The sequence below is a fragment of the Moorena sp. genome (genome assembly GCF_982860115.1).
Genome location: NZ_CEYLVT010000007.1, coordinates 1 through 84,520 on the forward strand (window position 1 = coordinate 1; position 84,520 = coordinate 84,520).

Annotated in this window: 32 protein-coding genes and 2 pseudogenes; 23 read left to right on the plus strand and 11 right to left on the minus strand. The window is 40.2% G+C overall.

Annotated features, from left to right (window positions below):
- The 21 genes and pseudogenes from AC4II3_RS02300 to AC4II3_RS02400 form a co-directional block, all read left to right on the plus strand.
- Positions 1-200 (plus strand): annotated as a pseudogene (locus AC4II3_RS02300) (IS4 family transposase); the annotation flags it as partial.
- A gap of 809 nt (positions 201-1,009) precedes the next feature.
- On the plus strand, positions 1,010-6,811 hold the full coding sequence (locus AC4II3_RS02305) for a type I polyketide synthase (RefSeq protein WP_488029098.1): 5,802 nt from the start codon (positions 1,010-1,012) through the stop codon (positions 6,809-6,811).
- Position 6,812: 1 nt separating this feature from the next.
- Positions 6,813-11,750, plus strand: coding sequence for a type I polyketide synthase (locus AC4II3_RS02310; protein WP_488011009.1), 4,938 nt, complete (start codon positions 6,813-6,815; stop codon positions 11,748-11,750).
- Positions 11,751-11,897: 147 nt separating this feature from the next.
- Positions 11,898-18,485, plus strand: a complete 6,588-nt coding sequence (locus AC4II3_RS02315) for an SDR family NAD(P)-dependent oxidoreductase (RefSeq protein WP_488011011.1) — start codon at positions 11,898-11,900, stop codon at positions 18,483-18,485.
- Positions 18,482-23,239, plus strand: a complete 4,758-nt coding sequence (locus AC4II3_RS02320) for an amino acid adenylation domain-containing protein (RefSeq protein ID WP_488015697.1) — start codon at positions 18,482-18,484, stop codon at positions 23,237-23,239. The genes AC4II3_RS02315 and AC4II3_RS02320 overlap by 4 nt, the downstream gene beginning before the upstream one ends.
- An 80-nt stretch (positions 23,240-23,319) precedes the next feature.
- Entirely contained in the window at positions 23,320-27,015 is a 3,696-nt protein-coding gene (locus AC4II3_RS02325) for a type I polyketide synthase (RefSeq protein ID WP_490722767.1), read from the plus strand.
- 26 nt (positions 27,016-27,041) lie between these two features.
- On the plus strand, positions 27,042-27,293 hold the full coding sequence (locus tag AC4II3_RS02330; protein ID WP_488016151.1) for an acyl carrier protein: 252 nt from the start codon (positions 27,042-27,044) through the stop codon (positions 27,291-27,293).
- Between the two features lie 20 nt (positions 27,294-27,313).
- The gene (locus tag AC4II3_RS02335; protein WP_488016149.1) at positions 27,314-28,537 is read left to right on the plus strand and encodes a beta-ketoacyl synthase N-terminal-like domain-containing protein; all 1,224 of its coding nucleotides are present in this window, start codon (positions 27,314-27,316) and stop codon (positions 28,535-28,537) included.
- Between the two features lie 4 nt (positions 28,538-28,541).
- Complete coding sequence (locus AC4II3_RS02340) at positions 28,542-29,801, plus strand: hydroxymethylglutaryl-CoA synthase family protein (RefSeq protein ID WP_488016147.1); 1,260 nt, start codon at positions 28,542-28,544, stop codon at positions 29,799-29,801.
- A 165-nt stretch (positions 29,802-29,966) separates the two neighbouring features.
- On the plus strand, positions 29,967-31,421 hold the full coding sequence (locus AC4II3_RS02345) for a phosphopantetheine-binding protein (RefSeq protein WP_488029100.1): 1,455 nt from the start codon (positions 29,967-29,969) through the stop codon (positions 31,419-31,421).
- Between the two features lie 52 nt (positions 31,422-31,473).
- Positions 31,474-32,241, plus strand: a complete 768-nt coding sequence (locus AC4II3_RS02350; RefSeq protein WP_488016560.1) for an enoyl-CoA hydratase/isomerase — start codon at positions 31,474-31,476, stop codon at positions 32,239-32,241.
- Positions 32,229-40,388, plus strand: a complete 8,160-nt coding sequence (locus AC4II3_RS02355; RefSeq protein WP_490722768.1) for an SDR family NAD(P)-dependent oxidoreductase — start codon at positions 32,229-32,231, stop codon at positions 40,386-40,388. Before AC4II3_RS02350 ends, AC4II3_RS02355 begins: the two co-directional genes overlap by 13 nt.
- A 56-nt stretch (positions 40,389-40,444) precedes the next feature.
- Entirely contained in the window at positions 40,445-48,448 is an 8,004-nt protein-coding gene (locus AC4II3_RS02360) for a thioester reductase domain-containing protein (protein ID WP_488013085.1), read from the plus strand.
- Between the two features lie 360 nt (positions 48,449-48,808).
- Positions 48,809-49,558, plus strand: coding sequence for a hypothetical protein (locus AC4II3_RS02365; protein ID WP_488010183.1), 750 nt, complete (start codon positions 48,809-48,811; stop codon positions 49,556-49,558).
- A 233-nt stretch (positions 49,559-49,791) separates the two neighbouring features.
- Entirely contained in the window at positions 49,792-50,151 is a 360-nt protein-coding gene (locus AC4II3_RS02370) for a tRNA-binding protein (RefSeq protein ID WP_488010182.1), read from the plus strand.
- A 1-nt stretch (position 50,152) separates the two neighbouring features.
- Positions 50,153-50,407, plus strand: a complete 255-nt coding sequence (locus AC4II3_RS02375; RefSeq protein WP_488010181.1) for a YbaK/EbsC family protein — start codon at positions 50,153-50,155, stop codon at positions 50,405-50,407.
- Positions 50,408-50,746: 339 nt separating this feature from the next.
- A pseudogene (locus tag AC4II3_RS02380) lies at positions 50,747-50,950 on the plus strand (IS701 family transposase); the annotation flags it as partial.
- Between the two features lie 374 nt (positions 50,951-51,324).
- Positions 51,325-51,819 (plus strand): lipocalin-like domain-containing protein, encoded by a 495-nt coding sequence (locus AC4II3_RS02385; protein WP_488010180.1) that lies wholly within the window; start codon positions 51,325-51,327, stop codon positions 51,817-51,819.
- Between the two features lie 92 nt (positions 51,820-51,911).
- Entirely contained in the window at positions 51,912-53,315 is a 1,404-nt protein-coding gene (locus tag AC4II3_RS02390; protein WP_488010179.1) for a cytochrome P450, read from the plus strand.
- 331 nt (positions 53,316-53,646) lie between these two features.
- On the plus strand, positions 53,647-54,957 hold the full coding sequence (locus AC4II3_RS02395; protein ID WP_488010178.1) for a phthiocerol/phthiodiolone dimycocerosyl transferase family protein: 1,311 nt from the start codon (positions 53,647-53,649) through the stop codon (positions 54,955-54,957).
- A 97-nt stretch (positions 54,958-55,054) separates the two neighbouring features.
- On the plus strand, positions 55,055-55,471 hold the full coding sequence (locus AC4II3_RS02400) for a nuclear transport factor 2 family protein (protein WP_488010177.1): 417 nt from the start codon (positions 55,055-55,057) through the stop codon (positions 55,469-55,471).
- A gap of 101 nt (positions 55,472-55,572) precedes the next feature.
- On the opposite strand, the gene AC4II3_RS02405 is transcribed toward AC4II3_RS02400, so the two are convergent.
- From AC4II3_RS02405 to AC4II3_RS02425, 5 genes are all read right to left on the minus strand, one after another.
- Positions 55,573-60,240, minus strand: a complete 4,668-nt coding sequence (locus AC4II3_RS02405) for an amino acid adenylation domain-containing protein (RefSeq protein WP_488010176.1) — start codon at positions 60,238-60,240, stop codon at positions 55,573-55,575.
- A complete protein-coding gene (locus AC4II3_RS02410) occupies positions 60,237-64,520 on the minus strand; it encodes an SDR family NAD(P)-dependent oxidoreductase (protein WP_488010175.1) in 4,284 nt (1,427 codons plus the stop codon). Before AC4II3_RS02410 ends, AC4II3_RS02405 begins: the two co-directional genes overlap by 4 nt.
- A 583-nt stretch (positions 64,521-65,103) precedes the next feature.
- On the minus strand, positions 65,104-66,450 hold the full coding sequence (locus AC4II3_RS02415; protein ID WP_488010174.1) for a lipase family protein: 1,347 nt from the start codon (positions 66,448-66,450) through the stop codon (positions 65,104-65,106).
- 451 nt (positions 66,451-66,901) lie between these two features.
- On the minus strand, positions 66,902-68,104 hold the full coding sequence (locus tag AC4II3_RS02420; RefSeq protein WP_488010173.1) for a linear amide C-N hydrolase: 1,203 nt from the start codon (positions 68,102-68,104) through the stop codon (positions 66,902-66,904).
- 1,377 nt (positions 68,105-69,481) lie between these two features.
- Positions 69,482-70,666, minus strand: coding sequence for a linear amide C-N hydrolase (locus AC4II3_RS02425; protein WP_488010172.1), 1,185 nt, complete (start codon positions 70,664-70,666; stop codon positions 69,482-69,484).
- Between the two features lie 1,086 nt (positions 70,667-71,752).
- Between AC4II3_RS02425 and mnmH the strand changes: the two genes are divergently transcribed.
- Positions 71,753-72,820 (plus strand): tRNA 2-selenouridine(34) synthase MnmH, encoded by a 1,068-nt coding sequence (gene mnmH / locus AC4II3_RS02430; protein ID WP_488015909.1) that lies wholly within the window; start codon positions 71,753-71,755, stop codon positions 72,818-72,820.
- Between the two features lie 52 nt (positions 72,821-72,872).
- On the opposite strand, the gene AC4II3_RS02435 is transcribed toward mnmH, so the two are convergent.
- The gene (locus AC4II3_RS02435; RefSeq protein ID WP_488015911.1) at positions 72,873-76,340 is read right to left on the minus strand and encodes a response regulator; all 3,468 of its coding nucleotides are present in this window, start codon (positions 76,338-76,340) and stop codon (positions 72,873-72,875) included.
- Between the two features lie 268 nt (positions 76,341-76,608).
- On the opposite strand from AC4II3_RS02435, the gene AC4II3_RS02440 reads away from it, so the two are divergent.
- The gene (locus AC4II3_RS02440; RefSeq protein ID WP_488015913.1) at positions 76,609-77,250 is read left to right on the plus strand and encodes a hypothetical protein; all 642 of its coding nucleotides are present in this window, start codon (positions 76,609-76,611) and stop codon (positions 77,248-77,250) included.
- A 343-nt stretch (positions 77,251-77,593) separates the two neighbouring features.
- On the opposite strand, the gene AC4II3_RS02445 is transcribed toward AC4II3_RS02440, so the two are convergent.
- The 5 genes from AC4II3_RS02445 to AC4II3_RS02465 all read right to left on the minus strand — a co-directional run bounded on the left by AC4II3_RS02445 (position 77,594) and on the right by AC4II3_RS02465 (position 84,359).
- Positions 77,594-78,403 carry a peptidoglycan-binding domain-containing protein gene (locus AC4II3_RS02445; RefSeq protein WP_488007232.1) on the minus strand — a complete coding sequence of 270 codons (810 nt, stop codon included), beginning with the start codon at positions 78,401-78,403 and terminating at the stop codon, positions 77,594-77,596.
- A gap of 140 nt (positions 78,404-78,543) precedes the next feature.
- Positions 78,544-79,818, minus strand: a complete 1,275-nt coding sequence (locus tag AC4II3_RS02450; RefSeq protein WP_488007230.1) for a M16 family metallopeptidase — start codon at positions 79,816-79,818, stop codon at positions 78,544-78,546.
- Positions 79,819-80,063: 245 nt separating this feature from the next.
- The gene (locus tag AC4II3_RS02455) at positions 80,064-81,350 is read right to left on the minus strand and encodes a M16 family metallopeptidase (RefSeq protein WP_488007228.1); all 1,287 of its coding nucleotides are present in this window, start codon (positions 81,348-81,350) and stop codon (positions 80,064-80,066) included.
- A 114-nt stretch (positions 81,351-81,464) separates the two neighbouring features.
- Positions 81,465-82,748: an RNA-guided endonuclease IscB gene (iscB, locus tag AC4II3_RS02460; RefSeq protein ID WP_488007226.1), complete on the minus strand. Its 1,284-nt coding sequence runs from the start codon at positions 82,746-82,748 to the stop codon at positions 81,465-81,467.
- A 192-nt stretch (positions 82,749-82,940) separates the two neighbouring features.
- Positions 82,941-84,359 carry a hypothetical protein gene (locus tag AC4II3_RS02465; protein ID WP_488029102.1) on the minus strand — a complete coding sequence of 473 codons (1,419 nt, stop codon included), beginning with the start codon at positions 84,357-84,359 and terminating at the stop codon, positions 82,941-82,943.
- Positions 84,360-84,520 lie beyond the last annotated feature (161 nt).

The following is an 84,520-nucleotide window of genomic DNA, read 5'->3' on the forward strand; positions in this document are numbered from 1 at the left end:
AAAGGCATAGCAGTTTTTATATTGGTCATTATGGCCAAAAGTGGATTAATTTTATGAATAAATGTTGAGAATTAGTTTAAAATTTGATGCGTTTAAGTCGCCATAAGCTCGATAATTATTTACGAGGCATGCATGAGAGCTATGAAGCTTATACAGTCTACTTTTTAGCTCTCATGTCACCCCTCCAGGAAAATTACTGACCTATCTTTTTTTACTAGAATTTTGTCAAATTATTACCCCACATGGATTGCGGGGCGCTTGTCGCCCCCCAGTCTTTGATGACCATATTTTATGATATTTATGAGTTTTATTGCTATGACATGCGCGGGCATTCCACGGTTTTCTTTTTATTATACCATTTTTTGATTCAGCAACGCCAGATCTGAGTTACAAGCTTTGTTGTCCCCCTGCTAGCTATAAAGGATACTATTTTGAGACTTTTGTCAAGTAAATTTTATATAAAATTTACTTGAGCTTACCCTGCTAAAATGTAGCCATAACCTTATTGAATGAACACAATACTTCATGAAACTTAATTCTACTAACTAGGAGTGTTTTTTTCTAAAAATGATAGCTATATCCCTTGTCCTGTCTGCTTTATAACTATTTTCGCCCCCCCCCCAAAGAGTGTTGACTTAATCAAAGAATAAAGATAGAATACCAAAGGTTATTATTAAGCAGCCTATCTAATAGTCTGCAAGTATACTCTCAGAACACACATGATATCCATCAGAACGAAGCTCAAACTTAATAACAAACAAAAAAAGATGATGGCTCAACATGATGGATCAACACCTAGGAGCAGATGGTGTTTAAACTGGGGTTTTAATTCGTGGGATATAGAGATTTAAACCCAATTATAAGGAGCAAAAAATGCGGTGGGCTAGACTTCAATGCCTGTAGTTGAGTAACCGCAGACGATCTCAGATTCAGAAGTAATTAAGCATCAGATGATCATGTTATGTGACGTTTGTATGTATCATTTTTTTGGAGCAGTGTAGGGGTGATTATGAATCAAAAATACCAGAGCGATCTAATAGCTATTATTGGTATGGCTTGTCGATTTCCTGAAGCGAATGATCACAACCAGTTTTGGCAGAATATTGAACAAGGAATAAATAGTATTAGTGAAATTCCTTCCCAGAGGTGGGAAGTACAGAAGTATTATTCTGACACTCCCGAAACCCCCAATAAAACTATTAGTAAATGGGCAGGAATAACAGAAGATATAGACCAGTTTGATGCTGAATTCTTCGATATTTCTCCCAGAGAAGCAACAAGAACAGACCCTCAACAGAGAATTTTGCTGGAGTTAAGTTGGTCTTGTATAGAAGATGCAGGTTACTCACCATCTCAACTTTCGGGAAAAGAGGTAGGTGTTTTTATCGGGGCGTGTAGCTATGACTCTATTTTATTGATGAACCAAAATCAAGACAATGTAGAAGGTCATAGTGGAACAGGAACTTGGACTTGTATGATTCCCAACCGCATATCTTCATTTTTTAACCTGCATGGTCCAAGTATTCCGATAGATACAGCTTGCTCAAGCTCACTGGTAGCTATTCATTACGCGGTTAAATCCCTCAAAGAATCAGAATGTGAAATGGCATTGGTAGGTGGGATAAGCGTCTTATTTACCTCAACAACATACATCCAGATGAGTCAACTGGGGATGTTATCCCCAACAGGACAATGTAGAACATTTAGTAGTGATGCTGATGGTTACGTTAGGGGAGAAGGAGCAGGAGTAGTTTTATTAAAGCCTCTGAAAAAAGCAATAGAAGACGGCGATCGCATTTATGGTGTAATCAAAGGGAGTGCAATCAATCATGGAGGTAGAGCTAGAACCTTAACATCTCCCAATGTTTATGCTCAATCTCAAGTGCTGCGTTCTGCCTATACTAACGCTAATATTCCACCCAATACAGTATCTTATATAGAAGCTCATGGCACGGGTACACCCTTGGGAGACCCGATTGAAATTAATGCTCTCAAGCGAGGATTTAAACAACTACATCAGCAATATGGGTTAGGAAAGTCAGAAAAATCCTATTGTGGTTTGGGGGCAGTGAAAAGTAATATTGGACATTTGGAAGGAGCTGCGGGAATTGCTGGAGTGATTAAAGTCCTCTTGGCAATGAAGCATAAAAAATTGCCGACTATTGTCAACTTTAAAGAATTAAATCCACGCATTAATTTAAAAGATAGTCCATTTTACATAATTGACCAAACTCAAGAATGGAAAAAGTTAAAAACAGAATCAGGGGAAGAGATTCCTAGACGAGCAGGAGTTAGCTCTTTTGGAATAGGGGGTGTGAACGCTCACATAGTCATAGAAGAAGCACCATTTCAAGTCAAAAATCAAAAGGAAGTGCCTAATTCTAGGGTTTACATACAGTCAAAACTCAAAAATGATAATGATAGCGTAGCTCCTCTGCAAGAAGAAAATAATTTAGAACATTCGTTGCATTTACTAACTCTTTCAGCAAAAACGGAAAAAGCACTTTCTGAGTTAGTCGTTCGTTATCAAAATTATCTAGAAGAAGAAAAAAATGACAGTGAGCTTGGGGATATTTGCTACACAGCTAATATCGGACGTAGTCACTTTAACCATAGACTAGCAGTCATTGCCTCTAACCAACAAGAATTAGTAGAAAAACTCCTACAATACAAAGCAGGTGAGGAAGTAGTAGGAATCTGCTCTGGTGAACTTCCTAAAAATAGCAATACACCGAAAATAGCCTTTTTATTCACAGGGCAAGGTTCTCAATACGTAAATATGGGGAAGGAACTATATGAGGAATCATCAGTATTCCGAGAAGCTATTGACAGATGTGACGAAATCTTAGGAAAATTCCAGACAACCTCCCTCAAAGAAATTTTCTATCCTGTCAAGGAAGACGAATCCCACTCATCTCTATTAAACCAAACTGCTTATACCCAACCTGCTCTATTTGCTGTAGAATATGCTCTAGCTCAACTCTGGCAATCCTGGGGAATCAAGCCAGAGCTAGTCATGGGTCATAGTGTGGGAGAATATGTAGCAGCAACAGTAGCAGGAATTTTCAGTTTAGAAGAGGGTCTGAAGCTGATAGCCGAGCGGGGTAGGTTAATGCAAGAGTTGCCCAGTGGAGGAGGGATGGTGGCAGTGATGGCATCAGAATCAAGAGTGAAAACCCTGATAGCTCCAGACACCGAAATAGGTATTGCAGCAATAAACGGACCAGAAAGTGTAGTCATTTCTGGAAAGTCAACTGAACTTAGAGCTGTTATTAGTAGCTTAGAAGTTGAGGGAATCAAAACCAAACAACTAGAGGTATCCCATGCCTTCCATTCAGAATTAATGGAACCAATGTTGACAGAGTTTACAGCAGTAGCGGAAGGACTCACCTATAGTCAACCCAAAATACCAGTAATATCCAATCTTACAGGAACAGTAGCAGACGATAGTATTTGTTCAGCCAAATATTGGGTAAATCATGTACGTCAGCCAGTGCGGTTTGCCCAAGGGATGGAAACGTTGCAAAAACAAGGTGCTGAAATTTTCCTAGAAATTGGAGCAAAACCAATATTACTGGGGATGGGAAGGCAATGTCTACCCGAAGGTTTAGGTGTATGGTTGCCATCATTGCGTCCTGGAGTGGATGAATGGCAACAAATGCTCTCAAGTCTAGGACAGTTGTATGTAAAAGGTTTCAATGTAGATTGGTCAGGATTTGACCGAGATTATACTAATCATAAAGTAGCATTGCCAACGTATCCATTTCAGCGAGAAAGATATTGGATAGATACTTCTAAAAATCAAGATAACAATACTCTTAATTTAGTTCTTGATCAAGGTAATATAGACAGATTAACTCAAGAAATAAAGTTATCTGAGGAATTAACAGAAGATGAACAAAAATTATTACCTAAGTTATTAAAACTTTTAACAAATCGTCATCAGAAATATCTGCAAAATCAAGGTGATATAGTTGGTGACTTTTATGATGAGTTAGCTTCGTTTACAGATGAAGAAGCAATTTTGAACTATATTCCTTTACCGGCGATTATTAGAGGATTTTCATGGGTTCTATTTTTCGCCAAATTGAAAACACAAGAAAAATATCACAAATTAGCATCAACAGCCCAGCAAGAGATTAGAAATATAGGTTGGCAGAAAGTCGATTTTTATTCTTGTCAGAAAGTTCTAGATATTGGTTGTGGCCATGGGACAGATTTAATGGCCTTAGGTCAGAAGTATAATCACTTAGAGCTTTGTGGCTATACAATATCAGATAGTCAAGTAGAATTAGGAAATAAAAAAATTCATCAATTAAATCTGGAACAGCGGATAAAAATTGTTAATGGAGATAGTTCCCAGGATGAGTTTCCAGACAATTACGATCTGATATATGGATTTGAAGTAATTTGTCACATCAAGAAGAAAGAAGAACTATTTTTGAATATTAGAAATCACTTAAATGATCAAGGTCATTTAGTCTTATCAGATTTTATCTCTAACGCCTCATTTAGTCTTGATTATGATGCTCACTCATCTTATCTAATAACACAACAAGAATGGTTATATTTACTATCACAAAATCATCTCAAGATAATACATTATGTAGATATTAGTAACGAAGTTGCTAATGGTCTAGACGATCCAAATTTTACAGAGAATCTCAACTATGTATGTAAACAAAGTAATTTAAACGAAAATGCCAGAGTAGGTCTTCAATCTTATGACAACTTATACAAGATGTTGCGTAAAAAGTTAGTCAGCTATGTAGTAATGACAGCACAAAAACAAAACCTCTTGTCAGTAGATGAAATTTACAAGTGGAACCAAGAAATTCTACATAAACCACTGTATTACTCTGATGTTTCATTACAACAACTTTTCTATGGGGTAGAATGGCAAAAAACAGGCACTCGACAACAGCATAATAAACGACTACAGCCGAAAAAATGGATAATATTCAGCGACAAAGATGGTGTAGGTAAAAGACTGAAAAATCTCTTAGAAAAAAGAGGCGATCGCTGTTTTATGGTCTTGCTCGGGGAAACCTACAAGCAAAAAGAAACAGGAAGTTGGGAGCTAAACCCATCTAATCCAGGAGATTTTGAGAGTTTTTGCCAAGAGGTAAAGATAACTGTTGGGGAAAGTCTGAAAATAATTCACTTGTGGAGTCTAGAAACTACACCTTCTCAACAACTAACTCAGGTAGCTTTAGAGTCAGCACAAAAGTATGGTTGTGGTAGCGTATTGCATCTGGTGCAAGCTATGGAAAAACACTGGAACTTGAACTCACTCTCACCTCAACTGTGGTTAATTACCAAAGGTTCCCAGTCCGTGTTGCCTCATGTAGAAGAAATAGCAATAGCCCAAACCCCACTATGGGGACTAGGAAAAGTCATATCTCTGGAACATCCTCAATTATGGGGAGGGCTACTTGACTTAGACCAGGAATCGTCCACAAATGAAGCAGAAATACTACTACAGCTACTAGAAGATGAGCAAGAAGAAGATAGACTGGCCATTCGTAATGGAGAAATCTATGTAGCTCGTTTAGAAAGAAAACTCTTAGCAGAGTCTCAACCAGTATCTTTGAGTGAAGAAGGAAGTTATTTAATTACTGGGGGAACAGGAGCATTAGGATTGAGTATAGCTCAATGGTTGGTAGAGAAGGGATGTCAATATCTAATATTAACCAGTCGCAGTAAGCCATCAGAGCAAGCACAATTGAGGATTAATAGTTTACGGAAGCAAGGGGTAGAGGTAGTTGTAACTCAAGCCGATGTATCTGTTCAAGAAGATATGGAGAAGGCATTAAAGCAAGTAGAAGAAGCAATGCCACCTCTCAAAGGAGTAATTCATGCCGCAGGAGTTATAGGATTTCACCTGCTTCAGGAGTTGGAACTGTCTCAACTCGAAGCCATACTCCGTCCAAAAGTAGTAGGAGGATGGTTGTTACATCAATTAACTCAGAAGCTTGAGCTAGACTTTTTTGTTAATTTCTCCTCTATTGCATCAGTATGGGGTTCTAAAGGTCAAGCTCACTATGCAGCAGCTAACCATTTTCTGGATGGATTAACTTATTATCGGCAATCTATAGGATTACCAAGCCATAGCATAAATTGGGGGCCTTGGTCAGGAGGAGGAATGGCAACAGGAGAGGCAATGAATTGGTTAAACCAAATGGGGGTAAAACCACTAGAGCCTGAAAAAGCAATAGCTGCTTTGGAAAAAGTATTAGGAAGCAATAGTCCTCACACAGTAGTAGCAGATATAAATTGGGATTTATTTAAGGAACTCTATGAACTAGGAGGTAAACGGTCATTTCTGGAAGAAATTTCACTAGACTCAGATGCAACAGATGGAGAAGGCGCTTCGGAAGATAGCTCGAAATTGTTACAACAACTTCATCAATCCCCAGAAAGTGAACGGAACCAAATGCTAATCGAGCATCTTCAAACTGATGTAGCTAAAATTATAGGATTATCGAAATCTAAACTTCCTGATCCTGAGTTAGGATTCTTTAAAATGGGAATGGATTCCTTGATGGCGGTTGAGCTAAGAAATCTGTTGAGTTCTACTTTTAGTTCCTCCATCAGCACAGCTACATTGTTTGAAACTTCTAATATCAAAGACTTAGCTGAATACTTAATCAAAGAAATTTTCCCAGAAGAGCAAGATCAAGAAGATGTTCAAGATAGTCAGACTATAAATACTCCCAAGAATATAGAAACACAATTTGAAGGAGAAATTGATAGTGCGATCGCCTCAGAATTACAAGAAATCCAAGCTTTACTGAAGGAGGAGGGCTAGAATGAGCAATATTTCTCAAACAAACCAACAAAACTTCTTATCCCAAGAAGTGCTTCAAACTTTGAAGGAAATGCGAAGTAGGCTCGAAGCAGTAAACAAAGCCCAAACAGAACCGATCGCAATTGTTGGTATGGCCTGTCGATTTCCTGGAGGAGCTAATGATCCATCAACATACTGGAGCTTATTGCATGATGGGATAGATGCTATTAAACCAGTTCCTCCGGATCGTTGGGATGTGAACGCTTATTACGATCCCGAACCAGCAGTTCCGGGGAAAGCCTACACTAAAGAGGGTGGGTTTATTGAGCAAGTTGACCAGTTTGACCCCTTATTTTTTGGTATTTCTCCTAGAGAAGCAGTTAGTTTAGACCCTCAGTACAGATTACTTTTAGAGGTAACATGGGAAGCACTGGAAAATTCTGGGCAAACCTGGACAAACCTTAAGAATAGTCAGACAAGTGTATTCATGGGCATCTCTACAGATGACTATTCTGCCGTAATTCTAAGTGGAGCCAATAGTTACCCTACTCTCGGAAGTAATAGAAGTATCGGTGTAGGTCGTATTTCTCATCTCTTGGGTTTACAAGGGTCTAATATACAGGTAGATACAGCTTGTTCAAGTTCTTTAGTTGGTACCCATTTAGCCTGTCAGAGTTTACGTTCAGGAGAATCCAACTTAGCATTAGTGGGTGGAGTTAATTTAATATTATCGCCCATCAGCACTATTGGTCGTTGCCAACTGAAAGCACTATCCCCTGATGGTCGTTGCAAGACTTTTGATGCTTCTGCAAATGGTTATGGTCAGGGAGAAGGATGTGGTGTCCTAGTTTTGAAGCGCTTGTCTGATGCAGTTAGTGATGGCGATCTAATTTCAGCCGTTATTCGAGGTTCTGCTGTTAATCATGATGGGCCAAGTAGTGGTATGACAGTTCCAAATAGAATGGCTCAAAAACAGGTAATTCAACAAGCTCTGACAAATGCCAAGTTAGAACCCCATCAAATTAGCTATTTGGATGCTCACGGTACAGGAACTTCTTTAGGAGACCCAATTGAGATAGAAGCTCTGGCAGAAGTATACGGCAAAAATCGTCCAGCAGATCAACCTTTAATTGTGGGGTCAGTAAAGACTAATATTGGGCATTTGGAAGCAGCAGCAGGTGTATCATCTTTGATGAAGGTAATTTTAGCTCTTCAGCATCAGAAAATACCTCCTCATTTACATTTAAAACAACCTAATCCTCATGTAGATTGGAATAGGTTACCAATAAAAATTCCTACTTCATTAATGCCTTGGTCTTGCGAGGGGAAACCAAGAATAGCAGGAGTTAGTTCCTTTGGTATGGGTGGTACCAATGCTCATATAGTTTTAGAAGAAGCCCCTAAAGAAGTCAGAAGTCAGAAGTCAGAAGTCGGAAGTGAGGATATTGCCGAACGTCCAATTCATATATTAACTCTATCGGCAAAAACAGAAAAAGCTTTAGAAGATTTAGTCAGTAGTTATCAAAAGTATTTAGAAAGGTATCCAGATTTGGCAGTAGCAGATGTATGTTACACGGCTAATACAGGAAGGAAACATTTTAAGCATCGACTAGCAGTTATTGCTTCTGATCAAAAAGAATTATCAGAAAAGCTACTTTCCAAAAAAATAGGAAAGGAAGTAATTGGAGTATCTTGTGGAGAATTTGATAGTGGTAGCGCAAGTTCTAAGCTAGCTTTCCTATTCACAGGCCAAGGTTCCCAGTATGTGGATATGGGGAAGCAATTGTATGAAACTCAATCAACTTTCCGTCAGGCTTTAGATCGATGCGACCAAATTTTACAACCCTATCTAGACTATCCCCTATTAGAAGTTATTTACCCTAAAGATGTACAAAAGTTAACCTCGAATTTATTAGACCAAACAGGTTATACCCAACCTGCTCTGTTTGCCATTGAATATGCTTTGTTCAAGTTATGGGAATCTTGGGGAATCAAACCAACTGTAGTCATGGGTCACAGTGTAGGAGAATATGTGGCAGCAACTGTAGCAGGAATTTTCAGTTTAGAAGATGGTCTGAAATTAATTGCTATGCGGGGACGGTTGATGCAACAGTTACCCTCCGGTGGAGAGATGGTGGCAGTGATGGCCTCAGAATCTCAAGTTAGAGAAGCTATAGATGACTATAGTTCAAAAGTTACAATAGCAGCCATTAATGGACCAGAAAGTATGGTGATTTCTGGTGAAAGTGAGGCGATCACAACTGTTTGTAGTAAGTTAGAAGCAATGGGAGTTAAAACCAAGCCTTTACATGTATCCCATGCTTTTCATTCTCCTATGATGGAGCCAATGTTGGCAGAGTTTGCAGCAGTAGCTCAGGAAGTAATTTATAATCAGCCAAGAATACCATTGGTATCAAATGTAACTGGGAAAAAAGCAGGAAATGAAGTAACTAAGGCAGAATATTGGGTAAATCATATCCGAAAACCAGTACAGTTTGCTCAAAGTATAAAAACGTTGCACGATCAAGGAAATAAACTTTTCTTGGAAATAGGACCGAAACCAATTTTGTTAGGGATGGGACGTAGATGTCTACCAGAAGAAGGAGTATGGTTGCCATCATTACGTCCTGCTGTAGAAGAATGGCAGCAAATGTTATTGAGTTTAGGAAAGTTGTACGTTAAAGGAATAACAGTGAATTGGTCAGGGTTTGACCGAGATTATACTCGTCAGAAAGTACCATTGCCCACATATCCATTTCAACGACAACGCTGCTGGGTAGAAATAACAGAAAACAAACACAACGAAAATCAAAAATCAGACAATATTAGTGACACTTCAATTGTTAAACTACTCACTCAAGGAAAAACAGAAGCACTTAATCAACAATTAGAAAAAGCGGTAAATTTTTCACCAGAACAGCTTAAAATTTTACCAGAAATATTAGATGTATTAGCTAAAAAACATCAGGAACAATTAGCAGCAGTAACTATCAAAAATTGGTTCTATGAAGTTCAGTGGAAACTTTTAGAGAAAACTCATTCAATAACAAGCATTAAATTAAGTCATTGGTTAATTTTTGCCGATACCACAGGGGTAGCAGAAAAATTAGCCCAAAAATTACAACAACAGGGTCATCAATATAGCTTAGTTTATAGAGGAGAGAGCTATCAAAAACAAGCAGTAGGAAAATATCAACTTAATCCTTATATTCCCGAAGAATTTGAAAAACTGTATCAAGAAGTTCAAGAAAGTAGTCAAATCCCCTTGTCAAAGTTAATTCATTTGTGGAGTTTAGATGCTCCAGAATCAAAAGATTTAACCCTTGACACTTTAGAAGAAACCCAGTTATGGGGATGTGGCAGCGTGATGTACCTGTTACAGACTTTACTCAAAAACGCCAGCGCTCCCCAACTATGCATAGTAACCCGTGGCTCTCAGTCAGTATTATCAAAAACAGAAAATAATATATCAGGATTAGCAGCATCGCCTCTGTGGGGGTTAGGTCGAGCAGTGTCCCTAGAACATCCCCAATTATGGGGAGGATTAGTGGATCTAGACCCACAAGCTCCAGAAGCAGACGAAGTAGAAATGCTATGGCAATTGTTAGTTAATGAACAAGAAGAAGATAATCTAGCTTTACGGGGAGAAAATACTTATGTAGCTCGTCTGGCCAATCAATCTCCTCCAGAATTTCCTCAACCCCTATCCTTATCATCAGATGGTAGTTACTTAATAACTGGAGGATTAGGAGCGTTAGGATTACATACCGCCGAATGGTTGGTAGAAAAGGGTGCTAAAAACATTGTGTTAACTGGACGCCGCCCTCCTTCAGAAAAAGTCCAAGAATCTATACAACAATTAGAACAAGCAGGATGCCAAGTCAAGGTCTTGTTAGGGGATATTTCTATTAAAGAAGATCTAGCTAAAATTCTGGAACAGATTCAGATATCTTTACCAACACTCAAAGGAATAATTCATGCAGCAGGAGTGCTTGATGATGGAACCATACAACAGATGAATTGGGAGCGTTTTACGAAAGTAATGTCGCCAAAAGTAATAGGAACTTGGCACTTACATAAATTAACTCAAAATCTGCCATTAGATTTCTTTGTCTGTTTCTCTTCAATAGCTTCCTTAATTGGTTCCCCTGGTCAAGGAAATTATGCTGCAGCCAATGCCTTTATGGATGCTTTAGCTGGTTATCGTCGCAGCATAGGATTGTCAGGATTGGCTATTAATTGGGGAGCATGGGCATCTGGGGGCATGGCTGCTCGTTTAGCAGTGGAGCATCAAAATCGCATTCATAGCAGTGGGGTAACTGAGATTGCCCCAAAACAAGGAATGTATGCCTTGGATTTACTGTTAGCAAATCAATCTGCTATGGCTCGGGTAGGTGTAATACCCGTACAGTGGACGATATTGGCAGAACATTGGAGTGGTATCAAAAAAAGTTCATTACTACGAGAATTATTACAGAAGGAGGAGCCAGAACATGATACACTGGAACAGAAGGTCAAAGCCGAAATTTTAGCAAAATTAGAGACAGTATCACTAGAGGAACGTCAAGAAATTTTAACTGAACACATTCGAGGGCAAGTAGCTCAGGTACTAGATTTAAGTTCATCTCAATTACCTGAAGTAAATTTGGGCTTTATGGAAATGGGAATGGATTCTTTAATGGCGGTAGAATTAAAAAATCGACTGCAAAATCAACTAGAAACTAATTTACCTGAGACAATAGCTATGGAATATCCAACGATTGCGAAATTGTCCTTACATATAATAGAGGAATTAATGGAATGGAATACAACAGAAAATGAGGCATTATCTAATGGGCTGAATCAAACTAATGTATCACAAATAGATGGTACTATATTGCCAGTTCTTGAAGATATTTCAGAAGAAGATTTTGAAGCACTAGCAGCTCAACAACTGGAAAAAATCAAGAATATGCTCTAATATATATAATGGTGAATGTGAAAACGAAAGATCTATATTTTGGGGTATTTTCATAAAAAAGGCATAAAAAAATGATTAACTAGGCAATTTTTAAACTATAGACTTATGTAAAACAAAAAAAATTAGGTTAAGGCTAAAAAAGTATTTATGGAAACGAGTACTGAAAAAGAGCAACTATCATTATCCAAACAGATGTTTTTAGCTTTAAAGAAAGCAGAAACTAAATTGGAGATGATGGAGCGTTCAAGAAATGAAGCGATCGCCATCATTGGCATAGGCTGTCGATTTCCAGGAAATGCCAACACACCAGAAAGTTTCTGGGAATTGTTATCTAATGGTAAAGACTCTGTTAGAGAGATTCCAGTAGAACGTTGGGATATAGATTCTTACTACGACCCCAACCCTGATACTCCGGGGAAAATGTATATCCGTCACGCAGCATTAGTCGATCAGGTAGATCGCTTTGATCCTCAATTTTTTGGTATCTCTGGCCGAGAAGCCCATAGCCTTGACCCACAGCAACGTTTTATTTTAGAAGTAACTTGGGAAGCTTTAGAAAGAGCTGGTATTAATCCCCAGCAATTAGAAAACACTCAGACAGGAGTATTTCTGGGTATCGGTCAAAATGATTATGCTAATTTGGGTTTGAGCCAAGTCGAAAATATTAGCCCTTACGATGCCACAGGAAATGGGTTTTGTTTTGCAGCAGGTAGGTTATCTTACTTTTTAGGATTGCAAGGCCCATCAATAGCAATAGATACAGCTTGTTCATCATCTCTGGTAGCTATACATGAAGCTTGTCAGAGTCTGCGTCAGGGTGAGTCTAATCTGGCTTTAGCAGGAGGAGTCCAACTAATTCTCTCTCCTCAAGTGACAACTGCACTATCAAAATTAAAGGCTCTATCACCTGATGGCAAGTGTAAAACTTTTGATGCTGCTGCTGATGGTTATGGTAGGGGAGAGGGATGTGGCATTGTCGTACTTAAGCGTTTGTCGGATGCGGTCAAAGATGGGGACAATATCCAGGCAGTAATTCGTGGTTCCGCTGTTAATCATGATGGGCCGAGTAGCGGACTGACAGTACCTAATAAACTAGCTCAAGAAAAACTTATTCAACAAGCTCTCAAAGCAGCAAAAGTAGAACCCGATAAAGTTAGTTATGTGGAAGCTCATGGTACAGGAACTTCCCTGGGAGATCCTATGGAAGTGAGAGCTTTAGCTAGCGTGTTTGAGCAGGGACGCGATCGGGAAAATCCATTGCATATCGCTTCAGTTAAAACTAATATTGGTCATCTAGAAGCAGCAGCAGGAATTGCAGGTGTTATTAAGGTAGTTTTACAACTGCAACATCAAAAAATTGCCCCTCATCTGCATTTTGTTAATCCTAGCCCCTATATTGATTGGGAGAATATACCTTTAAAAGTACCTACTCAACTGACACCTTGGCTGTCATCAGGAGATAAAAGAGTAGCAGGAGTAAGCTCTTTTGCTATTAGTGGCACCAATGCTCATATAGTTTTAGAAGAAGCTCCAATTGAAGTGAAAAGTCAGAAGTCAGAAGTTAGAAGTGAAGACTATTTAGAACGTTCGCTGCATTTATTAACTTTATCAGCCAAGACACAAAAATCTTTAGAAGATTTAGTCAGTAGTTATCAAAATTCTTTAAAAAATTATCCCGATTTGGCACTAGCCGATGTATGTTATACAGCTAATACAGGCAGAGCACATTTTAATCATCGACTAGGGGTTATTGCTTCTGAGCAAAAGGAATTAATAGAAAAACTGCTTGACTGGAAAACTAAGAAAGAAGTAGTTGGACTATTTTCTGGACAACCAGATGGGGGCAGCCAAAGTCCAAAAATAGCTTTCCTATTCACAGGTCAAGGTTCCCAGTATGTGAATATGGGAAGGCAACTGTATGAACAAGCACCGACTTTCCGTCAAGCTTTAGATCGATGCGACCAAATTTTACAACCCTATCTAGAAGTACCTCTATTAGAGGTTATCTCCCCTAAAGATGCACAAAAGTCAAGTTCTTCTTTGCTAGACCAAACAGCTTATACCCAACCTGCTTTGTTTGCTATAGAATATGCCCTAGCTAAGTTATGGGAATCTTGGGGGATTAAACCCAATGTGGTGATGGGTCATAGTGTGGGAGAATATGTAGCAGCTTGTGTAGCAGAAGTTTTCAGTCTGGAGGACGGTCTGAAATTAATCGCCATGCGGGGAAGGTTGATGCAACAGTTACCATCTGGTGGTGAAATGGTGTCTTTGTTAGCATCAGAATCTCAAGTCATAGAAGCTATAGGCGAGTATAGTTCACAAGTGACAATAGCAGCGATTAATGGACCAGAAAGTATCGTGATTTCTGGTGAAAGTGAAGCGATCGCAACCATTTGCAGTAAGTTAGAAACAAAGGGAGTTAAGACCAAACATTTACAGGTGTCCCATGCTTTTCACTCTCCGTTGATGGAGCCAATGTTGGCAGAGTTTGAAGCAGTAGCTCAGGAAGTCACCTATAGTCAGCCTAGGATACCAGTTATTTCTAATGTTACTGGTCAAAAGGTGAGTTCAGAAATGACTACAGCTAAATATTGGGTAAATCATGTCCGACAACCAGTAAGATTTGCCCAGAGTATGAAAACTCTAAATGAGCAAGGTTATGAATTGTTTTTGGAAGTGGGACCAAAACCAATATTGCTGGGGATGGGACGTCAATGTTTACCAGAAGATTCAGGAGTATGGTTACCATCGTTACGTTCTGGAGTAGAAGAATGGCAACAAATGCTCTCAAGTTTAGGACAGTTGTATGTACAGGGTGCTAAAGTAGATTGGTCAGGGTTTGACCGAGATTCTCGCTACCAGAAAGTAATCTTACCCACTTATCCATTTCAGCGGGAAAAGTATTGGGTTGAAACGACCAATTATAAAAGAATTTCTGCAACTAAACTTCATCCTCTGATTAATCGAAAGTTTCAATCTCCTTTATCAAAAGACATCTTTTTTGAATCTGAATTTAGCACCGACGCCTTACCATTTTTAGCAGACCACTGCATATATGAAAAAGTGGTAGTGCCTGGAGCTAGTCACATTTCTCTATTGTTAGCAAGCGCCTCTCTAACATTTTCTGCAACCGAATATCAACTAGAAGATATTCTGTTTCCCCAAGCCTTAGTAATACCAGAACAGGGGGTACGGAACGTTCAGGTAGCTTTAACTCCACAGGATAACTCATATTCATTTCAAGTAATTAGTTTTGATAGCTCTGAGAGTAATTCTTGGGCTGTCCATGCTACAGGAAAGATTTATCCTACCAATGTGGAGCGATTCCTAGGTCATGCTTCGCAAACGCAGCAGTCTCTAGAAACCATCGAAGAAATTCAATCTCGTTGTAGTCAAAAAATTGAAAGCACAGAAATTTACCAGAGTCTATGGGATAGACAAGTTCAATTACGGGAGAGTTTTAGATGGATAGACCAAGTATGGTTAGGAGAGGGAGAAATTCTGTGTCAAATGAAAGTACCTGAGACAGTGTTAGATGCGCTAAAGTATCAAATACATCCTGCCTTAATTGACTCATGCTTTCAGTCAGTGGCTGCACTTAATCTCAGTCTTGCTGGTGACAAAAATGAAACTTTTGTGCCCTTCAGTATAGAGAAGTTTACTTTTTATCAGCGCCCTGAGAATGGTTCGCTTTGGTGTTATACCCGTGGATTAAAAGATGGAGCATCAGAGGAAAAACTGCTGAAAGCAGAAATACAATTATTTGACCAAACTGGAGAATTGGTGGCTCAGGTTAACGGTTTTGAGGGAAGGAAAGCGAATCCGGAAACCTTACTGAAGAGTCTAGATTCAGATTTAAGTGATTGGTTTTATGAAATTAAATGGGAAGCTCAACCTTTAACAAAAATTGAAAAATATGAAAATGGATCTGGTAAATGGTTAGTATTTACACTGACTGATGAATTACTAGACTCGGTCGGGAAGTATCTACAAGAGAGAGGACAGAACTATATTTGGGTATCTCCAGGTTCAGAGTATCAGCAATTAGCTCCTCAACATTATCAAATTAATCCCACTGTAGCTGAACAATTTACCAAATTGCTCCAAGATAATTCTGATATTAAGGGCATTTTGCATTTATGGGGTATAAATGAAGCCGAGGACTTACAAACAGCTCAACAACTTGGTTGTGCCACAGCATTACATTTATTGCAAGCCTTAGTTCAAGCTGGATTGACTAATGTAATACCGATGTGGTTAGTTAGTCAAGGGACTCAGAGTATATTGGATGAAGCAGAAGTGGTGCAACCCCAACAAGGAAGTTTATGGGGACTAGGGCGTGTTATTAGTCTAGAACACCCAGAATTAAAATGTGGCCGAATAGACTTAGACCCCAAATCGAATGTTACGGAAATGCTCCCCAATTTAGTAGATGAAGTATTTTCTAATGATAATGAAGACCAGATTGCAATTCGTCAGGGAGTCCGTTATGTAGCAAGATTAGTACGACAACAAAAGCCGAAATCGAGCTTAGAAGAAAAATTAGGATTAGAAAATCAACCACTGGAATTGAAGTTGTCTGAATATGGACTGATAGACAAGCTCAACTGGCAGGTAATGCAGCGCCTTGCTCCAAAAGGGAATGAAGTAGAAATTCAAGTCAAAGCAGTGGGTTTAAACTTCCGAGATGTACTCAATTCATTGGGGTTACTGAAAGACTATTATGCTCAGGTATTAGGTATTACTGACGTAGCTCAACTCAACTTTGGCTTAGAATGTGTAGGCGTTATTGCATCTGTGGGAGAAAATGTCTCTCAGTGGCAGGTGGGAGATGAGGTAATGACTTTGGTTCACAATGGGTTTAGTAGCTTTGTTACTACTCCTGCTGAGTTAGTCATGGTTAAACCGAAAAATCTGAGTTTTACGGAAGCAGCTACTTTACCATTGACCTTTGCCACAGCTTACTATGGATTACAATACTTAGCCAAAATTCAGCCAGGAGAGCGGGTATTAATTCATGCTGCTGCTGGTGGTGTAGGGCAAGCGGCAGTTCAAATTGCGCTCCAGGCAGGAGCAGAAGTATTCGCGACGGCAAGTCCTCCTAAGTGGGAGTTTCTAAAGTCTATGGGCATTAAACACATAATGAATTCCCGTACTTTAGAGTTTGCCGATGAAATTATGAGTCTGACGGCAGGAAAAGGTGTAGATATAGTCTTAAATAGTCTGAATGGAGATTTTATTGATAATAGTTTTGCTGTTTTAGCGACCCAAGGGCGATTTGTAGAAATTGGTAAAATAGGTATTTGGGACAAACAAAAGGTGATGCAGAAGCGACCAGATGCTAATTACTTACCTTTTGATATTGGAGAGATAATCCAACAAGAACCAGGTTTAATTGCCAAAATTTCAGAGGAATTGAACCAGCAGTGTCAGCAAGGAAAACTGAAAGCATTATCTTATAAAGTATTTCCTAGTACAGAAGTGAAAGCTGCCTTCCGATATATGCAGCAAGGTAAGCATATAGGAAAAGTGGTAGTTTCTATGCCAGAAACTGGAGATGAGCAAAAATCCATCAAACCAGAAGCAAGTTATTTAATTACAGGAGGTTTAGGAGCTTTAGGCTTAGAAGTAGCCCAATGGATGGTATCCGAGGGAGCCAAGCATATAGTATTAACTGGGCGTCGGAGTCCGAATGAAACTGCACAAAAAATTATAGAGGAGTTAGAAGCAGCAGGAGCATCAGTCAGTGTTTTGTTAGGGGATATTTCGACTCAAGAGTCTGTCATCAAAATCTTAGAGGGGATATCTGCTTCGTTACCTCCACTTAAAGGAGTAATTCATGCTGCTGGGGTTTTGGATGACGGGGTATTACAAAAGATGAGCTGGGAGGGATTTACAAAAGTTATGGCTCCCAAGGTGTCAGGAACCTGGTATTTACATCAACTGACTCGGGATTTACCTTTAGATTTCTTTGTTTGTTTCTCGTCTATGGCTTCTATGTTGGGGAATTATGGTCAAGGAAACTATGCTGCTGCCAATGCTTTTATGGATGCGATCGCCCACTATCGTCGAGGTCAGGGATTACCAGGATTAAGCATTAACTGGGGAGCATGGGCGACAGCAGGAATGGCAGCTCGTTTAGCAAAGGAACATCAAAATCGAATGCAGAGTAGCGGGGTAGTGGCCATTGAACCCGAATCAGGAATGCAAGCATTAGGTTCATTGTTATCAGGGTCTCAAAGCCAAGTAGGGGTGTTCCCAGTTAATTGGTCGGAGTTTTTTAGGCAGATGCCAGGATTGGCAAAGCTCCCATTTTTAGAAGCTTTTACCACAAAATCGGTAGAACAGAATCAGAACGATCGGATTTTAGAACAGCTAAATGTAGCTTCAGATAGGGAACAAGAAAAGCTATTGATCTCTTATCTCCAAAGCAAAATTGCTCATATTATGGGTATGACGGTCTCTCAAATAGAGTTAGAAAAATCTCTAACTATGATGGGACTTGACTCATTGATGGCTGTGGAATTGCGAAATCAGATTCAAACTGAGCTGCGAGTCGATATTCCAGCCACCAGATTTATGGAAGGAATCGCCATTATATCTCTAGCAACTGAGATTAAGCAAGAACTGATAATTAAAACAGAGAAAAATCAAACTATTGAATTAAATAATCAAGGGCAAATTGAGCCAGATAACGTCAAAGATAGTAATTGGATAGAGGTAGAACTATGAACTTAGTGGAGTTTTTACAAGATATCTCTCTCAAAGGGGTGAAGTTGTGGTGTGATGGGGAAAAATTGCGTACGGGAGGTTCCCAAGAGGTATTAACTCCCGATATTATTGCTCAACTGAAGCAGTACAAATCAGAAATATTACAATTATTACAGGAACAGCCAGATATATTACAAGTATATCCTCTGTCCTATGGTCAAACAGGTCTCAGATTTTTATGGGAAGTAGCACCACAGAGCTATACTTACAACTTGTCATTTGCCATTCGCATTTACTCTCAGGTAGATCTGGCTATTTGGCAGCAAGTCTTTGAGGTTTTAAAGACCCGCCATCCAATGCTGCGAACTACTTTCCCAAAACTGGGTCAAGAACTGGTTCAAAAAGTACATCAAAATCAACAATTGGACTTCCTGGAGATTGATGCGTCGAGTTGGAGTGAAGATGAGTTGTACACAAACGTTCTTCAAGCTCATCGTCATCCCTTCAATCTGGAGACAAAACCCGTAATGCGAGTCAGGTGGTTTAGCCACTCGCAACAAGACCATATCCTGTTGTTGACAATACATCACATTGCTTGGGATGGTTGGTCAATGAGTTCGATCATCAAAGAGATACCAGAAATCTACAAAGCTCAACAAGCTGGTGTTGAGATATCTCTTCCTCAAATAGATTGCTGTTACCAAGATTACGTTAGTTGGCAAAGGAAATTATTAGCAGGCTCTGAAGGAGAGCGGCTCTGGGGCTATTGGCAACAAAAACTTGCAGGGGAGTTGCCTGTGTTGAATTTACTCACAGATCGACCGCGACCACCAATACAAACCTATAACGGTGCTACTTACCCTTTAAAATTATCTCAAAAGCTAACTGAGCAACTCAAAGAACTAGCTCAGAAAGAAGGCGCTACTCTTTACATGGTTCTGTTGGCGGCTTTTAAAATACTTCTATCTCGTTACACAGGTCAAGAAGATATCTTGGTTGGTTCTCCTACTTTTGGGAGATCTAGACCTGAGTTTGTACCCATTGTTGGTTACTTTGTTGATCAAGTTGTGATGAGGGGGAATTTGTCAGGAAATCCCTGTTTTAAAGACTTCCTGAACCAGGTTCGCCAAACTGTCATTGGGGCATTAGCCCATCAAGATTATCCCTTTTCTCTGTTAGTACAGCGATTACAGCTAGAGCAAGATTCCAGTCGATCTCCTCTCTTTCAAGCTTACTTTATACTACAAAATTTCCAAGGTGCTCAAAATGTGCAAAAGCTGTTAGCAAGCAGAAAAAAAACTGTTGTAAATTGGTCAGGATGGGAAGTAGAACCTTTTGCATTAGCTCAGTATGAAAGTCTGTTCGATTTGACATTAGAAATGATTGAAGAGGACTCATCTATGCAGGGATTCCTCAAATACAATACAGATCTATTTGATGAGCAGACTATTGCCAGGATGGCTAGTCATTACCAGACTTTGTTAGCAGGGATTGTCAATAATCCCCAGCAAAAGGTGGTGCAACTGCCTTTATTGACGGATGCAGAACAGCAGCAGTTACTAGGGGAATGGAATAACACTGCTACGGAATATCCACAAGATAAATGTATTCATCAGTTGTTTGAAGAGCAGGTCAAGCGAACTCCAGATGCTGTGGCAGTAGTTTTTGGTAATCAACGGTTGACTTATAAAGAGTTGAACGAACGAGCAAATCAGTTAGCACATTATCTGCAAAGTTTGGAAGTAAGAGCAGAAGTGCTAGTAGGTTTATGTATAGATCGTTCTATAGAAATGTTAGTGGGACTTTTGGGGACACTTAAGGCTGGAGGAGCTTATGTCCCCCTCGATCCCAGTTATCCGCAACAACGGTTAGCTTATATGTTAGAAGATGCTGCTGTGCCGGTATTACTAACAACAGAGTCATTATTAGAGCTTCTACCAAAACATCAGACCAAAACGGTATGTCTGGATAGTGATTGGCAAGCGATCGCTTTACATTCTCAGCAAAATCCTACGAGGGTCGTTACTCCGGAGAATCGAGCTTATGTGATTTATACTTCTGGCTCTACAGGTAAACCCAAAGGAGTTCAAATCTACCATCAGTCTCTAGTCAATTTCCTAGTATCCATGAATCGTTATCTGGAATTGACTAATTTGGATACTTTTAATGCCATTACTACCATCTCATTTGATATTGCAGCATTAGAACTTTATCTGCCACTGATAGTAGGAGCATCAGTAGCATTAGTTCCTCGTGAAATTGCTATAGATGGCAACAGGCTGTTACCCCAGTTATTAGAATCCGGAGCAACAGTGATGCAGGCAACGCCTGCTACTTGGAAAATGCTGTTAACTGCAGGCTTATCAAATCACAAGTTGGACGTGAAATTATTGTCTGGAGGTGAAGCTTTACCTGCTCGATTGGCTCATCAATTACTGAAGATAGGCAAGGAAGTATGGAATGTTTATGGTCCGACAGAAGCTACGATATGGTCAACAATTTACCAGGTAGGAGATCGGCTAAAACCAACAGAAGATAGTCATGTAATTACACCAATTGGTCGTCCCATTGCCAATACCGAAATTTATATCCTAGACAGTTATCTGCAACCAGTCCCCATTGGGGTGCCTGGAGAACTACATATCGGTGGAACCGGTTTGGCTCGTGGCTATCTCAACCGACCAGAATTAACTCAAGATAAATTTATTCCTAACCCTTTTGACAACTTGCAAAGTCAAAGTCAAAGTCAAAGGTCAAGATTGTATAAAACAGGGGATTTAGCTCGATACTTACCTGACGGCAATATTGAGTATCTAGGTCGAATTGATAACCAAGTCAAGATTCGGGGTTTCCGTATTGAACTCGGAGAAATTGAATCAACATTGACTAAACACCCAGAGGTGCAAGAAGCAGTAGTAATTACTGACCCCAATCGCTTGAGTGACAAGCCTCTTATAGCCTATATCGTTCCCAACTTCCAAGGTCAAGACCCAAGTTCTCGTGAATCGATCAATCAAGCCCATAATGATCGACTATTGCTGTGGCAGCAACTCAGGAATAATATCTATGAGCAAACCACAGTTGATGGAGGTTCAAAATTCAACACTCTTATTTGGAGAGATAGCTATACAGGTCAACCAATTCCTGAACAAGAGATGCGTCAATGGTTAGACTACACAATTGAGCGAATTCTCTGTTTTAAACCTGAGCGTGTGCTGGAGATCGGTTGTGGTACTGGTATGTTGCTATTCGAGATTGCTCCCCACACTTCCAACTATTGTGGTACAGATATTTCCGACAAAGCTATTTCTTATATCGAGCACCAATTGAAAACACTGGAGGGCAATTGGTCTCATGTACAACTCTACAACCAACCTGCCCACGATTTTCAAGCGGTGGAAAAAGAATCCTTCGATGCTGTGATACTCAACTCAGTTGTCCAGTATTTTCCCAGCATTGAATACTTAGTAGGGGTGTTGGAAAAGGCAGTCAAACTAGTGGAACCGGGTGGCGTGATCTTTGTCGGAGATGTGCGGAGCCTACGACTACTAGAAACATTCCATACTGATATATTATTGAGCCAAACTGCTGATGATTTAACAGTAGAGGATTTATGGCAGCGAGTGCAAAAAAAATTAACACAAGAAGAGGAATTGGTAATTGAGCCAGCCTTTTTCCAAGCTCTACAGCAGCATTTACCCCAAATTAGTCAGGTAGAAATTCAGCTCAAGCGCGGTCGTGCTGATAATGAGATTACCAAGTTCCGGTATGATGTGATTATTCATGTAGGAACGACAGTTTCATCGACCGTTGATCCTCAATTTATGAATTGGCAACAGGAGGAGCTGACATTACCATCTGTTAAGCAAATTTTGGCAGAAAAACAGCCAGAGATACTCATAATCAAAGATGTTCCCAATGCACGCCTCCAAACACAAGTTAAATTCGATAAACTATTGACAAAAAAAGAGGAATTTGTTACAGTAGGAGAGATACACAAAGCTTTGCCAAAAATCACTATAAAAAAAGGGATAGAACCTGAAGATTTTTGGAATTTGGATGATGAGTTAGCTTATAAAAGCTACATTACTTGGTCAGATATTGATGCCAATGATTGCTACAATGTTATATTTTGGCAAAAATCATCTGCACCAATTGATAATGGATTACCCCCACTACCTAAACAAAAGTGTCAGCAAAAACCTTGGACTGTTTACAGCAACAATCCTTTACAAAGTAAATTATCTCAGCAGTTAGTTCCTAAACTACGTACTTTTATCGAACAGGCTCTACCTCAGTATATGGTTCCATCAGCCTTTTTACTGTTAGAGTCCCTGCCATTAACTCCCAATGGCAAAGTAGACCGTAAAAAGTTGCCCAGTTTTAACATAAGCAATCGCTCTTCTACTGAATATGTTGTACCTAAATCGGAAACAGAGCAGCAGATTGCTAAGGTTTGGCAAGATGTGCTTAAACTAGAAAAAGTAGGAATTTATGATAATTTTTTTGAAGTAGGAGGAAACTCTTTACTCTTGATACAGGTAAGTGGTAAACTTCAAGAAATATTTAAAATAAAACTGCAAGTTGTCGATCTTTTAAAATATCCAACTATTTATTATTTGAGTCAGTATATAAAAGGTGAAAGTATTAGTAACAATGATTCCAAGGAAGCACGTAATATCCGTGATACTAACTTGAAAGAAGGTAAAAGCATGATGAAACAAAGACTAGCACGCAGGCAAAAACATCGTTCTCGATATCAAGTCAGAGATTAATTCTGTTTATTGTATTTAATTAAGTTCCAAAATAGCTGGGCAATTAATTATTTATTAATACGATACGTAAGTATAAAAAAATGAATCTACAAGATGAAGAAAATTTAATAGACGATCTAGGTATAGCAATTATTGCCATGTCTGGTCGTTTTCCACAAGCTGAAGACACCAATAAATTTTGGCATAATCTTAAGGATGGTGTTGAATGTATCTCTTTTTTTTCAGAGCAAGAATTGCTAGAATCTGGTGTTAAAGCTGAATTACTGAATAATCCTAACTATGTAAAAGCTCGTGCTATGATGTCAGGCATCGATATGTTCGATGCTAATTTCTTTAGCTATAGTCGCAAGGAAGCTGAATACATAGATCCCCAACAACGTTTGTTTCTTGAATGTGCTTGGGAAACTATAGAAAAGGGTGGTTACAATCCAGATATTTATGAAGGTTTAATAGGAGTTTATGCTGGTATTGGCATGAACCACTACTTATTGAGGAATCTTTATTCAAACCACGATCTTGATAATCCATTGAACTCTTATCAGCTAATGATCAACAGTGATAAAGATTTCTTGGCAACTCGTGTTGCTTACAAGCTAAATTTAAGAGGACCTGCAATCAACGTTCAAACTGCTTGTTCAACCTCATTGGTCGCTGTTCACATGGCTTGTCAAAGTTTACTCAATGGGGAATGTGATCTGGCTCTTGCAGGTGGTGTCTCTATCCAGCTTCCCCAGAAAGCTGGACACTTATATCGAGAGGGAATGATTTTTTCTCCTGATGGACACTGTCGAACTTTTGATGCTAAAGCCAAGGGTACAATAACAGGTGATGGTGTTGGGATTGTACTTCTCAAGCGACTCAATAACGCGATCGCAGATGGTGATTCTATCCAGGCAATCATCAAGGGATCGTCGATTAATAACGATGGCTCCTTGAAAGTGGGCTACACCGCACCTAGCATAGAAGGTCAAGCAGCAGTTATTTCAGAAGCTCATGCTGTTGCTGGAGTAGATCCAGAAACAATCTCATACATAGAGGCTCATGGGACAGGGACAGAGCTGGGAGATCCGGTCGAAATCGCAGCTCTGTCCCAGGCTTTTAGGTATAGTACGCAAAAGAAGGGTTTCTGTGCTATTGGTTCCCTGAAAAGCAATATAGGTCATTTAGATGCAGCGGCAGGAGTAGCAGGACTGATCAAAACAGTTTTAGCTCTCAAACATAAATTACTACCACCAACGTTACATTTTGAACAGCCCAACCCTAATATAGATTTTGTTAATAGTCCTTTATATGTTAATGCCACTCTTTCCGAATGGAAAACCAATGGAACTCCTCGTAGAGCAGGGGTTAGTTCTTTTGGTATTGGAGGAACAAACGCTCATGTAATCCTGGAAGAAGCTCCAGAACCAATTAAGAAAGGAAATTCCCCAGAGCGTCCAGTTCATTTATTAACCCTCTCAGCCAAAACTCCAGAAGCGCTGGCACAACTGGTAGCCCGCTATCAAAACTATATAGAAACTCATCAGGAATTAGAAATTGCAGACATTTGTTATACTGCAAACACAGGACGTGCTCATTTTAAACATCGCCTAGCTGTTATTGCTTCCAAGCAACAAGAACTACTAGAAAAATTAAAAGCTCACCAAGCAACAGAACCAGTAAAAGAAATTTTTTCTGGAGAAATACCTGGTACTAGTATAGCACAAGTGGCTTTTCTATTTACTGGGCAGGGGTCTCAATATATAGATATGGGACGACAATTATATGAGACTCAACCCACATTTCAGAAAATTCTAGACCAATGCAATGAAATTCTGAAAGAATATTTAGAAGTACCTCTATTAGAAGTCATCTACCCATTAGATGCACAAAAATCAACTTTTAATCTATTAGACCAAACAGCTTATACCCAACCCGCTATATTTGCCATAGAATACGCTCTAGCTAAATTATGGGAATCATGGGGAGTCAGGCCAGATGTAGTTATGGGTCACAGTGTAGGAGAATATGTAGCAGCAACAGTAGCAGGAGTCTTTAGCCTAGAAAGTGGTCTCAAACTAATAGCCATGCGGGGACAGTTGATGCAACAGTTACCCTCTGGAGGTCAGATGGTATCCGTAATGGCATCAGAATCTCAAGTAACAGAAGCCATAAAAGAATATAGTTCCCAAGTAACAATAGCAGCAGTTAACGGACCAGAAAGTATAGTAATTTCAGGTGAGAGTGCAGCGATAGCAAATATTTGTAGTTTATTAGAATCAGAAGGAGTCAAGACCAAACAACTACAAGTATCCCACGCTTTTCATTCCCCATTGATGGAAGCAATGTTAACAGAATTTGAAGCAGTGGCCAAAGAAATCACCTATAATCAACCTAAAATACCACTAATATCAAACGTTACAGGAGAAAAAGCAGACGATAGTATTGCTTCAGCACAATATTGGGTAAATCATGTGCGTCAACCAGTAAAGTTTGTCCAAGGAATGGAAACTTTGCACAAACAAGGTGCTGAAATTTTCCTAGAAATAGGACCAAAACCGGTACTATTAGGTATGGCTCGTGAGTGTCTCATGGGAGAAAAAAAACTATGGTTGCCCAGTTTACGTTCGGGGAAACCAGACTGGTTACAAATGCTGCAAAGTCTGGGGCAATTATATGTACGGGCAATAAAAATTGATTGGTTAGGATTTGATAAAGATTATTACCGTAATAAGGTAGAGTTGCCAACATATCCTTGGCAACGAAAAAGGTATTGGATAACAGATATTCGACAACGGACAAGTCAAGATAAAAATAGCATAACATCTGACAAAAAAGTAAAACTTGATGGAATGAATATCCAGCTACAGAAAATAAAAATGAACAAAGACAAAATATTACAGCAACCAAAACTAAGATTATCAGCTCCAGAATCACTATATCTAGAAAATGCTGCGCCAAGTATAGAACCTCCACCCAAAATGGAATTAGATCAGGCTGATATTGAATCTGAAAATCTCACCAAATTGAATAGCCTTGATAGAGATTTGACTCAAATCAGAGAAACCCTCAAAAAAAGTTTGGCAGATGCTTTGTATGCGGATATCAGTGAAATTGAAGAAGACAAAAAGTTTGTTGATTTAGGTTTAGATTCTATTGTGGGAGTAGAATGGATAACTGACATCAATAAAACCTACAATTTAAATATAAAGGCCACTAAACTATACGATTACCCTACTTTATTAGATTTCGCAAAATATATCGCTGACACCCTATCAATTCAGGGTAGAAATATTGATGTGGAGCGATCGCCATCTTCTCCAACTGGAACAACTATCAGCAACCAATCTCTACCATTAACTGACTCCCAGAACAATTTCTCACAAGTCAAGGAAGTTTTGAAACAACAGTTAGCGGAAGCCCTGTATGCGGATATCAGTGAAATTGAAGAAGACAAAAAGTTTGTTGATTTAGGTTTAGATTCTATTGTGGGAGTAGAATGGATAACTGACATCAATAAAACCTACAATTTAAATATTAAAGCTACTAAACTATACGACTATCCTACCTTAGTAGATTTTGCAAAATATATTACCCAGGAAATTGATTCTACAGGAGGAAGTAGATTCCCAACAGAACATAAAGAATCTATTAAAGAAGATTATTTATCTGGATATTCGCAAGAGGAAATGACACAAAAATTACGCTCAATCTTGAAAAAGGTTGCCAATAAAGAATTAACAGTCCAGGAAGGAAATAAAATGATTCAACAAATCAAAAATCAAGTAAAAACATAGTATAATTTTTCAGGAGGGAGGATGTTATGAACAAAGAACAAATATTTAAGATAATCAAAAAATATATTTATGAAATAGCACCAGAATTAGAAAAAGTACCTATATCACTGAATGATAGTCTCAAAAATTTGGGAATTGATTCAGTAAATAGGGCAGAAATTATAATGATGGTAATGGAAGATTTATCCTTAAATATCCCACGTATTGAATTAGCTGGAGCCAATAATTTAGGAGAACTGGCTGATATATTTGCAGGTAAATTAGAATCTAGAAATTAACAAAGCTAGAGAGCCTATCAATGAGCAACATAGAGATAACAGGTATGGGCATTATTACTTCCATTGGTCAAGGAGTTGCTACTTTTAAAGAAGCTCTGTTATCAGGGAAAACTCAATTTGCTTATCTAAAACAGCCTGGACGTGAAAGCATCAAACCATTTATTGGTGCCGAACTTCCCGATATTGACGCCAAAACTCTATTTCCTGAGTACAGTGGACTGTTACGTACTGCTACTAAGAGCGCCCAAGTCGCAATAGTAGCTGTTGCTGAAGCCTGGCAAGATGCTCAACTCACCTCTAGCCAAATTAACCCAGAACGAGTAGGATTAGTCGTAGGTGGTTCAAATTTACAACAACGTTACCAGCAACAAACCTGGCAACGTTATCACTTACGTCAGCAGTTTATACGACCAACTTATGGTCTGACCTTTTGGGATACTGATATATTGGGTCTCATTTCCCAGTGTTTTCAGATTCAAGGTGAGGGCTATAGTGTAGGTGGAGCTTCGGCCAGTGGAGCAGTTGCTATAATTCATGCTGCCCGTCAAATTTTAATGGGGAACAGTGATATTTGCATTGCCCTGGGAACTTTATCGGATCTATCGGGGTATGAATGTCAAGCACTGATGAATTTAGGCGCAATGGGGAGCGAACGTTTTGCCGATCGCCCAGACCTTGCTTGTAGGCCATTTGACCAAGACCATGATGGCTTTATTTATGGAGAAGGTTGTGGAGCATTAGTTTTAGAAAGAACTGACCGCGCTCAACAACGGGGAGCTAAATCCCATGGCCAACTCAAGGGTTGGGGATTGGCTTTAGATGGGAATCGTAGTCCCGAACCTTCCCAAAAAGGGGAAGAACGGGCTATAAATACTGCTTTAGCCATGGCAGACCTTCAGCCAGAGAGTATTGATTATGTGAATACCCACGGTACCGGTTCCCCTCTTGGTGACAAAACAGAAGTGGCAGCTTTAAAATCTGCAGGACTTCACCGTTGCCTACTCAATTCAACAAAATCTTTAACTGGTCATTGTTTAACTGCTGCTGGTGTATTGGAAGCGATCGCCACTATATTACAAATGGATTTTGGTTTTTGTCATCCAACTAAAAATTTAGTTAATCCCATTGATACCAGTCTAAATTGGGTGAAAGAAAATTCTGTTCAAGCTGAGATTAACTATGCTATCAGCAACAGTTTTGGTTTTGGGGGTATCAATACAGCTTTATTAATTGCACAGGCGTAAACTCATGCAACAAGTTGGAATTGAAGCACTAAATGTATATGGTGGTTCTGCTAAAGTAGATGTGCGAATGTTAGGACAAGCACGTCAGTTAGACATGACTCGCTTCGATAATCTTCTGATGAAAGAGAAGGCAGTTGCTATGCCTTATGAAGATCCAGTTTCTTATGCTATTAATGCAGCCAAACCTATTATTGATAGCCTCAGTGATATCGAAAAGCAACAAATCAAAATGGTGGTAGCTTGTAGTGAATCTGGCATAGATTTTGGCAAATCTATGAGCACTTATATCCAGGATTATTTGGGGCTAAGTCGTAACTGCCGAATGTTTGAGATTAAGCAAGCTTGCTACTCAACTACAGCAGGTTTACAGATGGCATTAAACTTAATTTTGTCCCAAACATGTCCAGGGGCTAAAGCTTTGGTGATAGGAACTGATATATCCCGGTTTATTGTTACAGAGGGAGGAGAAGCTATCAACGAAGATTGGTATTTTGCAGAATCAAGTAGTGGTGCTGGAGCAGTGGCTCTTTTGGTCAGTGATGTTCCTAAAATTTTCCAAGCTGATGTAGGATGTAATGGTTACTATGGCTATGAGGTTATGGATACTTGCAGACCTAACCCAGACTCAGAAGCAGGAGATGCAGACTTATCATTGCTATCTTACCTAGATTGTTGTGAAAATGCCTATCATCAGTATCAAGATCGAGTAGAAGGAGTAGATTACCAAAAAACTTTTGATTACTTGAGTTTTCATACTCCCTTTGGAGGTATGGTAAAAGGTGCCCACAGAAGTATGATGCGTAAGTTAAAAAAGGCAAAACCTGTGGAGATTGAAGAGGACTTTCTGAGACGGGTAATGCCGGGATTAGTCTATTGCCAACAGGTAGGGAATATTATGGGAGCGACGGTGTTTTTGTCCTTAGCTAGCATGATTGACAATGCAGATTTTAGCAAACCCCGACGAATTGGTATATTCTCCTATGGTTCCGGTTGTTGTTCGGAATTTTATAGTGGAGTTGTCACCCCACAAGGGAAGGAAATTCAAGCTAAACAAAAAATTTCATCACAGTTAGCAATGCGCTATTCTTTAAGCATGGAAGAATATGATCAGTTACTAAACTATAGTTCGACAGTTGCCTTTGGCACTAGGAATGTGACTCTAGATTACAAACTCTTTCCTGGTGTGTGGAAACAAATTGAAGGGAAAGGTCGCTTAGTGCTGAAAAGAATCAAGGAATTTCACCGAGAATATGAATGGGTATAATATAAAAACTGCTAATTCTGATATAGAATTACAAGACACCTGAAAACATAAATTACGATCAACATTGAATAGGTTAGCAAATAATAAACTGATAACTAACAAAACCAATCAAATAATTCAACAAATCAAAACAAATTAAAGTATAATACAAAGGAAATTAAACTTATGAGTCAAGAACATTTAGAGCAATTGAAAGAAGAGTATCAAGAAAAAGGATACTGTCAAATTCGAGAATTCTTTAGTGCTTCTGAAATAAAAAGACTTGAAGAAACATTAGAAACTGCAAAAAAAGAAAGTGAAGTTTCTAAAGAAAAAGTAACATTAAAGATAGGAAAATATGAGAATATTGATACAAAAGATCATGCTTATGATTTAATAAAATATGACTTTGTTTCTTCATTAATAAAAAGAAAGTTGCCTTTTTTGAATTACATCACGGGCAAAAAAATAATGATCATGCATAATGCCTTTTTTTCTGTTGAACCGAATCAGAAAGGATTAGGATGGCATGTAGGAGTTGGTTCATTTTCATTTACAAAGATGGACGACTTTGGTGCATCAATATGGATTCCACTAGATGAAATCACTAAAGAATATCGAGGCGGGATGCAATATGTGCCTATAGATGTTTTTCCAGGTAAATTTCTTTACACTATTCATGATTTGCATTTAAAAAATAATATTAGGTGGGATGAATCAAAAGGAGATTTGAATGAATATGTAGCGAATGCCAATACTATTATGAATAAGATAACAGAAGATGTCATAGATTATAGTATTCAAGATGGGTATGAAGAAGACCAGTATAAACCTGGTGATGTACTTTTCTTCAACAAATATGTATTACATCGTTCAGTCCCTTTAAAGCCTGGTTTACATAAAATACGACGTGCTTTTGTGATTCGACTTGTAGATTATGATACTCGGGTAGATGAGGAACGTTTGGGCTTGTTTTCAACATATACTCAATTGCATTCTAGATTCTATAAAACACTACCTCGTTACAATAAAGATAGTGTATTGGTTATGGTTTCGCGTTCAATTAAACAAGGCTTGAAATCTCCCTATTTACGAGATATACCTTACGTTAAAAAAACATTATCAGACAGAATTGCAGATGAATCTGAAAATATTCTGGAAGGTCAAAATACCTTAAAATTAGATAACTTAGATGTTAATTTTGCTGAAATTAAAGAAACTCTAAAACAAAGTTTGGCAGACGCTTTGTATGCAGATATTAGTGAAATTGAAGAAGACAAAAAATTTGTTGATTTAGGCTTAGATTCTATAGTTGGAGTTGAATGGATAACAAGCATAAGTGCAACTTATAATTTAAACATGAAAGCCACCAAATTATATGATTATCCGACCTTATTAGATTTAGTCCAATATATTAGTAGTGAAATAAAAAAATCTCCAAATATAAGTCAATTGTCTCAGGGCAATCACATTACTTCAAAAGAATATCAAAAAAATAAAGATTTATCTACAAAATCACAGGATGATGTAAGGCAAAAAATACGCTCAATTCTGAATCAAGTAGCAAATAAAAATTTAACGGCTCAAGAAGCAAATAAAATAATTGCAAAAATCAAACAAGGACAATACTCTAATATTTAATCCTTTATTAATAAAAAATATTTCACCGAGAATATAATATAAATTTATAGCTATGGAGTACTATCAAACCCTAAAAATTAATCATCAGTCTGTTGTACAAAGAATTCAGATATATCGACCTGAAGCTAACAACAGCATTAATCCCGAGCTGGCTCAAGAGTTATTGTCAGCTTTACAAGCGGCTGAAGCAGAGGAAACAGTTAAAGTAGTTATTCTAGAAGGACTACCTGATGTGTTTTGTACAGGGATGGATTTTCAAGAAGTAGCAGATGGAAAGCAACTGGACCCAAAAGAGAATATGCATCGTTACTACAACATCTTGAAACAAATATCCCAAAGTAGCAAAGTTATTTTGTCAAGAGTGCGCGGGAGGGTGCAAGCAGGAGGAGTGGGTTTGGTAGCAGCAAGCGATCTAGTTATTGCGGATGAAACTGCCACCTTTGTTTTATCTGAACTCTTATTTGGTTTGTTACCTGCTTGTGTATTGCCATTTTTGATTCGTCGAGTGGGGTTTCAAAAAGCCTACCGTTTATCAATAACAACTCAAGCAATTTCAGCATCAGAGGCTTATAACTGGGGCTTAGTTGATGAATATAATGAGGATACTAATAAGTTAGTAAATCAATATATTCGACGTTTAAGATATTTACCATCATCTGAAGTCAAAGAATTAAAAGACTTCATGAATAAATTATGGATTATTCGAGAAGAAACTCAAGATTTAGCTGTAAATACGTCTTGTAGTTTGATGGTAAAACCTACTTTTAGCGAAAAAATTAGACTCTTTAAACAAGAGGGGGTATATCCATGGCAAACTTGAATTTTAATTTGGACTCAGTCAATGGCAATTCCAAAGTGGTACAACTGGTGGAGTTGGGCAATGGTGTTGTTCAAATCACTATGAAGGATGAGGAGAACAAGAATGGTTTTTCCAGGGAATTGGTGACAGGCTTATTTCAATGCTTTCAAGCAGTTAGAGAGAATAAGAACTATAAAGTAGTTATATTGACAGGAATCAGTAATTATTTTTCTATCGGGGCGACTCAGGAACACTTAATATCAACCTCTAAAGGAGAAAGTAGTTCTACTACTGAGACTTCTTTGGCTCTATTAACCCTGCCACTAAATTGTCCGATACCGGTCATTGCTGCTATGGAAGGTCACGCATTAGGAGGTGGTTTAGTTCTGGGATTATATGCAGATTTGATTGTACTGGGTCAAGAAAGTTTTTATAGTAACTCAATTCTGAAATATGATTTTATCCCAGGAGCAGGAGCAGCAGCCATATTCGTATTACTTCAAAAACTAGGAGTGCAATTAGGGCAGGAAATGATGTATACTGCTCGAAACTATTCTGCGAAAGAATTGCTAAATCGAGGCATTCCTTTTCCAGTTTTGCCGAGATCAGAAGTACTAGAGTTTGCCAAGAAAACTGCTAATAAAATAGCTGAGAAACCGAGGTTATCTTTAATAACTTTAAAGGAATACTTAACTTCAAAAATTAGAAAAGAATTCCCTGAACTAATTCAAAAAGGGAGAGAGCTTCACGAACGAACCCTTCATCAACACATTAAAATCAGGGACGAGTCGAATTTTGTTTTAGAAAATACTCAGGAATCGTTTCTTATTCACCATACTCGGTTAAGTGAAGAAGAAAATATCTTATCTCAATTACAGTCTGGTAACATTTCCTTAGAAAATGCGGAAAAACTCCTCGTAGGAACGACTAAAGCTACTGATAAGAAAATGGACAGAAAGTACACGAATGAGGAATTATTATCTTTGGTAAGCGCTGGAAAAATATCTTTAGAAACAGCAGAAAATTTATTATTAGAAGTAGTAGAATCAGAAACTAATACAGAAGCCGAAACTAATACAGAACAATTACTAAATCAATTACAATCAGGTGAGATTTCCTTGGAGAATGCCGAGTCAATCTTGTTAGATTTAAATAATGAAAAACTGTCAGATAAAGCGGCAATTCAACAAAGACAAGTAAATAATTATGAAAATCAATTATTAATGAATCCTAATGATTCTGAAGAATTGTTATCCTTGGTAAGCGCTGGAGAAATATCTTTAGAATCAGCAGAAAATTTATTATTAGAAGTAGTAGAACCAAGAAATCAGACAGAACAATTACTAAATCAGTTACAATCAGGTAAAATTTCCTTGGAGAATGCCGAATCAATCCTGTTAGGTTTGGAGGTTAATGATGGGCATAACCCTGCTCAAAATGATATAGCGAGTACAGATATAGCAATTATTGGAGTGTCATGTCGATATCCAGGAGCAAATAACTGGAAGGAATTTTGGGAAAATTTAAAGAATGGAGTTGACAGTGTAACAGAACCACCTCCTGGAAGATGGGAAGAAAAAAGTTGGTATCATCCAGATCCAGAGCATCCAGGTACTTCCTATTCAAAATGTGCCGGTTTTTTAGATGAAATTGATAAATTTGACCCTTTATTCTTTAAGATTTCTCCGGAAGAAGCTCGGTTTGTGGAGCCTCAACAAAGAATATTTTTAGAAGAAGCTTACCACGCGATAGAGGATGCTGGATATGCTACTGACTCTCTCAGAGGTAAACAGTGTGGAGTATTTGTTGGAGCATCAACAGGTGATTATATCAATTTATTGTCAAATTCTGGATTAGATACTCATCGATTTGTACTGACAGGAAATATTCTGTCTCTTGTACCAGCAAGAATCGCCTATTTCCTTGACTTGAAAGGGCCGGTAGTAGCTATTGATACTACTTGCTCCTCGTCATTAGTAGCTGTTCATCAAGCTTGCGAAAGCATACAACGAGGAGAGAGCGAAATGGCGATCGCTGGAGGCATTACCATTTTTTCAACAACAGGCTTCCAAATAGCGTCAAGTCAGTTTCAAATGATATCTCCTGATGGACGTTGTAAAACTTTTGATGCTGAAGCATCAGGTACAACTTGGAGCGAAGGTTGTGGCGTTATCTTATTAAAAAAGTATAGTCAAGCAATTCAAGACAACGATCATATATATGGAACGATCAAGGCAACAGGAGTCAATTATGATGGTAATACTAATGGAATTAGTGCTCCTAGTAGTCAATCTCAAGCTAGTTTAGAAGAAGCAGTTTATCAGAAATTTGGAATTAACCCAGAAACTATTAGTTATGTAGAAGCTCACGGTACAGCAACACCTCTGGGAGATCCAATAGAGGTAGAAGCTTTAACAGAAACCTTTTCTAAATGGACTAAAAAGAAACAGTTTTGTGCGATCGGCTCGGTAAAGACTAATATTGGTCATTCAGCATCGGCTGCTGGAGTTTCTGGTTTGATCAAGACAATTTTGTGCCTCAAAAAGCAAAAATTAGTTCCATCGTTACATTTTAATCAACCAAACCCACATATTGACTTTGAAAATAGCCCTTTTTATGTCAATACAGAATTCAAAGATTGGGAAGTGTTTGAAGGCCAACCAAGGCAAGCTGTAGTTAGTTCTTTTGGTTTTAGTGGCACTAATGCTCATGTAGTTATAGAAGAAGCTCCATCTCAAGTTAAAAGCCAGAATGTTGTTGAACGTCCAATTCATCTATTAACTCTCTCAGCGAAAACAGAAAAGGCTCTAGAAAATTTAGTCAGTAGTTATCAAAGTTATTTAGAAACTAATCCCGAGTTAGCACTAGCAGATATATGTTATACAGCTTCTACAGGCAGAACACATTTTAATCATCGACTAGGGGTGATTGCATCTGATACCAAAGAATTCATAGAGAAACTGCTTGGATGGAAAACTCAGGAAGAATTAGTAGGAGTATTTTCAGGACAACCAAATAGGGAAAGTCCGAAAATAGCATTCCTATTCACCGGTCAAGGTTCCCAGTATGTGAATATGGGAAGGCAACTGTATGAACAAGCACCGACTTTCCGTCAAGCTTTAGAGGAATGTGACCAAATTCTACGACCCTATCTGGAAGTACCTCTATTAGAAATTATCTACTCATTAGATGCACAAAAGTCAAATCCTGATGTATTAGACCAAACAGCTTATACCCAACCCGCTATATTTGCCCTGGAATACGCCCTCTTCAAATTATGGGAATCATGGGGAGTCAGACCAGATGTAGTTATGGGTCACAGTGTAGGAGAATATGTAGCAGCAACAGTAGCAGGAGTCTTTAGCCTAGAAAGTGGTCTCAAACTAATAGCCATGCGGGGACAGTTGATGCAACAGTTACCCTCTGGAGGTCAGATGGTATCCGTAATGGCATCAGAATCTCAAGTAACAGAAGCCATAAAAGAATATAGTTCCCAAGTAACAATAGCAGCAGTTAACGGACCAGAAAGTATAGTAATTTCAGGTGAGAGTGCGGCCATAGCAAATATTTGTAGTTTCTTAGAATCAGAAGGAGTCAAGACCAAACAACTACAAGTATCCCATGCTTTCCATTCCCCATTGATGGAACCAATATTAACAGAATTTGCAACAGTAGCCAAAGAAATCACCTATAACCAACCCAAAATACCACTAATATCAAATGTTACTGGTACTGAAGTAGGTACAGAAATAGCCACTGCTGAATATTGGGTGGGTCATGTGCGTCAACCAGTAAGATTTGCCCAGAGTATGAAAACTCTAGAGGAGCAAGGATATGAAACCTTCCTGGAAATCGGGCCCAAACCAATATTGTTAGGAATGGGAAGGCAATGTGTAACAGAAGATGTAGGAGAATGGTTGCCATCATTGCGTCCAGGAGTAGAGGAATGGCAACAAATGCTATCAAGCCTAGGACAATTGTATGTAAAAGGAGTAAAAATAGATTGGTCAGGATTTGACTCAGACTATAGTCGTCAGAAAGTGGTATTGCCGACTTATCCATTCCAACGAGAAAGATATTGGATAGAAACCAACAACAACTTCTTATGGCCTAAACAACAACAATTGTCAACAGACCAAAACTACCATCCACTATTAGGTCAAAAGCTAAATTGTGCAAGCGAACAACAAATATTTGCATCACAAATAGGATACAACTCACCCAATTATCTGAGCCACCACCGAGTATTTAATCAAGTATTATTTCCTATAACAGGCCACCTAGAAATAGCAATAGCAGCAGGAAATCACCAATTAAAAACACCCCAGATAGTAATAGAAGACCTAACCATCAGTAAGGGATGGATACTACCAGAAGGAGAATTGACAAATGCCCAAACCATACTCACCCCATCAGACAACCAAAGCTACCAATTTCAAATATTTTCTCAACAGGAACAACATCACCAAGACGAACAGAAGTGGAAACTCCATGCCACAGGAAAAATCCGAGTTGCACAAATAGATAATACAACTTCAACTAAATTAGATATAGAAAAATACAAAGCAGAGTGTAATCAACCAATAGAAGTCAAACAACATTATCAACAATATCGGCAATTGGGGATTGATTATGGTAGCAGTTTCCAAGGCATTTATGAATTATGGTCTGGTGAAAACCAAGCATTGGCTCAGATTAAGTTACCCGAAGAATTAATAGCAGAAACAATTGATTATAAGTTCCATCCTGCTTTATTAGATGCAGCTTTTCAGGTAATTTCTCATTCACTGCCAGAAGTAGACGGCGATCAAACTTATCTGATAGTAGGAGTAGAAGAGTTTAAAGTATATCGTAGTCCAGGGCTTTCCCTGTGGGCTTATGGTTCCCTGACAGCGCCTGTAGTGGAAAGTCAAAAAAGTTTAACCACTCAAGTAACGCTAGTGAATCCAGAAGGAGACATCATTGCTACTGTCAAAGGCTTACAACTCAAACTAGCGACTCGAGAGACTTTACTAGGAACAGAAGTAGAATCAATAACTAATTGGTTTTATGAAGTAGCATGGAGAAGCAAAGGTCTTTTAGGCAGGTTGCTACCTCCTGATTTCTTGCTTGCTCCCCTGGAAGTTTCTCAAAAATTAACTCCTACCGTAAAAGAATTAGTAACTCAGGTAGATAATACTCTTACCTCAGAAACACAAAGGAGCGTAGAAGAATTAAGCGTAGATTACATAGTGCAAGCTTTGGTATCAATGGGTTGGTCATATAAGCCAACAGAGAGTTTCGACTTGGAGGCAGTTGTTCAACGTTTAGGTATAGTTCCGAGTCAGCGAAAACTATTCGGGCGTCTGCTACAAATCCTAGGAGAAGTAGGAATACTCCAGCCTAATCAAGAACAGTGGCAGGTGCAACAAACCTTAGAGAAAGTCAACCCTACCCAAAAAAGCCAAAGTTTACTGAGTCAATATCCAGAAGAAGCAGCAGGATTAACACTATTAGACCGTTGTGCATCTCAACTAGCGGTCGTACTACGAGGAGCAATAGACCCGGTAGAACTGGTGTTCCCCAAAGGGGATTTGACCACAGCAACCCAATTCTATCAAGACTCACAAGTAACGACAGTGATGAACACGATAGTGCAAAAAACCATCACTCAAGCCATTGATAAATTACCACCGAGCCGAGGGATACGGTTGTTGGAAATCGGAGCGGGAACAGGAGGGACTACAAGTTATATTCTGCCCCATCTCAATCCCAACCAAACGGAATATATATTCACTGATATTGGTGCATTATTTACCAGTAAAGCCCAACAGAAATTCCAGGATTATCGATTCCTAGGCTATCAAACTTTAGATATAGAGGTAGACCCAACCAGCCAAGGATTTGCATCTCATCAATATGATGTAATTATTGCGGCCAATGTCCTTCATGCTACCACCAGTATGAAGCAGACATTATCCAATGTGCGACAACTGTTAGCACCAGGGGGGATATTGGTCTTGTATGAAGCAACAACTCGATCTCGATTTTCGGATTTAATCTTTGGACTATTAGAAGGATGGTGGAGATTCACTGATGATGAATTGCGACCAGACTACCCTCTGTTGAGTCGCCAGCAGTGGAAAAAGGTTTTGAGTGAAACAGGTTTTACTCAAGTAGTCACTCTGCCAGAAGTGGAGGGTATGGCAGAAGTATTTGCTCAACAAGGAGTGATTGTTGCCCAAGCAGCTCCAACAACCTTAGAATCAACATCATCGACACCGAAGGGCTGGTTGATACTAGCAGACAAACAAGGAATTGCTCAACAGTTAGCTAGCCAACTGCGCTCAGGAGGAGACGTTTGTACCTTAGTATTTGCCGGAGAGAACTATCAACAGCTTGCCCCGGAAGAATTTACGATTAACCCCGACAATTTCTCAGAATTGGAGCAACTGATAGAGACTATAGCCACTAAATCACCATCTTTATCTGGAGTAGTACAATGTTGGACTACAGCAGCAGGGGTGGGTAAAAATATTAGCTCTGAGGAATTAGAAAATTTATCCAAGCTAGGGTGCGGCACTACCTTATCTTTGGTACAAGCCTTAGTCAAAGCCAAGTTATCTCAATCACCCCGGTTATGGTTAGTAACGAATGGTGCTCAACCAGTACCGTCAAATAATCCAGTAATACCAGGAGTAGCCCAATCTTCACTGTGGGGTATGGGGAAAGTGATTAGCTTAGAACATCCTGAGCTAAAGTGTGTGCGCATAGATTTAGACCCACAGCAGAGGATAGAGACTCAGGCTGAGGTACTATTCCAGGAAATCTGCTCGGAGGATAAGGAAGATCAGGTAGCATGGCGTGGAGATGAGCGTTATGTGGCTCGATTGGTGGCTAGTCCTCATCAGCAAGCTACACAACAACTTGCCGATGCTACTACTCAAAAGCCTCTGAGTTTCCGCGAGGATGCTACCTACTTAATTACAGGTATGGGAGGTTTAGGCTTATTGGTGGCTCGTTGGATGGTGGATAAAGGAGCCAAGCATTTGGTGTTACTGGAACGCTGTTCAGCAGATGATGCTAACAGTCAAAAAATAACTGAGTTAGAAATGGCTGGAGTTTCCGTGGTAGTGGAACAAGCCGATGTGTCTGATGTCGAATCGATGACCGGAGTGCTCTCTAGGATTGAGCAGTCAAACATACCATTAGCAGGAGTCATCCATTCAGCGGAAATGTTGTCGGATGAAGTTCTACAAAACCAGAGTTGGTCTAGTTTTAAGAATGTTATGGCTCCCAAGGTCCAAGGTGCTTGGCACTTGCATCAATTGACTCAAAACCAACCCTTGGACTTTTTTGTACTATTTTCTTCAGTTGCATCTCTGCTGGGTTCACCAGGTCAAGGAAATCATGCTGCAGCCAATGGTTTCCTAGATGGTTTAGTCCATTATCGTCGAACCATGGGATTGACAGGATTGAGCATTCATTGGGGAGCTGTTTCTCAAGTGGGAGAGGTAGCCCAGCCAGGTGCAGATGCCAGTCTACAGAAGCAGGGAATGGGTGTGATATCTCCAACTCAGGTGCTAGAGTCCCTAGAGCTACTAATGAGTGGTTCGGATATAGAAGTAGGGGTGATACCGATTGAGTGGTCAGCTTGGCAGGAAAGATTAACCCAATGGCCTTTCTTGGCAGATTGGCAGGAAAAAATCCAAACAACTTCTGAAATATCCAAGTCAGAATTTCTGTTAAAGTTGGAGGCAACAGCACCCAACGAACGTCGCTCGTTATTAGTAGCTCATGTCCGCCGTCAATTTGCTCTAGTGTTAGGAATCAATGATCCCGAATCTATTTCATTAGAGACAGGATTTTTTGACCTAGGTATGGATTCTTTGACTTCTGTTGAGTTGAGGAATAAATTGCAGACTAGTTTAGATTGTTCACTGCCATCTTCTGTAGCTTTTGATTATCCTAATATTCAGTCACTAACTGATTACCTAGAAAAAACAATAGTTCTGCCATCAGATGATACCGGTTCGGAATCGGAAATACCAGAGGTAATATTAGATAAGGATTCTTTCGAGCTAGAGTCTTCAGAAAGTATATTTTCGGAAATTAATCAGCTTTCTGAAAATGAAATTGATATGGCAGTTGATGAAGCTATAGGTCAACTTGATCAACTTCTACAGTGAGTTAGTAAGTAATTTGATACTACTTACTTGTAATCAACAGTACAGGACAAATAAAGATGGAACTTAACTCACCTCAAAAACTCTCAAATGAGCAACGTCTACTGCTTAAAATTAAACAAGCAACTGCAAAACTACAACAAATTCAAGCAGCAGCTACAGAGCCAATAGCCATTATTGGTATGGGTTGTCGCTTCCCTGGAGGTGCATCTACTCCAGAAGCATTCTGGGATAATTTACAAAATGGAGTAGATGCGATCGCTGAAGTACCAGAAGACCGATGGCATCTTGATGATTATTACGACCCAGACCCAGAAATTCCTGGCAAAATGTACAGTCCCCATGGAGGGTTTATTGACCAAGTACAGGAGTTTGATGCCAATTTTTTTGGTATTTCTCCCAAAGAAACAATCCATCTAGACCCTCAACAGCGGTTACTCCTGGAAGTTAGTTGGGAAGCCCTGGAAAATTCAGGAAAAAATCCGCAACAGCTGAAGGGCAGCCAAACAGGTGTCTTTATTGGTATTGGTAGCAATGACTATAGCCAATGTGTATTCGCTCAAGGTATAGAAAAATTTGATGCCTATGTAAGTATAGGTAATGCCAACAGCACAGCATCAGGGCGAATTTCCTATATCCTGGGCCTAATCGGACCTAATCTAGCAGTAGACACAGCTTGCTCCTCTTCATTAGTAAGTATCCATTTAGCCTGTTCAAGTTTAAGAAATCAAGAGTGCAATCTGGCTCTGGCAGGAGGAGTGAGTCTATCGATTTCTCCAGAGCTTAACATTATGTTTTCTAAGGCTCGTATGTTATCCTTTGATGGTCGGTGCAAGACCTTTGATATTTCAGCTAATGGGTTTGTCCGTGGGGAAGGATGCGGTGTTATTGTACTCAAGCGTTTATCAGATGCACTAGCAGACCAGGACAATATTCTGGCAGTAATTCGTGGCAGTGCCATCAATCAAGATGGTAATACTAGTGGTTTAACGGTTCCTAGTGGTCCGTCTCAAGTAGCTGTTATCCGCAAGGCGTTGGCAAATGGAGGAGTAGACCCAGGAGATGTCAGTTATATTGAAGCTCATGGTACAGGAACTTCCTTGGGAGACCCTATTGAAGCTGAAGCCATAGGAACAGTATTTAACAAAACTCACTCTCAAGAGAAACCTTTAATCATTGGTTCTGTTAAGACCAACATTGGTCATACGTTAGGAGCAGCAGGAGTTGCAGGTTTGATGAAATTAGTCCTACAACTGCAACATCAACAAATAGCACCATCACTGCATTTTAACCAGCCTAATCCTTATATTAATTGGTCTCAATTACCTCTACAAGTCTCAACTCAACTCACCCCTTGGCAAACCAATGGAAAAAGTCGCATTGCTGGCGTAAGTTCCTTTGGTTTTAGTGGAACTAATGCTCATCTAATCTTAGAAGAAGCACCAAGAGAAGGTAACAAAAAAAACCCCCCTGTGTCCCCCCAAGAGGGGAAGGCAACAGGCAACAGCGAAGATTACGTAGAACGTACAGTTCATCTATTAACTCTCTCAAGCAAAACTGAAACTGCTCTTGGTGAGTTAGTCAATAGTTATCAAAATTATATAAAAACTCATCCCGAATTAGGGCTAGCTGATGTCTGCTATACAGCTAATATAGGACGTGCCCAGTTCCACCACAGACTAGCAGTTGTCACCTCCAACCAACAAGAAGAATTAGTTGAAAAACTCCGACAGCACCAAGAAGGAGAAGAAGTAGCGGGAATCTACTCAGGAGAACTGACAAATAACACCACGGTATCCAAAATCGCTTTCCTCTTCACAGGACAAGGTTCCCAATATGTGAACATGGGAAGGCAGTTGTATCAACAAGCTCCCACTTTTCGTGAAGCAATTCACCAATGTGAAGAAATTCTTAGTAGTGTTGAAACTTTCCAGGAAACTTCATTACGAGACATTCTCTATCCAGCAGACGTAAATGAGTCCAATTCATCCCTATTAGACCAAACAGCCTATACCCAACCGGTACTATTTGCCATAGAATATGCTCTCTTCCAACTCTGGCAATCCTGGGGAATGAAACCAGATGTAGTCATGGGTCATAGTGTGGGTGAATATGTGGCAGCAACGGTAGCGGGAGTATTTAGTTTAGAAGATGGCTTGAAACTAATTGCCGCTAGGGGAAGGTTAATGCAGAAATTACCGGCTGGTGGCAAGATGGTTTCAGTTATGGCTTCAGAGTCGAAAGTCCTGGAGACATTGGAGGCGATGTCTCTGGGAGAAAAAGTAGCCATAGCAGCCATTAATGGCCTCCAAAGTATCGTAATTTCTGGTGAATCAGAAGCATTAGGAGCGATTACCACTAAGCTCGAATCAGCCGGAATCAAAACCAAAAAACTACAAGTATCCCATGCCTTCCATTCACCATTGATGGAACCAATGTTGGCAGAATTTGAAACTCTAGCCAATCAAATCACCTACCATCAACCCACAATACCAATAATATCTAACCTCACAGGAACCAAGGCAGACAAAAGCATAGCCACAGCACAATATTGGGTGAGTCATGTGCGCCAACCGGTAAGATTTGCTCAAGGAATAAACGAGTTAAACCAGCAAGGCTGTGATACTTTCCTAGAAATCGGACCCAAACCAATATTGTTGGGAATGGGGAGGCAATGTTTACCAGAAGAGGTAGGTGTGTGGTTACCATCATTGCGTCCGGGAGTAGAAGAATGGCAACAGATGCTCTCCAGTTTAGGACAGTTATATGTACAGGGAGTCAAAGTAGATTGGTTAGGATTTGACCAAAATTATACTCGTCAGAAGGTGGCGTTGCCAACGTATCCCTTTCAAAGACAAAGGTATTGGGTAGATACAAACAATAATTCCCTGAAAAAACAGTATTGGTCAAGCGGAAAAAATCTCCACCCCCTGTTGGGTCAACGATTAAATTGTGGGGGTGAGCAACAAATTTTTCAATCATTACTAGGGGAAGACTCCCCACCCTACTTTAGCCACTACCGAGTATTTAATCAAGCACTATTTCCTACAACAGCCTACCTAGAAATGGCTCAAGCTGCTGGAAATTATCGATTTAAGACTCCTCATTTAGTAGTAGAAGACTTCATCATCCAGCGGGGATGTATTTTACCACCTGGAGAATTGATATCAGCCCAAACCATAATCACTCCATCCGACGACCAAAGCTACCAATTCCAAATATTTTCTCAACAGGAACAACAGAATCAAGAGGAACAGAAATGGACACTCCATGCCACAGGAAAAATCCGAACTGCCGAAACAGATACAACTTCAACTAAAGTAGATCTAGAAAAATACAAAGCAGAGTGTAGTCAACCAATAGAAGTCAAACTGCATTATCAACAATCTCGGCAATTCAGGATTGATTATGGCAGTAGTTTTCAAGGCATTGAAAAGTTGTGGTCTGGTGAAAACCAAGCATTAGCTCAGATTAAGTTACCCGAAGAATTGATAGCACAAACAATTGATTATCAGTTCCATCCCGCATTATTAGACACAGCTTTGCAGTTAATCGGTCATATACTGCCAGAAGTAGACGGCGATAAAACTTATTTGATAGTAGGTGTAGAAGAGTTTAAAGTATATCGTAGTCCAGGGCTTTCCCTGTGGGCTTACGCATCAGTGACTCAACCAAAGCTCGAAGGTCAAAAAAGTTGGACTACTCAAATAACGCTAGTGAGTCCAGAAGAAGAAATTATTGCCACATTTAAAGGCTTAGAAGTAAAACTGGGGACTCAACAGACTTTACTAGGAATAGAAGAGGAATCAATAACTAACTGGCTCTATGAAGTAGACTGGAGGGCTAAATGTAATTTAGGCAGATTGTTACCTCCTGATTTCCTGATCAAACCATTAGAAATGGAGCAGAAACTGACTCCTAACCTCACAGAATTGGTAAATCAGATAGATAATGCTCGTACCTCAGAAGTAGGAAGGAGCATAGAAGAATTAAGCGTAGATTATGTAGTGCAAGCTTTGGTATCAATGGGTTGGTCATATAAGCCAACAGAGAGCTTTGACTTGGAGGCAGCAGCTGAACGTTTAGGTATAGTTCCCGGTCAGCGACCACTGTTCCAGCGTCTGGTACAGATCCTAGCAGAAGTAGAAATACTCCAGCCTAATCAAAAACAGTGGCAGGTGCAACAAACCTTAGAGTTAGAGAAAGTCAACCCTACCCAAAAAAACCAGAGTTTACTGAATCAATATCCAGAAGAAGCAGCAACCTTAACACTATTAGACCGTTGTGCATCTCAACTAGCTGCAGTACTAAGAGGAGAAATTGACCCACTAGAACTGGTGTTTCCTCAAGGAGATATAAGCACAGCAACCCAACTCTATGAAGAGTCGGAAGTACCGCAAGTGATGAATACGATAGTAGAAAAAGTCATCACGAAATCTATTGAGAAATTACCATCGAGTCGAGGGATACGGTTGTTGGAAATCGGAGCGGGAACAGGAGGGACTACAAGTTATATTCTGCCCCATCTTAATCCCAATCAAACAGAATATATCTTCACCGATATCGGGTCATTGTTTATAAATAAAGCTCAAGAGAAATTCCAGGATTATCAATTTGTGGGCTATCAAACCTTAGATATTGAGGTAGACCCAACCAGCCAGGGATTTAAATCTCATCAGTATGATGTAATTGTTGCAGCTAATGTTCTCCATGCTACCAGCAGTATAAAGCAGACATTATCCAATGTGCGACAACTGTTAGCACCAGGGGGAATCTTGGTCTTGTATGAAGCAACAACTAGGGCTCGATCGGTTGATTTAGTCTTCGGATTATTAGAAGGATGGTGGAAATTCACTGATTATGAATTACGATCAGACCATCCCCTATTGAATCTCCAGCAGTGGAAAAAGGCGTTGAGTGAAACAGGTTTTACTCAAGTAGTCAATCTGCCAGAAGTAGAGGGAATGGCAGAAATATTGGCGAAACAAGCGGTGATTGTTGCCCGAGCAGAGCCAATGAGTTCAGAGCCAACATCATTGGCACCGAAGGACTGGTTGATACTAGCAGACAAACAAGGAATTGCTCAACACTTAGCTAGTCACCTGCGTTCAGCAGGAGACGTTTGTACCTTAGTATTTGCCGGAGAGAAATATCAACAGCTTGCCCCGTCAGAATTTACTATTAATCCTCATCATCCAGAAGAATTTAAGCAACTGATAGAAACTGTAGTCACCAAATCACCATCTTTATCTGGAGTAGTACAATGTTGGACCACTGAAGCCGGGGTGGGTAAAAATATTAGCTCTGAGGAATTAAGAAATTTATCGAAGCTAGGGTGTGGGACTACCTTATCTTTAGTACAATCCTTAGTCAAAGCTAAGTTATCTCAATCACCTCGGTTATGGTTAGTAACCAATGGTGCTCAACCAGTACCGTCAAATAATCCAGTCATACCAGGAGTAGCCCAATCTTCACTGTGGGCTATGGGGAAAGTGATTAGGTTAGAACATCCAGAACTCAATTGTGTGCGTCTAGATTTAGACCCACAGGAGACGATAGAGACTCAAGCTGAGGAACTATTCCAGGAAGTTTGGTCGGAGGATCACGAAGACCAGGTAGCACGGCGTGGAGATGAGCGTTATGTGGCTCGATTGGTGGCAAGTCATCATCAGGAAGCTATATCAGAACAACTTGCCGATGGTACTACTCAAAAGCCTCTGAGTTTCCGTGAGGATGCTACCTACTTAATTACAGGAGGTATGGGAGGTTTAGGTTTATTAGTGGCTCGTTGGATGGTAGATAAAGGAGTCAAGAATTTGGTGTTGCTAGGACGCCGTTCACCAGATGATGTTACCAGTCAAAAAATAACTGAGTTAGAAATGGCAGGAGCTTCGGTGGTAGTGGAAAAAGCCGATGTGTCTGATGTCGAATCGATGACCAGAGTGTTTCACAAGATTGAGGAGTCAAAGATACCCCTAGCAGGAGTAATCCATTCAGCAGGGATGTTGTCGGATGGAGTGTTACAAAACCAGACTTGGTCTAACTTTGAGAAAGTGATGGCTCCTAAAGTTCAAGGTGCTTGGCACTTGCATCAATTGAGTCAAAACCAACCCCTGGACTTTTTTGTACTGTTTTCTTCGGTAGCATCTCTGTGGGGTTCACCGGGTCAGGGAAATCACTCGGCAGCTAATGGATTTCTGGATGGTTTAGCCCATTATCGTCGCGGGATGGGATTGCCAGGATTGAGCATTCATTGGGGAGCTGTTTCTCAAGTGGGAGCGGCAGCTAAACTAGGTGTGGATATTCAGGCATCCGAGCAAGGTATGGGTGTGATACCTCCAGCTCAGGTACTAGAGTCTCTGGAGCTACTGATGAGTAGTCCAGATGTGGAAGTAGGGGTACTTCCCATTGAATGGTCAAGGTGGCAGGAAAGAGTAGCCCAGTGGTCTTTCTTGGAAGATTGGCAGGAAACTATATTGGAGGTAGCAGAAGAATCCAGCTCAGATTTTCTGTTAAAGCTAGAGGCTACACCACCCAGTGAGCGTCGCTTGTTGTTGGTGGCTCATGTGTGTCGTCAGATGGCTAATGTATTGGGAATTAATAATCCTGAATCAATTGCTTTGGAAACAGAGTTTTTTGACTTGGGTATGGATTCTTTGACTGCTGTGGAGTTGAGGAATAAGTTGCAAAGTAGCTTGAATTGTGCGGTTCCCTCTACTCTGGCTTTTGATTATCCTACAATTAATAAGCTAGTGGATTACTTAGCCCAACAATTAAACTTAACAGACGCTCAAGAGGCTCAAAGTAATAACTTGTTTCATAAAGAAATTGATTTTAATACCGAAGCAATTTTAGACCCGACTATTATTCCTAAGACTACATATAGTCATAATGTTGAACCTCAAAACATTTTCTTGACAGGAGCAACAGGTTTTCTTGGAGCTTATTTGCTTAATGAATTATTACAAAAAACTTCGGCAAATATATACTGCCTAACTCGGGCGAATGATGCTGATTTAGCTAAACAGAAACTCAAAGATAAACTAGACTATTATTTGCTCTTGGATGAGGAAAAATTTAGCTCCAGAGTTATCCCTATAGTAGGAGATTTATCTAGTAATTTTTTCGGACTGTCCACAGAAGAGTTTAACTTCCTTGCCAACCAAATTGATGTTATTTATCATAATGGAGCTTGGGTTAATCATATTAACCACTACGCTATACTCAAAGCAGCTAATGTCCTAGGAACTCAAGAGGTTTTAAGATTAGCGAGTCAAACTCATTTAAAACCCGTGCATTTTATATCTACTATTGAAATACTGTTCTCGGTATCTAGTGATTCTGAAAGTATAACTATTCTTGAATCCGACTCCTTAGGTGAAGCTCATAATCTGAAGCGTGGTTACGGGCAAAGTAAATGGGTAGCGGATCAGTTAGTAATGGCAGCAAGTAAACGAGGGATTCCAACCTGTGTATATCGCGTACCAATGATAACAGCAGATAGGAATACTGGTGTTAGCAATATTAAGGATAGAATTTGTCGCTATATTAAAGGTTGTATCCAATTAGGAATGGTGCCTATTTTAGAGGATGGTGAATTAGTAGACAACTGGGTTCCTGTAAATGAAATAAGTCAAGCAATTGTTTATTTGTCTCAGCAAGAGACATCTTTTGGTAAAGCATTTCATGTAATCAATCCCCAACCCACATCTCTTAACAATTTATTTGCTGGGATTTCCTCTATATATTCCTCTATTAAGGAAGTTCCATTAAATGATTGGGTTATCGCCTTATCAAATTATCCAAAAAATGCTTTGCATCCTTACATTTTTGGGCTTAGTTCTCAAATAAAAAATATGACAGACAAACAGTCCAACCTATTTTATGAACACCTACAAGTAACCGTAAATGCACCGCCCAAACAAGTTATTATTGATTCTTGCAATACTCAGAATGGGTTGCTAGAAAGTGAAATCACCTTTAGTTCTATAGACAAGTCATACCTAGAAAAAATGATTTCATATTTGAACGAAAGTGGTTTTTTAAACTTACCGAAGAATTAATTAGGGTTTGCTGAAAAAGTCTTATGGGTGAGGATAAGAGACAGGAGGAGTAAGGGAGCATCCCATTTTGGCGACTTGTCTCATTTAATATGGCTGAAACCCTTGCCATGTCGTTCTGTTGGTAATGTTTTTTCCAAAATGGGATGCTCCCAGGAGTAAGGAATTTAGAGGGGGCAGGAGGAAGAATTATCTCTTGATTTTTCAGCCAATAGTCAACCGAAAATCCTAACTTTTGGAGTATAATAAAAGGAGTTACGCAAAGGTACTATATATGGAGTATTGGTGCGTTACGCTACCGCTAATACACCCTACCAATAGCGTTTATGCGTAATTTCTATAGATAATAAACAGGAGATTAAAATGTCAGAAAAATACAAGGTCATTTCATCTAAAATAGAAGATATTATTCAAGAACGTTTTGCTGTTCATCCTCTATCACATGGAATCAATATAGAAAACTCCGAACTGGTACTATCACAGTATTTTGCAATGTCACAAGCATTTCCATATCTACAAGCTGGGGCACAAAAAGCTCAGATTATAAATGCTATGGAGAACAATGAAGATATTGATCCTAGATTTGAGTATACAGCAGTCGTGGGAAATTTTTTGTGTTGGGATGAAACTGGCGGTCATGCGATTGTTCGGCACGACGGAAATGAAGGACTAGCAAAAATACTAAATACAAGCACAAATTTTCATGCCAATATGCTAAGGAAAGATATCAAAAATATGACTGGCAAGGACGTTAAACCGTTATATTCAAGTGCAACAGTTTCATACCTAAATGAATTGCTTACTGGACTGGAATCGCTAAATCATCTTAAAAGATGTGCATATATGGTAGCTTTTGAAAATCATGCTGGAATTATGATTGATTCACTCTGGGGTAGCCTATTAAACCTATTCAAAATGAAAAAAGACGACTTAATCTATTTTAGTTTTCATGTTGGAGGAGCCGATCCAGCAGAACCTTACCATATAGAAATGACGGAGCGTATGGTATCCGAGATAGTCCCTGATGAAAACATTAAGGAGTTTGTTAATGAGTTTATTAATGCCTATGCAATAAACTACAATTGGTGCGAGTCAATTAAGTCACAAAAGTGATTAACTAATAAAGCTAGAACTCCTATGGACTATAAGAGTTCAGCTTAGTTTTTCTGAAGAATAATTTTGGGGGTTGCTCAATCAAGCTATGAAACCTAAATTTGGCCAAATCTAAAATGCTTATTGATTAATAGCTAGGCGATCGTGATAGGGATGCGGAGCATTATTGCCATTAAATAAAAATCATAGCCAAGATTGGCAACCCCGAATAATTTTGTGTAGGAGTAAATTAAGTGAACGCTAACAAAAACCTGTCCGAAGAAATTACTATCGATGATTTTATTAAGGTGGATATCCGTGTTGGAACAGTCCTATCTGCTAAATTAAACAGCAAGGCTAGGATTCCAGCATATGAAATGGATATTGATTTTGGGGATTTAATTGGCATAAAAAAAAGTTCAGCGCAGCTAACTGAGAATTACGAAACTAGTGAATTAGTTGGCAAGCAAATATGTGCTGTTGTTAATTTTCCACCTCGAAGAGTTGCGGGGGTCAAATCGGAAGTGTTAGTTTTAGCAATAGTCTGTAAAGACTCTGGAACAGTCTTGATCGAACCCGGTTCACAAGTGACAAATGGCGAAAGGTTAGCATAGTATGACTCCTGCGGTAGACTTCTTAAAAGAAAATAATATCAAATTTAGTGTCCACAAATACAAGCATCAAAAAGGTGTCAAAGCATTTGGGAAGGAAGCTATAGAGTTACTAGGGTTAGACAGTAATGAAGTATTCAAAACGCTCATTGTAGCAAGTGAATTTTCAAGTCATATTGTTGCGATAATTCCAGTAGCAAAGACACTAGACTTAAACAGGACTTACGCAAATAAACTATATATAGCGTATGGCAAATAGAGCGATCGCCTAAACAAGAAAATTATTATCATGTAGAAAAAGACACTAGATATAGTTTATTCTCAACATTAGTAACGGAAATAGACTATATATAGTTTTAAGTCTTGAGACTCTCTCCGTATTGGCGCTCCTGGCTAGATTCCCCTTAGCGATCGCCTGAACAACAAAATTAACGAGGAGTCCAAAGACACGTTAATATATTTGATTTTCGCTCTATGTAGGGCTTGCTGATCAAATCTAAAAGCATTGATATATAAAGGTTTTAGCCTTTTTTATCGTCAGAAATACCTGTTTTTGAGCTACTTCATGCTCATGCGTGTTAGGATTTTGGGTTGCATAAGATTGACTGGTATAGAGTTTTGCCAATGTCGTCTCGGTAAAATTCAAAAAAATCACATAGCCTGTGCTATGTTAGTGTGTAACTTTTTATGCATATTATCAGTAAAAATAGGAAAAACTATTTATCAAGTTAAGCATGAATTGTTATCAGATTATCTGGGATCAGAATTGAAATATCCTTCAATTAAAATTAAATTCATTTAACTCTAAATAACAGAAGTTTTTTAATATAGATAGTTAAGCGATCGCACAGAATTACAGTTGAAGATTGCTCTGATTTGTTATGCACTATATATAGTGTCTTTGCGTAAGTCCTGATTAAAGCTTGTAGTTGGGCTTTAGCCCTATCTACAGTTCGGGCTGAAGCCCAACTACAAACAAAAACTTTTTTATCACTGATTATCCGGACATGATATTATTCCCCTACTCCCCTACTACCCTACTCCTTAAAAAAGACTTTTTCAGCAAGTCCTAATTATTAATTTTTGAACTTTTTAGACCATTGACTTAATCAAAGAATAATGATATTATATTTAGGCATAACTCATTTGAAAGCACCAAGGAATTAAGGAACGAAAATGACAAACAGTATAGTTTCAAAAGATGCTATTGTCGGAACCTGGAAACTTGTCAAAGTGGAATCTGTAGATAAAGAACAAAAAATCAGTTATCCCTATGGCAAAAATCCTGTAGGCTACATCATATATACTCAGGATGGACATGTATCATCCTCAATGGTGAGTAATAATCGCTTGAATCTTGGATTACCTATGGCAGAAGTCCAGAAGATGGCGTATGGTGGAAAACCAAACTTAATAGCAAATATCTTTAAGTATATAACAGCAACTGTTCGATATGTTCAGGCAGGGAACAAATATGCTGCCTTTATTGGTAAATATGAACTTAGAGGAGATAATAAAATTATTCACCATGTTGAAGTTCATATAATTCCAGATTGGATGGGTGTAGATATGGAACGGACTATTGAGATTTCAGAAGATATACTTGCACTCACTACATCATATGCGGGTGCAGAGAATAGCATTTGCACTACTTGGCAACGTGTTTCCTAGGAATCACTGGGTGACAAGCAAATTGAGTCTTTTTCACAAGAAGAAAGACTGACTTCTCTTATTTCTATTATATTGAATAGTAAGGAGGCAAAATGATGAAGAAACTACCTGATGGTCCTAAAACTCCCAAACTTTTGCAACAACTCCATTCCTTAGCCGATCCCCTAGGCTATCTGGAAGCAGCCGCCCGAGAGCCGTATGGGGATATTTTTCAGGCAAATACTCTTGGTTTGAGTGTTGCTGCTGGTTTTAGCGGACCTCTCATATTCGTCAGCCACCCCCAAGCATTGCAGCAGATTTTTATGAATCCCAAGCAGTTTACATCCCCCGGAGAACTGAATGGGTTTATGCGTCCTTTTGTAGGGGACTACGGACTGGTGACTGCATCGGGAAGTAGCCACAAGCGTCAGCGCAAGCTGCTAATGCCTCCCTTTCATGGCGCTCGCATGCACTTCTACGGTGAAATAATGTGCAACCAGGCATCTTTGGCGATCGGTCAATTGAAAATGGGTCAAATATTTTCGGCTTCTACTGCCATGCAAGAACTGTCCCTACAAATAATCTTAGAGACCATATTTGGCGTCAAGCAACGAGAACGAGCAGAACTCCTCAAGCAAAGTTTGAAGAATTTATCGGAGATTTTTGATTCTCCCTTAACTTCCATTTGGATGTTTTTCCCCATACTGCAAAAAGACCTTGGCCCGTTGACTTCCTGGGGATACTTTTGTCGCGAAATGCACCAAGTTGACGAAATTATCTACACGGAAATCAGAGAACGACGGCAGCAACCAGACCCCAGCCGCACGGATATCCTATCCCTATTGATAGCAACCCAGGATGAAGCAGGTCAGGCCATGGATGATGTCGAATTAAGGGATCAGTTAATGACTCTACTGATTGCAGGTAAGGAAAGCGCATCAACGGCAATGACTTGGGCGCTGTACTGGATTCATCATCTGCCTGAAGTTGGGAAAAAGCTATTAGCAGAACTGGATACTTTGGAGGAAAACCCTGAGCCGATGAGCATTGTTAAATTGCCTTATTTGACTGCTTTCTGCAATGAAGTTCTGCGCATTTATCCCTCAATAATAACTTTGTTCCCACGGGTTGTGCAAGAGGAGGTTGAATTATTGGGTTATTCTTTGCCCCCGGGAAAAGTGTTGATTCCTTGTGTTTATCTCACTCACCACCGCGAGGATTTATATCCCGAACCGAAGCAGTTTAAGCCGGAGCGCTTTTTAGAACGTAAATACTCTAACTATGAGTTTCTGCCTTTTGGCGGTGGAAGCCGTCGCTGTATTGGCGATGCTTTTTCCATATATGAAATGAAGTTGGTTTTGGCAACTATTCTATCAAACTATAAGCTAGAACTGGCCGAGGAGAAACCCGTTAAACCTCAACGCCGAGGTGTTAATATCACGCCAGCTGGGGATGTGAAAATGGTAATGAAAGGTCAGCGATCGCGCCAAGCAACACCTCTGGCTGCTGCTTTATAGAAGCGATACCAGCTTGACATTTTCTTTCTCCCGCAATAATGAATGTTTAGCGGGATAAATTCGAGGAAGTAAACATTAAAATGTCACTTGTTTTGAAGTTTTGTTTTATATCGGTTTTCTGAAGCAGTTTTCGACAAACTTGCAAAATGCTCTAGAGGTTGAAAAAAAATCAGCATTTTGGGGTAACGCGAGGAAGACAAATTAAGAAACCATTCTTTCAACCACCTTACTCTATAACTCCCATTTTTATTGTAGGGGCGATTCGCGAATCGCCCCTACTTACTACTCCCTACCTAAATAAAAAAACTTTTTCACCAAACCCTATATATACATGATTGATGATAGAAAACTCTGTGCATTAGAGCAAACAGCGGAAATATTGAATCGCCTTGCTAGTTCATCAAATGTGGTGGTTAACGGGTGCATATTGGGTCCCCTGAGTGAAGAAATTCTCAGACAGGCCCTAGAGCTTATTCAAGACCGTCACCCTCGGCTTAATTCTCGTATAGTCGGTGATTTTGATAATCTTCGTTTTGAAACTGGTGCTCAAAAAATTCCTTTGCGAGTTGTGGATAAGCAGCATGAGGGACAATGGCAAGACACAGTTCTGGAAGAATTAAACACCCAAATTGAGAGTAGTGAAGTGCTGTTGCGAGCTGTACTGCTACAAGAACAGGAGATTGGTGAAAAAAGTTCTAGTCATCTGATAATCACAATACATCACGCCGTCGCGGATGCTTTATCAAGTATCCAGTTATATTCAGAGATCTTGAGTTACTGCTCGAAAATTGCCTCTGGCGAACAGCTCGCTCCAGTGTCGAGCTTACCGACGCTTCCATCTATGGATGAATTATTTCCCCCATCAACCAAAGGCTTCAGGGGTAAGATCAAGGTCCTGTTGTCTTTGCTGCGACTTCAGTTAAAAGTGCTTTGGTACCGACCAGAAAAATTGGGTATTGAAAAGTCTGTACCTCTTGAGTCACGCCGTTGTGGCAATGTATATAGACACTTAGATGCCGACTTTACTCAACAGCTAATTCTACGCTGCCGTCAAGAAAAGACAACAGTACAAGGTGCTTTATGCGCAGCAATGATGTTTGCCGCAGGGAGAAAAATAAGGCCAGAGCAGAAAACACGCATGTCTTGCCGGAGTTATGTTAATGTACGCAAATACTTGAAACCAGTAGTCGGCAATGAACAAATGGGGACACTGTTTTCTGGTGTAAATTCATTTCATACTCTAGACACAAATACATCCTTTTGGGAATTAGCTCGGAATGCGATCCAACAGCTAAAATCTGGCTTAAAGGGTAACGATATCTTCATCGAAATGTTATTTATTAGAAAGATTCTTGATATTATGATCCTTCGTCCTAGTCAAGTAAATCTAACAGTGGGACTTTCCAATATTGGTCGAGTAAACATTCCCAAAGTTTACGGTCAATTTGAACTCTCAGAAATCCGTTTTGTTGCCTCACCAGCTACATTTGAGGGGTGTTTTATAGGAAATGTTGCAACCTTCGAGGGAAAAATGTTTTTGCATTTCCCCTTTTCTCTACCTGCAATTAGTCAGGAGACAATGGAAACTGTTGTAGATAGCGCCCTGTCGTATCTAGATGATGCTAGCAAGGGAAAAATATAATATAAAAAAAATGTAAAATAATGTAAAATATAGTAAATAAAAACTATTATGTATGATAATTTTAAAATAGAGCAATGAAAAATATAGGTAACAAATCATGACACCAGAAGAAAATATAAAAATCGTGGAGAGTTTCTTTGAACAATACGAACAAGGTAAGTTACCGAGTGAGATGGAAGAAGTATCAAAGGATATTGAATGGCTTCTGTCATCTTCTCCAGATGTATTATTCTTTGGTACATACAAAGGTGTAGATGCGTTCGACAAGACTTTCGTACTTGCCGGCCAGGTCATCAAAGCGGCTCAAGTCGTCTCTACAGATTATATAGCTCAAGGCGACAAAGTTGTGGTCACTGGCTGGGAAAAAGTTACGTACAACGAGGAAACAACGGGAAATGATCATGAGGCGTCATTAAATCAGGTCTCCGTATTTACTATCTCTGGTGGTCAAATCATAAAGTATGAGCAGGTCCTTAATACTGCCGTAGTTGGAATGTTTGGCTATCAGGGATAAAGTTAGGATAGGTAGTTATATTGGGAGCAGGTCAATTTTGATCTGCCCCCAATTCTATTTGTCCTTAAAAAGAAAAAGAAAATTCCTGTAGTTGTTAAGGTTCAGCGTCCTGGTTTGGCAGATGCTTTTAACAGAGATATCGCTTCAATGTTAGTGCTTAATTGAGCGATAGATTGATTTTCAAATAGGTTAATTATAGATAACTCTAGATTCAAAACATTTCGTATCCGAGACAGAACTTGAGTTGTCATAAAAGAATTACCCCCCAAATCAAAGAAATTATCATATATCCCCACCTTATCTATTCCCAAAACTTCTTTCCAAATCTCCGCTAATGCCTTCTGTGTTTCTGTCTCAGGAGCTACATACTTCGTTGACACACTACTGTCCACACCTGGTATAGGTAATGCCTGACGATCTACTTTGCCATTTGGAGTCAGTGGCAGTTGCGACAACACCATCAACACTGATGGCATCATATACTCTGGCAACTTCGACTCCAGATATTCTCTCAATTGCGATATCAGTTGCTTTCTCAACTGGGAACTCAAGGGATTATTCACATAATGATGCCAGTCACCTGCTACAACAGATTTTTGAGTTAGTGGTGTTAACACTATCCCCTCTGCTGCTAACTCACTGCGCACAAATACCCCATCCATCAATCCAGGACTTCCCTGAGCAGACCAACACAACTCTAAGCTATACCCTAAATCTGAACTCAGTTCATATAACCTCTCTGGGTCGATGCCATTAACTTGCTTTGATTCTAACTTTTTCCTCAACTGCTGTACATTCAGTTTTTCTTCTGAGTGTGATAGCAACTCAACTAAACCTAGATCCCTAGCCACTCTGCCATTTACTAAACCACTAAAACAAATTGATTCTGGCTGCTTTTCTCGCAGATAAGTTTCTATCTCTTTATCGCTCATATCTGCTCCACTTTCTGCAGTCTCTACTATTACTGACGCTGGTTGAGCTTCTATATGCAATAGTACGCTATAGCGATATGTATTCAATTCATTTGGTTCACTTCCCCTTTGTAAACGTATTTGTACATGAGTTATTTCTGGATGTTTTTCTTTGAGAGCTACAAACAACTCTGGTGATACAAACAACTCTGTCTCCTGCTCCATTTTTGTATCTATATTTTGCTTGAGTTTTTGTTGCGACAGTGATGGAGTTGCTTGATACAGTTGCACCGAACTGTGGAATGCTTTCATCAATTGTAAACTCAGCACATCTCCTAGAAGAATTATTCCTCCTGGTTTCACGATCGGAATCGACTGAGATATTACTTCTAACAAATACTCTACATTCGGAAAATATTGAATCACCGAGTTTAAAATCACTACATCGAAGCTTTGAGGTGCTATCTCCTCACCGATATCATCAGCTCTTTTCTGTGCTAGATTGACATTAGCATATTTCTCTGGTTCCTGGAGTATTTGTTTTTGGATATACTCTAGTGAAATATTAGATATATCTATACCAGAATAGGCTTGTGTGTGGGGGGCGATTTGAAATAGTAGCGACCCTGTACCACAACCTATTTCACATACACTCTCTGGTTTATGTGCTAATACTTGAGTGACAATATCCCCTACACAGATTCGCACTTGACTTTCTGGTAATGATTGGTTGTCGTACCTGCTAGGCCAACCTGAGGTATTGAATAATGGGTCTTTGACTGCACTATTTTGTTCCTCAATTTGTTGGTTAAATAGGTTTTGCCAACTTTTGATTTGAGTGTTTGATAGTTCTGGGTTTAATGTAATGCTGCTTTCAATATCTTCAGGTACTATATATCCTACTAGACGTTTGTCTCCTGACTTATCTTCTGCTGCTACTACTACTGCTTGCTTAACACTCGAATGCTCAGTTAAGGTAGCTTCTATTTCTCCAGTTTCTATCCGGTATCCTCCCACTTTTACTTGCTCGTCTATCCGCCCTAAGAATTTTATATTCCCATCAGCTAGATAACGGCCTAAATCTCCCGTCTTATATAACTTTGACCTTTGACTTCCCTCCTTGGGGGTGACGTTTGATTTATCAAAGGGGTTGGGAATAAATCTCTGATTTGTTAAATCCTCTCCCTTGAAATACCCACGAGCTAAACCTACCCCTCCTATATAAATTTCTCCAGTTACTCTTATGGGTACTGGTTGTAAATTACTGTCTAGGATGTAGATTTGAGTATTGGCGATCGGACGACCGATAGGTGACACTGAAGACTCTGGTGAGCATTCTGCCATTGTGGCACATACTGTAGCTTCTGTTGGTCCGTAAGCGTTTACAAATTGTCGCCCCTTTGCCCAGTGCGATATTAGCTCTGATGGGCAAGCTTCTCCTGCCACAACTATAGTCTTTAAGTCTGGTAATTCCTCTTTGGGCATCACTGCTAGCTCTGAGGGGGAAATCGTGATGTGGGTAATTTTTTTCTCCTGCAACCACTGACTCAAAATAGCTCCAGGCATTAACGTCTCTCGACTGCCCATATACAAGCTTGCCCCTGAACCTAAAGCCATAACTATTTCCCAGATGGAGGCATCGAAACTTAATGAAGCGAACTGAAGCACTCTACTGTTTGAATTGACTTGAAACCCTTGAATTTGAACTGCCACCAGATTACACAATCCCTTGTGTTCTACCAATACTCCTTTTGGTTTACCTGTGGAACCTGATGTATAAATTACATAAGCTAAATTTTGGGGGTTGACTTCACTCTCTACTTTTTCTGGTGTTTCAGTGGCTATTTTTTCCCAATCTCTATCTATAACAACTACTTGGGCTTGATGTTGAGGAAGTTGAGCTAATAATTGTTCTTGAGTTAGTAACACTGATACTTCCGAGTCACTAAACATATACTCCAAGCGTTCTTGGGGATAAGTTGGATCTAGTGGTACATAAGCTGCTCCAGCTTTGAGTATCCCTAATAAACCTACTATCATTTCTAATGAACGCTCTACACAGATACCTACTAGGGTTTCTGGAACTACTCCCAATTTTTGCAAGTAATGGGCTAGTTGATTAGCTTTGTTATTTAATTCTGAATAGGTCAGCTTTTGCTCTTCAAATACTACTGCTATTGCATCTGGGGTTTTCTCTACTTGCTCTTCAAATAACTGATGGATACATTTGTCATCTGGGTAATCTGTTTTCGTATTGTTCCATTCCACCAGTATTTGGTCTAGCTCTAGCTCTGTCATTAATGGCAACTGGCTAATAGGTAGCTCTGGAGTCTCTACTGCTGCTGATAGCAAGTTTTGGTAATGTGACAGCATCCTGCTAATTGTTTCGGCCTCAAACAAGTCTCGGTTATAGGCAGAATGTCCAGCAATTACTTCTCCTATATCCCACAGACCTATTTCAAAGTCGAACCGGGCGGTCCCGTTGTCATTACCTAAGCTGAATAACTCGTCCCAAGCTAGATTGACCTCTAAGTTATGTAAGTTGAAGGGTGGTCTATATGCTTCGTCGCTGTGAATCATAAACCCAGCCTGAAATAAGGGATTTTTGGATAGAGACCTTTCTGGTTGCAACTCTTCTACTAATTTCTCAAAGGGTATGTCTTGGTTATCAGAAGCTTCTAGGACTGTTTCTTTGACTCTGTTTAATGCTTCTGTGAAACTAGGTTCCCCTCCCAGGTCTGTGTACATGACTACGAAGTTGATAAAAAGACCAATTAATCCTTCTATTTCACTGAAGTTGCGGTTAGCTATGGGAGAACCTACTGCTATACTATCTTGACCACTGTAACGATAAAGCAAGATTTTGAGGACCGCTAACATGGTCATCTGTAAGGTGACTCCCTGTTTTTGGTTGAATTGTTTTACTTTTGATGTTACTGCTGGTGGTATAAATATGGGAACAAAACCCCCTTGAAAAGTTTCGATTGCAGGTCGGGGATGGTCTTTGGGTAGTTGGAGTTGTTGTTGGGGTAAGTCTTGCAGCTTTTGCTTCCAGTAACTTAGTTGGCTTTCTAGAGTTTTTCCTTGCAAGCAGTTCCTTTGCCAAACTGTAAAGTCTGCATATTGTATAGACAAGTCTGGTAATGGGCATGGTTGGCCTTGCTCTGTAGCATTGTAAATGGCTGAGAGTTCTTTTGCTAATGCATTACCAAGTGACCAACCATCAATTACTATGTGATGCATCATTATAAACAGTCTGTATTCCGTTGCTCCTAGTTGATACAAGTGAGCGTGTATGGGAAGGTCTACTTCTAGATTGAATGTTTTTGTATATTCTGGGAGGATTAGTTGTGCTAGTTTGATTTTTTGCTCGGCCTCTGTTAACCCACTTAGGTCGATTAAAGGTAGTTCTAGTTCAGAAATGGGAGTAATTACTTGTACTGGCGTACCGTTGATTTCACTGAAAGTAGTTCTCAGAGCTTCATGGCGAGCAATGATTTGGTTGAAAGTTTTTTTCAGTGCTAGATAGTCTAATTTACCTACTATACTTATTAGTAATGGTACATGATAGGCAGTTTTCGTTAGCCCAGTTTTTTCTAGAAACCATTGCCTATGTTGTGATGATGATAACGGGATTGCTTGCTCCCTAGAAACTGGCTGAATCGAGGTAGCTACAGATTGATGAATTGTCTGGGCTTCCCTAAGCAAATTTAGGATTTCTGCTTTGCGATCAACTATATTCTTTTTAAGTTCTGGGGTTATTACTCCCTTTGGAGAACGATAGCGGAGTTGCTTTCCATCTATCCACAACTTAACACCCAAATTTTGCAAGTAAGACACGAAATCAATTGTGTTCATAATGCTTCCTCCTCATAGTCTACTTCTGTTTCAGATTCTAATGTGTTTTCTTCTGTTGCTAGTTGACTTAGTACTTCCAATATTTTGGCTATCTCAGCAATAGTCGGTGACTCAAATAAACGCTTCAAAGTTAGTTCTTTCCCAAAAGCCTGTCGGATGCGAGAAATCACCTGAGTAGCCACAAGTGAATTTGCTCCCAACTCAAAGAAATTATCATAAATACCCACCTGGGACACCCCAAGCAGTTCCTGCCAGATTTGAGCAATTTGACGCTCCATCTCATTCCTGGGCTTTACCTTTTCTTGAGTTAAACGACCCAAATTACCCTCAAAAAGTAAACCGATATCAATATCCCCATCCTCAGTCAAAGGCATTTCTGCCAATTCCACTACAGCACAACTACTAGGTTTACCCACCGCATCCTGTACCTGATGCTCGAGAAGACTCACATTGGGTTTACCTTTACCATTAGTAGTCCAGTAAGCTGTTAATTGTTGCAAACTATCTGAAGTAGAAGTCAACCTTCTGATATTAAGATTACTACCATCTAAACCCACCATTAAGTAAGCTTGGTTACGACATAACCCTGCTAACATTGAAGACATACCTTGTGAAACACTCATATCAGAATAACCTTGAGCGCGGGTGAGATATTTCATTTGGTATCCCTTGCTCATACCAGTTTCTGACCACGTTGTCCAAGCAAAACAATAACTCTTTAACCCTCTTTGAGAGCGCTGATAATGAGTCAAATTCTCCAGGAAACTGTTAGAACTTGCGTAAGCACCGATTGTCGCACCACCAAAGACACCAGTGGCAGAAGAAAAGTTGATAAACAAGGTATCAGGTTGTTTTTGTACCAGCTGATGTAATACCCAAGCACCCCGAACTTTAGGATGAAGCAAAGTTGCCAAACTCTGCTTTGTTTCCTCTTTCAGTAAACTTTCATGGTAACTTCCGGCTAAATGAATCACCCCATCCAGTTGTTGAACGTCCCATCCAGACAAGGTTTGCTGTACTACCTCCTGTACTGCTTTTTGATCGCCAATATCCACCCCTTGGTAAATCACCTCACCACCTAGTTTTTGTAATTGTTGGTAAGTTTTGATTTTCTCTGCTAGTTTACCTCCTTCTTGTAAAGAAATTTCCCAACTGTTGCTATCTGGTAGGGGTGTACGGCCTAACAGCAATAGTTTAGCCTGATAATTTTCCAGGAGATACTTGGCAATTTCCACACCAACTCCTCCTAACCCTCCACTAATCAGGTAAGTTCCTCCTGCTTTGAATGGTAATGGCTCTAATGGTAAAGAAGGCAGGTTAATTTTCTTGATACCTGATACCCAACGCTCTCCATCTCGATAAGCTACTTCTGAATCTTTAGCATCAATAGTTAGTTCCTCAAGTATCGTATTGCTATTGACTTCTAATGATTCTTGTGGTAAATCTAGATGCCGACAATCCCACTCAGGGTTTTCCTGGGGAATAGTTTTCAACAAACCTGGTACTGTTGCTTTTTCATAGGCAATAACTTCTTTGGAATTCAGACATTGACTCTGATTAGCAACATAAAGTAATCGCACAGGATCATTTTCCTTCTGATTACCAAAAGTTTGCAGTATAAATAAAAGGCTATAAATTCCTGTTTTTTCTACTCTTTCTAGAGTTTCTGTGTCAGTAATTTCTCCAGTAGTATATTTATCATAATGCCACAGGTGAATAATAGCTCCAATTTTGATATTTTCTGCTGCTAGAGATTGGTATAATTGTTGATAGTCTTCTCGAACATCTGGAGCAATTATATAGTGATTTTTTTTGACTTTTTTGAAGGTTTCTCCTAATTCTATCTGCACATAAGCTTGAGCATTTTCCTCTAATTTTTGACAGAGTTTTTCACCTAATCCTAAGTCATCTAAAAAGACTAAAACTACCCCAATTTTAGCTAACTTTTGTGGTTGATAATTTCCTTGTTTTCGTCGCCATGTTTTTTGATAAAACCAGTCAGGAATTGTGTTATTATTTTCGGTAATTAAATCTACCCGTTTTAAAATTTCTTGGAATTTTCCTGTGGCAAATTTTTTAATCAGTAAAGCTCGTTGAATCTTACCGATAGAAGTTTTGGGAATTAATTCTTTGTCTAGGGGAATTAAATAATCTGGATTAACTCCCATTCCATTCACTACCTGTTTTCTGACAGTTTTTAATAAACCTAATAACTCTGTATCTTCGGTTTTATAACTACTGAAAAATATCCCTAATTTATCCGTATTGCTGTTAGTTTTCCGTACGGCACAAGCTGCGGTGTAAGAAACTTCTATTTCTGGTAATTCTTCTACGACTGATTCGATTTCATGGCTATAGTAGTTTAAACCATTGATAATAATTACGTTTTTTTGTCGTCCGTTAATTGTTAAACACCCGTTTTTCAGAAAGCCTAAATCTCCTGTGTTAAACCAACCATCTGCTGTAAAAGCTTCTTGATTTGCCGTGGAATTTTGATAGTAACCGGAGGTAACTGATGCGCCTTTGACTTGCACCCTCCCAGTTATTTCTTCTGAGACTATCTGGTTTTCCTTATCAACTATTCTGATGGTAAATCCAGGAATGGGAGGTCCTACTTCTACAAATTTTTGACCATCTGTTGAGTTTAACCAGAAGTTTTTCGAGAACGTTATTGCTGAGGAAACTTCAGACATTCCCCAGGCAGGCTGCATAACTTGAGGTGGAAGATTGTATCTAGCCAATAATTGCAAGAATTTTCTGACAGTTTTGGCGACTATCATTTCCCCTGCACTGACGATCAATTTTACAGAGGATAAATCCCATTGAGAATTTTCACTACTTATTTTGTCTTGTTGTTCAAGCTGATCAATAATTAACCCGTAAGCAAAGTTAGGTGCCCAAGTAATTGTTGTGCGATATTGAGACATCAAATTTAACCACCGTGTCGGTGCTTTCAATATCTCCTGTGTTGGTACATGAATTTGCTGACATCCCAAATACACATCCCTCATATGAAACAATACTATTCCACCCACATGATCTAGAGGAAACCAATTTAAGGAAATTTCTTCAGAACTCAAATTGTTTATCTGTACTGCTGCTGCACTACAACTTAATAAATTCTTATGACTTTGCTTCACTACCTTCGGTACCCCTGTACTACCCGAAGTTAGTAGGAAAATTGCTATATCCTCTGGCTGAGCATTATACCAATTCTTATCTACTTCACTTGACCGCAATTCCTCTATGGTTTGTAGCTCCAACTTACCTAAATTCAAACGTTTTGACCACCCACTTACTAATGGAGCTAAATTCTTATCTGTGAGTATCAGAGGCTGTCCTAACAAAGTCCAAGTATTTTGCAGTTTGGTCAGACCACTATTTGACTCGTCATAACTAGAGGGTATTGATACTGGTACTGGTATAAATCCTCCTAAGAAACAACCCCAAAATGCCGGGATCAAATCTTGATTTGATTCTAGTTGAAAAATTACTTTGTCTTTGGGTCTCAAACCTAATTGCTTCAACCCTCCTAATATTCTTTGAGCTTCTACCAACAACTCACTATAGCTTTGAGTTATTACTTCTCCATCTGAGTGAATATATATTATATTCGTCTCCCCATGCTGTTTTGCTGCTCGTTCTAAAGCTTGTGCTAAAGTAGTTGGTGCATCTTTCGGCCACTTTATTGCTTCTGCTTCACTGATGGCTAGTTTTCCTGATGTTGATTGGGTTTGTAATTCTGTTGTGCGAACTGACTTTTCTACTACAGGAGTTGCACCATTATTAGGCAGTTTGATTTCTTCTGATGGGAGCAAGTCTGATATATGCAATGGTGATAATTTTAGTGTTTTCTGTTGCACTACCACTGCTACTTCTTCTATTTCGGGGACTGCTTTCAGTTTGGCTTCCCATTGTTGGACTACGTTATCGTCAATTACTGGGAAACCTTCTAATGCTACTTCATCTACTTTTCCTTTGTCAGTCAAAGGTAAACTGGATAGGGGTACATAAGCTCCAGGCATCATCCATGGAGGTAACTGCTGTTCAATTTGGGAGTTTAATTGTTGGGGGTTCCAGACTCCGGCAACTACCACATAAGCTACTAATAAAGTTTGATGAGCTAATACATAAGCTTGTTCTACTCCGGGGATTAATAGTAGGGCGCTTTCTATGTCTGTTAGTTGTACTTGCTTCCCTTTTATCCATGTCTGCCGATGTTTGGTTCCGATTTCTCCCTCTACTAATTCTTTTGGCTGACGAACATCATCTTGATTCATAGTTTCACCTCTATCCAGTTACTATTTTCAGTTACTATTTTCGTATCCGCTCAATAAATCGGGGCGGACTACCAGTTTAGGAAGGATTTTAGGCCGTTTGAGGCTTGCCCTTTACCGATTTACCCCGGATTATTGCTCTGACAACACCGTTCTACTAAACTTACCCAAACTTACCCAAAACGGTATTTTGAGCGTTGGAGTTAGCTTCCTGTTTTGCTGACGCAATGCTGCGGAAATACAGAAAAGCACTGACCGCAGTCTGTAATATCATGTCCGGATAATCAGTGATAAAAAACCTTTATCCTCTTAAACCAATATTCCCTTCTGCTTCCCCCCTTTGAAAGGGGGGTAGGGGGGATTTCCTTGGTGTTCATCTAAAGTGTAACTATTCAACCGGACATGATATAACTTATCTTCTCCACAGGCTTGAAATCCTTTAGAAATCAAGCTACTTATTCACATATCACCTGCTCGCTTGGATATTCTCACATTTTTGATTCTACAATAAGGTAAGATTTCAACAGCTATCTTTGTGGAAGTTTAGCTTTTGGAAACACCAGCAGGATTGGGAACCGTGATGTCATTAACTTATCAAACCCATAAACTCATTAATCCCCAGATATTCACAGTAAGGATCTACATGTTGGTAAAGAGCCTGTGACAGATACTTGGTGAAGTCCCCTATACTTGACAAAATGTCTATTATATCGTTTTCCACTTCCTGAGCGACCTTTTTTGCTATCAATCCCTCTGTTGGTAATTTTTCTCTAATCTGTTGTACATATGGTGCGACCGCAATCTTAATTTTTTGCTCGTCTAAAGCCGTGCTTGATTCACTAATTCCCATTAATTCCTCAATTATTGGCTTGATGATTTCACTCAAGAAATTAATCTGATCTGGAGTTGGATTAATATCAAAAAAACGGAATATCATTCTTGCTATCAGTTTTGAGAGAAAACTAGCTGTAAAATTACCCAAAACATTGGGAGCATCAGGGTTATACTCTGTGGTGAAACTCTCCTCCTGCTTGGAGCAGATATCCTTATATATCACACCACTACGTTCACTCAGATCTAGACACAAATCAACAAACAAATTAATTAGCGTAGTGGTGGTAATGTATGGATTGTAGAAGGTTTTGGTTTCTTCTAGCGTATCTTGTCCCCACCCATGAGGTACAAAATCAAGGTAATGCCAAATGCGATCTGTTACATCACCTAGCTGACTGTCATAATATTCAGCAAATAGGTCATTACCAGGAGTTGCCCCTGCTGAAGGTGAAGCCAATAAAGTTGCCTTACTCTCAGGGTCCCAATCGCTGCGTCGATCCATCAATGATAAGGCAAGGGTAGGTGAAAGAGCACCTCCTAAACTATGGCCACAGACAGTAATTGAAACTGGCTTGCTAGCATTGTTCATTTGCTCCCTCAGGTAATCTAGAAGAGACTTATCGTTAGATTTCATATCTTCAAGAAGAATACGGAGTCCTACACTCGTGCCAGCAGAAACTCGCTTACCGACTGTTGTTTGGTCTTCAGGATCGGACTCCCATGGTCGGCCCTGATTCCAGAGCCTAGTCTTCGAGACCCAGAAGTCTTCCACAGCCCAACCAAACAATGATGCTGGATTCGTCCCAGCAATAGCAATGACGTAACGGTCAGATCTCTCACTATCCAGAGATTTTGCCATATACATGACACTATCAGCATATTGAGAGTCTATTATTTGGCCATCATGTTGATAAACAGCTGCACCCCATACGAGTTCCCATTTTCCAATTAATGCTTGTACATCGGGATTTGAGAAAATTGCATTAAGTTTTTCAGTTGCCAAGGCTTGTAGATCTTGCTGATCTTCTTTTATTGCAGCAACTACATTAGACGCCATGTTTAGGGAAAAGATTTGTTGTCGGGTATTGTATGAAACCATAAAGAAAAAACTGAGTTACGATTAAGTTAAAATCTTGATAATTATACTAGTCGTGCCTTAGCACGACTAAAACTGTATTCAAAATTGATAGAATCGCCTAAAAAGCAAGTTATCAACTATTAGGACTTAGGCAAATTTACTATATATACAGTTCAAAAACTATAACGTTATAGCTTTGAAGGCTATTATGTATTGTCTCTGCGTAAGTCCTGAACTAATCACATCAAGGTTTGGAGTCTTTGATTCAGTATTTTTGAGTTTCTGAATAGTCATTAGGGATTTAGTGATTCTCCAGGGGAGACGCTTCGCGATCGCTCAATACTGTTTGAGTTTGGCGAAAAATTTTTCCAAAAGCGAGGAGACAACTTTTGCCCCCTCAGCTAAGTTCAAATATTGAGAATTACACTAATTGATTCCTATGATCATTCAGTAATCAAAAACCTACAAAGTATCAGTCATCCATGGTGGAGGAGATATCCCAGGAGAAGGGACATGTTTTCTCGAACCGTTTTGACACATCGCCTGCCAAGAACGGATCTGTAACATCGTCAAATACCATCACACCTACATTTTGAGCGTTCAGTTTGTTTATATCAGCCCAGAAAACATTCGGATTCTTGGTGTATTCAAAAAAGTAGGTGGTATTTGGATCATTAGTAATCTTTTGACTCGTCTTCCTTTGGTTCGCAAGAGCTCGCCATTGGGTGGTGGTGAAGGCGAAACCATCCAGACCGAGTGGATCGGAGACATTGCGGATGATGCCCAACGCTGCAGCCAACTCACTACGCCGATTTTGCACCAGTCTGGATTTAAAAACATTATCCTCCATGGTTCTCAAGTAATAGCTAGCCCGGACGAAGCGAGATGTGGCACTGTTGGTACCTGGCAGAAATGACGACCCATTTTTGGTCTGTTCACCCCAATAGGTATTGAGGGTAAGCCAAGATTCATTGAGGGCAAGCTGTTTGTCAAAGGTTGGATCATTAGTCAGCACATCGTATTGATTACCATGATGGATTATTTGCTCACCATTAAGATATTCAATGATTGCTGAATCCCCACTTGGATCCGAAAGCGCTAGGTGAAGTGCAAACTCCAGTTGTCCCATAATTTTTTGAAGTGGTGGCGGCAGCGGGGAGAGAAGCCCTGCCGACACTAGATCATCAAACTTAGCTGTAACGATCTGGAAGGGTTCTTTTTTCAGTCCTTGAACTGCCTCTTCAACAGTTGCATAATTATCAAGGACATATTGACCCCAACCTCCAAGGGACAAGGCTTTCTCTCCTGGTTCAAGATCACCGTATTTCGTCGCTTCCAAAAAGAGGAGATTGACAACGAGACCCTGATCGTTTATACCATCAACGGTGGCAAGGTCATAGCTCGAGGTAATGATACTGTCATATTTCGAAGTCCATGTGATTGAGTTGGCACCAGCCCCACCATCACGCTCTAGGCCTTTCGGAAAGAACCAGAGCTTAGCATCGGGGTCCTGAAACCAGTCCATACTGCGTGCAGTAATTGGTCCGTTTGAACTTTCGTAGACTAACCGGCTACAGGCTTGAGCCGGTGGTATCACTGCCATGGACAGGATGGTAATAAGTACAACCAATATAGTTGCTACCTTCTTGAGCATAAAATTATGCTTCTTCATCATTAAGTTCAATACTCCCGAAATTTTTTTGAATCCAGAACGAAGACAATGCAAGGATTGCAGGCTACTTGCCTTTCTCTTGGTGCGCGTTCCCTAGGTCGGGTTTCCCGACCGGGGTCCCACCGCAATTTTTTTAATTGTCTACCCAGGGCTAAGTTGCCAAAAAAAAGGCGTTGCGTCAGTCTTTGGATGAATAGGAGTAGAGTGGGCATCCTGGCCGCGCCAACAGATCAAAGGACGGGCAAGATGCCCATTCTACAGGTGCGACCCAAGGGCAATTTACTCCCCCGCTTAAGGCGCGCACCTACTCTTAAAATCATTCCATTATTAAGCAGCTACTTTACCATAAGTGTCCGGACTATTTTGACATCCTCTCCGGCCTGTTAGCGTTGGCGAAGGTCCTCTGAAAGAGGCAGGTGCGGAGATTCTTACTCAGCCGTAACTTTTCAGTGGATTGACGATTTATTGGGTGCTGCTACTTTGACACTAGTCCTACGCTTCCCATTAGCTCTATATTAATGTCTCGGATTTGCCACCCGCGACATTAATACTATAGCATATTTATTCCAATTTAATCAATCAAAAAGTCGCCCGTTTATGGCTCTAGGCTTTATAAAGTTTATTTACAAAACTATTGACAAAAGTCCCTTGAGTGGCTCTAGGCTTTATAAAGTTTATTTACAAAACTATTGACAAAAACAACTTGATATAAAACGTGTGAAAAATTTTTTTGACGTCTAAGATGATTAGATGATATTGCCCGCACTTGGCTATCCCGCACTTGGCTATTTTGTCATAATTCTTTTGTTTATGAATCTTAGATTCTAAACAAAGACTACATAGACATAAGACTGCTAACTGATTGCAAAGGTGATCTGTCTCCGATCGCCCTTTACTAATGGGTATGAATTACTATATTCCTGCTTGTTAAATTCAGCTTTGTCAAGTCAATAAATCTCTATTTACTTCTAAGTAATCATTTCTAAAATTTTTCAAGTTTTTCCTAAACAAATATGTTGATAAGGGATAGCCCAATTCTGGGGCGAAAAAACTCTCTTGCTTCCCCTGAGCGAGGGATTGCTCGCTCGGGGAACCAACGGGGGCTTTAAGAAAACCAGATGATCGCACATTCATTCCTTAATTCAGCAACGCCAATTTTGCAGCTGTTAATGTACGCAAATACTTGAAACCATTAGTCGGCAATGAACACATGGCGATACTGGCTTCTGGTGTAGATTCATTTCACACACTAAGCTGCTACACAGCTTACATCCCACATTCAGCAGGTTGATAAGGCAACTTAGCTGAGGGGGCGACTTTCGCCCCCTCAGCCAAGTTACAAAATTGAGAATTCCACTAGACTATTGATTCCCAGAATCATCAGTTATTCATAGTGGCGGAAATATCCCAGGAGAAGGGAGCGCTATCCTGGAAATGTCCTGACACCTCGCCTGCAAAGTTGATATCATCAATTTTTTCAAGCACCATCACATCTGCCCCCTCTTCAAGCTTCAGCTTGCTCATCATAACCCAGAAAAGATTCGGACTCTTGGTGTATTCAAAAAAGTAGGCCAAACGCTTTGGATTTTTATTTTGGCTCGCAACAGTCCGCCATTGGGTGGTGGTAAAGGCGAAACTATCCAGACCGAGTGGATCAGAGACGTTGCGGATGATGCCCAACGCTGCAGCTAACTCATTCCGCCGTTTTTTCTTCTGTTGAATAAACTCCTTCTTATGCATTGCATCCAAGTAATAGCTAGCCCGGACGAACCGATCTGAGGAACTGTTACTGCCTGGCAGAAATAACTGATTTGTAACCGGATTCTTATTTGTGTAAATGGGTTCCCAATAGTCCTTGATTTCAACCTGTTTATTAAAGGTCGGGTCATTGGTCAGTACATCGTATTTACGACTATGATGGACTTTTAGTTCACCATCAATGTATTCAAAGATCGCTGAATCTCCACTTGTATCCGAGAGCGCTAGGTGAAGTCCAAACTTTAACTCTCCCATTAATGGTATAAGTGGTTTCGGCAGCGTATCCTCGGAGATAAGGTTTGCATTAAAGAGTTGATTAAAGGTGGCTGTGACGATCTCGAAGGGTTTTGCTTCCAGTGCTTCAACTGCCTCTGCAACGGTTGCATAATTATCAAGGACATATTGACCCCAGCCTCCAACGGACAAGGTGTTCTCACATGGTTCAATTGTACCGTAGTCCGTCTCTTCCAAAAAGAGGAGATTGGCAACGAGACCCTGATCGTTTATACCGTCAACGGTGGCGATGTCATAGCTCGAGGTAATGATACTGCCATATTTTGAAGTCCATGTGATTGAGTTGGTACCAGCCCCACCATTACGCTCCATGCCTTTCGGAAAGACCCAGAGCTTAGCATCGGGTTGATGAAACCAGTCCATACTGCGGGCAGTAATTGGTCCTTTTGGACTTTTGTAGACTAACCGACTACAAGCCTGAGCCGATGGAACTACTGCCATCGAGAGGATGGTAATAAGTACAACTAATATAGTTGCTACCTTCTTCAGCCTCAAATTATGCTTCTTCATCATTAAGTTCAATACTCCCGAAATTTTTTCGAATCCAGAACGAATACAATGCAAGGATTGCAGGCTACTTGCCTTTCTCTTGGTGCGCGTTCCCTAGGTCGGGTTTCCCGACCGGGGTCCCACCGCAATTTTTTTAATTGTCTACCCAGGGCTAAGTTGCCAAAAAAAAGGCGTTGCGTCAGTCTTTGGATGAATAGGAGTAGAGTGGGCATCCTGGCCGCGCCAACAGATCAAAGGACGGGCAAGATGCCCATTCTACAGGTGCGACCCAAGGGCAATTTACTCCCCCGCTTAAGGCGCGCACCTACTCTTAAAATCATTCCATTATTAAGCAGCTACTTTACCATAAGTGTCCGGACTATTTTGACATCCTCTGCGGCCTGTTAGCGTTGGCGAAGCTCCTCTGAAAGAAGCAGGTGCGGAGATTCTTACTCAGCCGTAGCTTTTCAGTGGATTGACGATTCATTGGGTGCTGCTACCTGGACAGTAGTCCTACGCTTCCCATTAGCTCTATATTAATGTCTGGGATTTGCCACCCGCGACATTAATACTATAGCATATTTTTTCCCACTTAATCAATCAAAAAGTCGCCCGCTTATGGATCTAGGCTTTATAAAGTTTATTTACAAAAATCTTGACAAAAGTAACTTGATTGGATCTAGGCTTTATAAAGTTTATTTACAAAAATCTTGACAAAAGTAACTTGAGTAGATAAAGGTTTTATAAAGTTTATTTACGAAAATATTGACAAAATTAACTTGATATGATCCGTGTGAACAAAATTTTTTTTTACATCCCACCTTCTCTAAAATTTGTATGGGGAAAGCCTGTTGCCAAAAAGGAGCGAAAAATCGTGATATTTAGAGAGCATAAAGGGGTAATCCTGTTAATTTAGGATTAGTAGATAATTTTGATTATCAGGGTAACCTGGGGTATTTTGATAGGGATAGATATCAGAAAAATTATCCTCTAAATAATTAGAAAACAGGAGTATAGTTTAGCTATTCATGATACAAAAAAAATGAATTATATAGCGTTTTTCGCAGTTATGATGTACAGTATGTCACGAAACACAGAATTGAACATCGAATGCAGCGATCGCATAACTATACCCAGCAGCCAAAGGAAGAAGACTACAGCGAAATTATTGATGTGCGCTCCCCAAGTGAGTTTGCTGAGGATCATATGCCAGGTGCGATTAATCTACCTGTGCTCGATGATCAGCAACGGGCTAAGGTAGGGACTATCTATAAACAAGTGTCTTCCTTTGAAGCTCGTAAAATTGGTGCCTCTCTAGTTGCTGGTAATATCTCTCGACATCTAGAAAGTCACTTTGCTGCTAAGGATAAAAATTACCATCCCTTGGTCTATTGTTGGCGGGGTGGACAGCGTTCCCAGAGTTTGGCAGCAGTGTTAGTTCAAATTGGCTGGCAAGTTACAGTTCTCGACCGGGGATACAAAACCTATCGAGCTTATGTAAGGGAACAATTAGAACAGTTGCCACAACAGTTTACTTACCGAGTATTGTGTGGACTAACGGGTAGTGGGAAAACCCTGATTTTGCGGCAACTTGCTCAGCGAGGTGTCCAGGTGCTGGATTTAGAAGAGTTAGCCAATCATCGAGGTTCCCTGCTGGGTCAAGAGTGGGAAGATGAACCATTATCTCAACCCTCACAAAAATGGTTTGAATCCCTGCTATTGGAAAAATTGCAACACTTTGATGTCCATAAGCCAGTATGGGTGGAAGCAGAAAGCAATAAGATTGGACAAATTTATTTGCCTCATTCAGTATGGCAAAATATGAAAGATGCTAGCTGTGTGGAAGTTGAGTTACCCCTGGCACGTCGAATTGAATGGTTGTTGCAAGAGTATCCTCACTTGGGTACTAACCCTGAATTTTTCAAAACTAAGCTAGAGTGTCTACAGTCTCGCTATGGCTGGAAAAAAATTAACCAGTGGTATGGAATGATTGATGAGGGTCAAGGTCATGCTTTGGTAGGAGATTTGCTTGAAACTCATTATGATCCAGCTTACCGCCGCTCGATTAGTAAGTGTTATGGAAATGTAGAATTTACGTTACCGATTGTGGATTTATCAGAGCAGAGTGTTCATAATTTTGTCAATAGTTTAGTGTCTTTGACGGAATTATGCTGTTGAATTATTTTACCCATTACCCTCAATTATTGCACAATTGGGCAACGCCGAATTATTACTCATGCAACGCTTCTGCCCGTTCCCAGTCCTCTGGCACCCCATAGCTTTGATACCTTTGGCAGCGTTTGACATAGAGCATGGCTGCTTTATCCTGGGGATTGGTTTGTAAAACTGACTGAAATATCTGTTCAGCTTGGGCGAAAGCTTGGCGATGGTAGAGAAAAGCAGCTTGTTCAAAGTTACTCTTAGTTTGTCTCTTTAACTGCTTCAGTTGCGGCTGATCTTGATCAAATAGCTCAAATACTGCCACCGGTTTATTTTTTCCCTTAACTTTGACTCGATCCAGAAACCTATAACTGTACTTTTGAAACTCATTCAGGTTATAGAGGGTTTGTTGGCTAATCATAATCCCTGCACCATAAAGTTTAGTTAATCCTTCCAAGCGGGAAGCAAGATTAACTGCATCAGAAATAACCGTACTTTCCATCCGCTTTTGTTCACCGATTGTTCCTAGCATTAAGCTACCTGTATGTAAACCAATACCGATAGTAATCGGAACATAACCACTTTGGCACCGATGCTGATTGTAGACCGCAACTGTTTGCTGCATCTCAAGTGCACCTTGAACCCCATCATCCGCTGACTCAGGAAAAAGTGCCATGACTCCATCTCCAATGTACTTATCAATAAAGCCATTGTGAGCTCGGATTGCTGGACTAACTCGACTCAGATAGCTATTAATAAAGTTAAAATTTTCTTGAGGAGATAACTGTTCTGATAGGCTGGTAAAAGAACGAATATCAGCAAAAAGAACAGTCATTTCTTTTTGAACATGATCCCCTAATTTAACATCAACAATACTGTCATATCCTAGGAAGCGCAAAAAATCATGGGGGACAAACTTACCATAAGCAGAGGTAATTTTAGAAAGCCGTAGATGACTTTTAATTCGGGCTAACAATTCATGTTTAGAAAAAGGCTTAGTCAGATAATCATTTACTCCACACGTAAACCCTTCCACCAAATCGGAAATTTGATTGTTGGCGGTTAACATGATCACCGGAAGTTCACTGGGCAAAAACTTCTGGCGAATTTTTGCACAAACTTCATAACCCGTCATGCGGGGCATCATCACATCCAGTAATATCAAGTCAGGCTGGAAGCCAGTTGAGAGCATTTCTAAAGCTTCTAAACCATTAGTGGCTGTAGCGATCGCATAGTTTTCCATGGAAAGATAATTGGTAAGAACCTGGCGGTTGACTGGTTCATCGTCCACAATCAAAATTTTGATATATCCACTGTCTGCTGCTAAGGCTCCAGTAAAGTTCGGGGTTTCATTCGTCAAATCCGGAACTGGAGCGATGGATTCAATTGGCAACAGTGCTGAGGTCTGCTGAACCTGCCTCTGAGACACTGGCAAAGTAAATGTAAACTGGGAACCAGACTTATTTTGCGTACGCTTAGGGGATCCTCCCAGGCGACATTGTGCTTCTGGCAGGCGAAGCGATCGCACATGAATTTTGCCACCGTGTAACTCGACTAACTGTCTAGTAACCGCTAATCCCAAACCCCTCCCGCCATATTTTTTAGTCCTGGAGCAATCTACTGATTCAAAGGAGTCAAAAATCCGATTTAATTTATCTGCTGGAATACCAATTCCTGTATCTGAGACAGTAATGACTAACATTGGTAACTCGTCATTGCTAACGGGTAACTGCTCAGCTGATACTTCCACCTTACCAGATTCAGTAAACTTAATAGCATTCTCGATTAAGTTATAAAGAATTTGTTGCAGCCGATTTTCGTCAGCATCGACCAAGGGCAGATCGGCAGGAATTGAGTTAATTAACTGCAAAGGTTTTTTCGCAATTAGAGAGTGGGAATGTCCAAGGACGAGATTGACTATTTCTCGCATGCTGACTGGCTTAATTTGAAGTTCAAGATGTTTGTGTTTTAGCTTGGAAAAATCCAGGAGATCGTTGACTAAATTCCCTAGTCTTTTTCCACTAGATGCAATGATGGCAAGATTAGCGTTTGCTTTGGAGGGCAATTGTCCTGCAACACCATCCATCAGGGATTCAGCAATACTGATCATGCCATTGAGGGGGGTGCGGAGTTCTTGGGAGGTATTCGCTAAAAATTCGTTTTTCAGTTGATCGAGGTGCTGCAATTCAGTATTCTTGGCTTCTAGGGTGGCAAACGACTCTTGCAATTGTCTTGCCATGTTATTAAATGCCTTAACCAAAACCCCAAGCTCATCGGAGCGCTCCTGGTTGACAATTTGGTCAAATTGTCCCTTCTCTAGAGCAATGGCTGCATCCTTGAGTTGGAGGATAGGCCGGACAACCCAACGGGATGTAACGATTCCGACTTCTGTTGCCAGTAACAATGCTACTAGGCATAAAGCAATAGTAGTGCGGGTATGGGCGTGGATTTGTTCGATGAAATCCGCTTCTGGCACCACTACCACAATCAACCAATCCAAGCCAAACTCATCTTGAAACGGCTGTATTTGTACAAATTTTCGTTTACCGTCAACAGCAAATTCCCATTGCTGTAAACGTTGAATTGGTTGTTTTTGATTCAGCTTGGTTGATAAATATTGAGCCGTAGCTTTAGTGAAAGCATTACTACTATCCGTTGCTTTAAATCGTTCGGCTCCGTAGTCTTGATGAGTAGTGCGAAAAGGCTTCTCACCAGTAGAGGTTGCTACGAGCATTCCCGAAGGTTCAATGATAAAAACTTGTCCAGTTTTGCCAACGTTTATACTGCGTAAAAATTTGCCGATTTGTGATAAATTTATATTAGTTAGGAGTACCCCCTGCAATTTATCCTGTTTGTCGTAAAACGGCATTGATGCACCGAGATAGGCAGTTACACCAGCAGTATTGGGGTAAATTTCACTCCAAGTTGAGCGACCAGCTTTGACAGCAGTTCTATACCATGGTCGAGTGCGCGGATCAAATTTAATACTGTCTAGGATTTCCTGACGCTTCTTGATGCAGTCACTTATGGGGATTTCCCCCAAGACCGCGCTACATCGCTCCCCAGATTCGTTAGTAGAATAGGAGTAAAAAATATGATTGCTAGCTTTGGTGGAAACTCTTAGTATCAGTTTCCCATCATCTAATCGTTCTGCTCCTAGGTTGTCTTTATTCTCTAAGCCTAATCCAGTAAATGTCAGGGTATTAAAGATCTGAAGCTGCCGCCAAAAGTAACGCTCTAATTGAGGAATATCTTGCAAATTCAATTGACCTAGATTGATGGCAGTGGCATTAATCTGATTAACTAGATGAGGAATGGTTAGGTAAGCCTCCAAATTCTGCTCAACCCGAGCATTGACTTCTTCAAGCAGTTGAGTAGCAACATCATTAACCGCTCTCTTGCTGTTTCTATAGGACAGATATCCCACAAGTCCCACAGCTGCGAAGATTTGCAGGACAAATGGTATGACCAAGATCAGGCGAAGGGGAACTTTCCCAGAAACCTTGGAAACCCCTTGGGCTAAAGATTTGAATATCATTTGCTTGTGCCATCCTGCTTGACTGACAAATCGCATTTGAGTTACATTTACAGAATTCCCAGAAATCTAGAAAAAATAGCGTCACCACCCTTGACTGAAGTAAGGAGGCTTAAAGTCCTTTATTTTCTGATGCCTGAATGCTTATAAAAGACTTCATAAATCTTTATCTGGACTATCGCTTGTTTTGTTACCAAATTCTCGTGAGCGGAGTATAATACAGTTATTTTGCCATTAACACTAACGTGATTTTTGGTTTGGGGGCATCAACATGGTTAGTTTAAAAGGGTTATCAGTGGCTACAGTTGCCGTGGTTTTGAGCAGTTGCTTAATCCCTGGAAAAGCGTTGGCTAGTCGTCTTGATTTCACAGCTGAAGCGATTGGGAGCTCAACTCCTGCAACAATACTAAATGCTAGTATTGGTCAAACCCTACAAAACGGCGATTTTACGATAGAAAGGAATGGGGATAACACTACCCTTGGTAATGGGATTGATGAAGATACGAATTGGAGCTTTGATTTTTCTGACTTGGCAACATCAATCAATGACTTATCCCAAGCGGAACTAATTTTAGACCTGACACCAAACAATGCCCTGATTACTACCGATATATTTGGTATCATAGGATTGGATACTATTATTATTGATCTGATCCGCAATCTCCCAGTAAGAACTAAGCAATCGGTGTCTTTAAATTTACTGGAATTTTACGACTCAGGAGAAATCGTCAACGTCTTTAATGCCAATAGTGGCGAGATTCCAGTATTTTATGGAGATGATGCCATTGTATCTCGTGCTGAGCTGTCATTGTCTACAGGTGAAAAAGTTCCTGAACCTGCTTCTACCCTAGGGATTTTAGCTTTGGGAGCTTTAGAGCTAATTTGTAAACTCGCTGTAATCCTTGTAGGATAAGGCTTGCGCTAAACTAGAACAATTGAACTATTTAATACCAAAAAGACAATCATAGCAAGGTTTTCAGGCTTCTTAATATTTACTTTACAAATTAGCTCTTAGGAATTAGTTCTGTATTGAAGCAAGAAGTCAAGCAACAGAAACAAGCAAAGCAGTAATATCAATCAAGGATGATAAGTAGTCAACCGGACACGATATAACTACAAATATAACTAGTGTATTGTTGACGGTTGATTAGTGAACTGTTAACTGTTAACTTTTCACTTTCAATCGTCAACCATGGCCTTAAGGCCGTAGGCCACGCTGCGCGAACGGCCACGCTACGGGAACAACAAAAATTTCATCAACGTAGCAAAGCATTCCAAGTAGCAGGACCAACAATGCCATCAGGTTCTAGTTTGAACTTGCGCTGAGCGGCTTGAACTGCGGCTTTCGTAACCTCTCCAAATACCCCATCCACTGTGGCTTTTAAAAAACCAAGAGATTTCAGTCGCCTCTGCAATTGCTGGACTGCTGGACCACGCATACCTTGTCGGAGAATTGGTAACGTTATAGCGCTAGGCTTAGTTCTCTCGACAGACACCGCATTGCCTGTTGTGGTAGTGCGATTACCAAAGCCAGTGGTACTTGCTGGGGAAGAAGGGTTGGGACGAGTTGTGGTGGTTTGGGTAATAGCTTCTGTGATGGAAGGCGTCGGAAACGATGAAGCTGAGATGCCATCAGAGGTGGTTGGTGGTGTTCTACTTGCTGAGGGTAAGGGATTGGAAGTAGAGGTTGAGGATGTTGGATTGGGTGGGATGCTTGGAAACAAAAAATTCCATTCAGCAGCTCCCATGATGCCATGGGGAGTTAAACCTGCTTGTTGCTGGAGCTTGGAGACAGCGATCGCAGTATTATCTCCATAGACCCCATTTACCTCTCCTGTGTAATACCCTAATAATTTAAGAACTGCTTGTAATTCAGATACTCTTTCCCCTTCACTACCAATGTCGAGAGTTGGTCGGTTGATTTTGACTGAGGTAATTGCTTGAGCCAGTTTTGGGACAACGCCATTGGCTTCAAGGGCAACTGCTGGCAAATTCCCTAAGCTAAGGGCTACTGATCCAAAGATAGTTATACCGATAATGCTGTTAGTGGTGTCTATAGAATCCATATCTTTACAGCCAATTAAATCTTGTCACGACTTAATTTAACTTTATCGATTCAAGCGGATTTATAGACAACAATAAATTGAGGTCTCCCCCGGTTAAAACATAAAACACGGGAGAGACCTGAAATTTTTGGTTTGCTCTGTTAACTGAGGAAGTTTATTGCTTCAGCCGGTCCGACTAAAGAAATATAAGGTTCAATGAAATAGCGATTAGCTGCTGCTTGAGCCATCTCTGGAGTAACCTTTGTCACATCTTGTTGAAACAGGGTATCAAACTCAACTCCTAGCCCGATCGTCTCATACCAGCCATAGACTTGAGCGAGCTGACCATTGGTTTGTTTACCTAGTGCATACTGACCAAGAAGCTTATTTTTGGCAACTTGCAATTCATCCTGACTCAGTTGTTGAGAACAAAGGCGTTCCACTTCCGTAACCAGACCAACCAGGGCAGTTTCTGTATTTTCTGGTGCTGTTCCCATGTACGCTATAAACGTAGAAGCCGACTGGCGTGTAGGAAACAATGCTGAGACATCATAGGCTAAACCCCGTTTTTCTCTGAGTTCTACAAACAAGCGGCTAGAAAGACCATTCCCCAGGTAGGTATTCAGGAGTTTGAGGGTAGCAAAGTCAGCCTCTTGTATGGCTGAGGTAAGATAACCCAGCATCACAATCGACTGCTGCGTGTCTTGGGCAGTGGTCACTTGGCAGGGTTGGGCAATGGGGGAGGGTAAGGAGGGTTTGCTCAGGGGTGTATCGGGAACTTGCCAATCCCCAAACACTTGCTCTACCTGCTTAATCGCATCTTCTGAGTTAATACGACCTGCAATACTAATTATGAGGTTATCAGGGCGGAAATAAGTGTGATGATAGTGTTCTAAGTCAGCTCGATCCAGTGTAGATACCGTAGCTTCTTCTCCCAACACCGAAAAGCCGTAGGGATGGTCTTGATAGATTGCCTGTCGCAATTGCTTATAGGCAATGTTAAAGGGTTGCTCCTGTTGCCCACGAATAGTTTGAATGGTTAGGTACCTTTCTAGGTCTACTTCGGCATCTGGGAAACTAGGCGATCGCAAAATCTGTCCTGCTAGCTGTAACATTTCAAACCAGTCAGCTGCAACGGTTTTCAGGGAGAGTAGAAAATAATCGTTAGCGGCATCAGCACCAAGTTGAGCCCCCATAGACTCCACTCGTTCGGCAATGTCTATGGAGGATAATTCTTGGGTTCCCTTGGTGATAACTGCTGAGACCAGGTGAGATAGCCCAGCTTGGTTTGGTGGATCGCACTGACTACCTGCCCGAATAAATAGACGGCTGGCAATGATATCAGCAGCAGCATTTTCAACTACTATCACCACGATGCCATTATCTAGCACTGTGCGATGGATATTCTGTTGTTGCTTTAGTGTGATATTAGGCATGATGGTCTTAGGTATTAGGCTTGATAGTCTTAGGTCTTAGGAAAATTTTAAATTCCAAATTTTAAATGCACAAATTACCACTTTTACTACATGCCTTTGTGAGGATTTACTACCTTTAATGAGTTAAAATATAAGCTATCCTTTTGAGGATTGTGATAGCTCAGGCGATGGTATAAAGATACAGTATCAGCTAAGTTAATTAGATCTAAATATCTCAGCTTTTGAATCTAAAAATGAGTTACGATCTAAGCTATACTGTTGAGAATTGTGATAGCATAGCGATGGGGAGAAAGATACCGCTGGGCTAATTGCATTACGTCATTAGCTGTTAGCTTTTGAATCTCAATCGGATAACTATAGGCTGCTTCTGCTGTAGCAATAGTACTGTAGTAACCATACAAACCAGCAAGTTGACCAGCAGATTCTGTGGAAAAAATATAGTCGTTATAGAGCTGACGTTGACAGCGTTTGATTTCTGTGGTTGACACTGGTGTCTGTTGCAATTGCCACAGGTGTTCCCTAATTATTGCTTCTACCTGTTCCAGGTACTCTGGTTCTAGGTAGGCGGTAATAGTAAACAAACTCGAATCACGCTGTAGAGAGAAACTACTACCAATGTCTTGCACTAATTGTTTCTCTTCCCTTAATTCTCTTACCAAGCGAGAAGAGCGTCCATCAGCCAGAAGCACAGAGAGTAAATCTAAACCACAAGCATCCCCAAGCTGATCTATCCCTGGTCCGTGCCAAGCCATCAATAGACGTGCGTGTTCCAGGCGAGGCAAGTTTAGTTCCTGACGCCTAATTCCGATAAATGGTGGTTCAGCTATCACCTCTGATTTAGGACAATCAGTGGGGGAAGGAAAATCTTGAAATGACTGGTTAACTATAGTTAATGCTGACTCTTGGTCAATATCACCTACAATCACCACAGTCATATTTTCCGGCTGGTAATGGCATTGGTGGAAACAGCGCATTTGTTGGGGAGAGTGAGCCATCAAATCCGCTTCAGTACCCAGAATCGGTCTGCCATAGGGGTGACGTTGGTAAACGCTCTCAGAAAGAGCTTGAAATCCCACCCAATCAGGATTATCGTAACTGCCACGAATTTCTTCTAACACCACACACCGTTCCCGGACAAATTCTTCTTCAGGAATAGCAGGATGTAAGAGTAATTCTGCCAAAGGAGGCAGGGTGTGTTTTAAGTACTCAGAAGCACTGGTTACGAAAAAATGAGCAAAGTCATGGCTAGTAGCCGCATTCGTTACACCACCGTGGCTTTCAATCACATAGTCAAACACACCAGGAGCAATGGTCTCGGTGCCCTTAAAAATCATGTGTTCCAAGAAGTGAGCCATGCCAGACCATTCTTGTGGTTCTGCGATCGCACCAGCACCAACCCACACATCCGCCACTACTACTGGTGTAGCGCTTAGGTATTGATGAATGACATTCAAGCCATTGGTCAGTTTGAAAACACTAGCAGGAAACTTTACTTGAGGCAGGGGCTCAGATAACAATGCTTCTAATCTCAATGTGTAACTTCTTTCATGATATTACTTAAGGTTAATTTAGGTTAACCCAGTGTTAAAGATCATGATTACTACTTCACAGTTCTCCTAACTAAGTGCCAGGAACGTCTAGGACGACTATTTCCAGGTAAATTCCGGCATGTGCTGGCAAAAGCTGTAAGTGTATCCATCTTTTCGGTGTATTGCTGATATATCTTGAGGAAAGCAGCTCTTATAACCTTTCATTCCTAACGGGGTAAATCCAAAGCTTCCTTTGCTTCTAGGGGTGACTTTGCCTATCCCTAGTTTTTGATGCTTGGCTATGTCCCCAGTGAGCCAGCCTTTGATTGGTTTGAGTGGGTTGTGTCTAATGGGATAACCGTATTTGTTAAGTGCTGCTTTCTGTCTCCCTCCCTGCCCCTTGCAAGTGACTAACAGCGGCTGAGAGGTTTTCAAGACCAAGGTCTCAATATTCCCAACACAAGCGGCATCAATCCAGTGCTGCTTAGGTAGTCCTAATCTAGTCCGGTTGTATTTGGTTTGCGCTCCCGTTCCGGTGACCACAAACTTGATTGATCGAAGTACCTTTACTAACTTGTTACGAGTCGTATTCACCGCTGCTGCATCCGGTAATGGTTGCTTAGTTTTAGTTTTGATTTTCTGAAGTAGATTTGGTTTCTTTTTTAGGAATTCCTCTATGGGTTTGTTTCCTTTCCGTTGATTGCATTTTTCGCAGGCTAAGCAGAGATTACTGACCCGATTACTTCCACCCAATGACTTTGGGTGAATGTGTTCGATCTGCAAGGGAACAGACTGTTTACCGCAATAGGTACATTCTCTTCCCCATTTCTCAAGTAAGTACTCCTTTACTTCGTAGCCAGCTAGTTCACCTTGTTGGTACTCAACACCATTGATTTCAGGGTTCTGCATTTTCTGGGTATCAAACTTAACTCTTTCGACCCAAATCTGATTGATTGGACAGAACTTAATTAATCGTTTCACCCAGGTTTCAATAGTCAAAACCCTGTGCTCTAAGCTAGGGGCAAGCCAGCCTTCTTTTCGTCTACGGTTAAGGAATCTGGGTTTTCTGTAGCGGGTGTTGCGATTACGCCTTCGGTGTCTTACAGCTTTTCTAGACTCTAGTTTTTTTTTTATCAATCCTCCCCTGTGTTCTAATTCCATTCCCCAAATAACTTGGTTGTTTTGGACTAGGGCAAATCCGGTGACCTTGCTGCCAGGGTCAATCTTGATTTGACAAGGTGAGATAGTTGGATTATCAATCGCAGTCTTCAAGATGATTGTGAACGGGTACATTCTGAAAACCGCTGCCTTGCCTTTGTCTAATAACCGACGAGCTTTCTTTGGGGAAATGGGGTTTAATGGTTGCTTTTTTGTGTCAATAACAAAAACATAATTTTGCATGATTAATGCATCTCAATTCGGTAATGTGTTCCTAGACAATGTTGGGATGGCTTGTTGAGCTAACCACACATTTTGCCTTTATCTTAATGATTAGCGACAGAGCCAGAAGCTGGAGTTCACCCCTGGGTGTCATGACCAAACCAACGTAGGAAGTAAATCCTGAGTCTGCATCCTAGTTGGCAATCCCGGAAATTACCGGGAATTGCCAAGGCTTACACTAGGAGGACTGTGTACCTGAATCAGAGCCCCATCAGCGGTATAGATTTCCATAGGGATATCGGAATTATAGCTAATCCCTTTGAGGGCATCTTCTAAAGTCAATACGTGATTGACGATGCCAGCGTGAGCCTCTACATCACCTCTAACTTGAGCGGTGATGGCTGTTTGTCTGACCTGATACATATAAGTAGGTGTTAATTCTACTTTAATCAGACTTTCATCAATGGTGTAATTACAAACTCGAGTTTCCCCAGTACAGATTTGTTCAAGATCACTACCAATTTGTTTTAACTTTACCTGCAACTGCAACTTGCTTTGAACTGCTTTAAGGGCGTTTTGATAAGGCTCAATTAAAGACTGTGCATTTTTATGGTAGTATGTAGAGTTAGGAACCTGCTTCACGTAATTTAAAGCGTTGCGCCAATGAATCGCAGCCACCGACCATTGCTGCTTTCCCTGAGCTTTTTGAGCCAACTGAGCTAGACGTAGTCCCTGATTGTAGGCGTTGGTAGCAATTTTTTCCTGGGTTTTGCGATCGCGCGCCCTGGCCAGATTAGTTTTATAGAATTCCTGCAGTCGTTGCTTGTCCTCTTCAACGGTTGTTGCTTTAGGAATTTGGTTGAGACGGTCTAATGCAGTTTTCCAAGTACTAAAAACTAGTTGCCATTCCTCTAAAGTCTGGGCTACACCCTGGCGAGCTTGGGCAATCTGAGCCGCTTTCTTAGCCGCTTTCATAATTTGATTAGCCTGTCTTTCTTTGACTAATCGCCGATTAACTTCGTCTAAATTGACCTTATATAGCTTAATTTTTTGTTGCGCTATAGCATTAAGGCTACTCTCCTTAGGCATTTGTTCAAGGCGGGCAATTGCCTCTCGCCACAGTTTTTGAATTGCTATCCACTTTGATGCCTTATGGGGAGGATTTTTCCCTTTATGACCTGCCCTAGCCGCCATTTGCATGGCTGTCACTAACTGATCTAGGTCTTTACCTCTAACTTGATAGGCTTGAAGCAACTCTTGTGCTGTTTCATGCTTCATTGACCAAAACGGAATTGCTTTGAGTGCTTCAATCGCTGTCTTTAATTCCTTCTGAGCTTCGAGAATGTCCTTTCCCGATTTAGGTTTTTTGAGGGTGTCTGCTGATTTTTTACTCAATAGCTGAGCTTCATTCAGTGAACTACAAGACCCAAATACACAGGGACGGGTAAAAACATAAAAGCCGCCGGTTAAAAATACTAGACCCAATCCCATGCCCACCACCACCAACAAAAGAAACGTACTTTTAGAATTTCCTTCATGGGGTTGTAGTGTTTCAGAGAATGGCTCATCGGTTTGAGCCTCGGGATCAGAAAGTGGTTCGTCCCAAGGGTGGGGTGCAACGTCAGAATCCATTGATTGATCGTTGCTTTGGTTAGACTCAGGGGTTAACTGGTTAGAATCCATTGCCTGTAGCAGGAGCAAAGCCAGGAATACCAAAAAGCGATGCAGCGCCGCCAAAGGGGGTTTCCACGGGGCTTACAAGGTGCGGAAGCAAGTTCCGCACACAGCCCCTC

Excerpts from the sequence above, each read along its gene's own strand:
- AC4II3_RS02305 (WP_488029098.1), top strand. The coding sequence starts at position 1,010 with ATGAATCAAAAATACCAGAGCGATCTAATAGCTATTATTGGTATGGCT.
- AC4II3_RS02310 (WP_488011009.1), top strand. The coding sequence starts at position 6,813 with ATGAGCAATATTTCTCAAACAAACCAACAAAACTTCTTATCCCAAGAA.
- AC4II3_RS02315 (WP_488011011.1), top strand. The coding sequence starts at position 11,898 with ATGGAAACGAGTACTGAAAAAGAGCAACTATCATTATCCAAACAGATG.
- AC4II3_RS02320 (WP_488015697.1), top strand. The coding sequence starts at position 18,482 with ATGAACTTAGTGGAGTTTTTACAAGATATCTCTCTCAAAGGGGTGAAG.
- AC4II3_RS02325 (WP_490722767.1), top strand. The coding sequence starts at position 23,320 with ATGAATCTACAAGATGAAGAAAATTTAATAGACGATCTAGGTATAGCA.
- AC4II3_RS02330 (WP_488016151.1), top strand. The coding sequence starts at position 27,042 with ATGAACAAAGAACAAATATTTAAGATAATCAAAAAATATATTTATGAA.
- AC4II3_RS02335 (WP_488016149.1), top strand. The coding sequence starts at position 27,314 with ATGAGCAACATAGAGATAACAGGTATGGGCATTATTACTTCCATTGGT.
- AC4II3_RS02340 (WP_488016147.1), top strand. The coding sequence starts at position 28,542 with ATGCAACAAGTTGGAATTGAAGCACTAAATGTATATGGTGGTTCTGCT.
- AC4II3_RS02345 (WP_488029100.1), top strand. The coding sequence starts at position 29,967 with ATGAGTCAAGAACATTTAGAGCAATTGAAAGAAGAGTATCAAGAAAAA.
- AC4II3_RS02350 (WP_488016560.1), top strand. The coding sequence starts at position 31,474 with ATGGAGTACTATCAAACCCTAAAAATTAATCATCAGTCTGTTGTACAA.
- AC4II3_RS02355 (WP_490722768.1), top strand. The coding sequence starts at position 32,229 with ATGGCAAACTTGAATTTTAATTTGGACTCAGTCAATGGCAATTCCAAA.
- AC4II3_RS02360 (WP_488013085.1), top strand. The coding sequence starts at position 40,445 with ATGGAACTTAACTCACCTCAAAAACTCTCAAATGAGCAACGTCTACTG.
- AC4II3_RS02365 (WP_488010183.1), top strand. The coding sequence starts at position 48,809 with ATGTCAGAAAAATACAAGGTCATTTCATCTAAAATAGAAGATATTATT.
- AC4II3_RS02375 (WP_488010181.1), top strand. The coding sequence starts at position 50,153 with ATGACTCCTGCGGTAGACTTCTTAAAAGAAAATAATATCAAATTTAGT.
- AC4II3_RS02385 (WP_488010180.1), top strand. The coding sequence starts at position 51,325 with ATGACAAACAGTATAGTTTCAAAAGATGCTATTGTCGGAACCTGGAAA.
- AC4II3_RS02390 (WP_488010179.1), top strand. The coding sequence starts at position 51,912 with ATGATGAAGAAACTACCTGATGGTCCTAAAACTCCCAAACTTTTGCAA.
- AC4II3_RS02395 (WP_488010178.1), top strand. The coding sequence starts at position 53,647 with ATGATTGATGATAGAAAACTCTGTGCATTAGAGCAAACAGCGGAAATA.
- AC4II3_RS02400 (WP_488010177.1), top strand. The coding sequence starts at position 55,055 with ATGACACCAGAAGAAAATATAAAAATCGTGGAGAGTTTCTTTGAACAA.
- AC4II3_RS02405 (WP_488010176.1), bottom strand. The coding sequence starts at position 60,240 with ATGAACACAATTGATTTCGTGTCTTACTTGCAAAATTTGGGTGTTAAG.
- AC4II3_RS02410 (WP_488010175.1), bottom strand. The coding sequence starts at position 64,520 with ATGAATCAAGATGATGTTCGTCAGCCAAAAGAATTAGTAGAGGGAGAA.
- AC4II3_RS02415 (WP_488010174.1), bottom strand. The coding sequence starts at position 66,450 with ATGGTTTCATACAATACCCGACAACAAATCTTTTCCCTAAACATGGCG.
- AC4II3_RS02420 (WP_488010173.1), bottom strand. The coding sequence starts at position 68,104 with ATGATGAAGAAGCATAATTTTATGCTCAAGAAGGTAGCAACTATATTG.
- AC4II3_RS02425 (WP_488010172.1), bottom strand. The coding sequence starts at position 70,666 with ATGATGAAGAAGCATAATTTGAGGCTGAAGAAGGTAGCAACTATATTA.
- mnmH (WP_488015909.1), top strand. The coding sequence starts at position 71,753 with ATGCAGCGATCGCATAACTATACCCAGCAGCCAAAGGAAGAAGACTAC.
- AC4II3_RS02435 (WP_488015911.1), bottom strand. The coding sequence starts at position 76,340 with ATGATATTCAAATCTTTAGCCCAAGGGGTTTCCAAGGTTTCTGGGAAA.
- AC4II3_RS02440 (WP_488015913.1), top strand. The coding sequence starts at position 76,609 with ATGGTTAGTTTAAAAGGGTTATCAGTGGCTACAGTTGCCGTGGTTTTG.
- AC4II3_RS02445 (WP_488007232.1), bottom strand. The coding sequence starts at position 78,403 with ATGGATTCTATAGACACCACTAACAGCATTATCGGTATAACTATCTTT.
- AC4II3_RS02450 (WP_488007230.1), bottom strand. The coding sequence starts at position 79,818 with ATGCCTAATATCACACTAAAGCAACAACAGAATATCCATCGCACAGTG.
- iscB (WP_488007226.1), bottom strand. The coding sequence starts at position 82,748 with ATGCAAAATTATGTTTTTGTTATTGACACAAAAAAGCAACCATTAAAC.
- AC4II3_RS02465 (WP_488029102.1), bottom strand. The coding sequence starts at position 84,359 with ATGGATTCTGACGTTGCACCCCACCCTTGGGACGAACCACTTTCTGAT.